Here is a 115,343-nt window from a genome sequence, read left to right as displayed (position 1 = left end):
GCAGGAAAACGAGATGTTCATTTACAGCGTGTCGCACGATCTGCGCGTGCCGCTGGTCAATCTGCAAGGCTTTTCGAAGGAACTGATCCGCGCCTGCGACGAACTGCGCGCGGTTGTCGGCAGTTCGTCCATCGACGAACAGACGCGGCAGCGCATCGCCCGCGTGGTGGACGAGGACATCGGCGAGGCGCTGCATTATCTGCAGACGGCAGTGCTGCGCGCGTCGCACATCATTGACGCATTGTTACGGCTCTCGCGCATTGGCCGTGTGGAATACCGGCATCAGAAGGTCGAGGTGCGCGACATCGTGCCTCGCGTGGTCGACGCCATGCAAGGGTCGATTCGCGCGCGGCGGGCCCAGGTGCAGGTGGGCGACCTGCCGGCCGTATGGGGCGATCCGACCGCGCTCGAACAGGTGTTCGCGAATCTGATCGGCAACGCGGTCAACTACCTGGACCCGTCACGTGAAGGCCGGATCGAAATCGGCACCACGCCGGCGCCGCCGGGCGTACAGTCGTTGCGGATTTTTTACGTGCGCGACAACGGGCTGGGTATTCCGGGCATCGCCTTGCCGCGGCTATTCAACGCGTTCCAGAGGCTGCACGGCACGGCGGCCGCGGGCGAAGGCATCGGGCTCGCGCTGGTGCGGCGTGTGGTCGAGCGGCACGGCGGGCGGGTGTGGGCTGAATCAGAGGAAGGCGTGGGCACGACGTTCTATCTGTCGCTGCCCGAGGCGGGCGCGCGTGCTTCGGCCATGAATGAAGCTGAAGCGCGGCAGGCACGCGAAGCACGTGGAGCGAATGAAGCGGCGGCGGGCGTGGCTTCTCTCGCGGCCAACGATCACGCAATGAACAATCCGGGCAATCTCCGGACCGGACGGTGACGGTGCCTGAGAGGTCAGGCAGGTCGGGCAGGGTCAGCACGACCGAGCGGCAACGAGCGGCAACGAGCCGCGTCAGACTACATCGAACAGCGCCGGACAGCGCCGCTCAACAGGAAGCAAAGAGACGTCGCGACTTCAACAGCCGCTGGCCACGAATTGACCAGTAGCAACCGCACGCCAGCAGAATAGCCACGATGACTGTCACCTGGGCAGGCGTGGGCCGCAGGCCGAGCAGCCCGTCGAGCGCGAACACGCAGCGCGCGACGATCAGCAACGCGGCCCACACCGCGCAGGCCGCCTGCACCAGCAGGCGGGTGCCGGCGATGCGCCGCGCGCGGTTTTCGCGGCCCCAGCCGGCCGGTGTGCGGGCGCAGCGAAAAGCGATTGCCGTCAACGTGACGGCGAGAATAACGATCCAGTCGATCAGTTCCATCGAAAAGCGCTCCCCAAGTCAGCCCGTGACTATAGGAAGGCCCTCCGGCGTGAACCATAGGACGACTCTCAAATGCCGCGCACCCCAGCCCTGGCGGCGCGCGGCGTTTGCACTGGCTCAAAGTTCGATGCGCGTGCCCAGCAGAACGAGGAACTGACGCAGCCATTCGGGATGAGCGGGCCAGGCCGGCGCAGTGACGAAATTGCCGTCCGTGATCGCGGCGTCGACAGGAATGTCGGCGTACTCGCCGCCCGCCAGTTTCACTTCCGGCGCGCAGGCTGGATAAGCGGAAATACGCTTGCCGCGGATCACGTCGGCGGCGGCGAGCAGTTGCGCGGCGTGACAGATGGCCGCAATCGGTTTGCCGGCTTCGGCGAACTGCCGCACGATCTCGATCACCTTCGGATTGAGCCGCAGATACTCGGGCGCGCGCCCGCCGGCAATGGCGAGCGCATCGTACTGGCGCGGATCGGCGTCGTCGAACGATGCATTCAGCGCGAACAGATGCCCTGGCTTCTCGGTATAGGTCTGATCGCCCTCGAAATCGTGAATCGCGGTCTTGATCCGCTCACCGGCTTTCCTGTCGGGACACACCGCGTCGACTACGTGTCCGACTGCCTGTAGCGCCTGAAACGGCACCATCGTTTCGTAATCCTCGGCGAAATCGCCGGTCAGAAACAGAATCTTTTTTGCCGCCATCGTATGTCTCCGGTTGAACAAGGGAACACTGCGAACGCTCGTTGCGTGGAGCCAGTCTACCGCACCTGTGTTGACAGAACCGCGACTGCGCGCGGCGCGCCGGCCTCGTCGATCTGTCGGGCATGAAGCCGTTGCGCGGCAGGCACCGGCAACAGCGTATGATGAGCGCGTTTTCGTCAGCAAGGCCGCGTTGCGCGGTCCAAACACACACATGACTTCATCCATTCTCGCACCGATGCTGCGCCGTGCCGCGGTGGTCGTGTTGGTATTCGGCGGCCTCGCGGCCTGTCAGAAGAACGACGCGTCGGCGGGGCAGGTTGCCGGTAAGCTGAACGACGCGGCGCAGGCTGCGGCCCAGAAGCTCGACCAGGCCGCGAGCTACGTCGGCAAGAAAGTCGACGAGACGAGCTCGGCCGCGCAGAAGAACATCGAATCGGCTTCGGCGCCTTCGGTCACGATCAATCCCGATGCGCTTGCCTCCAGCGCGCAGGCAAACCTGCAAAACGCCGCCAGCGCGGCTCAGGCGCAGCTCGGCAAAGCCGCGTCGCTGACCGGCCAGAGTCTCGAAAATGCGGGCCGCAAGCTGCAGCAATGGTCGGCGCAAAGCTCGGCCTCGTCCACGAGCGCGGCCGCTTCATCGTCCGGATCCAGCTACGGCGGCGATGCCCAGAAACAGATGGACAAGTGAGGCGCGCGTAGTCCGTCCACTGCCTTGCGTCGGGGCAGGGGCTGCCCAACGCGAGAGTGCATGCGCGGCCGTTTGACAGCCCCTATAAATGTAATTACTATGGTTACACATTGTCGTTGCAGGGCGGGTTGTCGTGAACACCAGTAGCCGATTTGCATTCGCGGTGCACGTGCTGGCGCTGCTGTCGTTGCAGGAGGGCACGCCGCTTTCGTCGGAAATGATCGCGGGCAGCGTGAACACGAATCCCGCGCTTATCCGGCGGCTCTTGACCATGCTTGCCGAGGCCGGCTTGACCACCTCGCAACTCGGCGCGGGCGGCGGCGCGTTGCTTGCGCGCGCACCCGAGCAGATTTCGCTGCTCGACGTGTACCGCGCGGTGGACGACGCGCAGTTGTTCGCGTTGCATCGCGAGGAGCCGAATCCGGCGTGCATGGTGGGACGCAACATCCAGGTCGTGCTGCGCGGAGTCATCGACGAAGCGCAGCAGGCTATGGAGGCGTCGCTCGCGCAGCGCACGCTGGCTGACGCAACGGCTGACTTGCACCGCGTCGAGCGGGCGAGGGAGCGCAAGCGGCGACCGCACGCGTGAGGCGCGTTCTGGTAAAGAAGCCGCCGGCTTCGAGTCCCACGCTTCAAGTTCCAATGAAGCGGCGGCAATCGGTTTCTGGCAATGATGCACGGGGCCCACGCCCTTTTTTTTATCAATTTATGTAATCGTCATAGTTACAATTAAACACTCACCGGAGCAGTCAGATGAGCAAACAGTTGAAGATCGCATTGTTCGGAGCAACCGGCATGATTGGTTCGCAAATCGCGGCAGAAGCGGCCCGTCGCGGGCATCAGGTGACGGCGCTTGTGCGCAACCCGGCGCGCGTGCCCACGGGCGAGCCGAACCTGAAGGCGGCGCAGGCCGATCTGCTCGATGCGGCGAGCGTCGCCGCGGCGGTGCGCGGTCACGACGTCGTGGCAAGCGCCTACGCGCCCCCGCATGACGATGTCGGCGCGCTCGAGAAGGCCACGCGCGCGCTCGTCGAAGGCGTGCGGGCGGCGGGCTTGAAGCGGCTGGCGGTGGTCGGAGGCGCGGGCTCGCTCGAAGTCGCGCCGGGCAAACAGCTCGTCGATACCGAAGGTTTTCCGCCAGCCTACAAGGCGGTCGCGCTCGCTCATCGCGATGCGCTCGGCTATTACCGCGGCGTCGCCGACCTCGACTGGACGTTCTTTTCACCGGCGGCAATCATTGCGCCCGGCGAGCGCACCGGCACGTTCCGCACCGGCACGAACTCGCTCATCGCCGACGCGCAGGGCAACAGCCGCATTTCCGCCGAAGACTACGCGATTGCCTTTGTCGACGAACTTGAACAGGGCCGTTTCATTCGGCAAATCGCCACTGTCGCGTATTGACGGCGGCCGGCTCGCGGCGCGGGTCGCAGCAACCGCGCCGCGCGACGCGGCAGGCTCTGCGGCTTTGCATCGCGGGCCGCACTGGTGAATTCATGCAAGCCCCCTAACAATCCGTTACGCATGTCAGGTTGCCGGCGTGCAAACAGAGGCTACACTGGCGGCTCCCGTTTTCTCACGGATTGCCATGCAGTCATGCCCGTCGCGGCGTGAAATCGAGGCTGCGCCGTCAAACGGCGGGCCGGATTCGATTCACGCTGCAATTTTTCTTCTTTTCGCTCACATCGGACGCTTGCTGTGCGGCGGCGCCCGCGCCCGCGCGCCGGGTCCGCGCCGCTTCGGCGGCTCGCTGGCCGGAATCTGCGTTGCGCTTTTGCTGCTGGCGACCGGCGCCGGCGTGCCCGTCGGCGCGCAGGCCGCGGGTAGCGGCGCCGGCGGCGCCAGCACCAGCAGCGGCACTAGCACGCCGGTCATTCCGGCGCTGCAAAGTCTGATCAACAGCGCGACTGTCGCGCCGGCCTCGCAGGCCTCGGGCGCGTCGGCCGCGGACGCCGCGTCGGCGCCGTCGCCCGCGAGCCAGGCCGAGATCGCCCGGTCGCTCGACAGCGTGATCGCCACACTCGACAACGACCGCCAGCGCACCGCGCTCGTCGCCCAACTGAAGAAACTGCGCGACGTTTCGCGAACCGTCGGTCCGCTCGCGCCTGCGCCAGCGCAGCCGAGCCCCGGCCTGCTCGGCGCGATTGCGTCGGGCATCGCGTCGTTTGAATCGGACGTGCATGAGGGCCGCACGCCGGTGCGCTATTGGGGCGGGCGCTTCAACGCCGCGGGCAACGAGCTTTACACGATCATCTCCGGTCAGGGCCACGAGAGCCTGGGTCGCATTCTGCTGTCGATGTTCGCGATGCTGGCCGGCTGGGGCGCATGCGCCGCCGCGCTGATCTATCTGCAGCACCGGCTGTACCGGCGGCTTGGCATCGTGATGGGACTCAACCCCAATCCGACCACCCGCGAGCTGCTGGTCTTCGCGTTGCGACGCGTGGGTCCGTGGATCATCGCATTCGTGGCCGCGCTGCTGTTCGTGCGCGCCATGCCCGATGCGCTCGGCCGCACGCTCGGCATGGTGGTCGCGTATGCGATTGTCGCGGGCGCGGTGTTCTCGGCCATTTGCCTGATCATGTTTTCGCTGTTCGGCTCCGGGCACCGGCGCGTCGCGGTGCGCCTGCTCATCGATCACGCGCGGCGCCTGCTGTTCGCGGTCGGCGTGTTCGGCGCGCTCGGCGACGCCGCCGTCAATTACGATGTCGCGCATCAGCTCGGCACCAATCTGGCCGCGCTCATCTCGACGGCCTGCAACATGACGGCCGCCGTGCTCGCCGGCTACTTCGCGCTCGCGTTCCGCAGGCCGGTCGCGCATCTGATCCGCAACCGGCCCTACGAGCAGCGCAACGATCACAAGGCCGCAACGGACGCGTTCGAAGTGCTCGCGGCGCTCTGGCACCTGCCGGTGCTGGTGCTGGCGACGGCCTCCGTGGTCGCCACGCTTGGCGGCTCCGGCACCAGCGAGAACGTGCTGCAGATTTCGGTGGTGACCGCGCTGCTGCTGGTGCTCGCGTTTTTCCTCTCGGCGATCGTGTTGCGCATGACGCGGCCGCGCAGCCCGCGTGCGCGGCGCCGCTCGCCGTATCTCACGCGGCTGCTGCGCTTTTGCGGCACCTTGCTGACGCTTTTCATCTGGCTGTTTTTCTTTGAACTGGCGGCGCGTTTGTGGGGCGTTTCGCTTGCCGCGGTGGTCGAGGAAAACGTCGCGGCGCGCGGCATCGCGCATGCGGTGACGGCAATCGTCGCCACCGTGTTCATTGCGTGGCTGCTGTGGATTCTCGTCGACACCGCCATTACCGAGGCGCTCAATCCCGGCAGCGCGCGCAACAAATCGCGCAACCCGAGCACGAGGGCGCGCACCATGTTGCCGCTCGTGCGCAACGTGCTGCTCGTCAGCATCATGACGATCGCGAGCATCGTCACGGCGGCCAATCTTGGCATCAACGTGACGCCGCTGCTGGCGGGCGCGGGCGTGATCGGCCTTGCCATCGGCTTTGGCGCACAGTCGCTCGTGACCGACCTGATCACGGGGCTTTTCATCATTATCGAAGACACCATCTCGGTGGGCGACTGGATCGACGTGGACGGCGGCCATGCTGGCACCGTCGAGCAACTGTCGATCCGCACGGTGCGGCTGCGCGACGGCCAGGGCGCGATCCACGCCATTCCGTTTTCGCAGATCAAGATCGTCAAGAACCTGTCGCGCGACTTCGCCTACGCCGTGTTCGAAGTACGCATGTCGTTTTCAACCGATGTCGATCAGATCACGCAGATGATTCGCGAAGTCGGCGCCGACCTGATGGCCGACTTCCGCTACCGGCGCGAAATGCTCGGGCCCATCGAAGTGTGGGGCCTCGACCGTTTCGATCCGAACTGGATGGTCGTCAAAGGGCAGATCAAGACGCGGCCGCTGCAGCAGTGGAGCGTGGCGCGGGCGTTCAATCTGCGGCTCAAGCGCAAGATGGACGAAGCGGGCATCGAGATTCCAGTGCCGCAGATGCGCCTGTACACGTCGTCGAAAGACAGCGAGGGACAGCCGTGGCACGGCGAAGACATGCCGCAAGTGCCGGAAGCCGTTGCGCCCGAACAGGCTCACGCACACGACCATGCGCGCCCGCACGTGGAAAAAGCCCTTCCGATGCGCGGCGCGCATGCGGCCGATGTCGTGGCGCGCGACGTGTCGCACGAACCGCGGCCCGCGCCTGCGGCCACTGCGCAGACCGCGCCGATTCCGCCGCAGGTTCCGACTGCCGGCGAGGGCAAGAGCTGATCGTTCCGGCTAGGACCGGGCGGTGAAAGGGGAAGGCGCGGAATTTCGCGCCTGCTGGCGCCTGCCTGGTTCCTGCGCTTTATGCCACCTCGCGCTCAAACGAGCGCGGGCGCGACGCGCACCACGTCGTTTACATGGGTGCCGATGTGCGCGCCAGCCACGCCGTAGATGTGCAACGACACGGCGGGTGCATCGCTGCAATTTCCCAGCCGATGAATGCTGCCGCGGCCGCTCCTCACGAACGATACCGCGCCCGGCGTGCGCGCCTGGCTGCGCGCGACGCTCGCGCATTGCTGCGAGTCGTCCCATTCGAAAACCGTTTCTTGCAACGTGCCCTCTATCACCGCATAGCCGCACCACGTGTGGTGCGCATGCACGGGGCTCGCCTGATGCGGTAGCCAGACTAGCGCGGCGATCGCATAACGGCCTTGTGGATCGGCCGCCAGCAGGTGACGACGGTAGGTTTCGAGCGAGCCCTCGCGTTGCGCGGGCGTGAGCAGCTCGGCGTCCGCAGCAGCTTCCTGGAGCGCAACGCGCATGCTGCGCGCGAAGAAGCTCGAATGCGACGGCTCGGGTAAATGGGCGCAGGCTCCGAACATCGCGTCGATCGCATTGCACAGACGGGCCAAGGGCAAGTGGCGGCCCGATCGCAACGGTAGTTCGTTAGTGGCGCACGCTTGCGCAAACGACTCGGGTGACCGGGCGGAGGAATACAGGTTGTGATCCACGGTGGTTTGAAGGGCAAGAACTGCCGCGTTTTTAGGTCCGAAAGTTATACCGTTTTGTCGGGAGAAAGAGTTTCCATATAATTCCCCTGTCAATTCGAAAAGTAGAATAATTTGCTAAAGGGGTGAGACGATGGGAATGGATATCATCGACCGCAAGTTGCTGGAGCTGTTGCAGGAAGACGCCACCATGCCGATTGCCGAACTGGCGCAGCGCGTGAATCTTTCGCAAACGCCATGCTGGAAGCGGCTGCAGCGACTGAAGGAAACCGGCGTGATCCGCGCGCAAGTGGCGCTTTGCGACGCGCGCAAGCTGGGGGTGGGCACCACGGTATTTGTCGCGGTGCGTACCAACCAGCACACGCAGGAGTGGGCGCAAACCTTCACGCAGGCCGTGCAGGACATTCCCGAGGTGGTCGAGGTCTACCGGATGAGCGGCGAGACGGATTACCTGCTGCGCGTGGTGGTGTCCGACATCGACGACTATGACCGCGTGTACAAACAGTTGATTGCGGCCGTGCCGCTGTACGACGTGAGTTCGAGCTTCGCGATGGAGCAGATCAAGTATTCGACGGCACTGCCGGTGCGCTATAGCGTGTGACGGTCCACGCGCCGACACCGCCGAACTCTGCGGACTGCAAGGCGAGTGCAAGGCGTCCCGGCGTAGAATGCCGCCTTCTCCGCTATCTTCCGCGATTGCCTCGCGGTCCGAGCCGTCTCATGAACAAACCGCCGCGCAAGAAGAACCCGACCTTGGGCATCGCCGTATTTATTGTCGTCGCGGTGCTATTGGTGATCGCCACGCTGTTTTACAACGCGATCAAGGAAAAGCGCGAGTTCGACAGCGAGAACGCACCGGCCGCCTCGATTTCATCGGGCGCGGCCGCCGCCACGGCGACAAGCGCGGCGGCGACGGCTGCCAAACCGGCAAGCGGCACCGCCCAGTAGGCTGGTCGCGGTCACGGTGCATGCCCGCGGGTGGCGTTGGCGCGGGGCAGAAGGCTGAAGGCACGCGGGCAAGGCGCAAGGTTTGGGGCGCGACCCACGAGGCGCCACCCAAGCGGCGCAGCAAATCGGTCACCGCTCATGAGCCGCAACGCATGACGAACCCTGCATCACCACCCCCGCCCGTGCGCTGCACGCGCGCGAACCACTTCACTGATCGGGCAGGCGAATCACGCTCGCGTCCTTACGAATGAGCGCGGCCGCGGCAAGCATCTGTTTGCATTGATGGGCAAGCAGCTTGATGTCGTGCACTGCATCCGCGGAATAGTCCGGCGATTTTTCCGCCTCGACCACCATCGTGTCGAGCTCGCGCGTGAGCATCTTGATCCGTTCGGCCTGGTCGGCGGGCGGCGCCGTCCCTGCCTCGGCTTCCGTCAGATTGTCGCGCACGTGGCTCAGCGCCCGCTGCAACGGCTGCAGCGACACACTGTCGGCCTGTTGCGCGGAGGTGCGCAAAAGCGGCGCGGCCGCGGTGATCTGCGAAGCAAGCACGTGGCTGCGCAGGAGCAGCCCGTTGAGCTCCGGCACGAACTTCTGCGCTGACTTCGGTTCGAGCATCATCCGCTGAAACGCCTGACCTAGGTTAGCGAACGCGACGTGCACATTCTTGCGCGCAAGGCGGTAACGATAGTCGCGATCGAGCGCGGTCGCGGCAGCGGCTGCTGCGGCGGACGCGCCGGCTACGGGCTTTGAAGCTGTCGGATTGCTGATCGTCGTAACGGCGGTGGCGGCGACCGTGTCCTCCGCGGCGCGCGCCGCTGCATTTGCTGCTGGATGCGCCGCTGGATTTGCCGTCGGATTCGCCGCTGTGCCTGCCGCTCGCACCGGTCTGTTCGCCGCAGCCAACGCGGGCTTGCCGAACTCGACCGCGGCATCCGCCATCGCCGCGAGCGGCGCACGTGCGCCCGCCTCGGTCACGGTATCGACCACCGCCGCGGCCGGTTTGCCGCTCCACCACCAGCTCGCTTCGAGGAACTGCCGTGTCGCGCTGATCACGTTGTTGACGAGCTTACCCATCAAACGATATTCCCAGTACGGGAACAGGTGGCTCGCGGCAATCGCTATCGCGCAGCCCACCACCGTGTCGATCGCGCGCTCGCCGATAATCCGCATGCTGCCCGGCGCGAGCAGGTGGAACATCAGCAACACATACGAGGAAGTGAACACCACGCTCGCGGTGTAGTTAAAGAGCAGCAGGCTGTAGCTCATCACCATGGACGCGAACATCACCACCAGCAGAATGTGCGGTTCCTTCACGAAGATCATTAGCGCGATGCTCGCCGCACAGCCGATCAATGTACCCACGATCCGCTGGCCGTTGCGCTGCTTGGTGAGCGAATAGCCGGGTTTCAGAATGATGACCGTGGTCATCACGATCCAGTAGGCGTTGGTGAGCGGCAGCAGGCGGCCGAGCCAGAAACCGACCGCGACCGCAATCGTCACGCGCAGCGCGTGACGGAAGCTCGGCGAGGCCATCGTCAGGTTCGAGAAAATCTGGCCGAACGGTACGCGGCGGCTCGAGACGAAGCGGTTCAGCGCCTGGTCGAGGCGCAGTTCGGTTTCGGTGTTGCGCGGATCGCCGGAAAGGCTCCTGCGCATCTTGTCGATCAGACGCGTGGCGCTCCAGATGCGGCGAAACGTGGACGACACCGCCGAGTACGCCTCGGGGTTCTTCGACGGCAACTCCTGCTTGCGCATCACTTCGATCTCGAACTCGATTGCGCGCAGTTCCGCTTTAACGTTGACGCGCGTGCGCGGCGCGTGGTTCTGCAGTACCGCGAGCCCGATTTCCTCCAGGTCCGCGGCGGCCTTGCGGATCAGGTCGCGGTAGAACACCAGCAGGTCCGTGCCGCCAAAGGTGTTGCGCACGAGCGGGTAGTCGGTATGCGCGCCCACGAACAACTCATGCAGATCGACCGTGTTGATGAACAGATTGAACAGCATTGCGCGGCGCGGCTCGAGCTTGCCGCTTTTGAGCTTCGGCAGATTGCGCAGCACGATGTCGCGCGCCGCGTCCTGCCGCTCGACCGCGGCGATCTGCTTGTCGACGAGATTGCGATAGCACTCGTCGAGGTCGTTGTCGAGGTCGTAAAAAGCGGCGCGCGCGAGCAGATAGTCGGCGCATGCAAAGACGCTTTCAGCGAGCGCCTGCTGCTCGATGCGATGCATCATCCAGCGACTCACGGCAGTGGACCAGTACGTGTACCAGAGACCGCCGACGAGAATCCACGACGCATTGACGAGCGCCTGCACCGGAGTGAAGTGCTCCTCCAGCGTCATGATCATCATGAACAGCGTGGCGAAACTGATCTGCGGCCAGCGGTTGCCGTACACCACGATCAGCGAGAGCAGGAAGGTGAGCGGCACCACGGTGCACCACAGCGCCACCGGGTTCACGGTGGCGAGGCCGGTGGCGAGTGCGGCCAGAAAACCGATCACCGAGCACGCCAGCATCTCGTTGTGCTTGTACTTCAGCGGGCCGGGCATGTCGACGACACATGCGCCGAGCGCGCCCGTTGCAATCGTGAAGCCGAGCTCGCGATTGTTGAACACGATCAGGCACAGCACCGCTGGCAGGGACACGCCGACCGCGATGCGCAGGCCGCCATAGAAATACTGGCTGTAGACGAATTTTTTTATTTCGACTGAATAGCGCATCGACTGCCTGGTTTTATTCACTGACAAAAACGGTGGACGGGCGGTGGACGGCATAAGCTCGCGGACAGCCGCAAAACTGCCGACGAGTCTAACTGATTTTGTGTCTGATCTGACCTCGTCCATTCGGCCAGGTTCTGCGCGGCGAGCGGCTTTGTTATGCTGTCGCTTCAATGTCTGCCGCGGCCCGCGCGTTTGTCGCGAACGCGGCAAAGCCACGCCGCCTTGCCGGGACCCATGCTTCAGATCTTCTATTCGAACCGTTATGAAACGCTTGTCAGGGCGCTGCTCGACGACCTCGGGCAAGCGCCGTCCGACCCATGGACCGCGCAGCCCGTGATCGTCCCGAGCGCAGCCGTGCGGCGGCGGCTCGAACTGGACATTGCCGCGCGCCAGGGCATCTGCGCGAACGTCAGCTTCGGCTATCTCGCGCAATGGCTGTGGGCACAGATCGGCGGCGTGATCGAGGTGCCGCGCCATTCGCCGTTCGCGCCGGATCGGCTCGTGTGGCGTTGTTACCGGCTGCTGGGCAGCGCAGACCCGGCATTGCCGTGGAATGAGTCGCCGCGTCTTCGCACCTATCTGGACGCAGCCGATCCGTCCATGCGCTATGAACTCGCGCGCCGCGTCGCAACCGTGCTCGACCACTATCTGACCTATCGCCCGGAATGGCTGCTGCAATGGCAAAAGGGCGGTTCGATTTTCGCGAGCGGCGCTGCGGACGACACGGGCCCGCGCCTCGTCGGCGCAAGCGAGGCCGCGCGCGAAGACGAGCGCTGGCAGGCGGCGCTGTGGCGTGCCGTGCTGACCGAACTGGCCGGCGATGCACGAACGCCCGCGGCCGCGCTGCCGCCTGCCTACCGGTTTCTCGACGAGATCGTCACGCTCGACCTGGACGCGATTGCAAACGCGAACTGGCCCGAAGCGGTGAGCGTGTTTGCGCTGCCCACCATGCCGCCGTTGCACGTTGCCTTGCTGCGTGCGTTGTCGCGTTGGGTGGACGTGCGTCTGTACGTGATGAATCCGTGCCGCGAATTCTGGTTCGACGTGGTGAGCGAAGGCCGCAAGCAGGCGCTCGACGCAGCCGGCCGGCTCGATTATCAGGAAGTGGGTCATCCGCTGCTTGCCGAATGGGGCCGTCAAACGCAGGCGCAGTTGCACATGCTGCATGAACTCACCGAAAGCGCGGCCTCGAGCGAGACCGGCGACTTCACTGAAAATCCCGAGCCGAGCTGGCTGGCCGCCGTGCAGAACGGCATTCTCGATCTGCGTTCCGAGACGCAGGCAGACGAATTGCCTTATGAGCATGGCATTGAGGTTCATGTGTGCCACAGCCTCTCGCGGCAGCTTGAAGTGCTGCACGATCGACTGCTTGGGTGGTTCGACGAATTCGACGACCTGCAGCCGTCCGACGTGCTGGTCGCGGTATCCGATCTTGCTGCCGCCGGCCCATTGATCGACGCCGTGTTCGGCACAACGCCAGCCGGCGACACTCGCCGCATCCCGTACCGGATTACCGGCTTGCCGCCTTCGCAGGCCAATCCGGTTGCGCGTCTGTTGCTCGACTGGCTCGCGTTGCCCGAGCGCAGTGTCGGCGCGCCGGATCTGATTGAATGGCTGCGCGTGGACGCGGTCGCGGTGCGTTACGGCATCGACGCCGGTTCGCTCGAAGCGGCGCAGGAATGGCTCGCGGCGGCCGGCGCGCGGCGCGGGCTGGCGCCGCAAGAGCCGAGCGGCGAGCACGTGCCGGTGCCGCGTCACACGCTCGCCGATGCGCTGACCCGTTTGTACCTCGGCTATGCGATGCCCGATGGCGGCGAGCCCGTGGACGCATGGCTGCCGGTCGCGGGCGCGGATGGCTCTGACGCAGAACTGCTCGGCCGTCTGTCGCGTTTCGTTGACGACATCGACGCCTTCGCGACCCGTTGCGCGAGCGAACAGACACCTGCGCAGTGGACCCAGTTGCTGCTCGACACGCTCGGGCAGTGTTTCGACGGCGGCGTGGAGTTCGCGGAGTCGCTTGCCGCGTTGCGCGACGCGATCGACAAGATGAGCGACGCGATGCAGGCCGGCGCGCGCGAAGTCACGATGCCCGCCGCAGTGGTGCGCGGCGCGCTCGCAGAGGCGCTCGACGACCCTGCACGCGGCGGCGTGCCTTGGGGCAGCGTGACCTTTTCGTCGCTCACCAGTCTGCGCGGCTTGCCGTACCGCGTTGTCTGTCTGCTCGGCATGGACGACGGCGTGCTGCCGAGCCTCGCGCGTGCCGACGAGTTCGACCTCATGGCGGCCTTCGGCAAGGCCGGCGACAGACAGCGCCGCGACGGCGAGCGCAATCTCTTTCTCGATCTGCTGCTCGCCGCACGTAGCCGTCTTTTTATCGCTTATACGGGGCGCAGCATTCGCGACAATGCGCCGTTGCCGCCGGCTGCGCTCGTCGACGAGTTGCTCGATTATCTGGCGCAGGTGTCGGCGGGCGAGGGTGCGAGTCCCGCGCAGGTCGAGGAGGCGCGCCGCGCGTTCATTGTCGATCATCCGCTGCAGGCGTTCGCAGCCGAGTACTTCGCCGCGCAGCCCGAGCTTTTCACTTACGACGCCGATCGCGCCGAACTCGCCACCTTGCTGGCCGCGCCGCAGCCGAAAAACGCCGCGCCGTTCTTCGAGGACCCGCTGCCGCCGGAAGAGTCCGCCCCCGTCGCGTTCGACGATTTTGTGCGTTTCTGGCGTCATCCGGCGCGCGCGCTGCTGCGCGATCGCCTCGGCATTGTGTTGTCCGACGCACAAGGCGAGTTGCTCGACACCGAGCCGTTCGAACTGGACTATGCGGGGCGGGATGCATTGGCGGAGCGTCTGTTGCCAGTGCTGCTCGATACGGACAGCGAAGACGGCGAGCTCGTGTTCGAACGCGTGCGGCGCGTGGCCGAGGCGAGTCCCGAATTGCCCGGCGGTGCGACCGGCGCCGTGTGGCGCGCGCGCGAACTCGGCGCGTTGCGGCAACTGGCCGACAGCGTGCGCCGCGAGGTGGCTTCGGGTGTGGGACGCCTGCCGTTCGTGCTGGATGTCGCGCCGCGCTGGCCCGATCGCGCCGAGCTGGCGGGCGAGCTTTTCGGCCGCCACGACGAAGCGCTTCGCGAAGCCGCAGAAGCGCCGCTGCAATTGCACGGCACGTTGAATCTGCTGACGGGAAGCGGGCAAGTGATCTTTCGCTACGCTAAACCCACCGCGCGCGACTACCTCTCGGCCTGGCTTGCGCATCTCGCCTATTGCGCGGCGCTGCCGGATGGTCCGCGCCGCACGGTCTGGCATGGCAGCGGCGAGAGCTTCGAGCTCGCGCCGGTTGCGGCACCGCTCGACGAACTCGCGCCGCTCGCTGCGCTTTTCATCGCAGGGCGCAGACTGCCGCTGCGCTTTTTCCCGAAAAGCGCGTGGGCCAAGGTGAGCGAGAGCGACTCGGCGGCGCAGGGCGTATGGATCAACGACCGCGTGCGCGGCGAGTCGGACGACCCGGCTTTGCGCATTGCGCTGCGAGGCACGCCGCTTACGCTCGACGAACCGTTCGGCAGTCTCGCGTCCATCGTGTTCAAGCCGTTGCTGCAGCATGTGCGGAGCGCCTCATGAGCGCATTGCATCGTCATGCGTCAGTGGCCGAAGAGCTCGACGTCTTCGCGTGTTCGCTCGAGGGCGTCAATCAGATCGAGGCGTCGGCGGGAACCGGCAAGACCTGGAACATTTGTGCGCTCTACGTGCGCCTGCTGCTCGAAAAAAATCTGAACGCCGATCAGATTCTCGTCGTGACTTTCACGAAGGCCGCGACCGCGGAGCTTCACGAGCGCATTCGCGGGCGTCTTGCCGAGCTGCATCGCGCAATCGAAATGGACGACGACGGCGGCGATCCGTTCATCCGCCGGCTGTTCGAAACGACGCTGGCGCCTGAGCGCGGCGTCGACCGCGAGGCGGCGGCCAAGGTCGTGCGCCGCGCGCTGCGCACGTTCGACCAGGCGGCGATCCACACGATTCACGCGTTCTGCCAGCGCGCGCTGCAGGAGGCGCCGTTCGCGGCTGCCATGCCGTTCGCGTTCGAAATGGAAGCCGACGACGCCGCGTTGCGCTTCGAAATGGCGGCCGATTTCTGGCGCGAGCAGATCGAGCCGGTCGCGCACGCGCATCCTGCTTTCGCAGCGTGGCTGGTGGCAAAGCGCGCGGGCCCCGCGTCGCTGGATGAACAGCTTGCGCGGCGTTTGAAGAAGCCGTTGGCCCAATTGCGCTGGGGAACCGCGGGCGCGCAGGCGGGCGCCGATCCGCAAGCCAGTTTCGACGCCGCGTGCGAGCTGTGGCATGCGGAGCGCGATGCGATTGTGAGCCTGCTCGCCGACGCACAGGACCGCTTGAGCAAGACCTCTCACAAGCCCGATCACGTGAGCGCCGCGATTGCCGCTTGGACCGAATATTTCGCGCAAGGCGATTGCCATGCGCCGCCGCCGCGAGCCGCCCTCAAGCTGACGGCGTCCGCGCTGAAGAAGGCCACGCGGGTCAAGTTCGATCCGCCCGAGCACGCGTTCTTCGAGCACGCCGAAGCGCTCGCTGCGGCCGTCGTCGCGGCGGAAGCGGCGCAGCGCGCGCGCTGGCTTGAACTGGTGCAGATCTGGCTCGACTACGCGCCTGCCGAGCTGGTGGCGCGCAAGCGCACGCGTCGCGTCGTTTCGTTCGACGATCTGTTGTCGAACCTGTATCGGGCTCTTGCCGCGCACCCGTGGTTGGCCGAGGCATTGCGCGCGCGTTATCCGGCCGCGCTGATCGACGAGTTCCAGGATACCGATCCGCTGCAGTTCGCGATCTTCAGCCGCATTTTCTCGCCGGCAGGGCCGCTCTTTCTGGTGGGCGATCCGAAGCAGGCTATTTACAGTTTTCGCGCGGCAGACCTGCATACTTATCTGGCCGCGCGCGAGTCGGCTTCGGCGCGTTATACGCTCGCCGTCAATCAGCGTTCGACGGCGCCCATCGTCGAAGCTTGCAATCGCATTTTCGAAGCGAATCCGCGGGCCTTCGTGCTGGACGGGCTCGACTATCAGCCGGTGCGCGCGGGCGAACGGCGCAGGCCGCCTTTCTCCGATCCGCAGGCAGGCGAGGGCGACTTGCGCATCTGGCTATTGCCGCCTGGCGAGCGTGCGCTGACCAAGCGCGAGGCGCAGCGCGAAGCGAGCGAAGCGTGCGCGGCCGAGATCGTGCGGCTGTTGCGCGGCGCGCGGGAGGGCACCGTGGCGATCGGCGACGCGCCGCTCGCGCCCGGCAATATCGCGGTTCTCGTGCAAACGCACAAGCAGGGCAGTCTGATCAAACGGGTGCTGGCGGCGTGGGGCGTCGGCAGTGTGGAGCTGGCGCAGGCCTCGGTGTTTGCAACGCCCGACGCGGAGCAGATCGAGCGCGTGCTCGCCGCTGTCGACACGCCCGGCGACCTGCGCCGTCTGCGCGCTGCGCTCGCAACCGACTGGCTCGGACTCGATGCCGCCGCACTCTGGCGTCTCGAACAGGTTGCGGACGCGCCCGCTGTCGCCAACGACCCCGCGCATGCCGCCGACGCAATGGGCTGGGTCGAGCGCTTCTCGCGCTATCGCACGCTCTGGCACGAGCGCGGCTTTGCCGTGATGTGGCGCACGCTGATGCGCGAACTGCGCGTCGCGCAACGACTAGTCGCCGCGCCGGACGGCGAGCGGCGTCTGACCAACGTCAATCATCTTGCCGAACTCGTGCAGGCGCGCGCAGCTACGCAGCCGGGCATTGCGCCGACCTTGCGCTGGCTCGCCGCGCAGCGCGCCCAGGGCGGCGGGGAAGAAGCGCAGTTGCGGCTCGAGTCGGACCGCAACCTCGTGCAGATCGTCACCGTGCACAAGTCGAAGGGGCTCGAATATGCGGTCGTGTTCTGTCCGTTTCTCAACGACGGCGGGTTGCGCGAGCCGCCTTCGTCGGGTTTGCCGGACGCACGCGAGTATCACGACGACGGCGGCGGCGCAGTGCTGCACTACGGCTGCGACGACGAAGAGGCCGAGCGCGCGGCCCGTCACGCCGCGCGCGAGCAGGCGGCCGAGCGGGCGCGGCTCGTCTATGTCGCGCTCACGCGCGCGGTGTACCGCTGTTATCTGGTCGCCGGCACGTATCTGTCGTCGCGCTCGACGAAGGAATCGCGGCGCAGCGTATTGAACTGGCTGGTGGCTGGCAGTGGCCATGACTTCGACGGCTGGCTCGCCGAGCCGCCGGACGAAGCAGCATTGTCGGCGCGCTGGCAGGCGCTCGCGGGCGGACCGATTGCTTTGCAGCCGCTGCCCAAGGTGGAGCGACGCGTGCCGCTCGAGAGCATGCTGGAAAGCGGCGTGGATAAACGCGCTCGCGCGAGTCGCCGTGCGTTGCGCGATCAGTGGCGCATGGCGAGTTTCAGCGGGCTGATTGCCGCGGGCAGCAAGGCCGAGGAAGCTCAGGCGCCGCTCGAGGAAGTGCGCCCGGATCACGACGAACTGGCCGATGCGCTTGCGGCAACGCCGCTGCTGATTCCGCCGTCTGCGGTGCAGACTCCGTCGCTTGCCGCCGACGACATTCTCGGCTTCCCGCGCGGAGCCGCTGCTGGCGAGTGCCTGCATCGGATGTTCGAACTGGCGGACTTCAGCAATCCTGAGAGCTGGCCGGACGCGATTCGCGGTGCGTTGCGCGAGCGCCCCGCACCGGCGTCGCCCGAGCTTGCTGCGCATCTGCCGGCGATGATGCACAAGCTGCTGGCAGACGTGGTCGACACGGAGCTCGTGGACGGCATGAGGCTTCGGCAGCTGGATCCACGGCGGCGTCTGAACGAACTGGAGTTTCTGTTCGCCGCTCCAGCGCTCGACTTCGCCGCGCTGCGCGAGTTGCTGGTCGGCCACGGCTATCCGGACGTGGCGCTGGAGCCGGGCATGCTGCGGGGTTTCGTCAAGGGATTTATCGACATGATCGTCGAGCATGACGGGCGTTTCTGGATCGTCGACTGGAAGTCGAACCATCTGGGCGACACGGCGCAAGATTACGCCGCCGCGCCGCTCGAAGCGGCGATGGCGAGTCACGCCTATCACCTGCAGGCGCTGCTTTATACGGTGGCTTTGCATCGCTACCTGAAAACGCGGGTGCGCGATTACTCGTACGAGACGCATATTGGCGGATATCTGTATCTTTTCGTGCGCGGCGTGCGTCCGCAGTGGCGCGACGCCCAAGGCCCGGCCGGCGTGCATGCGAGACGGCCGGCGTTCGAGCTCGTGGCATTGCTCGACGCGGCAATGATCGGGGGCGGCGTATGAGCACGTTCGATCAGGGTGCAGCCGCGCCGCTGCTGCTGGAGGATATCGGCGTCAATCTGCCCGCGCCGGCCGATTTCAGTATTGCGCTCGCGGAGGGTTTCGCGCGTCGCATCGGCGCGTTGGCGCGACGCGGCGGAGCCTCGGGCGAGGCGGTGAAATGGGCGGCGCGCGCGGCTTTCGCGGCGAGCCGCGCGACAGCCGAAGGGCACGTATGCGTGCCGCTCGGGGCGCTCGCGCATCGTTTCGACGCGTCCGCCGCCGAGGTGCGCGCTGCGCTGTTTGCGAGCGGCATGGCGAGCGACGGGGCGCGCGCCACGGCGGCGCTGCGGCCGCTCGTTATAGACGGGCAGGGCCGCTTGTATCTCGCCCGTTACTATGATTTCGAGCGGCGTCTGGCGAGGGCGCTGGTCGGACATGCGGCGGGCGAAGCCGAGGCTAATGCCGACGGCAACGTTGGCGGCAGAGCGGGCGCCGGTATCAGTGGCGACGCCGACGCGGCCGCCGGCGCCAACTCGACCACCAACACCAGCGCCCCCCAAACCCTGCACCAGCGGCTACTGCGTTACTTCGGCCCTCCGGCGGACGACGAAGTGGACTGGCAGCGCGTGGCCGCGGTCATGGCGCTCTCCGGACGTCTCACCATTGTCAGCGGCGGTCCGGGCACGGGCAAGACCACGACTGTGGTCGGCCTGCTCGCGTGCCTGCTGGACGCGCGCGCCGATCTGCGGATCGCGCTTGCTGCGCCCACTGGCAAGGCGGCGCAACGCATGCAGGAAGCCTTGCTCGCGCGCGCTAACGCTTTGCCGCCCGAACTGGCCGCGCGTCTGCCGCAGACGTCCTATACGTTGCATCGTCTGCTCGGCTCGGGGCCGGGCGGGCGCTTCCGGCATCATCGCGACAATCCGTTGCCTTACGACGTGGTGGTGATCGACGAGGCGTCGATGATCGACGTCGCGATGGCCGCTCATCTGCTCGACGCCATTGCTCCGCATACGCGCCTCGTGATGCTCGGCGACAAGGACCAGCTCGCCGCGGTGGAAGCCGGTGCTGTGTTTGCCGAGTTGAGCGCGCGAGCGGCGTTCAGCGCGCGCGGCGTGAGGCGAATTGCCGAAGCGCTGGGCATCGACGAGGCTCGGCTCACGCGTTCGCTGCCGCAACCGGCAAGCAGCCTGGACGCACAGCCGGACTACTGGGCGCAGCCAGACGACACAGTCGATTACCCACCCGACGTCCGCGACGGCCCGCCCGACGATCTGTTCGCCGGACTGGATCCAGCACACGACTCGCGCGAACCACGCAGCGAAGGTTTTGCCGAGCGAGCTGACCTGCACACTGAGCGGATAACCGACGCGGGCAGCTTCGTGCCCGGCCAGTCATCCTCCGGACCGCTCAACCCGCTCGCCGATTGCGTCGTCTGGCTTGAGCGCAACTATCGCTTTGGGCTCGACTCGCCGATTGGCCGCTTGTCGCTGGCAATTCGCAACGGCGAGGCGAGCGCCGCACTGGAAGTGCTGCTCGCCGACGCCACACAACATGCGGCCGCGCTTCACGAAGACACGCACGCGACACTCGCCGAGCGCACCGTCGAGCGCCTCGCCGCCGGTTTTGGGCCGTATGCCGACGCGCTGACCGTCGCGCTCGCCCAGGCCACGCCGGACCCATCGCCGCTTTTTGACGCGCTCAATCGCTTTCGTGTGCTATGTGCGACCCGCTCGGGCGCGCGCGGCGTCGATCAGGTGAACGCGTCGATGGCAGCGCAGGTGCGGCGCGCGGCCGGTATCACGCTCGCAGTCGGCGCGCAGTGGTTCGCCGGGCGGCCCGTAATGGTGACGCGCAACGACTATGCGCTGGGACTTTTCAATGGCGACATTGGCATTGCGTTGCCGGGCGCGGACGGCACGCTGCGGGTTTACTTCAGGACCGGTGACGGCGGGTTGCGAGCGGTGTCGCCGGCCGCACTGCCGCCGCACGACACCGCATTTGCGCTCACCGTTCACAAGTCGCAGGGCTCGGAATTCGAACACGCGGTATTGATGCTGCCGCCCGCCTTCAGCAGGGTGCTCTCGCGCGAACTGGTTTATACGGCGATCACGCGGGCTCGCGAGCGCGTCGAGATTATCGGCGCACGCGCCGTGCTGGCGCAGGCGATTGCAACGCCGACGCAGCGCGACTCCGGTCTCGCCGCGCGAATCGCGGAGGCGGCGCGCGGCCGTTAGCGGCGCGCCGCCTCCGCATCGCCGTATACACTGGCAGCACCATGACATCCCGCTATTCCATTCCGTTGCACGAAGTCGAGCTGACCGCGGTACGCGCGCAGGGCGCCGGTGGCCAGAACGTCAACAAGGTTTCGAGCGCCATTCGGCTGCGCTTCGACGTGCGCGCTTCGTCGTTGCCGGACGTGCTGAAAATGCGTCTGCTGGCGCTGTCCGACCGCCGCATCACGCGCGACGGCGTGGTGGTCATCAAGGCTCAGGAGCACCGGACTCAGGACCTGAACCGCGCGGCGGCGCTCGCGCGGCTCGACGAGCTCGTGGAGAGCGTGAGCGTCACGCGCAAGCCTCGCGTTGCAACGCGGCCGACGCGCGCATCGAAGATGCGGCGCCTCGAAGGCAAGTCACGCCGCAGCGAGATCAAGTCGGGCCGCGCGCGGGTCGACGATTCGTGAGCGATTGACGGGCGGATCAACCGGCGACTAACCGGCGACCAACGATAGATCAATGAGCGACCGACTATAGACCACCAGCGATCAACGAGGCCGTCCGCCGGCGCGCGCTGCCGCGCCAGACCCGACTAACTGCGTCGGCTCGTCGCGCCCGTCGGCCCCGTCGACGCCATCGGCACGAAGTCGACGCACAGCACGTGCGTGTTGCCTTCGCGCTCGAATGCGAGCGCCGCGGTGTAGCAGTCGTCGCCGTCCGCGAGCGAGTAATGCGGGCCCATCATCGCGACCCGGCCGCGCGCGGCGAGCGCGTGCTTCAGATATGAGCGCCGCGACCAGTTGCTGCGTGCGGCGCCCGTGAGCGGCGCGAGCCGCTGCGCGAGCGTCGGCACCGACGCGGCCGTGACCGATGCCTGGGTCTGCTGACCATGCTCGTCGGTAATGAACACGCGGCGCGCTTCGCGTAGATGCCAGACCTTCTGCGCCGCCTGCGCCAGATCGCCGGTCGCCTGATATACCCCGGCCGCGGCGGCTACCGCTTCAGCGAAGCCCTCGAAGCCTAGCTGCTTGTGGCGCGCGTGCGCAAGCTCGTAGTCGGCGAACTTGCTCCACATCGACGCGATCTGCGCGGGCACGTCCGCCGTGGCCGCCTCGATCGAACCGTTAGGCTGGCCAAGCCAGAAACCCTGGACGAAATCGACGTCGGCCTGCATCAGGATCATCAATTCCTCGTCCGTTTCGACGCCCTCGGCCAGCACCAGCGTGCCGGACTGATGCAGCATCGCAATCAGATGGCCGATCATCGAATCGTCGCCTTCGCGCTTGCCGGCGCGCGCGACGAGCGACCGGTCGAGCTTGACGATATCCGGGCGGAAGCGCCATACGCGGTCGAAGTTCGAGAAGCCGGTGCCGAAGTCGTCGATCGCGATCAGGAAGTCGCGCGGTTGCGACGCGGCCAGCATGCTTGCGACGGCGGACTCGTCGTCGGCGGGCTGCTCGAGCACTTCGATCACGATGCGCTCCTGCGGCAAGCCGAAATGCGCGGAAAGCTCGTCGATAAAGGTCCGCTGCGGCCAGCCGGTTTCGAACACCTGTGGTCGCGTGTTCAGAAAGAGCCAGCCGCTGGCAATGCCTTGCTCCATGAAATTCGCCACGTGCAGGCAACGCGCGATGCGGTCGAGCTCGCGCGCGTCCGCCGCCGAGCGCGTGCCGGAGAACAGCACCTCGGGCGAGACAGGCAAACCGACCGGATCGAACGCGCGCAACAGCGCCTCATAGCCGACCACGCACTGATGCGTGACCGACAGCACCGGCTGGAACACGCTGTGCAGCGTGAGCGCGCGCCATGTCGCGCTCCAGCCGGACTCGTCCCGGACCAGATGCGGCAGCAGGCCGCTCAGACTCAGTTCGCTGACAGATGGCATAAAGGCGGGCATGAGAGCGGACATGGTGGCATCGCGGCAATCGGGTGACGGGGCGCGCGCGCGACTGCGGCGCACAGCGGATGCGCAACGGAATACTCGGCCGGAACGCCCGCATGGCGAGCCGCATTGAACCCTGGAACGCGAAGAGCGGTGCCAGCCATGCGGGACTCCGGCGGAGCGGTCAAAAATGAGTCTAGCAGCATGCGGCTTGCATGAATGTGCGGGTTGTCACAGAGGCGCCGCGCGGCAGCGCCACGCCTCACATCGGGTTGCGGCGGGGGGATGACGCAGCCGCCTTGCCTCGCGTTGGATCTGCGAGGCCTGCTGCGGTGCCTGGTCGGTCGATCCGCGCCGATCGCGACGGATCGCCATCAGCTATCTGTAAGCTTGCATGAGGCGAGGGTAGCAGGGCGGCTCGTGAATGCCCGCCAAACTCCAGGCGGCGACGGTGCTCAGATGTTAGCTGCGGGTACACGCGCGTGGCTGCCTGCGGACGCTCGGCGGGTGCGCGCCTGCCTGCAGCACGGGCGGGCAATGGGTATGCTGCTGCTTTTCGCAAAACGGAGAGCAAGAATGGCGGAAATCGCGGTGGTCGCAATTTCGGTGGCAAAACCCGGCTACGAGGAGCAGTTGCGCAAGGCGCTAGAAGGCATTGTCGGGCCGACGCGCAACGAGCCCGGCGCATTGCAGTACGACCTGCACCGCGACGTGCAGGAGCCGCGCCGGTTCGTGTTTTTCGAGCGCTGGACCAGTCAGGAGGCGCTGGCGGCTCACGCGAAATCCGCGCACATTACGGCGTATAAGGCGGCGGTGGCGGATTGGGTCGAACACGCGGAAATCCGCGTCGTGTCGAAGATAGCGTAGGGCGTTGGTGTAGGGCTCGGGCGGGCGCTGCTGCAACGGCGGCGGCCCCGGGTCGGCGCGAGTCGCGCGGCGCTAGTCGCCGCTATATCCGCCGCTGCTGCAGGCCGCTCGTGGCCGGCCGCTGCCCTCAATGTGCGGCTTGCGGCACGTCGAGAATCAGGATGATGGTCCAGTCGGCGTCGCCATCATGATGATACTGGCGTTCCGCGACGATGAACGGCTGCTGCTTGCCGTCCGGGCCGAGAAACAGCACGTCGCCTTCCATCGGCAGGCATTCGACGGGCGGCAGCGCAAGAAACGCTTCCTGACCGCCGCGCGGCATCAGTTTTTCGATTTTGCGGGATGCTGCTTCAGTCCATTCGATATCTAGCTGGATGTTGCTCATGCTGTCCTCCGCACCAGGGTGCGCACGGGTTAGGGGTTCCGGCGGGCCGCCGGTCCGGTAGGTGCGCGACTTTAGCATACCGGGCAAGGCGAACTCGCCGGGTCCATTGGACAACAAAAAAGCCGGAACCGGTGCTGCCGGCTTCGGCTTTTTCGCTGCACGGCAACGCCGCGCTGCGGACGCGGGGCTCGGCAAACGCTCGACCAGGCGCTCGGCCGCAGGCCCCTGGATGGCGCTTACGAGCTCGACGCGTCGGCTTTTGCTCCCTTCTTATGATGACGGGGCGACCCTTTGTGATGCTTCATCGGCTCGGCCGGTGCGGTTTCCATGGTTTGCTGGCGGTTTTGCAAATCTTGCGCGCGTTGCTCGACGTCGGCGGCTCGCGCGGGGTCGGTACTCATGGTGACGCCGCTTTCCTGCGCATAGGCCGCGCCGGTCATGGCACGCAGAGAAATCAGGATCGCGAGGGACATTTTCTTCATTGCTACCTCCGCAGAGTGGTTGTGGACCCGGTACTTGTCTGTCCATCTGGAAAGACAGTGCATTCTAGCCAGCAATCTCCGCTCCAGCGGCCGGTTTGTAACCGCGAGTGCAATCGGTTACATCCTGTTACTAACGGGCAATGCGCAGTGCTTAAGGCTGCTCGCGAACGGGCTCAAAAGCGTGTCGGTCGAATGTAAGAATCCGCTCGAATCGTTCGCATGACTAAGCAAGGTCACTGCCCGTCGCCCGTCTCGCTCAGAACAGGCCGACCGCGCTGTACACGTGATATTGCGCGATGCCGATCAGCTCATGCAACGCGATTTCCGCGTTCGCCAGATTCGAGTAGCGCGGTAATACGCCGAGGCGTGCGCGGCGGGCGCTGGAGATCAATGGCTGCGGATCTAGGCCGAAATGTCGGAAATCGAGCAACGCTCGCGGCATGTGATACGCGGATGTGACGAGTATCAACGAGTCGTAACGTGACTGGCCCACAATAGCCGACACGTTGCGCGCATTCTCGTACGTGGTGAGGCTCTGGTTTTCCAGCACGATGTCCGAACGCGGCACCTGCTCGCGCAGCAGGTAGGGCAGATAGGTGTCTGCCTCGCTTGCTGGGTGCCGCTGCGGATTGCCTCCGCTGACAATCACGGTGCATACCGCCGCAGTGCGCTTGCATGCCGCGTAGTTCCGCGCGCTGACGTCAATGCGCGCGAGCACCTCGCGCGGCGGCACGAGCACCTTGTCGCGGTTGTACACGGTGCCGCCGCCGAGCAGGATGATTGCGGTGCGCGGAGCAAAGCTTGCCGGCGGGCTGGTTTGCGCTACCGGTTGGGCAAGGCTTAGCAGCGGCGCAGTCAGCCAGCCGGCCGAAAGGAGCCAGAAAAAGGCGATGGTGCAGTAGAGGAGAGGGCGTCGAGCGCGCTTGCATATCACGATTGCTGCAAAAAAAAGCGCCAATAAAGTGAATAGAATCAATTTAGATGGGGTAACGTATGTCTTTCGGGATTAAATCTTCGAGCCTGCTATCGCGCCGCAGCGGTTGCATCGTCGGCTCGCAGGCAGAACGTTAACATGCGTTCTCACGGGGGTCCTGAAACATTAGACCAGGCAGCACCTGGTGGGATTCGGCCGTAGTGTTTGCGGCCAGCTTCCAGCCATGGGCGGGTGCCAGGCGCGTCGCTGGTGGCGCGGTGACGTGTTGGCATAGATGTGTCATAGCTGCACTTTAAGAAAGAAGTGAGATGACCACGTATTCCAACGAAGCGGTACTCGAAGCGCTGCGGCGGGCGCAATATCGTCAGGTGCCATGGGCGAAACGCCCCGGCGTTTTCCAATATCTTCGGGCGCTGGGTCTGATGGACACCGTTCGGCAACGCACCGTCGCGCCGGCGCCGGGCTTTCATGCGCCTGTCGACATCGCCGTGCTAACCGAGCGCGGCCGCGCGGAATTCGCGCGGCTCTCGCACGACGAAGGCCTGCTCACGTGGACCGCGAAGCGCATGAGCGACTACGTCCTCGCTGTGGCCGAAACCCACTCCGACGCCTCTCTCGAAGCGCGCACCTAGCGGCCGCCTCGCCTGGCAGAGCGGGGCGAATTCCAACTGCAACGCTCGCAAGGCCTCGCGGCCTTGCTTGACGAAGTGGGCGAAAAAAAGCCCGTATCGCAAGGATACGGGCGTACCGGAATTACTGCTGCCACGCTGTGCTAATGGCGTTAAGTCAGACCGATGTCGCAAGCCGTGGTTCCCGGAGATTTGCTTTGCCGTTTGCCGCGTGTTGTTGGCTCCCAAGCGGGGCGGCAAGTGCGAAGGTTCTATGGTTCCTGGTCGAGGCGATCGGCTAACCCGCATAGACATTCGGCCCATGCGCGACGGGGCTCAACGACGCCGCGCTGGATCGTCATGCGGCGTTTCCGGTCGCGTGCGCACATTGCTTGCAATGTCGCCGCGCAGGTCGCCGCGTGGCGCGGGCGGCGTGAAGTCGCGAGCGTGCTGCGCGCTTTGCTGCCATGCCTCGACCGAGGCCGTACGATCGGGCCGCCAGTTCCAGCTTTGAGGGCGCTGTTGGGCAAGCGCCGGTGCGGCCATTGATGAAAGCACAATGCCGCACAGAAGCAGTGACATTGGTTTCATGCTGAGCTCCCGTGCAAGCCCCCTGGACACCAGGCCTGTTTGCATACGTATAAGGTATGCGCGGGCACGAAAGCACGCTGTAAGTAATAGTAAATGGATGTTTCACCCGAAACTCTTCGATCCTGAAGGACGTCTCAGGCCGCGCGAGTGACGCGGTGGATGGATGCCGTGAGCGACGCGAAGCACGCGTGTGGCGGCCACGGCGAGAAGCGCTCGGGGCGCTCGAGGGCCGTGAAAGGGCGTTGACAGTGGAAGTCCCCCAAGGCAGTGCGAACGGCTCGTACGCACGGTGCGAGCCGGACGACGCCAGACACTAGCCGGAACGCGTGCCACGGACCATTCGATCCAAAGGCGACGAGCTCGCGAGTGCCTGCAAAGGGATGCATCCAGAGGGGATGATCTGCCGCGAACGGGCCGAGGCCCTCTGCGAGAACTACCCGCCGTCGGAACAAACACCGCCGGGCTGGTGTCGGGCGGATTCAGACAAGCGCCGGGCGCCCGCAGGCGCCCGGAAGAACACGAGGTGACTCAGGCCATCTTGACCGGCGCGCGCCACGATTCGGGATTGGTCCAGAATGCGCCGCGCAGACGGTCACGGCTCGGCGGTGCCGGCGGTTTGGCGGCGGTCGCGCCGATGCGCCCGCGCAGCGAAATTTCGCGACCGCTCGTGCCGAGTCGCTTCACAATTTCGGCGAGCGTGCCGTCGGCTTGCCACTCGTCGAAACGACGGCGGCAGGTCGGCGGCGACGGATAGCGGCCCGGCAGTTTGGACCAGCCTTCGCCTGTCGACAGCACCCACAGCACGGCGTTCACGACTGCACGCGCTTCGACGCGCGGCCGACCGCGACGCTCGCTCCGTGCTGGCTCCGCACAGAACAACGCCTCGACCAGCGCCCACTCGTTGTCTCTCAAATCGTCGAACAGCATCATGTTTCACCTCAGCGAAGCTAACTCCGGTGCGCTGCCCCGCGCCGCGCACTCTCCACGCACTCGATAGGCGAGTGCCAAGGGGGTCGGGTTTGCCACGGTCCTTTGCAGTCAGAAGTCATGGCGCCGACCCTGTGCGCATCTCAATGCAGGATGTGTGCCAAGTTCGGTCCAACTGCCTCAAAGCCCCGTCACAGCGGGCCAGCGCGGGCGCTAGCTAGGGCCGTATGAGAATCCAAAAAACCTATCTCGCAAATCGGGACAATCACCAATCTTGTGCAGCCAGGCCCGCACCGCGTGCGTTTGCGCCTTATTGCTGCACTGCAGCGAGTTGAGCGGTACCTGCCTGCGGCGTTCGGCGGCGCGTACAATGCGCATCAAATAGACCTATTGATGAGCCGCCTAAATGAATGTCACGTTGCGCCAGCTAAGGGTTTTCATCGAGGTCGCGCGGCTGCAGAGCTTCAGCCGCGCGGGCGAGGAAGTCGGGCTCACGCAATCGGCGGTGAGCCGTTGCGTGCGCGAACTGGAAGGCGAGATTGGTCTGAAGCTGATCGACCGTACGACGCGCGAGGTGCAGCTCACGGACGTCGGCGGCAACCTGGTCGCGAGCGTGTCGCGGCTGCTCGGCGATCTGGACGATGCGCTGCGCGAGATTCGCGAGATCGGCGAACAGCGTCGCGGGCGGGTGGTCGTCGCGGCGAGCCCGACGCTCGCGTGCCGGCTGATGCCGCGCGTGCTGGCGTCGTGCGGGGAGCGCTTTCCGCACATCGCGCTCGGCCTGCGCGACGACGTGCAGAGCGACGTTGTGCGCAAGGTGCGATCGGGCGAGGTGGATTTCGGCGTGGTCATCGGCCCCTTCGCCGCTGACGATCTGCTGAGCGAGCCGCTGATGACCGACTCGTTCTGCCTGGTTTCGCGCGACGATCATCCGCTCGCGGCACGCCCGGAGGTCGGCTGGGCCGACCTCGAAGGCGAGAAGCTCGTGATGCTCGATTACGCGTCGGGCAGTCGGCCGATCATTGACGCCGTGATGCACGAGCACGGCGTAAGCGCCACGGTGGTGCAGGAGCTCGGCCATTCTGCGACGGTGTTCGGCCTCGTCGAGGCCGGCATCGGCGTGAGCGTGCTGCCCTGGCTCGCGTTGCCGTTGCCGGCCGGCGCGGCGCTGGCCGCGAGGCGGCTCGTGCCGCGCGCCGAGCGCACGGTCGAACTGGTGCGGCGGCGCGACCGCTCGTTGTCGCCGGCGGCGGAGGCGGTGTGGGACCTGATCCGCGAGTTGCCGACGCGTGCGGAGGATCTGCTTTGAGTCGATTGCGGCGATTCGGGATTGCCGCCCCGATCGCAGCCCGTAGCCGACACCGACGCGCCGATCGCCCCCTATCGCAGCCCACGGCCGACACCAAGGCGCGGATCGCCGCTGCGCGGCTCGACCTGCAAGCGCGCGGCGCTGGGCTAAACTTCCGCCTGCGCTGATAACCGGCGTCGCCGCGTTCTAGCGCCCCATCCCGACCTGAGTCATTTCTTCACCTGGAAGCCTTGATGAGCGAACCGGAACCTTCCGTGCCCTCCATCCCCAATGCGCGCGACGCGGTGCGCGCGCTGCGTCCGTCGCAGATACGCGAAGTGGCTAACGCCGGCTTCGGCGTGGCGGACGTGCTGCCGTTCTGGTTCGGCGAATCGGACCGCGTGACACCCGCCTTCATTCGCGACGCCGCCAGCGCGGCGCTGCAGGCGGGCGAAACCTTCTACACGCACAACCTGGGCATCGCGCCGTTGCGCTCGGCGCTCGCCGATTATGTAAGCGAACTGCACGGCGCCACGTCGCCGGACCATATCGCGGTGACGAGCGCGGGCGTCAACGCGCTGATGCTGGCGGCGCAGCTCGTCGTGGGAGCGGGTGATCGCGTCGTGGCAGTCACACCGCTGTGGCCGAATCTCGTCGAGATTCCGAAGATTCTCGGTGCCCATGTGGAAACCGTCTCACTCGATTACGGCGAGCACGGTTGGCAACTGGACGTCGGGCGCTTGCTGAGCGCGCTCACGCCCGATACGAAGATGCTGCTCGTCAATTCGCCGAATAATCCGACCGGCTGGGTGATGACCCGCGAGCAGCAGCGCGCGGTGCTTGCGCATTGCCGGCGCCACGGCATCTGGATCGTCGCGGACGAGGTCTACGAGCGCCTGTATTACCCCGACCTGGACCCCGACCCGGCGGCCGAAGCCGATGGCGCGGCGCCTGGCCGCACTGCGCCGTCGTTTCTCGACCTGGCCGCCCGCGACGAACGGGTGATCTGTGTGAACTCGTTTTCCAAAGCCTGGCTGATGACCGGCTGGCGCCTCGGCTGGATTGTCGCGCCCCAACGCCTGATGGACGACCTGGGCAAGCTCGTCGAGTACAACACGTCCTGCGCGCCTGCCTTCGTGCAGCACGCGGGGATAGCCGCCGTCCGTGAGGGCGAGCGCTTCACCCTGGAACTGGTGCGCGACCTGAAGGCGTCGCGCGACCATCTGGTGCAGGCGTTGTCGACGGTGCCGGGCGTCGATGTGAAGGCGCCCAAAGGCGCGATGTATCTCTTTTTCACGATGGAGGGCGCGTCGCGCAGCCTCGAACTCTGCAAGGCGATGGTCCGCGAGGTCGGCCTCGGCATTGCGCCCGGCAGCGCGTTCGGTCCCGAGGGCGAGGGCTTTCTGCGCTGGTGTTACGCGTGCGACCTCGCGCGGCTGGACGCCGGCGTGGAACGCCTCAAGCGGTTCCTCGCGCAACATGGCCGCGCTTAGCGCGACGCACGACGGGCTCGCGACAAGCCCGCGAGGCCCCGCGCGCGCAGCGCGGATGTGCTTTCATCTGTGCGACGCGCGCCGGGCCCGCTGTCGTGCGAATGCGCCGGGCATGTTGTCCGGCGCCTCGCTTTACGCACCGGATGTTTTTGCGTAATATGGCGCTCAGTCACGCGATTCCTGTCCGGAATATCGCTGCTCCGTCCGGCTGGGTTTGGCTCGATAGTCTGTTTCGCCTCCCCCCGGTGCGTGCTCCCATCAATATGACCGATCAGAATCGGGCGAGCGCGTCTTCTGTTCCACATCGTCTGTTTGATCCGGTTCTTTGACCACAGGGTCTGACCTAGCTGCATGAATACCCAAGAGGCGAAGATCGTCCTCGAGACAGCCTTGATCTGCGCGCAGGAGCCGTTAAAGCTCGGCGATTTGCGCAAGCTCTTTGCCGACGGCGTGTCGGCAGACACCGTTAGGACTCTGCTCGAAGACCTGAAACAGGACTGGTCGGGGCGCGGTGTGGAGTTGGTCGGGCTGGCGTCGGGCTGGCGGTTTCAAAGCAAGCCCGCGATGCGTTCGTATCTGGATCGACTGCATCCCGAAAAGCCGCCGAAATATTCGCGCGCGGTGCTCGAAACGCTCGCGATCATTGCTTACCGGCAACCTGTCACGCGGGGCGACATTGAGGAAATTCGCGGCGTCACGGTGAACACGCAGGTCGTGAAGCAGCTCGAGGATCGCGGTTGGATCGAAGTGATCGGCCATCGCGACGTACCGGGGCGGCCGGCGTTGTACGCGACCACGCGGCAGTTTCTCGACGACCTCGGTTTGCGCGCGCTCGACGAATTGCCGCCGCTCGCCGACCCGTCCGCGCAGCTGAACGCGGATCTGCTCGGACAGCACGCAATTGAATTCTCCGACGCCGAGAGTGTCGAGGCGCCGGCATCAGGCGAAGAAGGCGAGCTGAGTGCGCCCGAACAGCGAGACGTGAGCGCCGCGGAAGCAACAAGCGACGCACAGCCGGCGGCAGGAACGGAAATCGCTGGAGAAGAAACAGAGGGCCTGCGGGCTCAGCAGGATGCGGGTGCCGCGCAAGCGGGCGGCGCGGCGGACGGTGGCGGGAATTCCGAAGCCGCCGCGCCTGGTTCACTCGGACCGCAAGCCGAAGCAGTTGAACAGGCGGAGCAGACGGAACCCGCCGAAGACGCCCGCGAAAGCGGCACTGAAGCGGCGAGCATCGCAGCGCTGCCCGGTGCGGCGCAATCCGAAGAGAATCGCGATCCGGGCGCTGAGGCCGATCCGGCAGATCTAGCACCATCCTCGCATGATTCGGACGTGCTCCGTGACGCGGAGCAAACGGCCGGATCGAATCCGACCAGAGCGGCGCACGACGACGAAGATCGTCGCGATGCCGCACAGGACGCAGGCATTCTGACCGACGACGAAGCTGAGTCGCGCAGCGCCTGACGTAACCGAACATTTTTTGCCGCGCCCGCAAGGGGCGCGCGCGACCTGACATTTTGAGGTTGTTTTGACACATACCCACGACACCGAGTCGTCCGAATCCGAGCGCGCCGTGCCGTCGGTGCGCGCTGACGAAACGCGCGCCACGCAAGCGTCGGCAGGCGAGGGCGAGCGCCCGGCGCAGACCACGGAAGCAGACGGCGAAGACCGTCCGCGTCGCGGCCTGCGTCGCGGGCCGCGCAGCCTGATTGCCCGGCGCCGCGCCGGCGCCAAGACGAAGGCCGCTGAAGGCGGGGCCGCCGAGAGCGCGGCGGTCGTCGCTGAGACGCCGCCCGATGGCGAGGTGGCCGTGCAGGCGCGCGCGCCGCGCAAGGAATCTGGCGCGAAAGGTCAGGGCGCCCGGCGCAATGCGGGCGGTGGGAAGCGTGAAGGACACCGTGAAGGCCAGCGCGACGGCACGCCGCGCGAAGGTCAGCGCGAACGCCAGCCGCGCGCAGGCGGTCAGCGCCAGAATCGCCGTGGCGGCGAAGCGCCGGCGGCCGCTGCGGACGCGGCTCAGGACGACCTGTTCTCATACGTCACGTCGCCTGCCTTCGACGCGGACAACAGCGCGACGGGCGGCGTGCGCGCGCCCATGCTGCGCCGTGGCAAGCAGGCTGCTCCGAAGCGCGTGCTTTCCGCCGACGACGACGCGCCCAAGCTTCACAAGGTGCTGGCCGAAGCCGGCATGGGTTCGCGCCGCGACATGGAAGAGTTGATCGTCGCCGGACGCGTGTCGGTAAACGGCGAGCCGGCTCACATCGGCCAGCGCATCATGCCGACCGACCAGGTCCGCATCAACGGCAAGCCGGTCAAGCGCAAGCTCGCGAACAAGCCGCCGCGCGTGCTGCTGTATCACAAGCCGACGGGCGAAATCGTCAGTCACGCCGATCCGGAAGGCCGTCCTTCCGTGTTCGACAAGCTGCCGCCGATGAAAACCGCCAAGTGGCTCGCGGTCGGCCGTCTCGACTTCAATACCGAAGGTCTGCTGATGCTGACCACCTCCGGCGATCTGGCGAACCGTTTCATGCATCCGCGCTATAGCGTCGAGCGTGAATACGCGGTCCGTGTGGTCGGTGAACTCGCCGAAGGTATGCGTCAGAAGCTGCTGAACGGCGTCGAGCTCGACGACGGTCCGGCCAATTTCCTGCGCATCCGCGACGGCGGCGGCGAGGGCACCAACCACTGGTATCACGTCGCGCTCGCCGAAGGGCGTAATCGCGAGGTGCGTCGCATGTTCGAAGCAGCCGGTCTGATGGTGAGCCGTCTGATCCGCACGCGGCACGGCCCGATTTCGCTGCCCAAGGGCCTCAAGCGCGGCCGCTGGGAAGAGCTCGAGGACAACCAGGTGCGCGCGCTGATGGCGTCTGTCGGTCTGAAGGCGCCGAATGAGGAGCGCGGCGGTCGCGGCGCGGCGCCGGAGCGCAAGCAGCCTGACCCGATGCAGACCTCGATGGGCTTTATCAGCCGCGAACCGGTTCTGATGTCGCATCACCGCTTTGAACAGCAACCGCGCGGTCAAGGCCGGCGCGGCGCAGCGGGCGGAGGCCTGGGCGGCGGAGCAGGCGCCGGTTTCGGCGGCGGCTACGGCAATCGCGGCACGGGTCGCGGCACCGGTGGGTTCGGCGGCGTGGGCGGTCCGCGCGGCGCGCGTGACGTCGACGGCAATCGCGCACCTTCGGGCAGCGGCAACCGCGCTGCGGGCGGCGGCAAGCGTGCGGGCGGTAACGGTCCAGCGGCGGGCGGCGGCAATCGTGCGCCGGGCGGCCCGCGCGGCAACGGCAATCGCGCGGGCGGCGGCAACGCCGGCGGCGCAAACCGTGGCGGCGGCGCGCCGCGCGGCCGCTCGCGCGGGCGCTGATCGCAAGCACGGCGCGTGCACTGCAGCTTTAGATACGCCGCGCTGCGGCAGCCGCGGCTACGCCGTCAACCGAATTGGCGCTGCGCTCACGGGCGCATTCGCGCGATGCGAAGCGCCTGCCGACGCCGCGTTTGAAACGCGGGGTCCGCGCATCGGGGCCCGATTGCACGGGGTCGTCTTGTAAAGTCTGCAAATGCCGCCATATCGTCCACAGATCGCCATGAAAACAGGCGGAAATGCGCTTGGCGCGGCGCTCTGCGGTTTGCGTTTGTCCTGAAAAATGGCTACAATCGCGGAGTCGCTGGGCGTGCGGCTTTTCATGTGCGGCTCAGGTGCGACCACCGGTAATAAGATGATGGGCGTTTAGCCCATTTTTTTTTGCCGCTCAGTTCATCGTGGTTCGGCATCTCGGGTAGCACGAACGTGCGCCGGCCAGGCGCGCGGCCCGCATTGGTTGTTTGCAGAACAAGCGGCAGGCTCGCTGCGCGAACATCTAAGAGGGCACTGTGCAACTGACGGAACTGATTGAAACCACGGTCGTGGGACTCGGCTACGAGCTCGTCGATCTCGAGCGCACCGGGCGCGGCATGCTGTGTATTTATATCGACCAGCCGGCCGGCATCGCGATCGAAGACTGCGAGAAAGTCACGCGTCAGCTCCAGCACGTACTGACGGTCGAAAATATCGATTATGAGCGGCTCGAAGTATCGTCGCCGGGCCTCGACCGTCCGCTGAAAAAACTGGCGGATTTTGAACGCTTCGCAGGCAGCGAAGCGGTAATCACATTGAAAAAGCCATTGGACGGACGGAAATCGTACCGGGGTATTTTGCATGCTCCGCAAGGCGAGACCATCGGTCTGGAATTTGAAGGGAAGGAAGGCGCCGCGATGCTCGATTTCACGCTCGCGGACATGGACAAAGCACGCCTCGTTCCGAAAGTTGACTTTAGGAGCCGCAAACAATGAGTCGCGAAGTGTTGATGCTGGTGGATGCGCTGGCACGCGAGAAGAATGTCGACAAAGACGTGGTATTTGCCGCGCTCGAGGCGGCTCTCGCTTCGGCCTCCAAGAAACTCTTCGAAGAAGACGCGGACATTCGCGTCCATATCGACCGTGAGAGCGGCGAGCACGAAACGTTTCGCCGCTGGAAAGTGGTGCCGGACGAAGCCGGCCTGCAGGAACCGGATCAGGAAATTCTGCTGTTCGAAGCACGCGAGCAGAAGCCGGAGATCCAGATCGACGAGTACATCGAAGAGCCGGTGCCGTCCATCGAGTTCGGCCGTATCGGTGCGCAAGCCGCCAAGCAGGTGATCCTGCAGAAGGTGCGCGACGCCGAGCGCGAGCAGATCCTGAACGACTTCCTCGAGCGCGGCGAGCACATCATGACCGGCTCGGTGAAGCGTCTGGATAAGGGCAACTTCATCGTCGAAACCGGCCGCGTCGAAGCGCTGCTGCGCCGCGACCAGCTGATTCCGAAGGAAAACCTGCGCGTGGGCGACCGCGTGCGCGCCTATATCGCGAAGGTCGATCGCACCGCGCGCGGTCCGCAGATCGAACTGTCGCGTACGGCGCCCGAATTCCTGATGAAGCTGTTCGAAATGGAAGTGCCGGAAATCGAACAGGGCCTGCTCGAAATCAAGGCGGCGGCGCGCGATCCCGGCGTGCGTGCGAAGATCGGCGTGGTTGCCTACGACAAGCGCATCGACCCGATCGGCACCTGCGTCGGCATTCGCGGCTCGCGCGTGCAGGCCGTGCGTAACGAGCTCGGTGGCGAAAACGTCGACATCGTGCTATGGTCGGAGGATCCCGCCCAGTTTGTGATCGGCGCGCTCGCGCCGGCAGCCGTCCAGTCGATCGTCGTCGACGAAGAAAAGCATTCGATGGACGTCGTCGTGGACGAAAACGAGCTGGCGGTCGCGATCGGCCGTAGCGGCCAGAACGTGCGTCTTGCCAGCGAACTCACCGGCTGGCAGATCAACATCATGACGCCGGACGAATCTGCGCAAAAGCAGAATCAGGAACGCGGTGTTCTGCGCGACCTGTTCATGGCGCGTCTCGATGTCGACGAAGAAGTTGCCGACATCCTGATCGACGAAGGCTTCACGAGCCTCGAAGAGATCGCTTACGTGCCGCTGAACGAAATGCTCGAGATCGAGGCATTCGACGAAGACACCGTCCATGAACTGCGCAATCGCGCCCGCGACGCGTTGTTGACGATGGCGATCGCAAATGAAGAAAAGGTCGAAAATGTAGCGCTCGACCTGAAGAGCCTGGACGGCATGGACGCCGACCTGCTCGCGAAACTGGCCGAACATCAGATCCAGACGCGCGACGAACTCGCCGAACTGGCCGTAGATGAACTGGTCGAGATGACCGGAATGGAAGAGGATGCCGCTAAGGCGTTGATCATGAAAGCACGTGAACACTGGTTCCAGTGAGAAATGACCATGGCGCACTAAATTGAACGCGGCCGTCAGGCCGCATGACCCGATGCTAACCGCAAGGAATCGGTCCTTGCATTAAGAGGAATGAATGGCGAGTAACAACGTAGCCCAATTTGCCGCGGAACTGAAAATGCCTGCAGGCGTGCTGCTTGAGCAGCTGCAGGCGGCCGGCGTCACCAAAGCGAGCGAAGCCGACGCCTTGTCCGAAACGGACAAGGAGCGTCTGCTCGACCACTTGCGCAAGTCGCACGGCTCGACTGATGCGGACAAGCGCAAGATTACGCTGACGAAACGGCATACGTCGGAGATCAAGCAGTCCGATGCGACGGGCAAGGCTCGCACCATTCAGGTCGAGGTGCGTAAGAAGCGCACGTTCGTCCGCCGCGACGAAACCTCCGCTGAAAGCGGAGAAGCATCGAATCATGTGGCCGAAAGCACGGACGCCGAGGACCTCGAACTCCAGCGCCGTGAAGAGGAAGCTCGTCACGAAGCCGAGCTGCTCGAGAAGCAGGCTCAGGAGCTGAAGGCGCGCCAGGAGCAACTGGAGCGCGAAGAGGCCGAGCGCCAGGCGCGCGAGCAGGCTGCGGAAGCCGAGCGTCGCCGCGCCGAAGAAGAGGCGGCGAAGAAACGCGCGGCCGAGGCGGCAGCGCGCGAAAAGGCGCAGCAAGCCGCGAAGGCCGAAGCTGCAACCGCGAAGGCGGCTGAGCCGGCGGTCGCGAAAGACGCCGCGCAGGACGACGAGCGTGCCGCCGCGGAACGCGCGGCTCAGCGCGAAGCGGCGAAGAAGGCGGAAGACGCCGCGCGTCAGGCTGCCGAAAAGGCGCGTGCCGAGCAGGAAGAAATCGCCAAGCGCCGTGCGGCGGCGGAAGCCGAAGCACGCGCGATTCGCGAAATGATGAACACGCCGCGCAAGGCGCAGGTGAAGGCGCCGGAACCGGCGCCGAAGCCCGCCGAGCCGGCCAAGGCCGCGGAAGCCAAGGGTACGCTGCACAAGCCGGCTCGTCCGGCTGGCGAGGCTGCGCGTCCGGCTGCGGGCGCTGCGCGCAAGCCCGCGGCGGCGGCTCCGGCCGCAACTACCACGCCGTCTGCCGGCGACAAGAAGAAGCCGGGCGGCAAGGGCGGCTGGCAGGATGACGCAGCCAAGCGCCGCGGCATCAAGACGCGCGGCGACACGAGCGGCGGCGTCGACCGTGGCTGGCGCGGCGGCCCGAAGGGGCGCGGCAAGCATCAGGATCAGAACACCACGTTCCAGGCGCCGACCGAACCGATCGTGCGTGAAGTGCACGTGCCGGAAACCATCACGGTCGCCGATCTGGCGCACAAGATGGCGGTGAAGGCATCGGAAGTCATCAAGTCGATGATGAAGCTCGGCCAGATGGTCACGATCAACCAGATGCTGGACCAGGAAACGGCGATGATCATCGTCGAGGAACTGGGCCATCACGCGGTTGCCGCCAAGCTGGACGACCCGGAGGCAATGCTGGTGGAAGGCGAAGTGTCGGATGCGGAAGCATTGCCGCGTCCGCCGGTCGTCACCGTCATGGGTCACGTCGACCACGGCAAGACCTCGCTGCTCGACTACATCCGCCGCGCGAAGGTTGCAGCGGGCGAAGCGGGCGGCATTACGCAGCATATCGGCGCTTACCACGTCGAAACGCCGCGTGGCGTGATCACGTTCCTCGACACGCCGGGTCACGAGGCCTTCACGGCCATGCGTGCCCGCGGTGCGAAGGCAACGGACATCGTCATTCTGGTGGTCGCAGCCGACGACGGCGTGATGCCGCAAACGAAGGAAGCGATCGCCCACGCGAAGGCCGGCGGTGTGCCGCTCGTCGTCGCGATCAACAAGATCGACAAGCCGGAAGCCAACCCTGAGCGCGTCAAACAGGAACTGGTTACGGAAGGGGTGGTGCCGGAAGAGTACGGCGGCGATTCGCCGTTCGTGCCGGTGTCGGCAAAAACCGGCTCGGGTATCGACGATCTGCTTGAAAACGTGCTGCTGCAAGCCGAGGTGCTGGAGTTGAAGGCACCGGTCGAGGCACCGGCCAAGGGCCTCGTCATCGAAGCGAAGCTCGACAAGGGCAAGGGTCCGGTCGCGACCATCCTGGTCCAGTCCGGTACGCTGAACCGCGGCGACGTGGTCCTCGCAGGCAGCGCTTACGGTCGTGTGCGAGCCATGCTCGACGAAACCGGCAAGCCGACCAAGTCGGCGGGTCCGTCGATTCCGGTCGAAATCCAGGGTCTGTCGGAAGTGCCGCAGGCAGGCGAAGAAGTCATCGTCATGCCGGACGAGCGCAAGGCGCGTGAAGTCGCGCTGTTCCGTCAGGGCAAGTTCCGCGACGTCAAGCTCGCCAAGCAGCAGGCCGCGAAGCTGGAGAACATGCTCGAGCAGATGGGCGAAGGCGAAGTGCAGTACATGCCGCTCATCGTCAAGGCCGACGTGCAGGGTTCGCAGGAAGCGCTGGTGCAATCGCTGCTCAAGCTTTCCACGGACGAAGTGCGCGTGCAGATCGTGCATGGCGCCGTGGGCGGCATCAGCGAGTCGGACGTCAACCTGGCTACGGCTTCGAAGGCGGTCATCATCGGCTTCAACACGCGGGCAGATGCGCAGGCACGCAAGCTGGCGGAAGCCAACGGCGTGGACATTCGCTACTACAACATCATTTACGACGCAGTGGATGAGGTGAAGGCGGCAATGTCGGGCATGCTGGCGCCGGAGAAGCGCGAAGTCGTGACAGGCACGGTCGAAGTGCGCCAGGTGTTCAAGGTGCCGAAGATCGGCGCGGTGGCCGGCTGTATGGTCACGGACGGTTTCGTCAAGCGCTCGTCCTCGGTGCGCGTGCTGCGCAACAACGTCGTCATCTTCACGGGCGAGCTGGATTCGCTCAAGCGCTTCAAGGACGACGTGAAGGAAGTCCGCCAGGGCTTCGAGTGCGGTATGTCGATCAAGAACTTCAACGACATCGTCGAAGGCGATCAGTTCGAAGTCTTCGAGGTCACCGAAGTCGCGCGTACGCTGTAAGTCACGCGGCAAGGTTCCAAGGGGCGGAGCGGGCATCAACGCCCGCTCCGCCCGTTGTTTTTGGGCCTGCCGCTTCGCGCAACGCTCGCTGTCGTTGCGCTGCGCCAATGGCGCGCTTTCGATAGCCGCGCTGTCGCGAACCATTTTTGCATCCGTCAGAACGGATCACATAACACCATGCCTAAAAAACGTTCTTCACCCAATCGCAACGTGCAGATCGCCGATCAGATCCAGCGCGATCTGTCGGAACTGCTGCGCGAGGTCAAGGACCCGCGCATCGGGATCGTCACGATCCAGAGCGTCGAGCTGACGCCGGACTATGCACATGCGAAGGTCTATTTCACGACCCTGACGGGCGACCCGCAGCAGACGCTCGCGGCGCTCACGCATGCGGCCGGCCATCTGCATAACCAGTTGTTCAAGCGCCTGCATATTCATACGGTGCCGACGCTGCATTTCCATTACGACAAGACGATCGAGCGCGCCGTCGAGATGTCGCGTCTGATCGACGAAGCAAACGCCAGCCGCGCGAAAGACGACTGAAGTCGGCTCGCCTGCACCGCGCAACGCGCCGCGGGCCGCAAGGGCCGGGCGCTCGACGCCTGACGCCATTCCGGCTTTAATGGAAAACCGTTCTCCGACATGACCGCACCTGAACGTCCCCGCGTGCCGCGCCGCGCGCTCGACGGCGTGCTGCTGCTCGACAAGCCGCTCGGCCTGTCGAGCAACGACGCACTGATTCGCGCGAAGCGCCTCTATCTGGCGAAAAAGGCGGGCCACACCGGCACGCTCGATCCGCTCGCCACGGGCCTGCTGCCGCTCTGTTTCGGCGAAGCCACCAAGTTCTCGCAAGATCTGCTCGAAGCCGACAAGACGTACGAGGCCACGATGCGCCTCGGCATTCGCACGACCACGGGCGACGCCGAGGGCGAGCCGGTCGACACGCGCGCGGTCACTTGCGACGAAGCCGCGGTGCGTGCCGTGCTGCCGGCCTTTCTCGGCGACATCGTGCAGGTTCCGCCGATGTATTCCGCGCTCAAACGCGACGGCAAGCCGCTCTACGAATATGCGCGCGCGGGCCAGACCGTCGAGCGGCAAGGGCGCGAGGTCACTATCCATTCGCTCACGCTGCTTGCTTGCGCGCTGCCGGATGTCACATTTCGCGTCACCTGCAGCAAGGGGACGTATGTGCGCACGCTCGCCGAAGACATTGGCGAGGCGTTGGGCTGCGGCGCCCATCTGGTGGCTTTGCGGCGCACCGGCGTGGGCGCGTTGACACTCGAGCATGCGGTGACGCTCGATGCGCTCTCAGACGCGACCAGCAGCGAGCGCGACGCATGGCTGCAACCGGTGGACGCACTGCTGTCGACGTTCCCGTCCGTGCAGCTCGACGAAGACGCGACGCGCCGCTTTCTGCACGGTCAGCGCCTGAAGTTATCGGAACTCGAATTGAGCGCTGAAGCGATGAGCGCGTCGCGCGTGCGTGTGTACGCGGCGGCGCAGGGCCGCCTGCTCGGCGTCGCGAGGAGCGGCGAAGGTGTGTTGGCGCCGGAGCGGCTGGTCGTCACGGCAACGGATTAGCGGCTTTTCGCGGCGGAGCAGGCAAGCGACAAATGCCGCACGCCGTGTGATCCAAGAACTGCTGGCCAACTGTTCAGCAACTGCCGGAGCGGTTGCAACAAAAAAGGCGGGACCGCGTGCAAGCGGTCCCGCCTTTTTCATCACCCACCTACGCGCGGCCAGAAGCGAAAATCAATGCGCCGCAGCGGCAGCGGCACCGGCGTCGCCACCGGCTCTTTCAGGCTTCGTAATCCAGATCAGCGCGATCAACGCGACAAAAATTCCAGCCGACACGTAGAACAGGTCGTTCACGCCCAATTGCGCGGCCTGCTGCGTGGCCATCGAATTGAAAAGCCCATACGCCTGCGGTTGACTGAAGCCCGCAGCGCCCATTTGCCGGATCGACTGATCGAAGACCGGGTTGTACGCGTTGGCTCGCTCCGTCAATTGGGCATGGTGCATGATCGTGCGATGGTCCCACGCCGTTTGAAAGATCGACGTGCCGATGCCCCCGCACATGATCCGCACGAAGTTCGACAGACCCGAGGCGGCCGGAATCCGGTTGCCCGGCAGGCCCGACAGCGTGATCGACACCAGCGGGATGAAGAAGCCGGCCATGCCGATGCCCTGAATCAGCGTGGGCAGCAGCAGCGAGTACGTATCCACGCCGGTCGTGTAGCGCGAGCGCATCCAGAAACAGAGTGCGAACACGAGGAACGACAGCGTCGCAATGTAGCGCGGATCGGTGCGCGGCAGGATCTTGCCCGTGAGCGGGGACAGCAGCACCGCGAAGAGCCCGACGGGCGCCATCACGAGACCGGCTTCGGTGGCGGTGTAGCCGATGTCCGTTTGCAGCCACAGCGGCAGTAACACGAGGTTGCCGAAGTAAAGCCCGTAGCCGACCGACAGCGCGATCGTGCCGCCGGTGAAATTGCGCTTGCTGAAGAGCGATAGATCGACCACCGGATGTTCGGCCGTCAATTCCCACACGATGAAAAAGGCCAGCGCGATCACCGCGACCAGTGCGAGCACGACAATGGTCGTCGACGAAAACCAGTCGAGGTCCTTGCCCTTGTCGAGCATGATCTGCAGCGCGCCGACCCAGAGGATCAGCAGGCTCAGGCCCACGCCGTCGATCGGCGCTTTCTTGACGACGGAATCGCGGTTGCGAAAAATCATCCACGTGGCGACCGCCGCAATCGCGCCGACCGGAATGTTGACGTAGAAGATCCACGGCCACGAAATGTTGTCCGAAATCCAGCCGCCGAGAATCGGGCCGGCGACCGGTGCGATCAGCGTGGTCATCGCCCACATGGAGAGCGCCATGGGCGCCTTCGCGCGTGGATAACTGGCGAGCAGAAGCGTTTGCGACAGCGGAATCATCGGGCCGGCCACCGCGCCTTGCAGCACGCGCGAGGCGAGCAGGAAGGGCAGGGTCGGCGCGAGGCCGCACATCCATGACGAGATCACAAACAGCACGATCGACGCCATGAAAAGCCGGACCTGACCGATGCGGTCGGTGAGCCAGCCGGTCAGCGGCACCGAAATCGCGTTGGCGACTGCGAACGACGTGATCACCCATGTGCCCTGGTCGGACGACACGCCGAGGTCGCCGGAAATGGACGGAATCGACACGTTCGCAATCGAGGTGTCGAGCACGTTCATGAAAACGGCGAGCGACACCGCGATGGTGCCGATCACCAGTTGCGCGCCTTCGAGCGGCGGATGCGGAAGTTGGGCCTGAGCCTGAGCCATGCAAAAAGCCTTGTATGAGTCGCCGCGCGGCTTACATCAGTTTCGCGGCCGCGGGCTTGCCGTTGCCGGACTGCGCGGCTTTTTGCGTGCCGGCGTTCGGACCTGCGTTTTCCGCGATGATGCGGGCGATTTCCGCGTCGGCTTCGTCGCCGTACTTGGCGAACACGTTTGTCTGGTAGACGGTGTTCTGCGCGTCGCCCAGCTTGCCGCCGTTTTCGTCCTTGATGCTGACGTCGGCCTGCATCGACAGACCGATACGCAGCGGATGCTTTTCGAGTTCCTGCGGATCGAGCGCGATACGCACCGGCAGGCGCTGCACCACCTTGATCCAGTTGCCGGTTGCATTCTGCGCGGGCAACAGCGAGAACGCCGAACCCGTGCCCGCCGAGAAACCGACCACCGTGCCGTGATAGACCACCGACGAGCCGTAGACGTCCGCCGTCAGTTCTACCGGCTGGCCGATGCGCATGTGCTTGAGCTGCACTTCCTTGAAGTTGGCGTCAACCCACACGCCGCCGAGCGGCACGATCGCCATGAGCGGGGTGCCGGGCGACACGCGCTGGCCGACCTGCACCGAGCGCTTGGCGACGTAGCCGGTCACGGGGGCGGGCAGCGTGTTGCGCGCGTTGTTCAGATAGGCGTCGCGCACCTTTGCGGCGGCGGCCTGCACGTTCGGGTGGTTTGCGATGGTGGTGTTCGCCGTCAGCGCGCGGTTCGACGCGAGTTGCTGCTGGGCGGCTTCCACGGCGGCCTGCGCGCTCTTCACGGCGTCGCGTGCGTGCGAGATTTCTTCAAGCGACACCGCGCCGGTTTGCGCCACCGTGAGACGGCGCTTCAGGTCGTCCTGCGCGCGCGACAGGTCGGCCTGGCGCTGCGCGACTTGGGCCTGGTACTGATTGTCGTCGGCGAAGAGGCCGCGCACCTGGCGCACCGTTTGCGCGAGATTCGCTTCGGCCTGTTCGAGGGCGACGCGGGCGTCCGCCGGGTCGAGCACGACGACCGGGTCGCCGGCCTTGACGGTCTGCGTATCGTCGGCGTTCACCGCGACGACCGTGCCGGTGACCTGCGGCGTGATCTGCACGACGTTGCCGTTCACATAGGCGTCGTCGGTGTCTTCGTGAAAGCGCGCCACGAGGAAGTAGTACAGGCCGTAGGCAATGGCCGCGATCAGAATCACGATGACGAGCAGCGTCATCATGCGCTTGCGTTTGCCGTTGTTCGCCGGTTGGGCCGGCTTGTTCGGCTGTGCCGGCTGGTTGGTAGCCGCGGGCTGCTGGGGGGTGCTCATCGATGTGCTCCGGGTTCTCTCAAACGTCGTCGTTTATTCAAATGTTCGTGCGTGCTGCGTTGCAGCCAGTGCCGTTGCGCGTTACACCGCTCACTTCGCTGCCGTGGTCGCGGCGGGTGCCGCACTGGCCGCGGCGGCAGGTGCCGCCGACCGATCGTCGGCAGGCACCACGAGGCCCGTCTGGGTCGCGTCGAAACCGCCGCCGAGTGCCTTGATGAGGCCGATCTGCAGATCGCGGCGGCGCATCTTCAAGGTGGTAACCGTCTGCTCGGCAGCGAGGCGGTTCTGGTCGGCGGTCAGCACCTGCAACTGCGGCGACAGACCCGCCTTGTAGCGGATCACGGCGAGCTGGTAAGCCTTCGTGGAGGCGTCGAGCGCGCGCTCGGCGTCGCCCGATTGCTGGTCGATCGAGCGGATCGACGAGACTTGCGTCGCCACGTCCGACAACGCATTGATGAGCGTCTGGTTGTAATTGGCGACGTCGAGGTCGAAATCGGCGTAACGGCCCTTCAACTGTGAGCGCAGCGCGCCCGCGTCGAAGATCGGCAGATGAATCGCCGGGCCGAACTGTATTTGCCGGCTGCCGGCCGTCAGAAAACGGCCCCAGCCGAATGCGTCGAAGCCGAAGCCCGCCGCGAGGTTCACGTCGGGAAAGAACTCGGCCTTCGCTTCCTTCACGTCGTGCATGGCCGCCTCGACCTGCCAGCGCGCCGCCACGATATCGGCGCGACGCGCGACGAGGTCGGCGGGCAGATTGTCGGGCACAGCTACTGCGCCGCCCACGGAGAGCGCCGGCTTGGCGATCTGCAGGCCGCGGTCCGGGCCCTTGCCGAGCAGTGCGCCCAGCTGGTAGCGCACCACTGTGATTTGACCGTCGAGGTCGGTCAGGTTCGACTGGCTCGTCGCAATATTGCCGGTCGCGGTCTGACGCTCGACGTTCGTGTCGAGACCGGCGGCGACGCGACCATTGGTGATACGGCCAATCTCCTGACGGTTCTCGATTTCGCGCGCGGCAATGTCGCGCAGCGCGTACAACTGCGCGAGCTGGTTGTAGGTGCTCGCCACCGACGCCGCGAGCGTCACGCGAGCCTGTTGCATGTCCGCTTCGGCCGCCTTTTCCTGCGACACCGCCTGACCGAGGCGCTGACGGTTCTTGCCCCACAGGTCGAGATCCCACGATGCGCTCGCGAGCACGTTGTTCTCGCTGTACCAGGTGCCGCCGTAAGGAGGCGGGTAGAGCGCGTTGCCGGAAAAGAGCTCGCGCGTCCACGAATAGCTGCCGGTGACTTTCGGGTAGAGCGCCGAGCGTGAGCTCTCAATGTACGACGACGCCTTGGCGAGACGCGCCTGCGCCTGTGCGATCGAGGGACTGCCTTCCAGCGCTTCGGCAATCAGCTTCGGCAGTTGCGGATCGCCGAACTGATTGGCCCAGTCGAGCGACGGCCACTGGCCGGCCTGGCCCGCCAGACTTTGCGTGGACTCGTACTGCGCCGGCGAAGCAATCTGCTTGTCGCTCTTGACACCGAAGTAGTTCGCGCACCCCGTGAGGGCGAGCGCTGCGACCGCGGCGGCGACAGCGGCCCGGCCGGAAAGCGCGGGCGCGGACAGGGAAAGGGATTTCATCGCTCGACTCTTTGAGTGGAATGTAATAGTGGACAATGCAAGCAATTTGTCAGGACTTGCTCTGCGAATTACTTGCTGAGTCACGAGTAAGGGCCGGGCATTCGCCCGAATTGATCAACACCCGGCGCAGCATGCTCTTCAGAAACCCGACTTCCTCCGGCGTGAAGCCCGCGAGCAGGTTGTCCAGCACACTATTGAAGATCCTGGGCATTTTTGCCGCGATCGCGTGGCCTTCCGCAGTGAGCGCCAGCCGCACGGCACGCCGGTCTTCGCTGCTGCGCACACGCGTGAGCAGGCCGCGTTTTTCCAGCCGGTCGATCAGGCGCGTGACGGCGCTTGCGTCTATGCCGTATTCGCGGGCCAGCTCCGCCGCCAGCAGACACTTGCCGCTTGCCACCATGAACAGGATGCTGCCCTGCTGGCTGGTGATGCCGAGCTCAGCCATGGTGCGCTGGGTGACGAGGTTCGACATGGTCGATTTCACGCGCGCGAGCAGATAGCCGACGCTCTCGCCAAGCTGATACTCGCTGATCTCAGGCGCAGGTGTGCGGGACGGCTCCGTCATGATTCTCGTGCGAATGCAATGGTTGACTAGGCATGATTATAAGAGCCGGATGATTGACGCGGCAAGCGTTATTGCAGCTTAGGCAAATAATTTTCCGCGCTCAAGTAAGGATGGGCGCAGTTTCACGTAGGGCGTCGGGGCGCTCGCCGTCGGGCTGGTGAGTACGCAAAGCGCTGCACGACCGGGCTCGCTATCAGGGAATACCAGATGACGTAACTGTTCAGTGCTATAATGTTGGGTTCCCAAAAGTGCGCTTTGGGCTTGTCGTAAATTTGTCCTCGTATTGCTCTGGTAGAAAGGGTGAGCGGCAGGGGTAAGCGGCATGAGCAAGCGGCGCACTCAACTGTCTCCAGGTTCCTATGACCCGCGCCCTACGCAACATCGCCATCATTGCCCACGTCGACCACGGCAAGACCACGCTCGTCGACCAGCTTCTGCGCCAGACCGCCACGTTCCGCGACAACCAGCAGGTTGCCGAACGCGTGATGGACTCGAACGACATCGAAAAAGAGCGTGGCATCACGATCCTTTCGAAGAATTGCGCGGTCGAATACGAAGGCACGCACATCAACATCGTCGACACGCCGGGTCACGCGGACTTCGGCGGTGAAGTGGAGCGCGTGCTGTCCATGGTCGACTCCGTGCTGCTGCTCGTCGACGCAGTGGAAGGCCCGATGCCGCAAACGCGCTTCGTCACCAAGAAGGCGCTCGCGCTCGGCCTGAAGCCGATCGTCGTGGTCAACAAGGTCGACCGTCCGGGCGCGCGCGTGGACTGGGTGATCAACCAGACTTTCGACCTGTTCGACAAGCTCGGTGCGACCGACGAACAGCTCGACTTTCCGATCGTCTACGCGTCGGGCCTGAACGGCTATGCGGGCCTCACGCCCGACGTGCGCGAAGGCGACATGCGCCCGCTGTTCGAAGCCGTGCTCAAGCACGTGCCGGTGCGCGCGGCCGACCCGGACGGTCCGCTGCAACTGCAGATCACCTCGCTCGACTACTCGTCGTATGTCGGCCGTATCGGCGTGGGCCGCATCACGCGCGGTCGCATCAAGCCGGGCATGGCGGTCGCCGTGCGCTCCGGTCCGGACGGCGCGATCCTGAACCGCAAGATCAACCAGGTGCTGTCGTTCAAGGGCCTCGAGCGCGTGCAGGTCGACTCGGCCGAAGCCGGCGACATCGTGCTGATCAACGGTATCGAGGAAATCGGCATTGGCGTGACCATCTGTTCGCCGGAGCAGCCGGAAGCATTGCCCATGATCACCGTCGACGAACCGACGCTGACCATGAACTTCCTCGTCAATTCGTCGCCGCTCGCCGGCCGCGAGGGCAAGTTCGTCACGAGCCGTCAGATTCGTGACCGCCTGATGAAGGAGCTGAACCACAACGTCGCACTGCGCGTGAAAGATACGGGCGACGAAACCACCTTCGAAGTGGCGGGTCGCGGCGAGCTGCACCTGACCATTCTGGTCGAGAACATGCGTCGCGAGGGCTATGAACTCGCCGTGTCGCGTCCGCGCGTGGTGATGCAGGAAATCAACGGCGTGAAGCACGAGCCGTATGAAAACCTCACCGTGGACATGGAAGACGCACACCAGGGCGGCGTGATGGAAGAGCTCGGCCGCCGCAAGGGCGAAATGCTCGACATGGCGTCGGACGGCCGTGGCCGCACGCGCCTCGAGTACCGTATTTCGGCGCGCGGCCTGATCGGCTTCCAGTCCGAATTTCTCACGCTCACCCGCGGCACCGGCCTGATGAGCCACACGTTCGACTCGTACCAGCCGGTCAAGGAAGGCGCGGTCGGCGAGCGCCGCAACGGCGTGCTGATCTCGCAGGACGACGGCCAGGCTGTCGCGTACGCGCTGTGGAAGCTGCAGGATCGCGGCCGCATGTTCGTGTCGCCGGGCGACGCGCTGTATGAAGGCATGATCATCGGCATTCACAGCCGCGACAACGACCTCGTCGTGAACCCGATCAAGGGCAAACAGCTCACCAACGTGCGCGCTTCGGGCACCGACGAAGCGGTGCGCCTCGTGCCGCCCGTGCAGTTGTCGCTGGAATACGCGGTCGAATTTATCGACGACGACGAACTGGTCGAAGTCACGCCGCAATCCATTCGCCTGCGCAAGCGCTATCTGAAGGAGCACGAGCGCCGTGCCGCAAGCCGTAAGGGCGCAGTGGACTAAGCAGCGCGCGCCGCTCGCGGCGGCTTTGCTGCCGCATTTCATGAAAAAGCCACCCCTCGGGTGGCTTTTTCATTTTCCGCCATGCGATGGCGTTATCCGCATTTGGCGCGGATTGGCCGTTGGTTTATGCGCGTTTGTCTCCGTTCATCGCAGAACACTGTTGCGGATCGTGGCAATCGTCGCAAAAGCCCGTCGCTGCGGGCTCGGGCGGCAATTCGCCTGCTATCTGGACTATCCGTTCTGTGATATGCTCCCCGGGTGCAAGTTTTAGGTCCTTCCAAGCAAGACTTGATTCGCGCAATCCGCTAAACGGTCAGGCCGTGTCGCGGAAGGTTCTGTAACCCGCTATTTCTCGAGAAACTCGAAGAAAGGTGAGCGTAAAAATGATGAAGCAATTCCAGTCGAACTCTTATCTGTTCGGCGGCAATGCTCCGTACGTAGAAGAAATGTACGAAGCATATCTCGACAACCCGGCGTCAGTGCCCGAGAACTGGCGCAGCTATTTCGACGCGTTGCAGAATGTTCCTGCATCGGACGGCAGCAATGCCAACGACGTGGCCCACGGCCCGATCGTCGAATCGTTTGCGCAACGGGCCAAGGCCAATGCCTTCATCCCGCGCACCGCAACCGGCGGTGAAGACCTCGCTACCGCGCGAAAGCAAGTCTATGTGCAGTCCCTGATCGGCGCATATCGCTTCCTCGGCTCGCAATGGGCCAATCTCGATCCCCTGAAGCGCCGCGAACGTCCCGCCATTCCCGAACTCGAACCTGCGTTCTACGACTTCACCGAAGCCGACATGGACCAGGAGTACAGCGCGACGAACCTGTACTTCGGATTCGAGAAGGCGTCGCTGCGCGAGATCGTCAAGGCGCTGCGCGACACGTACTGCGGCACGATCGGCGCCGAGTACATGTACATCAGCGATCCGGAGCAGAAGCGCTGGTGGAAGGAAAGGCTGGAGTCGATCCGCTCCACGCCGAACTTCTCGAACGAGAAGAAAAAGCACATCCTCAATCGCCTGACGGCCGCTGAAGGCCTCGAGCGCTTCCTGCATACCAAGTACGTCGGCCAGAAGCGCTTCTCGCTGGAAGGCGGCGAGAGCTTCATCGCGGCCATGGACGAAGTCGTGCGTCACGGCGGCGCCCGCGGCGTGCAGGAAATCGTCATCGGCATGGCTCACCGTGGCCGTCTGAACGTGCTGGTCAATACGCTCGGCAAGATGCCGGCTGACCTGTTCGCCGAATTCGAAGGCAAGCACGTGGACGACCTGCCGGCCGGCGACGTGAAGTACCACAAGGGTTTCTCGTCGGACGTCTCGACCGAAGGCGGTCCGGTCCACCTGTCGCTCGCGTTCAACCCGTCGCACCTCGAAATCGTCAACCCGGTAGTGGAAGGTTCGGCGAAGGCGCGTATGGATCGCCGCGGCGACGAAAGCGGCCTGCAGGTGCTGCCGGTGCAGATCCACGGCGACGCGGCTTTTGCCGGCCAGGGCGTGGTGATGGAAACGCTGAACCTCGCGCAAACGCGCGGTTACGGCACGCACGGCACGCTGCATATCGTCATCAACAACCAGATCGGCTTCACGACGTCGGACCCGCGCGACTCGCGCTCCACGCTGTACTGCTCCGACGTCGTCAAGATGATCGAAGCGCCGGTGCTGCACGTGAACGGCGACGATCCGGAAGCGGTCGTGCTGGCCACGCAACTGGCCATCGACTTCCGGATGCAGTTCCACAAGGACGTCGTGGTCGACATCGTCTGCTTCCGTAAGCTGGGCCACAACGAGCAGGACACGCCGGCTGTCACGCAGCCGCTGATGTACAAGACCATCGCGAAGCACCCCGGCACGCGCGCGCTGTATGCGGAGAAGCTCGTGCAGCAAGGCGTGATCACCGCTGAAGACGCGGAAGAGTACGTGAAGGCTTACCGCAAGGCGATGGACGAAGGCCACCATACGGTCGACCCGGTGCTCTCGAACTACAAGAGCAAGTACGCGGTGGACTGGGTGCCGTTCCTGAACCGCAAGTGGACCGACGCAGCCGACACGGCTGTGCCGCTCGCGGAACTCAAGCGCCTCGCCGAGCGTATCACCACGATTCCGGAAAACTTCAAGGTTCACCCGCTGGTCGAGCGCGTCATCAACGACCGTCGCGCAATGGGCCGTGGCGAAGCAAAGCTCGACTGGGGCATGGGCGAGCATCTTGCGTTCGCGTCGCTGGTCGCTTCGGGCTACGCAGTGCGCCTGACCGGTCAGGACTCGGGCCGCGGTACATTCACGCACCGCCACGCGGTGCTGCACGACCAGAACCGCGAGCGCTGGAACGACGGCACCTATGTGCCGCTGCAGAACATCGCCGAAAATCAGGCAAAGTTCACGGTCATCGACTCGGTGCTGTCGGAAGAAGCGGTGCTCGGTTTCGAATACGGCTACTCGACCGCTGAACCGAACACGTTCGTCGCGTGGGAAGCGCAGTTCGGCGACTTCGTGAACGGCGCGCAAGTGGTGATCGACCAGTTCATCTCGTCGGGCGAAGTGAAGTGGGGCCGCGTATCGGGCCTGACCATGCTGCTGCCGCACGGCTACGAAGGCCAGGGTCCGGAGCACTCGTCGGCGCGTATCGAGCGTTTCCTGCAACTGTGCGCAGACCACAACATGCAGGTCGTTCAGCCGACCACGCCGGCGCAGATTTTCCACCTGCTGCGCCGCCAGATGATCCGCCTGTTCCGCAAGCCGTTGATCGTGGCTACGCCGAAATCGCTGCTGCGTCACAAGGAAGCGGTGTCGGACCTGTCGGAACTCGCAAAGGGCTCGTTCCAGCCGGTGCTCGGCGAAGTGGACGAAAGCATCGACGCGAAGAAGGTCAAGCGCGTGCTGGTGTGCTCGGGCCGCGTGTACTACGACCTCGTCGCGCATCGCCGCGAAGCGAAGTCGAACGACGTCGCCATCATCCGTATCGAGCAGCTGTATCCGTTCGCGCACAAGCAGTTCGAAGCGGAAATGAAGAAATACGACAACGCGACGGAAGTGGTGTGGGTGCAGGACGAGCCGCAGAACCAGGGCCCGTGGTTCTACATCGAGCATCATCTGAAGGAAGGCATGAAGGAAGGACAGAAGCTGGCATACAGCGGCCGTCCGGCTTCGGCTTCGCCGGCAGTGGGCTACTACGCGAAGCACTACGAGCAGCAGAAAGCGCTGGTCGAAGGCGCTTTCGGCCGCCTCAAGAGCGCGTCGATCGCTAAATAAGAAATGAGACGGACCGGGAAAGCGCAGTGCGCTTTCCCGTGCCGCATTCCGCAACCCTTGTTCATGGTTCGGAGCGCGGCACGCAGGGTTCGCAGGCGGTCGTCGTTCACCGCGCCGTCACCCGATACGTATTCAGGATATTCATAATGGCTATTGTTGAAGTCAAGGTTCCCCAGCTGTCCGAGTCGGTCTCGGAAGCCACGATGCTGCAGTGGAAGAAGAAGCCCGGCGAGGCTGTTGCTCAAGACGAAATTCTCATCGAAATCGAGACCGACAAGGTCGTGCTCGAAGTGCCGGCACCCGCAGCCGGCGTGCTCGCGCAAGTCATCGCGAACGACGGCGACACGGTCACCGCTGACCAGGTCATCGCCAAGATCGACACGGAAGGCACCGCAGGCGCCGCTGCTGTCGAAGCCGAAGTGAAGCCCGCGCCCGTGGCCGCTCCGGCTCCGGCGCCGGCTGCTGCACCGGCCGCGCAAGCTGCATCCGCAACGGGTGCGAACACCGCTGCTTCGCCGGCCGCCGGCAAGCTGATGGCAGAGAAGGGCCTCGCCGCTGGCGACGTCGCCGGCACGGGCCGCGACGGCCGCATCACCAAGGGCGACGTGCTGACCGCCGGCGCGCCTGCCGCAAAGACCGCTGCGCCCGCACCGGCTGCTGCACCGAAGGCCGCCAAGCCTGCGCTGCCGGACGTGAAGGCGCCGGCCTCGGCCGAGCAATGGCTGAAGGACCGCCCGGAACAACGCGTGCCGATGTCGCGTCTGCGCGCGCGTATCGCCGAGCGTCTGCTCGAGTCGCAGCAAACCAACGCCATCCTGACCACGTTCAACGAAGTCAACATGGCGCCGGTCATGGATCTGCGCAACAAGTACAAGGACAAGTTCGAAAAGGAACATGGCGTGAAGCTCGGCTTCATGTCGTTCTTCGTGAAGGCGGCTGTGCACGCGCTGAAGAAGTTCCCGCTTGTGAACGCGTCGATCGACGGTAACGACATCGTCTATCACGGCTACTTCGACATCGGTATCGCTGTCGGTTCGCCGCGCGGTCTTGTGGTGCCGATCCTGCGCAACGCGGATCAGCTGAGCCTCGCCGAAATCGAGAAGAAGATTGCCGAGTTCGGTCAGAAGGCGAAGGACGGCAAGCTGTCCATCGAAGAAATGACGGGCGGTACGTTCTCGATCTCGAACGGCGGCGTGTTCGGCTCGATGCTGTCGACGCCGATCATCAACCCGCCGCAGTCCGCGATTCTCGGCGTGCACGCAACGAAGGAACGCGCTGTCGTCGAAAACGGCCAGATCGTGATCCGTCCGATGAACTATCTGGCGCTCTCGTATGACCACCGGATCATCGACGGTCGCGAAGCCGTGCTGTCGCTCGTCGCGATGAAGGACGCGCTGGAAGATCCGGCGCGCCTGCTGCTCGACCTGTAACTTCCGGTCCGCTTCCCGCCGGCTTGCAAAAACGCAAGCCGGCGCCACTTGCAGATCAGGCAAGTTTCACGTCTTTCGCATTCCGCAGTACATGAACGAGACGCGCCACGAAGCGTGGCCGCGCCGTTCCGTCATCAAAAGGATTGTCATGTCCAAAGAATTTGACGTCGTCGTGATCGGCGCAGGCCCCGGCGGTTACATCGCCGCCATTCGCGCAGCGCAGCTCGGCAAGACCGTCGCATGTATCGAAAAATGGAAGAACCCGGCCGGCGCGCTGAAGTTGGGCGGCACCTGCCTGAACGTGGGTTGCATTCCGTCGAAGGCGCTGCTCGCGTCGTCGGAAGAGTTTGAAAACGCGTCGCATCACCTCGCCGACCACGGCATTTCGGTGGAGAACGTGAAGGTCGACATCTCGAAGATGATGGCTCGCAAAGAGGGCATCGTCGAGAAAATGACCAAGGGTATCGAATTCCTGTTCCGCAAGAACAAGATCACGTGGCTCAAGGGTCACGGCAAGTTCACCGGCAAGACGGACGCCGGCGTGCAGATCGAAGTGAGCGGCGAAGGCGAAACAGAAGTGGTCACGGCGAAGAACGTGATTATCGCCACCGGTTCGAAGGCACGTCATCTGCCGAACATTCCGGTGGACAACAAGATCGTCGCCGACAACGAAGGCGCGCTGTCTTTCGACTCCGCGCCGAAGAAGCTCGCTGTGATCGGCGCAGGCGTGATTGGTCTGGAACTCGGTTCGGTGTGGCGTCGCCTCGGCGCGGAAGTGACCGTGCTCGAAGCGCTGCCGGAATTCCTCGGCGCGGCTGACCAGGCGCTGTCCAAGGAAGCGGCCAAGCAGTTCAAGAAGCAGGGCCTCGACATTCACGTCGGCGTGAAGGTCGGCGAAGTCACCACGACGGACAACAGCGTCACAATCAACTACACGGACAAGGACGGCAACGCGCAGAAGCTCGAAGCCGACCGCCTGATCGTGTCGATCGGCCGTGTGCCGAACACCGACAATCTCGGTCTGGAAGCGATCGGTCTGAAAGCGAACGAGCGCGGCTTTATCGACGTGGACGATCATTGCGCGACGGCCGTGCCGAACGTGTACGCGATCGGCGACGTGGTGCGGGGCCCGATGCTCGCGCACAAGGCCGAGGACGAAGGCGTGCTGGTGGCCGAAATCATCGACGGTCAGAAGCCGCACATCGACTACAACTGCATTCCGTGGGTGATCTACACCGAGCCGGAAATCGCATGGGTCGGCAAGACCGAGCAGCAACTGAAGGCGGAAGGCCGCGAGATCAAGACCGGCCAGTTCCCGTTCATGGCCAACGGCCGTGCGCTCGGCATCAACAAGGCAGATGGTTTCGTCAAAATGATCGCGGACGCAAAGACCGACGAACTGCTCGGCGTGCACATCATCGCGGCGAACGCATCGGACCTGATCGCCGAAGCCGTGGTGGCCATGGAATTCAAGGCGGCGTCGGAAGACATCGGCCGCATTTGCCATCCGCACCCGTCGCTGTCCGAAGTCATGCGCGAAGCGGCGCTCGCCGTGGACAAGCGCGCGCTGAACATGTAATCGCGCGCACGCCTGACTGAACGCACTGGCATTTCCGGCATCACAAGGCGGGCGGGTTCATTCCCTCCCGCCTTTTTTTTGCAGCAACACGATGAACGTCACCGAATACTACGAAAAAGAACTGCAGACGCGGGGCTATCAATCCGACCCGGCGCAACGTGCGGCGGTGGACCGTCTGCAGCGGTGCTACGAAGAGTGGGTCGAGTACAAGGCGCGTCGCTCGAACGCGTTCAAAAAGCTCATCAATCACCCGGACCAGCCGCGCGGCGTCTACATGTGGGGCGGCGTGGGGCGCGGCAAGAGCTTTCTGATGGACAGCTTTTACATGATCGTGCCGGTGCAGCGGAAAACGCGCTTGCATTTCCACGAGTTCATGCGCGAGGTGCATCGCGAACTGGAAGAGCTGAAGGGCCAGGCCGATCCGCTCGACGAGCTCGCGCGCCGTGTGGCCAAACGCTACCGGCTCATCTGTTTCGACGAATTTCACGTGTCGGACATCGCGGACGCGATGATTCTGTACCGCCTGCTCGACAAGCTGTTCGAAAACGGCGTGCAGTTCGTGATGACGTCCAACTACGACCCCGACACGCTGTATCCGGACGGCCTGCATCGCGACCGCATGCTGCCTGCCATCGAACTGATCAAGGCCAAGCTCGATGTGATCAACGTGGACGCAGGCATTGACTACCGGCAGCGCACGCTGGCGCAGGTCGAGGTCTATCACACGCCGCTTGGCGCGGCCGCCGACAAGGCGCTGCGCGACGCGTTCGCGCGTCTTGCCGCCGTGCCTGACGAAAGCCCGATCCTGCACATTGAAAAGCGCGAGCTGAAAGCACTGCGCAAGGCCGACGGCGTGGTCTGGTTCGATTTCTCGACGTTGTGCGGCGGTCCGCGTTCGCAGAACGATTACCTCGAACTCGCAAGCCGTTTCCACGCGGTGATCCTGTCCGCCGTACCGCAGATGTCGGCGCGCATGGCGTCGGAGGCGCGTCGCTTCACGTGGCTCATCGACGTGTTCTACGACCACAAGGTGAAGCTGCTGATGTCCGCCGCGGTGCCGCCCGAGCAGCTTTATGTGGACGGCCCGATGGCCAACGAATTTACGCGCACCGTCTCACGCATCGTCGAGATGCAGAGCAAGGAGTATCTGGACGCACCGCGCCGGATCGTCGATACGTCGCTCACCTGAGGCGCGGGGCGCGCCGGAGGACGCCGGAACCGACCGCCGGCGGTGGTTTTGCGATAGGTCGCTGCTTCCACGGCTAGCGGACTAGGCCGAAAGGCCTGTTTTCAGGATTCGGATTGCTCCGATATTCCGGTTGTGGGCGACTGGCTATCTTTGTCGATTATCTGACAAAGGAGAAACCATGAACCCCTACCGCGACATCAACGACGAAGAGTGGCAACGCATTGCGCCGTTGCTGCCCGAATTGCGCCCGCGCTCGGAATTGCGGGGCCGCCCGCTTGCCAACACGCGCTCGGTGCTCAACGGCGTACTGTGGGTCATGTACAGCGGCGCCACGTGGTCCGCCATGCCGCGCAAATACCCGTCCTATCAAACCTGTCATCGGCGCTTCAAGGCCTGGTACGAGTCCGGCGTGCTCAAACGCGTAATGGAGCAGCTATTCGGCGCCGCGAGCGAGGAACTGTGCGCGATGATGGAAGCTCGCATGCGCACCCATCCGGCCGCAGAATCCAAACCTGTGGTCACCGCAGAGAAGGCGCCTGCGCCGGTTGCACCGGCAGTCTACAATCCGCCGCCCGCCACGCCTCTTCCGTCGTCCCCGTTTGCTTTCACGTCGCCTTTCAAACACGCTGCATGACAACTGGAATCGCGCGACATCGGGTACAAAAACGGCCGAACGATCATATCGTCGGCCGTTTCTTTTTTGTGCGCACCGGGTGCGGCTACGGCGCCATCCTACTGCTGGCGAACCCACGTTTGCGAGCGTCCCAGCAGCGACACGCCGATGTATCCGCGCACCACGAGCTTGTTGCCGTCGTCTTCAAGGCGCATCTTGCACTTGTAGAGCTTGCCGTTTTCCGGGTCCAGAATCTGCCCGTGATCCCAGGCGTCGCCGTCCTTCTTCATGTCGCTGATGATCGTCATGCCGAGAATCGGCTGGTCCTTGCGCGAGTCGGTGCACGCGGTGCAGCGACGATCCGGCTGGTCGTTCGGGCCGAGTCCCTTGATCACCTTGCCGCTTAGCGTGCCATTGCCGTCCTGCATGATCTGCACGAGCGCCTTGGGCTGGCCGGTGTGATCGTCGATGGTCTGCCACGTGCCCACCGGCGTATCGGCCTGTGCCATCGCGGTGGCGGCGCTCGCGAGCAGCACGCCGGCGAGCGCCGCGTGTTGCGCCGTGCGTAGTGCGAGGGTTCGGGCGCGCTGAGTGAGCTGAGCCAACTGCATCATTGTCTTCCTCCGTGAATAAAAGATGGCGCGATCATGGTCGCGCAGCGTTATTGGCACCGCGTGAGGCGCTTGCCTTGCATGTCGCGTGATGCCTTGGGGGTCTCCTGACGCGCCGCACCCGAAGGGCCGGTCCCGCGGCTCTGGGCGGCCGCGTGATGTGATCGATGCAGAATACGTGAAGTGCGCGCGAAAGTGCGCGCATGGTTTGATAGTGAAGCCTCTAATCGGCTGTGGCACTTCATGCGCAGCGCAGTCTTGCCAGGTTGGGCTCAGTTCAACTGGTACGAGAACGTGGCATTGATGCGCGGACTGCGCGACGCGCTCTCGACTGGAGCGTCGCCGACCGCCTTCGCCACCGAGAGATCGAGGCTGTAGTACTTCGCGTCGCTGATCCGAAAGCCAAATGCAATCGACGCAAGCCGCGACGGCGAGGGCGTGCCCGCATGCAGATAGACACGCGCCATGTCGAACGAAATGTACGGCGTGAACGTGCGCAGATACGTGAAGCCCGGCGTGAACGCGCGGTTGATCTCGAACATGGCGCCCCAGCCTGAATCGCCCGACGCTTCGCCTGGCTGATAGCCTTGCGCGAAACGCTGCGCGCCGAAAGCGATCTGCTCGGAGGTCGGCAGCGAAACGGCGCTGTACTGGCCGGTCAGCGAGATGGCCGTACCGATCTTGAAGGGCCACTCATTGGTTTGTGAAAAGCTCGCACCGGTGCGCACAAAGTTGATCGAAGCCGGATTGCTGACGCGCGTGCCGAGAACATTCGAATCGCCGGCCTTCGACGCGCCCAGAATGTCGAACGCCTTCGCCACGTTAAGGCTCGCGCGGCGCACCTGGCCCGTTTGCACGCTCGTGTAGTCGGCTTGCAACTGCATCACGCGCACTTGCGACCGCAGGCCGATCTGCGCACCCGTCTGTTGATTGTGATAGCGGTCCTCGTCGTGCGAGGCATACACCGACGCAGTGCCGATCACGCTCTGCGAATTGCTCAGGAGGATGGGGTAGGCCAGCGAGCCGCCGATCTTGTCGTTGATCACCGTGCGCTCGACGTAGGACGGCAGGCCCGGATTGTCGACCGGATTGCCGCGATAGTGCGATGCGTCGAGCTTCGCAATCAGGCCATTGCTGCCGACCGGCACGGTGGCATGCGCGGCCAGATAAGTGACGTTGTCGCGGCCTTTCGGCAGCAGCGCCGACACGCTCAGTTGTTCGCCTAGCGCGGTAAGGCCATTTTCGGTCGCGCTCAGCAGGCCTTGCACGCCGGGATGATTGAAGTCGATGCCGGTACTGACATTGAAAGGCTTGCGCTCCACGTTCAGCTCGAGCGTAGTTGCACCGTCCGTGTTCTGCGGCGGCGGGACGTTCGCGGCGACCTTCACGCCGGGCAACAGCCCGAGCACGTTGATATAACGTTCGAAGGTGGCGCGCCGCAGCGGCCGGTCGGCAGTGATGTGATCGGCGATCGCGCGGATTTTCTCTTCCACTGCGCCAGCCTTGCCCGTCACCTTGACGGCGGACACATAGCCTTCCACTACCGTCACGCGCACCACGCCGTCGTCGAATGTCTGTGCCGGGATAAATGCAAACGAAAGCGCGAAGCCGCGCTCCTGGTAGAGCTTTGTTACGCCGTTGGCCACCTCGATCAGATCGCCGATGGTCATGTCTTTGCCGACTAGCGGCGTGAAGCGTTGCGCGACGTCGTCGAAGGGAATCGACTTGACGCCTTCGACCTGAACGCGGGTCGGCGTGAGATGGCGCGCAAGCAGTTCCTGTAGTTGAGGCGCTTGCGGCGCGACCTGCAGGGTCACGTTCGGACCTTTGTCGGGCGCCTTGATTTGCGGCAGTGAATCCAGCGGATTGCCGCCGGCCACCGCGGCGGGTCGCGACTGCGCATGTGCGGGCGCTTGCATTGCGCTCGCGGCGAACGCCGCGAGCATGAACGTCCAGGTGCTGCGGTAGCCGGGTTTCATCGGACTGTCCTCGTATGCCGTTTTGTTCTGCGAGCGTCTGCGGTTGCGCGGCATGGCCTTGCCGCCGGACAGCGCTCGATTTATGTATGGCCGGACGGAGTTCGCCGTCCCGCCATGTTTTACGTCATCAGTTGCACGAAGCTTGAATGCAATGCGAAAGAGGGCGCATGCGACATGCTGCGCGGCCCATTCGTGTAATGGCATGTCATGTCACGCTGTGCGACGCGAGCCGCCCGCAACGGCCGGGCGCGAGACCGTGACGGCCTCTCAAAAGATGCCATGCACGTCGCGCCCCAACCTTCATGCGGACTACTTACGACTGCCCGGCACGAGCCCGCCCAGTAACGTGGTCAGCCCGCCCGCCGGACTGCCGGGGGTACTCGTCGACGTTGTGGCGGCGGTGGAGCCGGCGGCGCCGCTCAAGGCGCCCGTCAGTTGCCCAACCAGCGCGGTCACAGGCCCGAGCGCCTGTGCGCCGCCCGAGCCGCCCGCGCCCGCTCCTCCGCCCGCTGCACCGCCAGTCACGCCGGCCAGCACACCGGTCACCGACTGCAGCGACGACAGCGGGCTTGTTCCGCTGCCCGTACCGCTCAGCGCGGAAGTCAGCGGGCCGAGAGGGGCGCCGCTCAGCCCCGAGCCGACCCCGGCGAGCGGCGTGCCGCCGAGCAGCGTCGACAGCGAGCCGAGCGGATTGCCGCCGAGCCCAAGGCTGGCCAGCGTGTCTTGCAGCGGGCCAAACGGGCTGCTGTTCGATGGCGGTCCGTTGGCAATGCTGACATTCATGCTGCCGACAAGGCTCGTAATCAGCCCGGGAATCGGCAGCACGCCGTTCGGGCCGTTTGGATTGACGAGCCCGCCCGCGTTCGTCACGGTGTTGCCGAGAGAGCCGATCAGCGCACCGGCATCGGCGCCTATCGGGTTGCCGCTTATCGAGCCCGCCTGCGAGCCCGCAGTGCCGAGTGCGCCGCCAAGCTGAGCCAGCAGACCCCCGAGCGGTGCGCCGAGGCCCGTCTGCGTGCCGGCCGCCTGGGTGACGAGACCCGCGGTGACGACAATTGGCGTGATCGCTGTACTGAGCGGTTGCGTGAGTTGCTGAACCGGGGGCGAGCCGAGCGTATTGCCGAGCGTGGCGCCACCCGCGTTGAGTGCGGTGGCGGTGGTCGACAATGCGCCAGCCAACGGCGTCGTAACCGGCGACAGCGGTGCAAGATTGCCGCTGCCGAGGCCGTCCACGGCAGTGCTCAGGCCTTGCACGACGCCGCTCGTCGAACTCACCACCGAGCCGAGACCCGCGACCGTGGTGCCGACCGGATTCTGCGTCGCGCCGATCTGGCCGACGCCGCCGCTCACCGCGTTGGCGAGCGTGTTCAGCGTACTGCTCGTACCCGACACTGCGTTGCCGAGACCTTGCGTGACTTGCGGGCTCAGACCGGGAATGGTCTGCGCGGCGATGGTCGCGCCGAGATCGTTGGTCGTCTTCGCGGCGCCCGTGACGGCGCCTGGGGTGCCGGTGGTGGTCGTCGTCGTGTTGCCGCCGCTGCCGGTCGATCCGGAGCCGCTGCCGCTGCCGGTGCTGGACGTGGGCGGCGAATTGACCGTGCTGCCGCCGCACGCGGCGAGCAGGCCGGCGACGGCAACGGCAATCAACGGCGTGCGCAACGACATGAAGACGGTCGCGGCGGAGTGTCGGTTCAACAGACGGGGTGTGGACATGTGTGCTCCTCAATGCCTTCTGGCAATCGTGTTTGCTACTGGCGCGCGCTGTCTCTTCGAGATGGCGGCGCGGCTTTCTTTGAGCCGTATCGAGACTGCTGTATTCGGATCAGGCCAGGATGCCGGGATCAACGCGGCTGTCATGCGTGCTCGCGGTGGAATCTCCGGCATGGGCGGCGGTCGCGGACCATCGCTCGAAGCGTCGCGCGGTGCGTGCTTCGCTACGTGGTCCGCCGCGTGTTACGTCACGTGTTTCGCCACATGCGTCCCGCGTTGCTTTCGTGCGTGCTTCGCTGCTTACTCCCTGCCTACTCCCTGCGTGAGCGGCCACGCCTACTTCTTCGACAATCCCCCGAGCAGGCCGCCAACCAGCGAGGTCACCGGCGCAAGCGGATTGCTTGCCGTGCCATTGCCCGAGCTGGCCGTGAGCGATACACCGGTGGGCGTCGTGGGCGTGGTGCTCGTCGTGCGCGTCGCGCTGGGGGTTGCCGCCGCGGTCGTCGTGGCGACGCCGCCGAGCGCACCAGTGACCGTCGACAGCACGCCTGTCACAGGCGCCAACGGGCTACTGCTGCCGGCCGCGCCGCTCAATCCGCTCGTCACACTCGACAGCACACCGGTCACAGGCGCGAGCGGGCTTGCACCGCCGGACGCACCGCCAAGCGCGCCCGTCAAGCCAGCCAGCGTGCCGGTGACCGGCGCGAGCGGGCCGCTGCCGGCGCCGCCGGTCACGCCGCCAAGCGCACTGGTCACAGGCGCTAGCGGTCCGGTGGCCGCTCCACCGGTGAGGCCACCCAGCGCGCTCGTCAGCGGCGCGAGCGGGTTGCCGCCGGTGCCGCCCGTCAGCAATCCGCCGACGGAGGCGACCGTGGTGCCGGTGTCCGTGACGGTGCGTCCGAGTGCAGTCGTGACGGGATTGCCACCGGACGTGGCGAGCAGCGTGCCGGCCTGCTTGAGTCCGCCGCCGAGTGTCGACAGCAGCGTATTGACCGGCGTCCCGAGCCCCGTTGTCGTGCCGACCGTCTGCGTGGTCGATGCGACCATCGACGTAATGGGTGTGATCGCGGTACTGAGTGTTTGCGTGACCTGCTGGACCGGGCCCGTCGAAAGAGCCGTGCCGAGCATGCTGCCGCCGTTTGTGACCGCGCCGCCCAAGGTCGTGACGGCGCCGCCGAGCGGCGTCGTGATCGCAGACAGGGGCGCAAGCGGCCCGCTGCCGAGGCTACTTACGAGGCTGCCTGCGTCCGTCACCGCGCCGCCCACGTGTCCGAGCGCGCCGCCCACGCTCGATACCGTGGTCCCGAGCGCATTGCTGCCGGTGCCTAGCTGACCGAGCCCTTGCGTGACGCCGCCGCCGAGCGTCGACACCGCTGCGCCGACTTCCTGGACAATGCCTCCTGCGGCCTGGGGAGTTTGCGTGCCGACGCCCGGCAGCGTCTGCGAGCCGATCACTGTGCCGATGCCCGAGACTGTCGAGCCTACGTCGCCGATCACACCGCCCGTGTTGCCCACCACCGTGCCGACTGCATTGGCCACCGGCGTCGTGGCGGGATTGGTGCCGGGGTCCGTGTGCGTATCGGGGTTGCTGTTGGTGTTCGTGTTCGTATTGGAGTTGCTGCCGGAGCCGGCCGAGCCCATCGAGCCGCTGCCGCTTCCCGTCGACAGCGTGCCGCCCGCAGAGCCGCTGCCCTTGCTGCCGGTGCCCGAACTGAGGCTGCCGGAGCCCCCGCAGGCGCTGAGCGTAAGCAGCGCGGCCACGCCGGCCGCGATCACCGTGCTGCGTAGCGCGCGGCTGGCCGTGTTTCCCGTATGAGTGGTGTGAATGTTGTCGGTGTGGATCGTTGGAATGTTCATGTCGCCTCGCATCGCATGTGTTGTGTGGTCCTGCTGCGGGCTCTCTCTGCAGGACCCATGCCATTTCCGCTGATCAATAGCGCGGATTTTCGAATGCGAGCCGTAACGCCTTGTCGAATAAGGCATTCCAGGATTTGATGGAGTGAGCGCTAAATCAGAAATTGGCAAAAAGAGGTACGCGGCGGCGCATTACCGGGCGCTGCGTAACGTAACGGTCCGCATACGCCGTTACGGAATCCGCCGTAACGCGGGCGCTCATGCAGCAGCGCAGTACCCAAAAGATAATTAGTGCAACGATTCAAAGTTATGGTTAATACTATGTGCTGCAACGCACGAACAACCGTTAACCTATGTGCACGAGAAGAACATGCACGCAGACGCGTCCGCGGGCAAAGCACAATTGCTTTAATAAGATTGTTCGGCTATAAAACGCCACAGTTGCGCGGCATCACGAGGGAGGTGGGTTATCGAACAGACAGCTCATACACATCCGTTCCATTGGGAACGGCCGCAACGGGAGCCGCTACGACGCGAGATACCGCGCCGGGACTGAGAGACCAGCGGCACATAGAAAGACGAATAAATCGAAGATCGAGGGTAAGAATGAAAAAGTTCGCCACAAGCTTTCTGAGAGATAACCGGGGCGTTACCGCACTGGAATATGGCCTCATCGCGGGCCTGATCGTCGTTGTTATCGGCTCGACCGTGCAAGGACTCGGCACGCAGCTCAATACTGCATTTCAGACGGTCGCCGGGCTTTTGCCTGCCATCAGCAAAAATTAATGCGATCGGCGACCCGGTCGGGCGAGTGCAAGGCGTTATTCATTTAACGCTGTAATTCGCCGACGGGGTTTTGCCTGACAGGCGCACCCGGATTGCGATTGCAATCCGGGTGGATTTATGCGCCCGTCAAAATCTGCTATGCAAGTGTCCATTGCACTTTTCTTATTCATGATCTGGTGTGCGTGTGTCGCTATTAGCGATTGCCGCAGCCGGCGTATTTCCAATGGGCTCGTCGTTACTGGTTTGATAGCGGCGTTTCTATGCGCTTTATTCGGCATTTGTCCGTTCGGTATATCCGCAGCTCAGGCGGCGGCGGGTGCTGCGGTCGGCCTCGCCGTGCTGTTGCCGTTGTTCGCGCTCGGCGTGATGGGCGCCGCGGACGTCAAGGTTTTCGCAGTGCTCGGCGCATGGTGCGGCATCCACGCGCTGCTGGGCTTGTGGGCCGTGGCGAGCGTCCTTGCCGGATTGCACGCGCTGTGGGTGCTGGCTGCGGCGCGCCCACGCATGGCGTCATTGTCCGGACGCCGCGCGCCCACCTTCGAACTGGCTGGCCGCCGCGCCACCCCGTTTGCCGCATGTCTGACCGTGCCTTTGATGCTGTGGCTCGCCGTGCAGCTCGTTGCCGGAGGCCTCCGATGATCAGGCCGAGCTCCCCGCGCCCGCAACGCGGCGCCACCGCAATCGAATTCGCGCTCGTGTTTCCGCTGTTCTTCTGCGTGTTCTATGCGATCGTGACCTTCAGCCTCATCTTCGTTGCGCAGCAGAGCCTCACGCTTGCCAGCGAGGAGGGCGCGCGCGCGGCGCTGAACTACCAGAAGGCGAACGACGTGGCCGCCGCGCTGACGCTGCGCGCCGCGGCTGCCTGCGCCACCGCCACCAACATGGTCGCGTCGATGATCAGCACCGCGTCCTGCCAGAGCGTACCCACCGCGTGCAGCTATCAACCCGCCATGACCTGCATGGCAGTGAGCCTGACCTACGACTACGCGGCGCATCCGCTGATACCAAACCTTCCTTTGCTCGGCCTCGTGCTGCCCGCCAGTCTGAGCAGTACCGCGACGGTGCAACTCAATCCGGTGAACATCCTGTGACTCACGCACAAGCTCCCGTCCCGCCTGGCCCGGCTCGCTCACCTATGCATCGTGGCCGCCTGGTCCCGTGCGCTTCGTGGCGGGCCTTGTCATGCTGAAGTTCACGCGCATTGCTGCGGGCCTTCTGATCGCCGTCGCGCTGTTGCTGGGCGTGATTGCCGTGACGCTGTTGCGCCGGCCGGCGCCCGCGCCTGTCACGTCGGTCAGGCAAAGCCTCTTTCCGGTCGTGGTGGCGGCGCGCCTGCTTCCCGCGGGCAAGCCGATCGCTGCCGACGCATTGCGCGTGCAGCCTCTGCCGATTCATCCAAACGGCGCGTTCGCCGAGCCGTCGCTGGTGGCGGGACGCGTGCCCGCCGCCGACATCGGCGCCGAGGCACCAGTGCTCGAGGAGCAACTGTCGTCGGGGCTCGCCGAGCGGATCGAGCCAGGCGAGCGTGCGGTGGCGGTGCGCGTCGAGGAGTCCAATGCGGTCGGCAACCGCTTGCGGCCGGGCAACTTCGTCGATGTGTTCTTCACGCTCAAGCGCGACGGCAACATGGGCAGCGGCGGCGAGATCGGGCAGACGCAGGCACGTCTTCTGATGTCGAAACTGCGCGTGCTGGCGTTCGGCAACGCGACTGCCACCGGCGACACATCCGGCGATCCGAACGGGATGGTGAGGACGGCGGTGCTCGCCGTGCCGGTTGCCGACGTCGATCGGCTGACACTCGCGGAAAGCTCGGGGCGGCTCGTGTTCGCGCTACGTAATCCGAAGGATCCCGAAGTAATCGATGCGAGCGCGTTTGCTCCGCTCCCGGCAGTGCTGAGCACCTCGACGCAAACGCGCGGAGGCGCACCGCACGGCGATTCGACGCGCGCGGCGGCGGGCGTCTCGCTCGACGCATTGTCGGGCGGCGCGGGCAGCGCCGCGCCGCGCGCGCCGGTCGTGCCTGGCGCGCCGAGACTTGCGCCGCCCGCCAACCGGCTCGCGATCCGTGCGGGGACGGGAGCGACAGGCGGCATCGAAGTGATACGGGGTGGGCGCGCCGAAATGGTCGCCCGATAGCGGTCTCAGGGAGCGTGCGGCCACGCGCGTCCATACAAAAATGAACAAACGCATTTTCGAGTACGGAATGGCGGCGCTGCTGTGCGGCTCGTCGATGGCGGCGTCGCCGGCAGGCTTCGCCGCGGGCGGTGCGCAGCAGCTCGAGCTTCTTGTCGGCTCGCAGCAGTCGCTCGCGAGCGGCCACACGCTGCGGCGCGTGGCGATCGGCGACCCGAGCGTCGCGGACGTGCTCATCATCAAGGGCGACAAGACGGGCGGTCTGCTGCTCGTCGGCAAATCGCCGGGCAGCACTAACGTGATGCTGTGGGAACAGGGCAAGGACGCGCCGCTCAGCTATGTGGTGAACGTCAGCTCGCCTGCGGCGAAAAGTCTGCTGGGGCCGGGCACGCCGTCGGTCCGGGTACTGGGCGACAGCGCGCTCATTTCGGGCAGCGCGCCGACCATGGAAGCGCATCAACGGGCCGTGGCGGCTGCGGCAATCGAGGCGCGTCAGAGAGCGACTTTGGCTAACGCGGCCAACAGCGCGGCCAACAGCGCTGCGGCGGGCGCGAGCGTTGGCCGAGGCGGCAGAGGCAGCGCCGTTTCAGGCATGAGCGGCGCGGCCGGCAATGATGCAACGAACGGCGGCGCGAGCTTCGCAAGCGCTATGGGTGACGCCCAGATCTACGACACCTCGACAGTCGCGACGCGCTCGGTCGTGCAAGTCGACGTGCGCGTCGTCGAGTTCAGCCGCACGGTGCTCAAGCAGGTGGGTCTGAACATCCTCAAGCAGAACAACGGCTTCACGTTCGGCTCGTTTGCGCCGTCGGCGCTCAGCTCGGCGACCTATGGCCCGACGCCTTCGTTCAACTCCGTCGCGCCAATTTCGTCGGCGTTCAATCTGGTGTTCAACTCGGCCACGCGCGGACTCTTCGCCGATCTGAGCCTGATGGAAAGCAACAACCTCGCGCGGATTCTTGCTGAGCCGACGCTCGTCGCGCTGTCCGGCCAGAGCGCGAGCTTTCTGGCCGGCGGCGAAATTCCCGTGCCGATTCCGCAGGGCCTCGGCACCACGTCGATCGAATACAAGCCCTATGGCGTGGGCCTCACGCTCACGCCGACGGTGCTCAGCCCGCAGCGCATCGCGTTGAAGGTGGCGCCCGAGGCGAGCCAGCTCGACTTTGCCAACGCGGTAACGATCAGCGGCGTCTCGGTGCCCGCGATCACCACGCGCCGCACGGACACCACAGTCGAGCTCGGCGATGGCGAGAGCTTCGTGATAGGCGGGCTGATCGATCGCGAAACCATTTCGAACGTGGCCAAGGTGCCGCTGCTCGGCGACCTGCCGGTGATCGGCGCGTTCTTCAAGCAGCTCAACTACCAGCAGAACGACAAGGAACTGGTGATTATCGTCACGCCGCATCTGGTGTCGCCGCTCGCAAAAGGCGCGACCTTGCCGGCCACGCCGGGCGAACAGTCCGAGCAGCGCAACGCACCGGTGTGGCGCTCGTTTCTCGGCGGCGTGGCGGCGCGCGACGCGGCGCCGGGGTTTTCGAAATGAGCGCGCGCAGCCAGGCGGCGAGCGGGCGCGTGCGCAGTGATCGTGAGGGCGCGCGCTTCTTTCTCGCGGTCCAGTCGCGAAGCGCAATGCAAGGCTGCGGCGCCCGGTTTTACGCCGACGCCGCGAGAGGATGGGCACGATGAACGCAAGAACGCACTCATTGACCGAGCGGGCCGTTACCGACTGTTTCATGTTCGCGTCGCTCGCCGACGAGCACGTGCACTGGCTGTCGGAGACGCTCCTGTCCGCCGGCACTGTTGAAGCCGTCACGCTCGACCCCGCGATGCTGACGCAGCGCATCGCAACGCTCAATCCGTCGCTCGTCTTCGTGGATTTTTCGGGCGGCCGCGGCGCGGCGGCAAGCGCGGCGACGAGCGCCGTGCGCGCGCAGTATCCGGGGCTGCAGATCGTCGCAACCGGCTCGCTCGCCGAGCCCGAGAGCGCGCTCGCCGCCTTGCGCGCGGGCGTGCGCGACTTCATCGACCTGTCGGCGCCTGCCGCCGACGCGCTGCGCATCACGCAGCAGGTGCTCGACAATCTGGTCGAGCCGGTGAGCCGTCATGGCCGCGTGACAGCCCTGCTCGGCGCACGCGTGGGCATGGGCGTGAGCACGCTCGCGACCAATCTGGCGGTCATGCTGCAACGGCGCGATGCGCAGCAGGGCAGGCAGGCGGCCTTGTTCGACCTGGGCTTGCCGGCCGGCGACGGCCTGCTGATGCTCAACGCGCGCAGCGACTTTCATTTCGTCGAAGCCGTGCGCAACCTGCGGCGCTTCGACCAGACCTTCGTGCATACCGCTCTGTCGCATCACACGAGCGGCCTCGCGTTCACGACACTGCCGCCGAATCTCGCGGAGATGCGCGAGATTTCTTATTCGTCGTCGATTGGTTTGCTGAACCGGCTGAGGGCCTTTTTCGACCAGCAGATCGTCGACCTCGGCGGCTTTTCGAACATGGAGTTCGTCGCGCAGGTCGTGCGCGCCTGCGACGAAGCGTGGCTCGTCTGCGATCAGGGCGTCGCCTCCATCGTGTCGGCGGTCGGGGTGCTCGAGTCCTTGCGCGAGGCGGGCGCGGACACCACCAATGTCAGGCTCATCGTGAACAGGTTCGACGCGGAGCTCGGGCTGGCCGCCGCGCGGATCGCCGAGCGCCTCGACATTGCGCTTCTCGCGAGTTTGCCCGAGCGGCGCGTGGCGCTCGGGCAGACCGCGAACCAGGGCTTGCTGATTGCCGACGCCGCACCGCGCGACCCGTACGTGCGCGCGCTCGAACCGCTGATCGAGCGCCTTGCGGGGCCGGCGCACGTGAGCGCGTCCACGCGCAGCAAGTCGCCGTTGGCCGCGCTCAGGCGCTTTCTTCCCACTTCCTCCAGACGGTCATAGACGATGGCAAAAGAGATTGAATTCGCCGACAACGCGCCGTCGTTCGCGCACAGCCAGCAGTTTCAGGACATCAAGAATGCGGCGCACGAACATCTGCTCACGCGCATCGAGGAACTGGGTGCCGAGTTCGGCCGCTGGTCGCGCAACGCGATCAATCAGTTCGTCGATCTGGAGATGGACAGCTTCGTGCGGTTGCGCCGCATTCCGATCAACGAGGTCGAGGTGCGCGCGATCGCCGACGCGTTGACCAAAGAACTCGCGGGCTTCGGCCCTATCGAGGATCTGCTGAACGACCCTGCCGTCGAAGACATTCTGATCAACGGCTACAACGACGTGTATGTGTCGCGCCACGGCATTCTCACCAAGATACCGGTGCGCTTCGCAGACAATGCGCATCTGCTGCGGATCGTACGGCGCATACTCGCGCCGATTGGCCGGCGCCTCGACGAGTCGAATCCGATGGTCGACGCGCGCCTGCCCAACGGCGGGCGCGTGAATGTGGTGATCGAGCCGTTGTCGATAGACGGTCCTATCGTTTCGATCCGCAAGTTCCGCAAAGACCCGCTGCGTCCCGACGATCTGCTCGGCAACGGCACCTATAGTCCCGAAATCGGCGCGTTGCTGGAGGCGGCGGTCGAGGCGCGCTGCAACGTGCTGGTGTCGGGTGGAACGAGTTCGGGCAAGACCTCGCTGCTCAACGCACTGGCGTTTCACATTCCCGAGCCCGAGCGTGTGGTGACGATCGAGGACACGGCCGAACTCTCGCTGAACCATCCGCATGTGGTGCGGCTCGAAAGCCGGCCGGGCGGCTTCGACGGCGCCGGCGTGGTGACGATTCGCGACCTGTTGCGCAATACGCTGCGAATGCGGCCGGACCGCATCATCGTGGGCGAGGTGCGCGGCGGCGAAGTGCTCGAAATGCTGCAGGCGATGAACACCGGCCACGACGGCTCGATGGGCACGGTCCACGCCAGCTCGCCGCGCGAGTGCCTGTACCGGCTCGAAATGCTTGCGGGCTTCGCCGGCTTCCAGGGCACCGAGTCGAGCCTGCGGCGCCAGATTGCCAACGCGATCGACTTCATCGTGCAGATCGGGCGGCTTTCGAACGGCCGGCGCCGCATTCTGTCGATCACCGAGGTGACGGGCCTGTCGGACAACATCATTGCGACCCAGGAGCTTTACCGCTACGAGCCGGCGTTGTCGGCGGACGGCGAGGAGCTCGACCAATGGGTGTCGCTTGGCATTCATCCGCATTCGCCGAAGCTTGCGCGTTTCCGTCAGCCGCTCGGCGGCGCGGGCGGCGCGGCGGATGGCGGTTTCGGCGGCGGCGGGTTTGGCAACGGCGGAGCCGGGTTCGGAGGCGGTGGTTTCGCAGGCGGCGGTTTTGGCGGCGGCTTCAATGTCTAGCGCGGCGTTGATCTTTGCCGCGCTTTCGTTGCTGTGCGCAGCGGCTGCGCTGCTGATCCTGCAGCGCGGCGCGCAACGCAAGGAGCAGGTGAGTGCCGAGCGCTTCATCGACAGCCGTATGAACGTCGCGCAGCCGGCGGTATCGAGCGCGGCGGTAGGCGTTGAGACGGGTGCCGCGGCTCGAGTAGCGGTCGGCGCAATGCCGGGTGCCTCGGGCACCGCGGGCGCGGGCAGCGCTGGGAGCGCTGGAGGTGCCGCGGCAAACGGGTCGCGCAATGCGTCGGGCTTCGCTGCATCTTCGGGCATGGCTGCGGGCCGGACAGTGGGATCAGGAGCAGGGGCAGCAGCGGGGGCGGCGTCCGCTGCCGCGCGGCGCGGCGCGTCGGCTGCGCCCGGCATCGCGCTCGCACCGCAGGCGCCCGCCGCAGACGCCGGCCTGCCTGCGCACCTGCTTTATCTGGCCGCCCGCGCGCGCTATGCAATCGCCGCGATGCTGAACCGCGCCGGGCTGCGTCAGGCGCGTGCGTCGCTTGTCGCCGTCGCGGCCCTCGTCGCCGTCTTGTGCGTCGTGGCCGGCGCCGAGGGCGGGCCGCTCGCCGCCGCTGTTACGCTGGCGGGCTGCGCGGCGTTTCTGTATTTCATCATGTCGATGCGCGCGAGCCGCCGCCGCCAGGCGATCGTGCGGCAATTGCCGTCGTTTCTGGACGGCATCGTGCGTCTGATCACCCTCGGTAACAGCGTACCGGCCGCGTTCCAGGCGTCGCTGCAAACCACCGAGGCGCCGCTGCGCGAATGTCTCGATCACGTTTCGCGCATGCTGCGATCGGGCGTCGAGATCGACCGCGCACTTTCGCACGTCGCCGTACTGTACGGCGCACGCGAACTCGAACTGCTGGGCGCGGTGCTGCGGCTGTCCGTGAAGTACGGCGGCCGCGCCGACGTGATGCTCGATCGCATGTCGTCGTTCATGCGCGATCTGGAGCAGGCGGAACGCGAACTCGTGGCAATGTCGTCGGAAACGCGACTGTCGTCGTGGGTGCTCGGCATGTTGCCCATCGGCATAGGCGGGTTTCTGGTTCTCACCAACCCGCGCTACTTCGGTTCCATGTGGTTCGATCCGGGCGGCCGTCAGATTCTCTACCTCGCATTCGCGCTGCAAATGACGGGCGCATATCTGCTGTACCGGCTCGCCCGGTTCAAGGGCTGACGATGCAGCCGAACCAGCTCTTCGCGCTTGCGCTCGTTCTCGCCGCCACGGGATTGCTGCTGCTCGCGGGTCTGCTGATCGCGCGTCTTGCGGCCGCGCGGCGCAGCGCCCGCACGCTTGCTCACGCACTCGACGAACGCGCGCTGCACAGCGCCGCGGCCGCAAGCAAAGGCGCCCATGCAGCGGCCGCGTGGAATGCGTCGCCCTCATTGCTCTCATCGCCCTCGCGTGGGACCGTGCCCGCCGGCATACGGCAGCGCGGCATGCAAGGCTTTCTCGAACGATGCGCAAACGCCGGCACCCGCTGGCTCGATACGCCGGTGGGGCGACAGTTCGTTGCGCACGAGGACCGGCGGCTCCTCGAACAGTGCGGTTTTGTCGATGCCCGCGCGCGCGGACTCTTCCTGATCGCGCGCGTCGCCGGCGCCGTTGTGTTGCCGCTCGTCGCGGGCACGCTCGCTCATGCGCAGGTGCAAGGTCCGCGCTATGTGCTGGCGGTGATCGTCGCTTTCGTCTGCGGCGTGATGGCGCCCAAGGTGGTGCTGCGCCGGCGCGCGGCCGCGCGCCGCGCCGCGGTCGTCGACGAATTGCCGATGCTCGTCGACCTGTTGCGTCTGCTGCAGGGCGTGGGCTTGTCGCTCGATCAGAGCCTTCAGGTGATGGTCAACGATTTTCGCGGCGTCCTGCCGGTGCTGTCGGGCGAGCTCGAAATCGCGCAGCGTCAGTTCGCGGCCGGACGCACGCGCGAGCAGTCGCTCGCGCGGCTCGCGTCGAGCTTCGACAACGAAGATCTGCGCGCGGTCGTGCGCCTGCTGATTCAGGTGGACCGGCACGGCGGCGCGGTACAGGAACCCCTCAAGCAGTTCGGCGACCGCCTGCGCGAAACGCGCCGCGCGATGCTGCGCGAACGGATTGGCCGCATGGCGGTGAAGATGACCGGCGTCATGATCCTGACCCTGCTGCCCGCGCTGATGATCGTCACCGCGGGGCCGGGTGTGCTGTCGGTGTCGCACTCGCTCAAGACGATGCATCGCTAGGAAAAACAGCAATGAAATTGATCAAGATACCGAAGCAATTTTTCCATGCGACGAGTTGCGCCTGCGCGGCAGCGGCGCTCGCTTTGCTCGGCGGGTGTGCGTCGCAGCAGTCCGGCTACGGCGTCGGCCCACAGGCCGAGCGCGAGGCGCTGCTTGCGCAGGCACGGCGCGATCCCGCGCCCGACACGCCGGGCATGTATCTCGGCCTGATCGACCGGATGCAGCAGCAGGGCCTGTACTTCGCGTCGCTCGCGCATATTGATGCGTACGAAAAGCAGTACGGCGTCTCGCCCGATTCGACTCTGCTGCGCGCGGACGCACTGCGCATGACCGATCAACCCGACGCGAGCGCGGCCGCCTACAGACAGTTGCTGCACACGCCGCTGGCCGCGCGCGGCCATCGCGGCCTCGGTCTGATTGCGGGCGGGCAGGGCGACTTCGGCCGCGCGGCGAGCGAACTGGAGCAGGCGGCGCTGGTTGCACCGACCGATGCAACGGTGCTCTCCGACCTGGGCTACGCGCGCCTGCGGGCGGGCGACGTCGCGGGAGCGCGCGTGCCGTTGATGAAGGCGGCCGAACTCGATGCCGCCAATCCAAAGATCGTCAGCAATATCGCGCTCTTTCTGCTGGCGAGCGCGCAGGTGAGCGACGCGCAGGCGCTGATGAACCAGCAGAAGCTCGCACTCGATGTGCGCGCGGCAATTCGCGCCGACGCCGCGAAGGTCGCTGCCGCCCGCACTGGCGCACGCGCCGGCTCGGGCGGCATGGCGCCGGCGCAGGGTCTGCTGGCTGCACCGGCGCGCACGGTGGCGAGCGCGCACGACACGATGGAACCGGCGCCGCGTCTTCTGCAACGGTTCGCACAATGACAGGCGGCGCTGCCGCGGAGGAAAGCGTGAGAAATACCCAACCATGTCGGCTGCGCCAATGTCTGGTCGCGCGCGCGTTGCTGCTCGCGCTCGCGGCGGTCGGTGCCGGCGCCGGCAACGTATGCGCGCAGTCAGCGCCGAGCGGCGAGCCGCAGCTCGAGCGCAGCGAAGTCGGGCATGCTACCTCGGCGTGGCTCGCGCTTCAGCGCAGCAACGCGCAGGCCGCAGCCGCCCAGCCGATGCCCGGCGAACAGGCCGGGCTCGCATATCGGCGTTACATGCAGTCGTTCAGATCGCGCATTCCCGATCTGTATGGCTCGGCGCTCAGCCAGGGCAATAGCGGTAGCCAGGGTGTGGGCCTGACAGGGCAATTGCCGCAGAACTGACATGCGATCACGCGCTCCTGCCTGTCGCCATGGCGCAGGGCCCCGCTCCCCGCGCGCGCGGCGTCGCGGCGTGGCCGGCGTCGTCGCGCGCCGGCAGCGTGGCGCGATCGCGTTGCTGGCGGCAGTGTGGGTGAGCCTCGCGGTGATCGCGCTGGGCGCGGTGGATATCGGCCACTTCTATTACGCGCGCCGTGACTTGCAACGTACCGCCGATCTGGCCGCCGCAGCCGGCGTGCAGCTGATCGCCAGCGCGGGCGGCTGTGCCGCGGCCGCGAACTCGGCGCAACTGAACGCGAGCGCCAACGGTCTGCCCGCAGACGGCACAGTGCAGTCGAGCTGCGGACGATGGGACCCGTCGGCCAATGCAGGCCAGTCGTATTTCGCGGCGTCGGGTGCGCCGATCAATGCATTGCAGGTCGTGGTGAGCCGGCCGGTGCCGTTTCTGTTTCTGATCGGCCAGACGCGTGAGCTAAGCGCAAGCGCCGTCGCACAGGCCACCAACGTTCGCGCGTTTTCGCTGAGCACGTCGATTGCCGGCCTGTCCGGCGGTGCGCTCAACGGACTCTTGAGCGCCCTGCTCGGCAGCAGCGTGAATCTCGACGTCGGCTCGTATCAAGGGCTCGCCACCGCGCAGTTGAAGTTGTCGGAACTCGCCGCCGCCTTGGGCGTTGCCTCGATGTCGCAGTTGCTGCGGACGCAGGTGACGGTGGCAGAACTCGCCACCGCCATGGCGACGGCGTTAGGTCAGGGCAACGTGGCGAGCGCGAGCGTGATCAGCGGGCTCAACACGATTGCGAGCGCATCGACGGGATCGACGAAGGTCAATCTTGGCGACACCACGGGCGCGAGCGGCCTGCTCGCCATTGGGCTTGCCAATCCTGAGGCCGCGGCCTCCGCCACCATCAACGCGCTCGACGCGCTGATGGTCGCCGCCGAGATCGCGCACGGCACTTCCGCGCTCAATCTCGGCACCGCGCTCAATCTGAGCCCGCTCGCGAACGTAACAGCGCAGGCGCGGATTCTCAAGCCGCCGGCTATCGCGGTCGGCGAGGCCGGCACCTATGCCGACGGCACCCCCCGCACGAGCGCGCACTCGGCGTCGGTGCAGGTGTATCTGAACGTGCAACTCGTCAACCTGAACGTTGGTCTTGGCGCGGGCTTTCCGTCGCTCGTCAACGTGAGTGTTCTGAATCTGCCTATCTATCTCGAAGTCGCGCCCGGCACCGCCGCTTTGCAGGCTACCCAGTGTTCGACGCAGAAGGCCACGAGCTACAGCTGGGTCGCGGTGACGCCAGGCCTCGTGTCGCTCTGCGCGGGCGGCGACGCGGCGGGCAATCTGACCAATTCGACGGCGCCCACGAGCTGCTCGAAGCCCGCGTCCGTGACGTCGGTGAGCGTGCCGCTCTTCAGCCTTGGCGTGATCGACGTGAGCGTCGGCACCAGCTCGCCGGAGAACGGCATGAATCTGAGCATGCAGTCCGCGCCCGGCGTGCTGCGCTTTGACAACGTGAGCGGCGACAGCGACGACTATCAGAGCATCAACAGCAACACGCTCGGTTCGGCCACGAGCGGCCTTTTGAGTCAGCTCGCGAGCGGGCTCGCTGGCTCGATGCACGCCACGGCGCTTGGCATCGACATTACCGGGCTCGCAGCGCCGCTTCTCAGCGCGCTCGCCGGTGTCCTCACGCCTGTGCTGAATTCTCTGGACCTCTTGCTCGTGCCGCTTCTGCAACTGCTCGGCGTGCAGCTCGGCGTGAGCACGGTTCACGATCTCGGACTTGCCTGCGGTCAGGCACAACTGGTTTATTGATTCGGCGACCATGAGAACCACCACCAAAATCGAGGAACTCGACATCTATGTCTGGGAGGGCAAGGCCGACATCCTCGACCGGGTCGCACGCTGCATGGCCAGCTTCGACGTCGAGGTGATCCGTGCGGACGACATTGCCATCTCGCCTGAGCGCAGCGCGCAGCGGCCTTCGCTTGCGATCATCAGCGTTTCGGTGATCGACAGCGGTGCGCTGATCATGCGCGACTGGCAGGCGGCGCACGGCATTCCGGTCGTGTGGGTCGGCGCTGCGCCGCGCGACCACGATCCGTCCATGTACCCGGCCGAGTATTCGCACATTCTGCCGCTCGACTTCACCTGTGCCGAGCTGCGCGGCATGGTGACGAAGCTCGTGCTGCAAATGCGCGCACACAGCGCGAAGACGCATGAATCCGACGCGATGATCGCGAACTCGGAATGCATGCAGGCGCTGCTGCACGAAGTAGACACCTTCGCCGACTGCGATACGAGCGTGCTCGTGCACGGCGAGACCGGCGTAGGCAAGGAGCGCATCGCCCAGTTGCTGCACGAGAAGCACAGCCGCTATGGCAAGGGCCCGTTCGTCGCGGTGAATTGCGGCGCGATTCCCGACGGCCTGTTCGAGTCGCTGTTTTTCGGCCACTCGAAAGGCTCGTTCACCGGCGCCGTCGTCGCACACAAAGGCTATTTCGAGCAGGCCGACGGCGGCACGCTTTTTCTCGACGAAATCGGCGACTTGCCGCTTTATCAGCAGGTCAAGCTGTTGCGCGTGCTCGAAGACAGCGCCGTCACGCGGATCGGCTCGGCCACGCCGGTGAAGCTCGACTTCCGGCTCGTGGCGGCGACCAACAAGCATCTGCCGCAACTCGTGAAGGACGGCACGTTCCGTGCGGACCTGTACTACCGGCTGGCGGTGATCGAGCTGAAGATTCCGTCGCTTGAAGAGCGGGGCGCGGTCGACAAGATCGCGATCTTCAAGGCGTTCATTGCGCAGGTGGTGGGCGCCGAGCGGCTCGCCAGTCTGCCCGATCTGCCGTACTGGCTCGCGGACGCTGTCGCCGATACCTATTTCCCCGGCAATGTGCGCGAGTTGCGCAACCTCGCGGAACGCATTGGCGTGACGGTGCGCCAGATCGGCGCATGGGACGCCGCGCGCCTGCAGCGTCTGCTCGCGCTCGCCCGCAGCACGCAGCCGGTGCCGGCGGAGAGCGCGGCCCAGGTGCTGGTCGACCGCAGCAAATGGGACATGGCCGAGCGCGAGCGCGTGATCGCCGCGCTCGAAGCCAACGGCTGGCGGCGCCAGGATACGGCGCTCTACCTGGGCATCAGCCGCAAGGTGCTGTGGGAGAAGATGCGGAAGTACCAAATTTTCGACGAGGAGCCCGAAATTCGCGAAAGTGAGTAATAATGAGACGATTGGGAACTAAAACAAAAACTGTTGAAGCAGGAATTACATGGACCACAAGTCGAAACTACGACAGATCGCCGTGGCTGCGATCATGGCGTTGGGGGTAGCACAAGGCGCCTGCGCACAGGCCCAGCCTGATAACAACGCAGCGTCGGGCGTGGTTTCCCAGCCGGGTGCGACAGTCGCGCTGCCGTCCACGCCGCTGCCGGCGCAGACGCAAGTCCAGACCTCGGCGCTCACGCCGGAGGAGGCGAAGCAATCCGCCGCGGGGAACGTCGCGGAATTGCAGCAGATGATCAAGGGCTCCGACCTGAGCGAGCTGCGCACCACGTACAACGGCAGTTACGGCGCAAGCCTCCTGTTCCACGGCAAGGAGATGACCTACTACGTGGCGCTCTTCCAGCAGAAGAACTTCTGGCGCGTGATCAAGACGCAGGACTCGGCGCGCGCAGAAATGATCTACCGCGATTTCGTGCGCCAGACCATGCAACTGTCGGACGTGGAAATTCGCCGCACGCAACTCGAAGCGCAAAAGGCGTTCACTGAGCGCATGATCGCGTTGTCGCAAAGCCGCGCGAATCGTCTGCAGGCGGATCTCGACGTTGCGCGTCAGCAGCAGACTATCGTCGCGAACCAGCAGCAACAGACCCGTGCCGAGGCGACCGCGCTGGCCCAGCAAAAGGCTGCCGCGCAGGAGCAACTGCGTGCGGCACAGCGCCAGGTGCGCGAACTGCAACGCCAACTGGAAAGCGGCTTGCCCGTGCATTGATCCTGACAGCGTGACAGCGTGGGGGCTTGACGCGAGCTGGGAGCGACGTTGTGTTTCAAACGGCCGGCGCAGTCAGGCCGCCCCTAGAGGGCCTGGCACGGGATTGCGCCAGCGCAGATGCGACTACCTATGGTGCATAGACCGAGCTTCCGAACCGGAAACGCCTCGCGCCTCGCCTAACGACAGCTAGCGCGATATGCGACTTGCCGGGGCGTTTGCCGATGACGCCGGCCAATGCTGCCTGGGTCGAGTCACATCACTTTCTTTTCGCGGACTGCGCGAGTCATGGCTGCAGGGCATGGCTCTTAACGCCGTGCGCGCAGCTAACGCCGCTTCTTCTCTGCCACGGGCTGTTGCGGTCGCGACGGGGACTGCGGTCGCAATCCAGACGACTGATGCCCGTCGTGCTCATGAACAGCAATCGGGTCGCTTGCAGGGAAGCTTTCTTCCAGTGCCTCGTCGAGGCGGCTCTCCGTGGAGTCGAGCGGCTGGTCCGACTGCTTGGCGACGCAGGTTGGTGCGCTGTGCTTTTTGCTCGGCATGACGGGCTCCCTGTAGAGACAATCGATGGTTCAGCATAGCGCAAACGCTGCGACGGCGACATTAGCCGGATGGCATAGGACGCGCGCATCCATCGGGCCATGCCGTGCCGACCGAGCGCGCGGGACAGCCGGCTGGGAGGCGCAAGCCCGCGCGTAAGATGGATCTACGCCGAAGCACCAACGTGCGCAAAGCCGAACCCGCGCCGAACCCGCGCCGAAGCTCCGTCCAAACCCCGTCCAAACCCGTCCACGCGCAATTCGAAACACAGGCTGCACCTCAAGCGCCATCCGCCGCACAACGATTGACTCGCCCCAAAACTTGAAACGCCGGCTCACCGGCTCGTTTTCCGTGTGTCGCGGCAACGCGGTGCCGATCAGCCTAATCACCGTCCGGTCGCACGGCCCCGGTCCGCGAGGCCACCAGCGACGCATCGGCAACGTCCGGCTTGTGGAGGGACGCGAACGCAATCGACAAACGACCAACGACCAACGACCAACGACCAACGACCAACGACCAACGACCAACGACCAACGACCAACGACCAACGACCAACGACCAACGACCAACGACCAACGACCAACGACCAACGACCAACGACCAACGACAAGGCAGCGAACACCATGAACAGGAAGCCCGAACGCGCGAAGCGCTTGAACGCTTCACACGTGGTGGAAGCGGAGTTGGACCATCTGGATTGGGCAACGAGGCAGCCGGCGCAACGGATGCTCGACGCCGGCTACTGGCGGCGCCGGCTGTTGGCGGTGAAGTGCAGGTTCGAGCTGTCGGAACAGCAGGTGGCGAGAGTGGAGAAAATCTTGCAGCGGCTGGATCATTCCCACAAGTGACGCAGCAGTTTGAGCGGCGCCGTGGCGGCCGCTTACCGTTGACCTGTCTGCTTACTGGTGGCTGCCGTTGCCGCCGTTATTGCCGTGGTTGCCGCCGTCGCCACCCGTGCCGAACAGGCGCCGCCGGCGCGTGACGACCACCGGCCCGTCCGGGCCGCTGCCGCGCTCGGACGATGACCGCTCCGATGGCGCCCCGTACGATTCGCGCGGCTCACGCGGTTCACGCGGCTCCCGATGCTCGCGGGGTTCACGCGAGCCGTGCGGCCCGCGCGTGGTGTGTTCGCCATGCGACGGACGGCCGGCGCGCGGCGCCGGACGGGTTCCGGTGTCGAGCTGGATCGTCGAGATGGCGCGCTTGTAGATGCCCTGCAAGCCGACGGGCGTGCGCAGCATCACCAGATATTGGTCGAACGACTCGATGCACCCCGTCAGGCGGATGCCGTTGACGAGATAGATCTCAACGCGCTTTCGTTCTTTGCGCGCAGCGTTCATGAAGTCGTTTTGCGGATGCGATTCTGCGGAAGCCATGGACAATTCAGGTTAGAAAGACGGTGGTTCGCCGCGATTCTACCCTGTGTGGGGGCAGAACGCCTCGGCGGGCGAACTGCGTCCACTATAACGGCTTGCGCGGACATAAGCACCTGATAACTATTGACTGTAACGTTGAGTTACCAAATCAGCGGACGATGGGCCGGCTTGTTCCGCCAGAGCGGCTGCTTGCCGGCGCCAATGGCGGAAAAAGCGGGCAGTACGTGCGCAGCGTCGGAATAAAGCACCGGGCTGCCGCGTTAAGACAGGCAAGGCATTCACACCGCCGAGCCACAGCTTCGGCCCATCTGGAGACTCACATGAAATCGACCCGCATACTCGGCATGCTCGTCATGCTGTTCACGCTTGCATTGACTTCGCTCGCCACCAGCGGCTGCTCGTCCGCGACCGACGGCGGCGCCTCCAGCACCAGCGGCTCCAGCGGCGGCAGCGGCGGCAGCGGCAGCGCCGGCGGCTACTGAGCGTTTGCGCACCGGGTGAGCTTCGAAGCCGAAGTCATCTCGTGGCTCCCGCAACTGCGCCGCTACGCGCGCGCGCTGACGGGTGACCGCGCCTGGGCCGACGACCTCGTGCAGGATACGGCGGAGCGCGCGCTTGCGCGCTGGGCGGCGTTCAGGCCGAACAGCAACCTGCGCGCGTGGCTGCTCACCATCCTGCGGCATCTTTATATCGATCAGTTGCGCGGCCGCCGCGAAATTGCCGTCGACGAAGAAAGCGCCCCCTGGCGCAATCTCGAAGCCCCGCAACGCGAGGTGGACGGCCTCGTGCTGCGCGATCTGCAGCGCGCGCTGTACGGGTTGCCGCTCGAGCAGCGCGAGGTGCTGCTGCTCGTCTGCGTGGAGGAACTGACGTATCAGGAAGCGTCCAGGGCGCTCGGCGTGCCGGTGGGCACGGTGATGTCGCGTCTGTCGCGTGGCCGCGAGCATTTGCGGGTGCTGCTGGAAGCGCCGGCGATCGGGCCCACAGCCGGGCCCACAACCGGGCCCCCAACCGGGCCCACCACTGAGCCCACGACCGGCGCCGCGCAAGGGCCGGCGCGCAAGCCGCCGTTGAAAGTAGTGAGAAATCCGCGATGAATCACGACCACGATGCCAGCATGCCCGACGGGGTGGATCTGCGAGCGCTGTCGGCGTTCGTCGACGGCGAACTCACGCCTGCCGAGCGCGAGCGCGTCGCCGCGTTGCTCGCGCAACATCCGCAAGCCGCCGCGCGGGTGGCCGCGTGGCGCGCGCAGAAGGCGGCGCTGCGCGCGTTGTGCGGCGCGCCGCTGCGCGAGGGTACGCAGCACGATTCGTCGAACCACGCGGAACTGCCGGACGATCAGGCCTCCGTCGCCGCCGACGAGCCGGCCGTCATCGTGCTGCGTCCGCGTACGCCCTGGTGGCGGCGCGCGGGGCTCGCGGCCTGCTGGCTCGCCACGGGTGCCGGGCTCGCACTCGCGCTGGGACCGCTCGCGCCGCGTCTGACGGGCGGTGCGTGGAACGGCCTGGGCGCGCGGGCGCCGGCTTTCGCCGAACGCGCCGACATTGCGTATGCCGTCTACACGCCCGAGCGGCGTCATCCGGTGGAAGTCGCGGCGAGCGAGGAGGAGCATCTGATCAACTGGCTATCGAAGCGCCTGAACCGGCCGCTTTCGGTGCCGTCGCTGCAGGAGTACGGTTATACGCTGGTGGGCGGCCGGCTTCTGCCCGGCGAGACCGGGCCCGCCGCGCAATTTATGTACGAGAACCGCAGCGGCGCACGCCTCACGCTGTACGTGAGCGGCACGGCGCGCAACGAAACCGCATTTCGCCTGCTGCGCGACGGCAACCGCCGCACCTTCTACTGGATCAGCGACGGCATGGGCTACGCGTTGTCGGGACCGATTGCGGAAGGCAAGCTGCGCTCGATTGCCGTCGACGTATGCAGCGCGCTCGGCGGCACGCCGGAAGCGTGGCAATAGCGCCGCACAGCGCTCCATCGCGCCGCCCACGCCGCCGCAAAGGAAGAGCCCTTGAGCCGCAACCTGCCGCCGAAACTTTCCGCCGCGCAGTTCGATGCCGCGCTGGCCGCGTGGCGCGCGATTGTCGGCGAGCAGCATGTGGTGAGCTCGGCGGCGGCGCTCTCGGCTTATCGCGATCCGTTTGCACCCGGCGAGCCCGAGGCGTTCGCGGCGAGCGCCGCGCTGCTGCCGTCGTCTGTCGACGAGATTCGCGCGGTGCTGCGGGTAGCCAATCAGTATCGCATTGCGTTGTGGACCGTTTCGACGGGGCGCAATTTCGCTTACGGCGGCGCGGCGCCGCGTCTTACCGGTTCGGTGGTGCTCGATCTGCAACGGCTGAACCGCATCATCGAGGTGAACGAGACGCTCGCGTATGCGCTCGTCGAACCGGGCGTGAGCTACTTCGATCTGCATGCGTATCTGCGCGAGCACGGCTACCGGCTGTGGGTCGATTCGCCGGCGGCGGGTTGGGGCAGCGTGGTCGGCAACACGCTCGAACGCGGTTTCGGCTATACCGCGTACGGCGATCATGCGGCCGCGCAATGCGGGATGGAAGTGGTTCTCGCCAATGGCGACGTGCTGCGCACCGGCATGGGCGCCATCGACACGAGCACCGCCTGGCAGCTTTACCAGCCGGGCTACGGGCCGTCGTTCGACGCGATGTTCATGCAGTCGAACTACGGCGTGGTCACGAAGCTCGGCGTGTGGCTGATGCCGGCGCCGCCCGCGTATCTGCTCGGCGAAATCCAGTTTCGTCATGAGACGGACCTGGAGGCTATCGTCGACATATTGCGGCCGTTGCGGCTCGACGAAACGATCCGCAATCACGCGGTGATCGAAGGCGGCGTGCGCCGCGCAGCCGGATTGTCGGCGCGCGCGCAATGGTATGACGGCCCCGGCGCGATGCCGGAAAGCGCGGTGAGCGCGATGCTCGACAAGCTGAACGTCGGCCGCTGGAACCTGCACTTTGCGCTTTACGGCACGCCCGAGCTGATCGACGCTCGCTATGCAATCGTGCAGCGCGCGTTTGCGCGCGTGCGTGACGCGCGCCTCTACGCGAAGCGTTATTCGGGCGATGCCGAGCCGAGCGGGGGCGGCGATCGCAATCTCGCCGGTATCCCGGCGATGAGCGCGTTCCGCATGCTCGACTGGCGCGGCGGCGCGGGCGTGCACGTGGACTTTGCGCCGATATGTCCCGCGACGGGGCGCGATGCGCTGCGGCAATACTTTATGTTGAAAGCGCGCGCCGCCGAATACGGTTTCGATTACTACGGCGGGTTCACAGCCGGCGTGCGTCATCTGCATCACATTTTTGCGGCGATCTTCGATCGCGACGATGCGGCTCAGGTCGAGGCGGCCGGCGCCTTGCTGCGTTCGCTGATGAGCGACGCGCGCGCGGCCGGCTACGGCCAATATCGCGCGCATCTCGCGTATATGGATTTCGCCGCCGCGCAGTACAGTTTCAACGACGGCGCCTTGCTGCGGTTCTCGGAAACGATCAAGGACGCGCTCGATCCGAACGGCGTTCTCGCGCCGGGCAAGCAGGGGATCTGGCCTGCGGCGTGGCGCGACCGGCGCGGCTATACGTGAGGGGAGCGTGAGGGGAGCGTGAGGGGGCCGGCGCATGGCATCGCACGAAACTCGCGCCACGAACTTACTGCAAGAACTTACCGCAAGAACTTACCGCAAGAACTGACCGCAAGAACTGACCGCAAGAACCCACGTGAAGGACCAGCATGGACCGGCGCACTTTCATGATGACGAGTGCATGGCTTTCCACCACCGCAGGCTGCGCGTGGCCGTGGCTCGCGCATGCCGCGGCGCGAGGCGACACGTTCGCGATTGCCGACTCGACGCTCGCCGCGAGCGCCGCGTTTTCCCGCCATGCCGCGGCGTTGAACCTGCGCACCTTCGAAACCGGCGACGACATCGGTCTGCTCTGGCACGCCACGCTGCTTCCGCTGCTGCACGCCTCGGCGCATGCAGGTGCGGCGCCATGGCTGATAGGCGTGACGCGCGCGTCCGACTACTTCGTGTTGAAAGAGCTCGCCACGCGCGCGACTCATCGGCTCGAACATAGCCATGAACAGGCCGCGCGGTCCGCTCACGTGAGTTTCGTGTTCGCGCCGCGCGAGCCTGGTTAGCTAGAACTTGTAGTCCTTGTTTTTCGGGTCGAACGTCGAGTCGTCGAATGTTTTCGGCGTGATGGTCTCGAAGACGATCTTCTCGAAGATGCGGCCGTCGTTGTCATAAGACTCGATGGTGCGGAAATACGGATGCCGCAAATCGAGCCCCAACGTTTCCTTCTTGGCGTAGAACTGTGGCTGGCCCGTGGGCGTTTCGAAGGTGAAGGCGACCACACGCACGCCGTCGATGGTCTTCACGTCGATCTGCGTCGAACGCGGCAAGCCGGCCTCGATATATTTTTTGCCTTCGGCAAGGTACTGCCGCGCGATGTATTCGGTGCCCAGGTCGCGCACCTGGTGGTTGGATTGCGAGCGGGCGAGGGCGCCGTTCAACGAGGTCCATAGCGGCATGACGTTCATGATGCCGCCCAGGTGACCGTACATTTCGTCCGTGCGCTTCGATTCGTCGTAGATGATCTCCTGACCGGCGTGCGCGCCGTCGGGCAGCCATTTTGCGTAGATGCGCAGCGGATCGTGCGCGACGCGCACCAGCATGTGGTCGGGCTTGTCCGGCCACTTGCCGCGAATGCGCTCCGAGCGCGACATGGTGAACTCATACGACGCGTAGCCGTTCGGACCTTCCTTGATGTAGCGCGGCAATGCGAGCGGATCGAGCGACTTGAAGAGCGCGACCAGCTGCGCGTCGTCGAGCGCTTCGAGCGCACCGCTTTGCTGCGCGGCGCGCAGCCATTTGACCTGCTGATCGAGCGTCAGCTTGCCGACTTGCGATGCCGGCGTGGTGGGAGCTTTCACCGCGCTCGCCGTTTCGAGCGGCGGCGGCTTGTCGTCGTTCTGCGCGAACACGGGTGAAATGCCGAAGCCGAGCGCCGCGCAGACAATCAGCGCGGCACGGGGCAAGGCGCAAGGCCGCACCGCGTGCAGCCTGAACGCGCGGCGCCGCCTCCCCGACGCAGGCTGAGCGGCTTTCGCTTCGCACTGAATCGACGAAAACAGGCATAGGCACGCGCGCAAGCATACGTTCATGCACAAGCGCAAGCGCAGGCCGGACCGTGCCAACAGGCAATGCGTCATCGAACTCTCCCGAAAGGTGGCGCAAGCTCTCACATGAGCGCCTTGCCTGTCAGGCAGACTTTTGCTTCGCGAGTTCCTCGTCACGCAGCGCACGGCGCAGAATCTTGCCGACGTTGGTTTGCGGCAACTCGTCGCGAAACTCCACCGCCTTCGGCACCTTATAGCCCGTCAGATTCTTGCGGCAATGGGCGATCACCTGTTCGGCCGTCAGCGACGCGTTGCGCTTCACGACGAACACCTTCACGCGCTCGCCCTGGGCGTCGTCGGGCACGCCGATTGCCGCTACTTCGCGCACGTCGGGGTGCGCCGCGATCACGTCTTCGATCTCGTTCGGATACACGTTGAAGCCCGACACCAGAATCATGTCCTTCTTCCGGTCGATGAGGCGAATGAAGCCGCGCGAGTCCATTACGCCGATGTCGCCGGTCGCGAGCCAGCCTTCGTCGTCGATAGCCTTGGCGGTTTCCTCGGGACGGTTCCAGTAGCCCTTCATCACCTGCGGTCCCTTCACGCACAGTTCACCCGGCTCGCCGATGTCCGCCCAGCTGCCGTCGTCCTTGCGAAAGCGCACTTGCGTGGAGGGCGCGGGCAGGCCGATCGAGCCTTCGAAGTCGCGCAGGTTCGAAATGTCGACCGGGTTCATCGAGACGATCGGCGAGCATTCGGTCAGGCCGTAACCTTCGATAATTGGCTTGCCTGTCACCGCCTTGAAGCGCTCGGCCACCGAGCGTTGCGTCGCCATGCCGCCCGCCATCGCGAGTTTCAGGTCGGAGAAATCGCGCTTGCAGAACTCCTCGTTTTCGAGAAATGCGTTGTAGAGCGTATTGACGGCCGTCATGCCGGTGAACTTCTCATGGCGGATGATCATCATCACGCGCTTCATGTCCCGCGGATTCGCAATCAGGATGTTGCGCCCGCCGAGTCCCATGAAGATCAGCGCGTTCACCGTCAGCGAATAGATGTGATAAAGCGGCAACGGCGTGAGCACCGTCTCCACTTCGCCGCTCAATTGGCCTTCGGCCCATGCTTTTGCCTGCAACAGATTCGCGATGATGTTGCGGTGCGTGAGCATGGCGCCCTTGGCGACGCCGGTCGTACCGCCCGTGTACTGTAGAAACGCAATGTCGTGATGCGTTAGCCGCACCGGCGTGAGCGGCCGCGCATAACCGACGGCGAGCGCCTTGAGCAGCGGCACGGCTTGCGGAAGTTGGTAGGCGGGCACCATTTTCTTTACATGGCGCAGCATGAAATTGAGCAGACGTCCCTTTGCATTGAAACCGTCTGCGAGCAGGTCGCCCAGTCCCGTCACGATCACGTTCTGCACCCTGGTGCCGGGCAGCGCATCCTGCACCGTCTTCGCAAAGTTTTCGAACACGATGATGGTTTGCGCGCCGCTGTCCTTCAACTGATGCGCAAGCTCGCGCACCGTGTAGAGCGGATTGACGTTCACCACCACGGCGCCCGCTTTCAATACGCCGAAGAGCGACACCGGATATTGGAAGGTGTTCGGCAGCATGATCGCGACGCGCTCGCCGGGCTTCACGCCGATGCTCTGCAAATACGCGGCGAACGCGGTCGCCTTGCGGCCCAGTTCCGCATACGTCATGCTCGCGCCGACGCTCACATACGCTACGCGCTCGCGAAACTGCGCAATACATTCGTCGAAAAAATGAACGATCGACTCGTATTGGCCGACGTCGATTTCATGTGGCACGCCTGCGGGGTACGACGCGTACCAGATGCCGTCGGTGTTCGGCGCGCGCTGCGCGGGTTGCGCCGGTTGGGCTTGCGGCGCGAACTGCGCGCGCCCGTCTGCCTGGTTCGCAGCGGCGGGCGAGGTCGAGGCTTGAGTGGGCTCGGTCATCGGTCGTCTCCTGAAGCCGGGGCTTCATGTGTTGTTTCTGTGTGTACCAGGTCTCTTTGCTCTTGTGCTGCTGGGTGCTGCCGGATGTTCCTGGGTGCTGTCCAGTGCTCCTGCGGCGCTCCTGCGGCGCTCGAGGCCGCCCCCGGTTTTACGGTCCCAGGCGCCGGCGATTGCGTGCCGGTGCCTCTATGCATGTCTTGCCGCGCGCGGCATTCACCCGCCGGCCATTAGCGCTCCAGAATCGCCACTACGCCCTGACCGCCCGCCGCGCAAATCGAAATCAGGCCGCGCGCGCTGCCCGCCGGTTTATCGAGTTGCGCGAGCATCTTCGCGAGACCGGCGACGATGCGCCCGCCCGTCGCCGCAAACGGATGACCCGTCGCGAGCGAGCCGCCGTTCACGTTGAGCCGGCTGCGGTCTATCGCGCCGGGCGGCTCTGCCAGGCCCAACTGCGTGCGGCAGTATTCGTCATCCTGCCATGCCGCGAGCGTGCACAACACCTGCGCCGCAAACGCTTCGTGAATCTCGTAGAAATCGAAGTCCTGCAAGCTCAGTCCCGCTCGCGCGAGCATGCGCGGCACGGCGTAGACGGGCGCCATCAGCAGACCTTCTTTCTTGTCGAAAAAGTCGACCGCGGCGGTTTCCGACCAGCTCAGATACGCGAGCACCGGCAGCCCACGGCGCGCGGCCCATTCTTCGCTCGCGAGCAGCACGGCGGACGCGCCGTCGGTAAGCGGCGTCGAATTGCCGGCGGTCAGCGTGCCGGCGTCGCGGTCGAACGCGGGCTTCAGCGAAGCAAGCTTTTCGAGCGTCAGATCCTCGCGCAGGTTGTTGTCGCGCGCGAGGCCGCGATACGGCGTCATCAGGTCGTTGACGAAACCGCGCTCATACGCGTCGGCGAGCTTGCGGTGGCTCTCGTAAGCAAGCACGTCCTGCGCTTCGCGGGAGATGTTCCAGCGCTTGGCCATCAATTCGCAATGCTCGCCCATGGAAAGACCCGTGCGCGGCTCGCCGTTGCGCGGCAACAGCGGCTTGAACAGCATGCCGGGCCGCAGCTTCGCGAGTGCGCCCACGCGCTCGCCGGTACTTCTGCCGCGATTCGCCTCAAGCAGGATCTTGCGCATGTTTTCGTTCACGCCGATTGGCGCATCCGATGTCGTATCCACACCGCCCGCGATGCCGACGTCGATCTGTCCCAACGCAATCTTGTTGGCGACGAGTATCGTCGTCTCGAGCCCGGTGCCGCAGGCCTGTTGAGCATCGTACGCGGGCGTTTCCTTGGCCAGTGTGGTGGACAGCACGGATTCGCGCGTCAGATTGAAGTCGCGCGAATGCTTGATGACCGCGCCGGCCGCGACTTCGCCGAGGCGCTCGCCATGCAGCCCGTAGCGGTCGATCAGCCCTTGCAGCGTGAAGGTCAGCATGTCCTGATTCGACGCGGTCGCATAAGCCGTGTTCGAGCGCGCAAACGGAATGCGGTTGCCGCCGATAATCGCGACGCGGCGCACTGCGGGCAGCGGGTGAGGCATGCGTGGCTCCATGAGGTGGTCTTCGTTCATTGCAGCCTCCATTGCATGCGGCCGCGCAAATGCGGTTTTTCTCCGGCGATGTCGCGCACTTCGATATCGCGTTCTATCAACGAAGACGCCGCGCTCCACAGCGACGCTTCGCCGGGCAGCGGCATCGGCAGCTTGAATTCGGCGCTGAGCGTGGCTTCGGCAAGGGGCTTCGGCGGTTGCAACGACGAGGCGGCGCGCGCGAGCGTCCACATGCCGTGCGCGATTGCGCGCGGAAAGCCGAACGCCTTGGCGGACAGCGCGCTCAAATGAATCGGGTTGTAGTCGCCGGACACGCTCGCATAGTCGCGGCCGAGCTGCGGCGCGAGTTGCCAGCGAGCAATGCGTTGCAGCGCGGCGCTATCTACTGCAAGCGGATCGAGCTGGGCGCCGCTTGCCGGCACGCCGCGCTTCAGGTAGACGCTGTCGCCGTCCCACACGGCTTCACCGCGCCGGTAGATGCGCGTGTGCAGCAGGAACGCCTGGCCCTTGTCGTGGCGCAGCAGCGCGCCGAACTCCACTTCCACGCGCAGCAGGTCCTGATAGGCGAGCGGCCGGCGCAGCCGCACGTGATTGGCCAGATGCAGCAAACCGACCGCAGGCCACGGAAACGCGGGGTCCGTCAGCATCAGCAGGTGCAATGGAAACGCGAGCAGATGCGGATACGTAAGCGGCACGCCGTGCTCGGGAATGAAGCCGCATACGCGGGCATAACGCCACGCCGGCCCCGGTTCGAGTGCGACGGCGGGGCGCACCAGCCGCAGCGCGGGCAAGTGTGCGGGACGCCCGTGCTTGACGATGCCCGACAACGCGCGTGCATAGAGCCGCGCGGGCGGGGGCAAGGTTTCCACCACCACGGTCTTTGGCCGTACCGTTTCGTGCGGCACGAGCTGGGACGCACGATTGCCGCCGAACGGATCTCCCGGTTCTTCCATGCTCAGGCTCCGATCAGACTCTGTCCGCACACGCGCACCACCTGGCCGCTGATGCCGGCCGACCCCGGATGCGCGAGCCAGGCGATGGTCTGCGCGACGTCCACCGGTTGCCCGCCCTGGCTGAGCGAATTCATGCGGCGGCCCGCTTCGCGAAGCGCAAAAGGCATTTTCGCGGTCATCTGCGTTTCGATGAAGCCCGGCGCGACCGCGTTGATCGTAATGCCGCGTGCGCGCAGCACAGGCGCCATGCTTTGCACGCGGCCGATCACGCCGGCTTTGGAGGTCGCGTAGTTGGTCTGGCCGAGATTGCCCGCGATGCCGCTGATCGACGACACGCCGATAATGCGTCCGCCGTCGCGCAGAATGCCGGCTGCGAGCAGGGCTTCGTCAATCCGCTCTTGGGCCGACAGGTTGATGTCGATCACGCTTTGCCAGGCGGCGGCCGTCATCTTCGCGATGGTCTTGTCTTTGGTGATGCCGGCGTTGTGCACGATGATGTGCACGCCCTGGTCGTCGAGCGCGGCCGCGATCTGCGCGGGCGCTTCGGGCGCTGCGATGTCGAAAGCGAGCGGGGTGCCGTTCAGTTGACGCATGGTGGCTTCCAGCGCATCGCGCGCCGCAGGAATGTCGAGGCCGATCACCTGCGCGCCCTGCGCGGCGAGCACGCTTGCAATCGCCGCGCCGATGCCGCGTGCCGCGCCCGTCACCAGCGCGCGCCGGTTGGCGAGCGGCGCATGCCAGTCGAAGGGCGCTGAGCCGCCGCCGTTCGCGGGCGAGCCCGGCATGCCGGCGCCGAGACCGTCGGCGGAAATCTGCACGACCTGACCGGACACATACGCCGAGCGCGGCGACAGGAAAAAGCGCAGCGTGGCCTCGAGCCGCTCTTCGGCACCGACGCTCACATACACGAGATTGGCGGTGATGCCGCGCCTTGCTTCCTTGCCGAGCGAACGCGTGAGTCCCTCGAGCGCTCGCTGTGCAGTCCATTGCCGCGGGTTCGCGCACTCTTGCGGCGGCCGCCCCAGCACCACGATGCGTCCGCACTTGCCGAGCGAGCGCAGCGTGTCGTGGAAAAACGCATGCAGCGGTTCCATCTGGCTGCTGTCTTCGATACCGCTCGCGTCGAAGATCAACGCGGCAACGCGCGCGGCCGAGCCGGAGTCCGCGGGTTCGAAGCGCCCCGTCATCAGCCCGTGACGGTGCGCGAGCGGCATCCATAAGCCGGCGCTTTCGTGCGCGACACTGGTCACGCCGATGCTCGCCACCAGCTGCGCGAGCGCCTCCAGCAGATGCGGCTCGCGCGCCGCGCCGATCGCGATCAGCCCGCCGAACTCCGGCTCGTGCGCGCGATAGCGGCGCAGCACCTCGGGCCTTGGCAGACCCAGCGAACGCGCAAGGCGCGCGCCGAACGGCGAATTGACGAAGTTCAGGTAAGAGTCGTTCATAGAGTCGATTGCTTTGCCGGGCGCGCCCGCATGTTCGCCAGTGTGCACCGGCCGGCACGCACCGGCGTGCTTGGCAGCAAGCTTTTTTTACAATGCAGGCGCATGACCGGCAGTCGTGTTACAGCGCCGCTTCCAGCGTCGTTTCAAGCGCCTCCTTGCGACGCTGCAGGTTGGCGAGCAGGTCGAAGTCGGCGGGGAAATCGTCGACCTTCACGACCTCGGCCGCATAGCGTGCGTAATCGGCGAGCACGCGCCGCTCGTCGGCATCTATCAAACCTTGTTGCAGCGCGGCGTCGGCCCATGTGGACAGTTGCACGACGCTTTGCGGCATCGGAGCGAGGCGGCGCGCCTTCACGGCGTCCCGGAGCTTCTGTTCGATCTGTGTGAAGCGCGGGTTCAACTCGAACACGAGTTCGCCGTAGCCGATCGCGTCGACGTCGGGATGCGGTACGTACGAGTCGGACACCAGCCGGTCGCGCGCGGCGCCGGGCGCCTGCATCAGCTCGGCAATCTCGCTGCTCAGGCGGTCGGAAGGTTCGCGGTGCGGCAAGCCGAACGGAAAGGCGAGCAGACGCACGAGAGCCGCGGCGAAGCGGTTCGGATAGTTCGCGAGCACGCCGTCGAGCGCGTGTTGCGCGCGGTACAGCGAGTCTTCGACGCCCCAGCGCACTAGCGGCAGATCGTCCGGCTGGCGGCCTTCGTCCTCGAAACGCTTGAGCGTGGCAGAGATCAGATAGAGCTGCGACAGCACGTCGCCAAGGCGCGCGGAAATGCGTTCGCGCCGTTTCAGATCGCCGCCGAGCACGAACATGGAGACGTCCGCGAGCAGCGCGAACACCGTGGCCATGCGCGTGGCGGCGCGATAGTATGCGTGCAGCGGCGCATGCGCGCTGCGCACACGCGCGATCAAGGCGCCGCCGGTAATGCCGTACACGAAGCTGCGGACCACGTTGGACAGCGTGAAGGACAGGTGACCGAAGAAGGCGTCGTCGAAATCGCGCAGGGCCTTCGCGCGGTCCGCTTCGCGCGTTGCGCTCATTTCCTTCAGGACATACGGGTGGCAACGGATCGCGCCCTGGCCGAAGATGATCAGGCAGCGCGTGAGAATGTTCGCGCCTTCCACGGTGATCGCAATGGGCACCTGCTGATAGGCGCGCGCGAGAAAGTTCGACGGCCCCATGCAGATGCCCTTGCCGGCGGCCACGTCCATTGCGTCGTTGATCACCATGCGGGCGCGCTCGGTAATGTGATACTTGGCGATGGCCGAGATCACCGAGGGTTTTTCGCCGAGATCCACCGCATGCGCCGACAGTCTGCGCGCCGCGTCCATCACATACAGATTGCCGCCCATGCGGCCGAGCGCTTCCTGCACGCCCTCGAACTTGCCGATGGCCGTGCGGAACTGCCGGCGCACGGCGGCATATGCACCCGTGCCGCGCACGGCGAGCTTCGCCATGCCGACATTCGACGACGGCAGCGAGATCGCGCGGCCCGCGGCGAGACACTCCATCAGCATGCGCCAGCCGTTGCCCACTTGCGCGCGTCCGCCGATCACCCAGTCGAGCGGAATGAACACGTCCTTGCCCGAGTTCGGGCCGTTCTGGAACACTGCGTTCAGCGGCCAGTGACGCCGGCCGATGTTGACGCCGGGATGATCGGTTGGAATCAGCGCGCAGGTAATGCCGGGTTCGTCGTTCGAGCCGAGCAGGTGATCCGGGTCGAGCGCACGAAAAGCGAGGCCGAGCACGGTGGCAACCGGTCCGAGCGTGATGTAGCGCTTGTCCCACGTGACCCGAAAGCCGAGCGTCTCGCGGCCCGCGAACATGCCCTTGCAGACGATGCCGACGTCCGGAATCGCGGCGGCGTCAGAACCGGCGTATGGGCTCGTCAACGCAAAGCAGGGGATTTCTTCGCCGCGCGCAAGCCGCGGCAGGTAGTGGTTTTTCTGTTCGTCCGTGCCGTAGTGCATGAGCAGCTCGGCAGGGCCGAGCGAATTGGGCACCATGACTGAAACGGCGGCGGCCGAGCAGCGCGTGGCGAGCTTCATGATGACCTGCGAATGCGCGTAAGCGGAGAACTGCTTGCCGCCGTACTGCTTCGGAATGATCATGCCGAGAAAGCCGCGTTCCTTGATGAACTGCCATGCCTGCGGTGAGAGATCCTGCCACACTGTGGTGGTTTCCCAGTCGTTCGCGAGATCGCACAACTGTTCGCATTCGTTGGCGAGAAACGATTGCTCTTCGGCGCTCAGGGTCGCGGGGCCGTAGCCGAGCAGCGTGTCCCAATGCGGGCGGCCGGAGAAGAGTTGTGCGTCCCACCAGACGGTGCCGGCTTCAATCGCGTCGCGCTCGGTGGGCGACATTTCCGGCAGGATCTTGCGGAACATGTCGAGCACAGGCCTAGCGAGCCATGTGCGCCGCAAAGGCTTCACGGCGAGTACGAGCGCAGGTAGCACCAGCACGACGGCGAGTAGCGCGCTTGCCGCCACGCCGGCCGCTGCGCTCAGACGCACCGCCGCGACCCACACGATCATGAAGGCGAGCCACGCAAGCGCGCGCGCCTGGAAGTACATGAGCGCAAGCGCACCCACGGCGAGCAGCAGGACAAACCACGACATGACGTTTCCTCCCAGTTTCTGTGCTGCGTGCGAACGCATCCACGTTGCGTGGACGGCTCGCGTTCTTATTGATGTTGTGCCAGCGGGCTCGCGTCGGCTTGCCCGAACGATGCATTCGCTGCGCAAGCCGATGAAGCGGGTCCGCGCGGCTCGCCGTGCGCTGCATCGGCGGCATGGCCCGCGAGAGGGCATGCATTGTCCGGGCTGCCGCCAAAGCTTGGGTTCGTTCCTGCACACGCGTCCTTGTCAGTCGCGTCGCCGAGCACCGCCGCGAACATGGCCAGTTGCGACGCATCGGGCAACGGCGCCTTGAGCGCAGCGACCATGAGCGAGGCGAGGCGGGCGATCAGTTGCAGGTCGTTCATTGTCTTGCCCTGCGAGAACTCGGCTATCAGGCTCTCGGTGTCCGCGCCCGCGAGCACACCCGACAGCGCGCCGATCGCGAAGTGCAGGCGCCAGCCCAACTCCTCGCGTGGCAGATGCGGCAGCGCCCGTTGGAACGCATCGAAAAAACGCACGGCGACCGACGCATAGTGCGCGTTCAGAAAGTCGCGAATGAAGGTAGAAGGGTCCGTGTAAGCGCGGCCCAGCAAGCGCAGAAACGCCTTGCCGCCCACGCGCGGATCGCGCGAAAGCCGCAGCGCCGGAATGAACATCGCGCCGAGCACGTGCTCGCAGGTCAGCCGCTCGCCAAGCATCCGGTCAAAGCGCTCCAGCAGCTTCACGCGCTCTTCGTTGAGGCGGTCCAGCCGGCGCGACAGCATCGAGTGAATCAGCGATTCCTTGCTGCCGAAGTGATAGTTGACCGCCGCCAGATTGACTTCGGCGCGCGAAGTGATCTGCCGCAGCGACATGGCCTCGTATCCGCAATCGATGAAGAGCGTCTCAGCTGCGTCGAGGATGCGTGACTTCGTATCGCCGGTGTGCCGGCTCGTTGTGCGACCTGCCATGTTGCGTCTCCTGATTGCCGGGCGTCCGGCCCGCGAACAGGCGATTCAAATGTGAATTTGAAACAGCCGTTTTTTTGAGGATAAGAAGGATGGTGAAGCTGAGCAAGGTCTGGTTGTCGATTAACTCCTCTAGAAGAGTTGAAGCCCTTTACAGATGCTCGCGTGCGCAGAAAGCCCGTGCGAAAACAAAAAAGCCGTTCCGACGGATCGGAACGGCCTCGTATAAATGATGCCTGGTTTGGCCCTGCGCTCACGCGCTTGTGTAAGTCGGCATGGTCTTCATGCCGTGGCGGTTCTGACCGCCTTTGTGTCTATTGTGCCCGAGAACCGCGCGGCGAAATAGCCGTTTGTTTTGAACGTCTGAAGCCGACCTCACACACGCTGGCTTTGCACATGCTCGCCGACGTGCGCGGCCGACTGCGTCATGTCGATGCCGCGCCGCTCGCGGCTAAACGGAATCAGCGCGCAGATCACGAGCGCGACGATGCCGATCACGACCGCCATGACGAGCGCATAGTTGTTGCCGTGCGCCTCGGCGGCGCTCGCCTGAAGCGGCCCGTTCACCGACGCGATCAGATTGCCTAACTGATACACGAGACCTGGAAACGTGGCGCGAATTTCGTCGGGCGAGATCTCGTTCAGATGAACCGGAATCACGCCCCATGCGCCTTGCACGGAGATCTGCATGAGGAACGCGCCCACCGCGAGCAACACCGGCGTGCTTGAAAAAGCCCACAGCGGCAGCACCGGCAACGCGATCAGCGCGGCAATGAAGATGGCGCGCTTGCGCCCGATCTTCTCCGACAACATGCCGAAAAAGAGCCCGCCGCAGATCGCGCCGACGTTCAGCGTGATCGTGATGAGCGACACCGTATGCGCGTCGAACTGATGCTGCACGCGCAGGAAAGTCGGGTACAGGTCCTGCGATCCGTGCGAGAAGAAGTTGAAGGCGGTCATCAGCACGATCGCGTAGAGCGACAGCTTGACGTTCTGCTTCAAGGTCGCAACGAGGCCGGGACGCGCCTGCTTCTCGAGTGTCCTGAAGGCCGGCGACTCCGGCACGTGCGCGCGGATGTACAGCACGAGCAGCGCGGGCAGCACGCCGACAAAGAACATGCCGCGCCAGCCGATGTATTGGTACAACACGCCGAATACCACCGAGGCGAGCAGATAGCCGCTCGGATACCCCGCCTGCAGCAGGCCGGAGACTATGCCGCGCGACTTCGGCGGCACGGTCTCCATGGTCAGGGCGCCGCCCACGCCCCATTCGCCGCCCATCGCAATGCCGAAGAGAGCACGCAGCACGAGCAGCGTGGCGAGATTCGGCGAGAAACCCGAGAGCAGTTCAAGCAGCGAGAAGCACGCGATGTTGACCATCAGCGTGGGCCGGCGGCCGTAGCGGTCCGCGAGCCAGCCGAAAATCAGCGCGCCGAGCGGGCGCATCATCAGGGTCAGCATGATGCCGAACGCCACGTCGGGGATTTTCGTATTGAATTCGGCGGCAATATCTTTCAATACGAACACCATTAGAAAGAAATCGAATGCGTCGAGTGTCCAGCCGAGATAGGCGGCGATCGTGACGTTTCTCTGTTCCCGTGTCCAGCTCATGTCTCTGTTCTCCTCGTATCCACCCGGCCTGTAAGCGGCCGCGTGCGGTGCAAAGTGCCGGTAAGCCCGCGTGGCGGGTGTTTCGAGCGCGAGTGTACGCCCACCTTCGGGCGGCTGCAGGCATCGGCGCAGCGCGATCGGTGTTTATCCCTGGAGCAATTAGCGTGCTGAATGCGCGGTTAAAGCTAAATGTCGGTGTAATGTAATGCTTGTATTGGCGCTGTTTGCCGACGCGTTTGCAAAATGTAATAGAAATGCATTTACTGAAGCCGCCATCCGGGCAAAATGACCTGGTCGTTTTGCGTACTCGAGCCGACTTTTCCGCTTTGCCGCGGCCCAACGGTAGAATGCAACCGACCCTGTCGGCATTCGCCAATGGATGAGCCCGAAACGCGATGAGCGAAACCCCACAAGCCGCAACGCAAGCCACTCTGCAAGCGCCGTTCGCCGTTCTCTTCGTCGACGACGATGAAATGTCGCGCAACCACTTCGCGCGCGCGGTGCGCGACGATTACCGCGTGCATCTGGCGCGCGACGCAGACGAAGCGATCGCACTATTGCAGAACCTGGGGCCGGAGATTGCCGTGCTCGTCACCGACTTTCGGATGCCGGGCCGCGACGGCGGCCATTTGCTGCGCGAGGTCGCGAACCTGTATCCGCAGATCGTGCGCATCCTCGTGACCGCGTATGCCGACAAGGACATGCTGCTGCAAACCTTCAACACGGCCGACCTGTTCCGCATACTCGAAAAGCCGCTGCGCGCAGATTCGGTGCGCGATGTGCTGCGGCAGGCAGTGGCGCGTTACGCCGAGCGTGAAACGCGCCAGCAGCGGCTGCTCGCAATGGACGAAACCCTCGCGTTCCTCGCCCACGAACTCAATACGCCGCTTGCCGCGATCTCGCTTTTTGCCCGCTCGGTGGAACACGACGTCGCGCAGGAATACGATCCGCAGCGTCAGCGGGACATTGGTCTCGCGGCCACTTCGATGCTGAATAACGCGCAGTACTGCCTGACGCTGATCTCGTCGTTCTGGGCGACGGTGCACAAGAGCGGCGGCCAGCAGTCGGCGCCCGGCAGTGCGGCGCGCGAAGTGAAGGCCACGCGTCTTGTCGCGACGCTACTCGATTCGTATCCGTTTGCGGGCGCGCAGCGCGACTGTGTGGAAGTCGAGGCGCACGGCGATTTCGTCGTTCACGCGATGCCTAATTGCGTCGCGCTGGTGCTTTCTTCACTGATCTCGAATGCGTTGCGGGCGCTCGAAGGCTGCCGCACGCCTTTGCTGCGCATTGAAGTGACGGGCGAGCCGGAGCCCGCCATTCGCCTGCTGGACAACGGCCCGGGTATCGAGCCGGAGGTCAGGGCGCGCCTGCTGCTGGACCCTGTGACGACGCACGCGGGCAGTGGCGGCCACGGCATGGGTATGATCTTTTGCAACCGCATCATGCAGTCGTTCGGCGGCGGACTCGGCATCGAATCGACACCCGGTGAGGGCACCACTGTCACAATGCGCTTTCCCGCGCGAAGAGGCCGTTTGCAGGACGACGCCAGCGAACCGGCGCCGGACAGCCACGCCGCCTGAGCGGGGCACAGCCGGCGGCTTCCGCTTAATGCTCGCGCATGGCGCTGTCGTCGTATGCTCGTTGCTCGCGTTGACCCCGTATGCGCTTTAGCGTTGGCTAGTCGCCGATAAGCCTGGCCTGCTTCGACGCGTAGTCCCAGTACTGCGCCTGTCTGGTCTCGATACGCGCGGGCAGCAGGCCGTTCTTGAAGAACGCGTCGGCGATGACCTGCTGCTCGCTGAAGTGCTGGGCGGCCACCGCCCGTACCTGATAGCTGCGGCGCGCGTTCGCCCGTTGGATCGTCGATGCGTCGAGTCCCCACACAGGCGCGAGCGTCCTGGCCGCTTCGTCTGGATGCGCGCGCAACCATTCTCCCGCCTGCTTCAGCTGATCGAACAGGATCTGCACGACCTCGGGGTGCGCCGACGCAAACGTGCGCGACGCGAGATAGTAGCGCTGATACGAAGCGAGACCGTTGCCGTCCGCGAGTATCCGTACGTCCGGGTTCCTGTCGACGGACGCAACATACGGGTCCCACGTGACCCATGCATCGACGCTGTCGCGCTCGAAAGCCGCGCGGCCATCGGCGGGCGCGAGGTAACTCGTTCTGACATCGCTTGCCGCGATGCCCGCCTTGCCGAGCGCGGCGAGCAGCAGATAGTGGCTGCCCGCCGCTTTCGTAACCGCGATGCGTTTGCCCTTGAGATCGGCGAGCGAGTGCAGCGCACTGTCCTTCTTGACGATGATTGCCTGCGCGCCCGGCGACGGCGCCTCTTGCGCGACATAGACGAAGCGCGCCTGCGCGGCTTGCGCAAAGATCGGCACTGTGTCGGCGACGTCGGCGCTGAAGTCGACAGCATCGACGTTCAACGCTTCCGTCAAGGGCAGGCCGCTCGTGAACTCGTTCCACGACACTCGCACGTTCAACGGCGCCAGCGCTTTTTCGAGCGTGCCGCGTACCTTTAGCAGCGTGATCAACGTCGACGACTTCTGATAACCGATGCGCAGAGTCAACGGCGTAATCGTCGGTGCGCTCGTTTGCGTGAAGCTCGGTGCGCTGGCGAGAGTCAAGATGCCGGCCAGTGCGATGCGGGCGAAGGCCCGTCTTGTGAGATATGTCATAGCGGTCCGTGCGTCGCTGAATCGGGCAAGACAATGGAGGATTGCGCCATCGTAGCAACGGGATCGCCGCTGGCTAAGCGAGTGTTTCTGCTTTCGATCTCACGCTTCGTGATAAGCGCGAACGTATGGAGGGGGGCGGTCGCTTGGCGGGCCGTTGCGGCATGGATACAAGGTCACCACGTCAAACAGGCATTTGTCGAGATATTTTTCGGTAATTAAATGGGGATGAGCCATCGTCATCTATACGTCGGTCTATACGCCTATTCTGTCGCACTACGAACTGATGCGTGCCAAGCGTAATGTCATCGTGATTGTCACTATGCCTGGACTGTCCTTTCAGGCCCCGACGCCGGCCCCGCAGCGTACAGCGCGCCCGCTAAGCTCGCGTTGCCGCCGGCAGCACCGTCGCCTTGCTGCGCGAACTGCCTGGTCAGGCATGCATACAGCGAGCCGACCTGTACCGGCTTGACCAGCACCTCGTTCATGCCTGCGCCCATGCACGCCTGTACCGAACCGAGATCCGCGTAGCTCGTCAACGCGACGATCGGCACGTTCGCATAGGCATCGCTGCGGGCGCGAATCGCGGCTGCGGTGTCGAGACCTCCCATGCCCGGCATGTTCATGTCCACCACGATCGCGTCGACGGCGAGCCCTTCGTCGAGCCGCTCCAGTACCGCCTGCCCATGTTCGGCTTCGACGACGCTCGCGCCGAAACGCTCCAGGTATGCCTTGGCGACGAGCCGGCTGTAGGTGTCGTCGTCGGCAACCAGAATCGACTTGCCGGAGAAGTCGTCAAAGCGGTGGTTCACAGCTCGCCGGGTGCCGTTTTCGAAGAGCGCCTGCAGCGACGCGAAGAGTTCCATTGAGCTGCAGGACTTGCTGATCATGTCGTCCATGCCGGCGCGCCGCGCGAGCACGCGCGCGACGTTGCCCGGTTCCGACGTGTAGGCGGCCACCAGCACGTTCGCGTTCGGATGATCACGCCCGGCGCGCAACCGTTCGGTGGCCGTATAGCCGTCGAGCACGGGCATGTTGACGTCCATCAGCACGAGGTCGTAGGCCGTTGCTTCGCGCAACATCGTCAATGCGATCTCGCCGTTTTCCGCCTCGCTCACGAGGGCGCCCACCCGGGCGAGCGTGCGCTGCGTGCGCGTGCGGTGCGCGGCGTCGTCGTCGGCAAGAAGAATGCGCTTGCCGTCGAGCACGGCTCTCGCGCGCTCGAGCACCGCGCGCTCGTGCGCGGCCAGCTCGCTTTCGGTGACAGGCGGGAACTGCAGTGTGAACTGCGTGAACTTGCCCGGCTCCGATTTGCAGGCAATGCTGCCGCCGAAAGCGCGCATCGCGCGCTGACAGTACGCGAGTCCGAGTCCCGTACCGGCCGAGTTGCCCGCGGTGCGAAACGGCTCGAACAGATGCGGCAGGATGTCCGGCGAAATGCCGCTGCCGGTGTCGCGCACGGTGACCGAATGCCGGTCCACGGTGAGCGTGAGCGTGGCCGAAGGAAGCGGCGCAATGTGGTGCAGCGCGTTCTTGATCAGGTTGAAGAGGGTGAAGAGGTAGACCGTCTCGTCCACCTTGAAAGTGAAATCCTCCAGCACGACGAGGCGCACCTTGCCGCGTTCCTTTTTATCCGCGAAGCCGTACTCGTCGAGCGCCTTGCGGGTGGTGGCCGCCGCGCTCAGATAAGCAAGCGAGTCCGAGCGGATCTGTTTCGCGCCGACTTCGTCGAGCGTCATGGCGATCACCCGCAGACCGCGCTCGATCGACAACTGCCCGTGCGCGAGATGCCGGTACAGCAGCGCCGCGCCCGCGCCGGACAGTGCGGGTGCGCGGCCCCCTTCGGTGAGAGCGGGCAGTGTTTCTTCGACGCGGTCGAGCACGTGCTTCAACTGGCTGAGCGGGTTGCGCATTTCATGTGCGATGGAGCCGGCGAGTGCCTGCAGCGCACGGTTTTTCTCGACGAAGATGCGCCCTTTACTGATCGCATGGGCAAACGCCATGCTGCACAACACGACGACCGGCAGCACGGCGAGGTCCGACTGATTGGCGGTGCTGAGCACGATGGGAGCGGGCGAGCTGGCCACCGCGGCCAGCGCGCCGGAGAGCATGCCGATGCCGATGCAGCCCATCAGCAGAAAGGGATTGTCGATGCACAACGCCATGATGAAGATCATCATGACTTCAGTCATCATCCACATGGTGGAGAAGGAATTTCTGATCGCGAGGAACGTGCACGCGAACGGCAGTACGTAGATCAGGCACAGATGCCAGTAGACCAGCAGGTAGGCGTTGAACCGTTTCGGCCAGCGCGCCTGGAAGATCAACGGAATACAGATGAGCGCCGCGCTCAGACGCAGCGGCAGATTGTCGTACGGCTGCGGCAGGAGGTAAGTCCAGACCAGGTAATAGACGGGGTGGCATACGAGGCCGAGTACGCCTCCCCATCGGATTGCAAACCGGCTTCGGTCCAGCACGTCCTGCATGCTTTCGCGCGGTATGATCATCTGGCCTCCAGTGACATTGACGACCCGGTTAATTCATATTTGCGGTTACGCCCAGATCGTGGTTGATCGCCGAGCCGTCCTTGCCGTGAAAAGGTCCGACCGAGAATCCGTACTTTTTCAACAGGCCATGAGTATAGGAGACGGACCATACGGGCGGGCTGCCGATGATGAAGTCGGAAGCGATACCTTCCTGCCAGGCGGCATAGCCCTCGGCGAAACAGGTATAGCAGTCGCGCGTGCTCGGCAGCCTGAACGGAAAGCGCGAATCGAGACCGGCCGGGCCGCGCGCGAAACATTCAATATATAGCGTATGTCCGCGCGACGCGAGTTCCGCCTCCACGCTCGCGGCGCGCGGGTGGGAGTCGTCGATCCAGAAGCGGGCCCGTTTCAGGTCGGCAGCCGTCAGATAAGGCACGCTGGTGCTGCTCGCGAGAATCGCGCCGTCGAACTGCGGCAAGGGCTTCTCGGGGCTGAAGGTGTGGACCGACACTTTGGTGTGTCCGAGCAGGTCGGCCGCCATCAGCTCGCGGGCCTGATCCGCCAGCAGGTTGATCTTGTCCGGCAGGTCGATCAGCACCAGTTCGCGCGGCGTTTCCTTGTAGAGCAGGTACTTGGCTACCGTCGTGCCGAGCCGTCCCGCCGCGCCGAAGAGTGCGAGCTTCATGTTGCCGAATTCGAGGTCGAGCTCGTTGCAGCAGTGAATCGCCCAGTCTTTCAGCATGGCCGCGGTGGCCGCGTGGCCCGTCGTGATATGCGGCGGCTTTGTCTGCCGGGGCAGCGCTCCATAGTTGCAGGCGTATGGCGTGGAGGCGCCCATCGCGACCATGTTCAGGCCCGCCTGCTTTGCCAGTTCCAGCGCGGGGAAAAACTGCGTTTCGCGAAACCGCTTGATGCCGCGCGGGCTGCCGAGCCAAAGCTCGAGCGGCACCGGGCACGCAATGTTGGCGCCGATCATCTGCGAGCCGAGATAGATCGGCGAGGCAATGAAAGGACTGGTGCGCCAGAGCTCTTCCTCGAATGACGCGTTGCGGGTCTTGACGTTGTGAAAGGAGAAAGAAAGCGTCTCCCAGTCCGTAGCGTGAAAGAGAAAGCCTATGCCACCCTGGCCCGCCGGCAGATTGTCGCGAATCTGCTCGGGGTGAATCGTGTGTTTGAGCGTGAGCGGCGCACCGGCCGGGCGCAGTATCGAGCTGCTGTGCATGTCGCCGGCAATTGATGGTTGGTTGTAAAGAGACGTTCCCATTGTGGTTTTTCCTTTGGTCCTTGAGTGAGTCCGCGCCGGGAGTCGGCGCGGCTTCGCCGGCCGGCACTGGCCGGCGATCCATCAACTCTAGAGAAATCCAATAGTCTTTGTCCGTGTGTTCGTGCGCATCGTCCGCCGATTGACCGGTCGGGCGATTGGGGGGATTGGCCGATTAGCCGATTGGGGGATTGGCGGGTTGCGGGATTAGCCGATTGGCCGATAGGCCGGTGGCCCGATCTGGACGCTCGACGCCCGGCCCCGAAATAAATTGCTCATGCAATGGAATAGCTGCCTACAAGCGCTGTTTACGCCCATGACAGTGCCAATTTTTTTGCAGCTATCCACCACGAGGCCGCCTTGAGTTACACGAAGATTCAACCCGCCTGGGTCCGCATCTCACACTGGATCAATGCGCTCGCCGTCATGCTGATGGTGACGAGCGGCTGGCAGATCTACAACGCGTCGCCGATCTTCGCGGACTGGCGGTTTCCGTCGGCCATTACGCTGGGCGGCTGGCTCGGCGGTGCGTTGCAATGGCACTTCGCGGTCATGTGGCTGCTGGTCGCCAATTTCATCGTCTACGTCGGGCTCAATCTCGCTTCGGGCCGCTTGCGGCAAAAACTGCTGCCGGTGAGCTTGCGCTCGCTCGCGAGCGACCTGAGCGCCGCGTTGCGCGGCAAGCTCGGGCACGAGGACCTGTCGCGCTACAACGCGGTGCAAAAGTTCGCCTATCTCGTAGTGATTGTGGATATCGCGCTTGTGATTCTGTCGGGGCTCGCGATCTGGAAGTCTGTGCAGTTCCCGCTGTTGCGCACGCTGATGGGCGGCTACGACAACGCGCGAGTCGTGCATTTCTCTGCGATGAGCGTGCTGGTCGCGTTCTTCGTCGTGCATCTGGCGATGGTGGCGCTCGTGCCGCGCTCGCTTCTCGTAATGATTCGGGGGCGCTGATCATGACCTTACCCAACAAATCCGGAAAACCCAGTGCGTTCGCGGTTTCACATGCGCAGACCATCATCAAGGACGCACGCGGCGAGCTGAAAAATCCGGCGCGCCGCCTGCTCGGCCAACGCATTCTCACGCTGGGCGGGATCGCGCTGTTGTCGGGCTGCGATCTCTCGAACGACAAGTCAGTGAACACGATGCTGCGCAAGATGTCGTCGTTCAACGACGACGTGCAGGCGCTGCTCTTCAGTCCGAAGACACTGGCGCCGACGTACGCGGAGTCGATGATCACGCGGCCGTTTCCCTTCAACGCGTTCTACGACATCGACGACGTGCCCGAGGTCGATGCCGCGAGCTACCGGCTGCAGGTGAGCGGACTCGCGAACGGCAAGCGCGTGTGGACGCTCGACGAGCTGCGCGCGCTGCCGCAGGAGAGCCAGATCACGCGGCATATCTGCATTGAAGGATGGAGCGCGATTGGCCGCTGGGACGGCGTGCGCTTCTCCGAGTTCCTCAAGCTAGCGGGGGCCGATATAACGGCCAAATACGTGTCGCTGCATTGTGCGGACAACTATTGGACCAGTATCGACATGCCGACCGCGCTGCATCCGCAGACGCAGCTCACGCTCGGCTACGACGGCGCGACATTGCCGCCGAAGTACGGCTTCCCGATGAAGCTGCGCATTCCCACCAAGCTCGGGTACAAGAACCCGAAGCATATCGTCGCGATCAGTGTGACCAACGACTATCCGGGCGGTTACTGGGAGAACCAGGGCTATAACTGGTTCGGCGGTTCCTGATTGCCGGCTTTCATTTGCCGTGCGCGGCGAGGTGGTATTGCTTTGCCGTGCCGGTTTTGCGGTTCTTTTTTTGCGGTTCCTCTTTTTCGGTTTGTGTTTTTGCAGTTGGCTTCTTTGCAGTCCGTGTTTTGCTGTTTTTTCTTCCGCGGTGCGTGTTTTGCAGTCTGCATTTGCAGTTCGCATTTGCAGTTCGCATTTGCAGTCCGCATGCAGTCCGCGTTTGCAGTCCCATAACCGTTTCTCATGGAGCGTTCATTCATGTCTATTCGCCTGAAACTCGGCATCACCCTCGCGACGCTGGCTTTTGCCGGTGCCGCGCTCGCACAGACGCCCGCCGCCAAACCGTCGCGCATTCGCGGCGACATCGTTTCGCTCGACGGCGACGTGCTGAAGGTGCATCGCCGCAGTGGCGACACGGTGTCGATCGAACTGAAGCCGGCCGTCGCCGTGTCGGCGGTCAAGTCGATGCAGCTTTCCGATATCAAGCCGGGTTCGTTCGTCGGCACGGCCGCGACCACCGGCACCGACGGCAAGCTCACTGCCACGGAAGTGGTGGTATTTCCGGAAGCCGCGCGCGGCACGGGCGAGGGCCACTATAGCTGGGACCTGGGCCCCAACAGCACGATGACGAATGCAAACGTCGACACCGTGGTTCAGGGCACGAGCGGCCGCAACCTGAAGCTCTCGTACAAGGGCGGCAGCAACGAAGTGACGGTGCCACCGAACGTGCCCGTCGTGACCTTCGCGCCGGCTGCGCGCACCGATCTCACGCCGGGCAAGAAGGTGTTCGTCGTGGCAACGCCGGCGTCGCAGGGCGCGTATGTCGCTCAGCGCGTGGTGGTTGAAAAAGACGGTGTCGTGCCGCCGATGTGAAGTGGTGAGGTCGTAGGTAGGCGGGCTTGGGCTTGGGCTTCGGCGAGGGCCTAAGATTTGGAGTGAGGGGGCTGGTGGTGAAGGCGCGGTTCCAGGTCTGAGGTCCGAAGCGTGAAGCCTGAAGCCTGAAGCTAGGGCTCAAGGCTCAGGCTCAAGGCTCAGGCTCAAGGCCAAGCCGCAAGACCAAGTCCGAAGCCCGAGCCCGGAGGCCGAGGCCGGAAGCCGAAGCCCGAAGCCGAAGCCCGAAGCCGAAGCCCGAAGCCCGAAGCCTGAGCCCGAGCCCGAAGCCCGAGCCCGAAGCCCGAAGCCCGAGCCCCAAGCGCGAGCCCGAACCGGAAGCCCGAGCCGAAGCGCGAGCCGAAAGCCCCAGACCGCAAGCCCCAGCTGACAGCCCTCACGGTCCAACACCCCAAAGCCGCCACTCAGCGCTCACCGCCCGCCAGCGCCAGCCTTCACAGCCCCAGACACACCGCGCCGGCCGCGACCACCACGCAGGCGAGCCAGCGCTTGCCGGTCACCGTTTCGCCGAGGAACAGGCGTCCGATCAGCACCGCGAACACCACGCTGGTCTCGCGCAATGCGGACACGGTGCCCATTGCACCGGACTGCATCGCCCAGATCACGATGCCGTACGCCCCGACCGCCACGAGCCCGCCCCCGAGCGACGAAACGACCGCGCCCGGCGTCGAACGCAGCGGGGTCCACAGCTCCGCGAGGCCGCGTCGTGCGACGAACAGCACCGGCATCAGCCAGTAGAACAGGAACATCCACGCGGTATAGGCGAGCGCCTTGCCGCCGGACAGCCGCACGCCGATGCCGTCTATCACCGTGTACAGCGCGATGGTCGCGCCAGTGGTCAGCGCGGCCAGCACGCCCGCGCGCGACACGCGTCCCCCTTGCAGAGCGATGGAGATGATGCCGCCGCAGATCATCGCTATGCCGAGCGCGTGCAGCGGGCCGATCAGCTCGTGCGCGAACAGCGCCGCGCCGAGCGCGACGAGCAGCGGCGACGAGCCCCGCGCAACCGGATACGCCTGCGCCAGATCGCCGCGGCGGTACGCGTATACCAGACTCGCGTTGTAGCCGATATGCACGAGCCCCGATGCGACGACATACGGCCATGCAGCGGCGTCCGGCAACGGCAGGAACGCAACGATAAGCGTGCTGACCGCCGCGATGGCGACGCTCATCCATGTTATGGACAGAAAACGGTCGCGGTTGCCGTGCAGCAACGCGTTCCAGCTTGCATGCAGCAGGGCTGCGAAGAGAACGAGACCACCGGTATAGCTGAGCATGCGCGGACAGACGGCTGCGGCCGACGTTGAAGAATGATGCCGATGCCCAAATGGGCGAGCGTTCGATATTAATCCCGAATCGGTGCGATTGACCCGTCGTCGCTCAGTGTCCGCTCAGTGTGCCGCTCACTGTGTCCGCGAACGTCCCATTTCATCTGGTCACATGCCATCGCGGGCCATGCCCGACCGGTTCACATCCCTCGCCGAGGCCACTCGCAGCGCGTGCATGTCGCAATCGGCGTTATCCACGTCGCATTGCCGCAACTGCGCGGCACCGCGCCTGCCGTAAAGCTGTGAGTCGGTTTTCGACCCGTCATTCCTTTCACAGCCCGATCTTTGCTATCCGGAGGAACGGACCGGCAAGGCAGCCCGCGTGGCCGTTGCCCGCCCGGTCTCAAGCCCATGCGCAGACACATCACCATCCGCGGCGGATTGGCCGCGACGATCGCCGGTTACACGCTGCTGCTGATGCTGGTCATCGTGGCCGGCATTGCCGGGCTTTACGACAGCAGCCGCGCGCTGCGCGATATGTATCAGGACGACACCGCGTCGCTGCTGCATCTGAAGACGAGCTCCGAGCGGCTTCTGCAACTGCGCGGCGGCCTTGGCGAAACGGAGCAGATCATCAGCGCGGGCAAGCCGGCCAAGGAGGCCATCGCGCAACTACATGTGCTGCTTGACGCGAGCAACCGCGAGCTCGATGCTTACCGCGCGCTGCATGCGCCCGACAGCATCGAGCAGCCGCTTCTCGAGGCAATGACCGCAAAGCGTCAGCGTCTCTTTGCGCAGGTATTGCAACTGGCGCTCAAGCAGCTCGACGACGACAACCTCGTCGACTTTCTCACCACGCAGCGCGAAGCGCCCGCCGCGCTGTTTGCCGACTATCAGGCCGCGCTCACCGCGCTCGAGGACTATCAGGTGCAACGCCAGAAAGCGCGCTTCGAGCACGCCGAAGCCCGTTTTCGCGTGATGCTGTGGGCGCTGGGCATAACCGGCGGCGTCGCGTTGTGCATCGGCGTGCTCGCGCAGCGCACGCTCGCGCGCGCCATCGTGCAGCCGATCAACATGGCGGTCGATCATTTCGGCCGTATCGCGGGCGGCGACCTGACGGGCGCAATCGCAGTGCAGCGCGATAACGAAATGGGCTATCTGCTGGATGCGCTCAAAGGCATGCAGAACAGCCTCGTGCAGACAGTCCAGAAAGTCCGCGCAAGTACCGAGGCGATCGTGCAGGACGCGCGCGCCATTGCGGGCGGCAGTGTCGATCTGTCGGCGCGCACGGAGCAGCACGCGGCCTCGTTGCAGCAGGCGGCGGCGAGCATGGAGCAGTTGACCGCCACCGTCCGCCAGAATGCCGACAATGCGCGTCGCGCCGTCGAGCTTGCGAGCGGCGCTTCCGAAATCGCGTCGCGCGGCGGGCAGGTGGTCGATCAGGTGGTGGCAACCATGGATGCGATTTCCGGAAGCTCGAACCGTATCGCCGGAATCGTGGCTGTGATCGAGGGTATCGCGTTTCAGACGAACATCCTTGCGTTGAACGCGGCTGTCGAAGCGGCCCGCGCGGGCGAACAGGGGCGCGGCTTCGCGGTGGTCGCCTCCGAGGTGCGCAATCTGGCGCAGCGCTCGGCCGCCGCGGCGCGTGAGATCAACGAGCTGATCGGCGACTCGACCGTCAAGGTCAATGACGGCAGCACGCTGGTCGCGCACGCGGGCACGACGATGCAAGAAGTGGTGGAGGCCGTGCGCCGCGTGAGCGCCATCATGACCGAGATCAGTCTCGCTTCGAGCGAGCAGACCGCGGGCATCGAGCTCGTCAACGCGAGCGTGACGCAGATGGAAGAAGTGACGCAGCACAACTCGGCGCTCGTCGAGGAGGCATCCGCTGCGGCCGTGTCGCTCGAACAGCAGAGCCGCGAACTGAACGACGCAGTGGCTGTGTTCCGTTTGAAGGAAGACCGGGAGGCTGCGCAAGCGAAGCGCTAGTGCCGCGGCCGCGCCGGCCCCGCGCCTGATTGCGAAGCGAAGCCTGCGCTAGTTTTTCTCCTCGCGCGTGGCCGGCTTGTCAGAGGCTTGTTTGCCGCCGCGCCGCTGGTCGTCATCGCGCTTGTTGTCTTCTATGTCGCGATGATCGACGAACGGCGAATCCGTATCGCTGCCGCCTTCGCGCAGCGCAGTGCGCGCTTCCTTCGCGAGGTTTTCGTACTGTTTGCGAAAACGTGTCAAGTCTTTTTCTTCGAGTTCCTCCAGATCGAGCAGCGCGTTATGCGCGCCTTCCAGCGCGCGAATCAGCTCGTCGAGCTTGATCTGCATCGCGGCGGTGTCGCGGTTCTGCGTGTTCTGGATCAGAAAGACCATCAGGAACGTGACGATGGTGGTCGAAGTGTTGATCACGAGCTGCCACGTGTCGCTGTAGTGAAAGAACGGTCCGGTGACACCCCATACGACCACCAGCGAAACGGCGATGACGAAGGTGCCCGGGCGACCGGTCATCGTCGAAAGATAACTCGCGAAGTTCGAAAACCATTTGCTGTTCATGGCGATCTCCCTGTTGGGTCGGGGTTGGTTTGTACGATGATCGCATAGAGACGCTGCTGTATTGGAGTGTATGTGTGGCGCGGCGCGGGCGGCGCATGCAACCGCTATGCCGATGCTATGCTCGATGCTTGTCGCGTTCAGCGCTTAGCGCTTAGCGCTGTCGCGCAGGCACCCAGGCACCCAGGCACCCAGGCACCCAGGCACCCAGGCACGCCGGGCGGCGTGACGGGGCGGGGCGGGGCGCCGCAGCGTAGCATTCCCGCATTCCTGGAGACTCACAAGGAGGAGGGCGCCCATGAACGAAGAACGCAAACTGGCACCGGACAGCACCGCGGCTCGCGTCGCCCTGTGGCGTGCGCTCCACATGGAGGCCGACGCCGCGCCGCCTGTTTTCGAAGATCCGATCGGTCTGCAACTGCTCGCTCCCGGCGACGACTGGCGCCAGCGTGGCGACATGGATGTGCAGTTCACGCGTGCGTTTCGAGCGTCGATCGTGGCTCGTGCACGCTTCATCGAAGACCTGCTCGCCGACGAGGCCGCGCGCGGCATCGACCAGTACGTGATTCTTGGCGCGGGCCTTGACAGCTTCGCACAACGCAGGCCGGAGCTTGCCTCGCGCCTCGCCGTGTTCGAAATCGACCAACCGGCGCCGCAGGCGTGGAAGCGCCAGCGCCTCATGGAACTGGGTTTCGGCATTGCACCCTGGCTGCGATTCGTGCCGGTGGATTTCGAGGCCGGCGAGGCGTGGCGTGACCGGCTGGTGGAACAAGGCTTTGACAGCAGAAAGCCGGCCGTGGTCGTTTCCACTGGCGTGAGCATGTATCTGACACGCGAGGCAAACGCAGCCACGCTGCGCGAGGTCGCGGCCTTTGCACGTGGGTCGACGTTTGCAATGACCTTCTTACTCCCATTGGAAATGGCCGACCCGGAGGTGCGCCCCGGACTGGAAATGGCGGAGAAGGGCGCGCGCGCCAGCGGCACGCCGTTCGTCAGTTTCTTCACGCCGGCGCAGATGCTCGCCCTTGCCCGCGAAGCCGGGTTCGCGCAGGCCCGGCATGTTTCGGCCGCCGACCTCACGCGGCGCTACTTCGCGCATAGAAGCGACGGCTTGCGCCCGCCGAACAATGCCGAGGAGTTGCTGGTGGCTGCTACCTGACTACGCCGTCACGGCATGCCGCCATGTCCCCATGCCGCACGCGTCTCATCACACCAGCAGCCGGTACGCGAGCCCTATCGCGCCGCACACCAGCACCACGGGAATCACGCCGGCCTTGAAGCGAAACAGCGCAATGCCGGCCGCGAGGCCGATGATGAGCGACGGCCAGTCGAAGCTGCCCTGCAACCCCCGCGGCCACAACACGTGCAACGCAAAAAACACGGCCAGATTCACAATCACGCCGACCACTGCCGCCGTGATTGCCGTGAGCGGCGCGGTGAACTTGAGATTGCCGTGCGTGGTCTCGATAAAGGGGCCGCCAAGCAGAATGAACATGAACGAAGGCAGAAACGTGAAGAACGTGACGATGGTGGCGGCGAGCACCGCGGACAGCACGAGCGCGTCGGGGCCGAATATCGCTTTCGTCCATCCGCCGACAAAGCCGACGAAGGCGACCACCATGATGAGGGGGCCCGGCGTCGTCTCGCCGAGCGCGAGCCCGTCTATCATCTGCAGCCCCGTCAGCCAGTGCTGATGTTCGACCGCGCCCTGGTAGACGTAGGGCAAGACGGCATACGCGCCGCCGAACGTGAGCAGCGCCGCCTTCGTGAAAAACCAGCCCATTTGCGTGAGCGCGCCCTCGCGTCCGAAGATCGCGGCCAACGTGCCGATTGCCGCGAGCCACAGGGCGACGAACACGGCCAGCACGATAAAAAAGCGCTTCCACGTGAAGAACGCGTGGGGGGGCGCCGGGGTGTCGTCGTCGATCAGCGCGGGCGCATGAGCTTGTGCGGCGGCATCATGCTTGCCGCCGATCGCAAAGGTGCCCGGCGCATATTTGCCGCCGACATAGCCCGTGATGCCGGCCACGAGGACGATCAGCGGAAAGGGCACTTTGACGGCGAAGATCGCAATGAATGCTGCAGCGGCGATGGCCCATAGCCACGCGTTCCTGAGCGCGCGCGAGCCAATGCGATAGGCGGCGAACACGACAATCGCGGTTACGGCCGGTTTGATGCCGTACAGCACGCCGGCCACGGCCGGCACGCTGCCGAACACCAGGTAGACCCACGAAAGGCCCATCAGAATGAAAAGCGATGGCAGCACGAACAATCCGCCCGCAATCACGCCGCCCCACGTGCGATGCATGAGCCAGCCGATGTAGGTCGCGAGCTGTTGCGCTTCGGGCCCCGGCAGCACCATGCAGAAATTGAGCGCATGCAGGAAGCGCTTTTCGGAGATCCAGCGCTTTCTTTCGACGAGTTCCTGATGCATTAGCGCGATCTGCCCAGCCGGGCCGCCGAAGCTCATGAAGCCGAGCCTCAGCCAATACCAGAATGCAGTGGAAAGCGGGACTCGCGCGACGTCGTCTTTCATTGAGGTGGCCTGGTGGTTTGCTGAGGTGCGGGTTGTGAGTTTATGTCGATGAGAGGCCGATGAGAGCGGGACTTGAGAAATTTTTTCGTGGAGGGCTTGCGACATAACCTCCACGGTTACCGGACTTCGCTTGGGTCGCCCGATATGGATTGCGCGAGCTTGCGTGCCTCGCTCAGCGCATTGCGGATTGCGGCCATCACCTTGTCGCGCGCGGCGTCGCTTTGCTGCCGTAAGGCAAACGAAGGGTGATACGTCGCAATGCCCCAGCCGCCCTCGAGTTCAAAAGGACCGTGGAGATAATCCTGCAGGCTCGACTTTTCGCCGAGCAAAGCATTGAGCGCCGTTGTGCCCAGTGTGACCACCACAGACGGACGAACCGTTTCCAGTTCCTGCGTGAGCCAATGTGAACACGCTTGCATCTCGCGCTGGGCGGCCGTCTTATGCAGCCGGCGCTTGCCGCGCGGTTCCCACTTAAAATGCTTGACCGCGTTGGTCAGATAAAGCTGCTCGCGCGTGAGTCCGGCTTGCGTAATCGCGGTGTTCAGCAGTTGACCGGCCGGGCCGACGAACGGCTGGCCGCTTAGATCTTCGTGGTCGCCGGGCTGCTCGCCGATCACCATGATGCGTGCGTCGCGGGGGCCTACGCCGCCCACCGCCTGGGTGGCGTTTCGCCACAAATCGCAACGCCGGCACGCATCCAACGAAGAAGGCTGCTCGCGCAGCGGCTGCGCCACTTCTGCTTCGACAGAAATTGCCTTGCCGTTGAATGCTGCCACTGCGCTCGCTTGCGCGAGCCGCCGCGCGCCGCTGCGTGCCTCGCTGATCATGCCGGGAATGAGCCGTCCTTCCGGCAACGCTTTCCAGAATCGCACCGGCATGTGTTGCGCGAGCGCAGCCTCGTTCAGGCGCGCCGGGTTGAACGTGCTGCGGTAATAGGCGAGCCAGAGGGCTTGCGCTTCGTCATTCGTCTCACACCGATGCGGGTTACGCAGCGCGCGGTCATCGTCGATACGCAGCTCTGCGCCGTCCCAGAATGCGGCGCCGTGCGGTGTCGCGATCAGCCACGTTGAACGGCCCATGCGTTGCGCGAAATGTTCGGCACCCCAAGCCAGGACATCGTGTTCCGGCTCATACCACGCGATGTACTCAGGCACCGAAGCGTCCGCATTCTTCTGGAAGCGCACATACGCGATCATGTCGTGCTTCGCGCGGCGCACGCATTTAGCCATGCGATAAAGCCGCGCGCCGTCTTCATCGGCCGGCGACGCGGCCGCTCGATCTCCCTGTTGCCAACGCCATAGCACCTTGTACAGAAACGCCCAGCGGTGCGGCTCACGATAAAGCGCTGCGTCGCGCAGCAACGCCGCCAATTCCTTCGACACGTGGACTGCGGGCGCCGCCGCCACCGGGTGCGCAACGCCGACGTGCTCGCCATAGTCGAACGCAGCCTGCTCGACTGGCGACTTCGAACCGGGGCCCTCGCTGACGCGCCACTCGATTGCCTCGGGCGCGAGGCCTTGAGCCAACGCGGCCAGTGAAGCGGCACGCCATGCGTCGAAGTTGTTGCTGATCTCGATGCTACGAAGCACGGCGTGTCACCACAACTGCATCTGCACCGATGGCGGCGTCAAAACCCGCCGCAGATGTGCGGACGGCGCATCATGCAGGGCCGCGCGATAGTCCTGAGTGACCACGAACGGCTTGATTTTTTCCAGCGGACAACGCAGCCGCACGAGGTCTTCATAGCGCACGCGCCGCGAGCGCCGCAGTTCGACCAGCCGCTTCGCGTTACGCATGCCGATACCCGGCACCCGTGCAATCATGCGCAGCGGCGCGCGGTTGAGATCGACGGGAAACTGCTCGCGATGTGCGAGAGCCCACGCCAGTTTCGGATCCATGTCGAGCGGCAGGTTGCCTGGTTCCTGGAACAGCTCACCGACGCTAAAGCCGTAACCGCGCAGCAGAAAATCCGCCTGGTACAGCCGGTGTTCGCGCAGCAACGGCGGTGCTGCGCCCGGCACGGCGGAAGGGCTGTCCGGGATCGGACTGAATGCCGAGTAGTACACGCGCTTCAGTTTGTAGGAGCCGTACAGCGTTTCGGCTGTCTGCAAGATCGTGCTGTCGTTTGTCTGATCTGCGCCGACGATCATTTGCGTGCTTTGCCCCGCGGGCGTGAATTTTGGGGCTTTGGTATCGCTCAACGCTTCCTCCTGTGCGAGGCGAATCGAGCCCATGGCAAGCTTGATGGTTCGCACGTCCTTTTCCGGCGCAAGGCGCGCGAGGCTGGTTTCGGTCGGCAGTTCAATGTTGACGCTCAAGCGGTCCGCGTAACGGCCGGCTTGGGCGATCAGTTCAGGATCTGCGTCGGGAATGGTTTTCAGATGAATGTAGCCGCGGAACTGATGATCGACTCGCAGCGATTGCGCGACCCGGACCAGTTGCTCCATCGTGTAGTTCGACGAACGAATGATGCCGGAGCTAAGAAACAGCCCGTCAATGTAGTTGCGCCTATAAAAATCCAGCGTGAGATCCACGACCTCCTCGGGCGTGAAGCGTGCCCGAGGCACGTTGCTGGAGCGCCGGTTCACACAATACTGACAGTCGTACAGACAGAAATTGGTGAGCAGGATTTTAAGCAGCGACACGCAGCGCCCGTCTGGCGTGAAGCTGTGGCAGATTCCAGCCCCCGTGCTCGCGCCCAAGCCTGCGGTGCCGCGCGACGCGCGCCTTGGCGCGCCGCTGCTTGCGCAGGATGCATCGTATTTTGCTGCGTCTGCGAGAATCTCCAGCTTTTTTTGCAGTTCCACGTTGCCACCAATACTGTATGGATGTACAGTATTCTACGTGGGCAGTCGGGAAGCGCAAGTGTTTTTTGGAAGGTGTGGCAGTGCGGTTTTTGATGCGAACCAATCGCCGCACGCGAATCCAACGTGAAGGAGGAAACGTGTAGATGCCGGCGTTCAACATGCAGGAGCAAGATGCCTGAACAACTTTGGCTGCCCGGGCTGGAGGCGCCGCCCGTCCCAACAGACGGTCTTTTCTTCGCTGTCTTTCCGGACACCAATACGGCGGCCGGTATAGCAAAGCTCGCGCAGCGGCTTTGCGGGGAAGCACGCGCGCGCGGCCGGCCGCTTGCCGCCAGTCGTTTGCACGTCACGCTGCGGCATCTCGGCAATTTCGCGGGCGGGCTGCCGCAGGCGCATGTAGACGCGGCGATGCAGGCCGCCGCTACCATCCGCATGGCGCCGTTTACTGTCGAGTTCGACACGGTCGCTAGCTTCGCCTCGAAGCCACGGCCGGGGCCTTTGGTCCTCACCGGGTCCGACGGCGTCGTCGGTCTGCATGCGCTGCATGATTCGTTGCAGAACGCGTTGCGGGACTGCGGCATTGAAAGTCATGCGACTTCCCCGGCAGTCGCTTATACGCCGCATGTGACGTTGGCTTACGGTTTGCCATGGGTCGCCGCGAGCCCGGTCGAGCCGGTTTGCTGGAACGTGCGTGGGTTTGCGCTGATACACAGCCTGCTGGGGCGCACCAGGCATATCGTGCTCGCCCGCTGGCCGCTTGAAGGTGCCGAGCCGTAGCGCACCGCTGTGCGCGATTTGCTGCCTTCCTGCTTCTGTGATCGGGTGACCGCACCGCGAGGGCGGGCGCAGGGCGGCAATGACCCAGGCGCTGCCACGCTTCTTATCAAGTGTACGGTGCGCTTTCCGCTACGGCCAACGTCGAGCAGTCCCCGAAGCGACCGCAAGACAGCTGGGGCTCGTCGGGGGCATGGCGCGCCCCGTGCGATATTCGCGCGGTCCGGAACCGACTGCTCACTTGCCCGCGCCCACGGCGGCCGCCTCAATATGGTGTTACCGGCTGAATCTGCAGAGGGGCAAAAGAGCCGGCCCAGTCCCGAGGAGCCCCTGTGCGCACCCTGATAGAATGCTTGGGCCGCAACGTAGTGGATTGCAGATGAGATTGCTTGATGCGTTAGTCGAACAGCGTATTGCCGCCGCAGCCGCGCGCGGCGAGCTCGACGATTTGCCCGGCGCCGGCGCACCGCTTAACCTGGACGAAGATGCATTGGTCCCTAAAGAAGTGCGCGTTGCTAACCGGATCCTGAAAAATGCCGGCTTTGTGCCACCTGCGCTCGAGCAGTTGCGCGCGCTGCGCGACCTCCAGACCGAGCTGAATGCCGTGAGCGACAAGGACACCCGCTGCCGCCTACAGGCTCGCATGCTGGCGTTGGACATGGCGCTGGAATCGCTGCGTGGCGGCGCATTGGTGCTGCCACATGAGTATTGCCGCCGGATTGCTGAGCGACTTTCGGAGCGTACGTCGAACGCAGTGGCGTCTGTGGCAGACGGCGCCGGCTTCGCGGCGTCGGACGTACAACCCGCCGCTGCGAGGACGCCGTGAGTGTGCCCGCCAACCCGTGCGGCGCGCCGCTGGCCGACGCTGATCGGCTCGAGGCCGGCAAGGCGTCGGCTGCGCCGCTTGAGGGGGCAAGTGGTGTTGATTTGATTGGTGGTGACGCGGCCTGCGGCACCGCAGGCGCAGGCTTCGCCGCGACCACTCAGGCCGCGCGCACTTCGAAGGTGCCGGCCGCGACAGCGTCGGACCCGGCGGCGCAGGCATCGGTAGCGCATACCGCGTCAGCGCCGACCACTGCAGAGCACACCGCGACCGGGCGTACCCCGGCAGCGCACGCCTATGCAACGCAAACCCCGGCACATCACACCCCGGCAGAGCCCACCCCGGCACAGCC

Annotated in this window: 90 protein-coding genes and 3 pseudogenes (1 of these 93 running past the window's edge); 57 read left to right on the top strand and 36 right to left on the bottom strand. The window is 65.0% G+C overall.

The window, feature by feature from the left end; all coding sequences use genetic code 11:
• On the top strand, window positions 1-883 hold the 3' portion of the coding sequence (locus JNB89_RS23735; protein WP_218742002.1) for a sensor histidine kinase. It extends 851 nt beyond the left edge of the window; the window shows 883 of its 1,734 coding nt (coding positions 852-1,734); its start codon lies beyond the left edge, outside the window; its stop codon occupies window positions 881-883.
• A 106-nt stretch (window positions 884-989) separates the two neighbouring features.
• Here the strand turns inward: JNB89_RS23735 and JNB89_RS23730 are convergent, their stop codons facing one another.
• Together JNB89_RS23730 and JNB89_RS23725 are read right to left on the bottom strand one after the other, a co-directional pair.
• On the bottom strand, window positions 990-1,316 hold the full coding sequence (locus tag JNB89_RS23730; protein WP_135893925.1) for a hypothetical protein: 327 nt from the start codon (window positions 1,314-1,316) through the stop codon (window positions 990-992).
• A 117-nt stretch (window positions 1,317-1,433) separates the two neighbouring features.
• The gene (locus tag JNB89_RS23725; protein WP_013339591.1) at window positions 1,434-2,015 is read right to left on the bottom strand and encodes a DJ-1/PfpI family protein; all 582 of its coding nucleotides are present in this window, start codon (window positions 2,013-2,015) and stop codon (window positions 1,434-1,436) included.
• Window positions 2,016-2,226: 211 nt separating this feature from the next.
• Between JNB89_RS23725 and JNB89_RS23720 the strand changes: the two genes are divergently transcribed.
• From JNB89_RS23720 to JNB89_RS23705, 4 genes are all read left to right on the top strand, one after another.
• Window positions 2,227-2,703 (top strand): hypothetical protein, encoded by a 477-nt coding sequence (locus JNB89_RS23720; protein WP_013339590.1) that lies wholly within the window; start codon window positions 2,227-2,229, stop codon window positions 2,701-2,703.
• A 133-nt stretch (window positions 2,704-2,836) separates the two neighbouring features.
• Window positions 2,837-3,292: an Rrf2 family transcriptional regulator gene (locus JNB89_RS23715; RefSeq protein WP_013339589.1), complete on the top strand. Its 456-nt coding sequence runs from the start codon at window positions 2,837-2,839 to the stop codon at window positions 3,290-3,292.
• Between the two features lie 164 nt (window positions 3,293-3,456).
• A complete protein-coding gene (locus tag JNB89_RS23710; RefSeq protein WP_013339588.1) occupies window positions 3,457-4,104 on the top strand; it encodes an NAD(P)-dependent oxidoreductase in 648 nt (215 codons plus the stop codon).
• Window positions 4,105-4,288: 184 nt separating this feature from the next.
• Window positions 4,289-6,973, top strand: a complete 2,685-nt coding sequence (locus JNB89_RS23705; protein ID WP_220363804.1) for a mechanosensitive ion channel family protein — start codon at window positions 4,289-4,291, stop codon at window positions 6,971-6,973.
• Between the two features lie 95 nt (window positions 6,974-7,068).
• Here JNB89_RS23705 and JNB89_RS23700 read toward each other — a convergent pair whose 3' ends face one another.
• The gene (locus JNB89_RS23700; RefSeq protein WP_223216841.1) at window positions 7,069-7,572 is read right to left on the bottom strand and encodes a cysteine dioxygenase family protein; all 504 of its coding nucleotides are present in this window, start codon (window positions 7,570-7,572) and stop codon (window positions 7,069-7,071) included.
• Between the two features lie 259 nt (window positions 7,573-7,831).
• On the opposite strand from JNB89_RS23700, the gene JNB89_RS23695 reads away from it, so the two are divergent.
• A complete protein-coding gene (locus JNB89_RS23695; protein WP_013339585.1) occupies window positions 7,832-8,299 on the top strand; it encodes an Lrp/AsnC family transcriptional regulator in 468 nt (155 codons plus the stop codon).
• Window positions 8,300-8,418: 119 nt separating this feature from the next.
• On the top strand, window positions 8,419-8,646 hold the full coding sequence (locus JNB89_RS23690; protein WP_027212274.1) for a hypothetical protein: 228 nt from the start codon (window positions 8,419-8,421) through the stop codon (window positions 8,644-8,646).
• Between the two features lie 207 nt (window positions 8,647-8,853).
• Here the strand turns inward: JNB89_RS23690 and JNB89_RS23685 are convergent, their stop codons facing one another.
• Window positions 8,854-11,361 carry an FUSC family protein gene (locus JNB89_RS23685; RefSeq protein ID WP_220363802.1) on the bottom strand — a complete coding sequence of 836 codons (2,508 nt, stop codon included), beginning with the start codon at window positions 11,359-11,361 and terminating at the stop codon, window positions 8,854-8,856.
• Window positions 11,362-11,595: 234 nt separating this feature from the next.
• Between JNB89_RS23685 and recC the strand changes: the two genes are divergently transcribed.
• From recC to arfB, 4 genes are read left to right on the top strand one after another with little or no spacing between them, the layout of a single operon-like run.
• Window positions 11,596-14,973, top strand: coding sequence for an exodeoxyribonuclease V subunit gamma (gene recC / locus JNB89_RS23680; RefSeq protein ID WP_220363801.1), 3,378 nt, complete (start codon window positions 11,596-11,598; stop codon window positions 14,971-14,973).
• The gene (gene recB, locus JNB89_RS23675; RefSeq protein ID WP_220363800.1) at window positions 14,970-18,668 is read left to right on the top strand and encodes an exodeoxyribonuclease V subunit beta; all 3,699 of its coding nucleotides are present in this window, start codon (window positions 14,970-14,972) and stop codon (window positions 18,666-18,668) included. The genes recC and recB overlap by 4 nt, the downstream gene beginning before the upstream one ends.
• Window positions 18,665-20,884, top strand: a complete 2,220-nt coding sequence (locus JNB89_RS23670; protein WP_220363799.1) for an AAA family ATPase — start codon at window positions 18,665-18,667, stop codon at window positions 20,882-20,884. Before recB ends, JNB89_RS23670 begins: the two co-directional genes overlap by 4 nt.
• Before the next feature lie 41 nt (window positions 20,885-20,925).
• The gene (arfB, locus tag JNB89_RS23665) at window positions 20,926-21,333 is read left to right on the top strand and encodes an alternative ribosome rescue aminoacyl-tRNA hydrolase ArfB (protein ID WP_220363798.1); all 408 of its coding nucleotides are present in this window, start codon (window positions 20,926-20,928) and stop codon (window positions 21,331-21,333) included.
• Window positions 21,334-21,458: 125 nt separating this feature from the next.
• On the opposite strand, the gene JNB89_RS23660 is transcribed toward arfB, so the two are convergent.
• Window positions 21,459-22,775 carry an EAL domain-containing protein gene (locus JNB89_RS23660; RefSeq protein WP_223216840.1) on the bottom strand — a complete coding sequence of 439 codons (1,317 nt, stop codon included), beginning with the start codon at window positions 22,773-22,775 and terminating at the stop codon, window positions 21,459-21,461.
• Window positions 22,776-23,324: 549 nt separating this feature from the next.
• On the opposite strand from JNB89_RS23660, the gene JNB89_RS23655 reads away from it, so the two are divergent.
• Window positions 23,325-23,615, top strand: coding sequence for a putative quinol monooxygenase (locus tag JNB89_RS23655; protein WP_013339577.1), 291 nt, complete (start codon window positions 23,325-23,327; stop codon window positions 23,613-23,615).
• Window positions 23,616-23,742: 127 nt separating this feature from the next.
• Here the strand turns inward: JNB89_RS23655 and JNB89_RS23650 are convergent, their stop codons facing one another.
• The 3 genes from JNB89_RS23650 to JNB89_RS23640 all read right to left on the bottom strand — a co-directional run bounded on the left by JNB89_RS23650 (window position 23,743) and on the right by JNB89_RS23640 (window position 25,416).
• A complete protein-coding gene (locus tag JNB89_RS23650) occupies window positions 23,743-24,000 on the bottom strand; it encodes a hypothetical protein (RefSeq protein WP_013339576.1) in 258 nt (85 codons plus the stop codon).
• Window positions 24,001-24,236: 236 nt separating this feature from the next.
• Window positions 24,237-24,482: a hypothetical protein gene (locus JNB89_RS23645; protein ID WP_220363797.1), complete on the bottom strand. Its 246-nt coding sequence runs from the start codon at window positions 24,480-24,482 to the stop codon at window positions 24,237-24,239.
• Window positions 24,483-24,738: 256 nt separating this feature from the next.
• Window positions 24,739-25,416, bottom strand: coding sequence for a YdcF family protein (locus tag JNB89_RS23640; protein WP_220363796.1), 678 nt, complete (start codon window positions 25,414-25,416; stop codon window positions 24,739-24,741).
• Window positions 25,417-25,724: 308 nt separating this feature from the next.
• Here JNB89_RS23640 and JNB89_RS23635 point away from each other — a divergent pair, with 308 nt between their 5' ends.
• Complete coding sequence (locus JNB89_RS23635; protein WP_013339573.1) at window positions 25,725-26,048, top strand: hypothetical protein; 324 nt, start codon at window positions 25,725-25,727, stop codon at window positions 26,046-26,048.
• Window positions 26,049-26,360: 312 nt separating this feature from the next.
• Here the strand turns inward: JNB89_RS23635 and JNB89_RS23630 are convergent, their stop codons facing one another.
• The gene (locus JNB89_RS23630) at window positions 26,361-26,615 is read right to left on the bottom strand and encodes a hypothetical protein (protein ID WP_013339572.1); all 255 of its coding nucleotides are present in this window, start codon (window positions 26,613-26,615) and stop codon (window positions 26,361-26,363) included.
• 531 nt (window positions 26,616-27,146) lie between these two features.
• Window positions 27,147-27,542: pseudogene (locus JNB89_RS23625) on the bottom strand (transposase); the annotation flags it as partial.
• Window positions 27,543-27,948: 406 nt separating this feature from the next.
• On the opposite strand from JNB89_RS23625, the gene JNB89_RS23620 reads away from it, so the two are divergent.
• The 9 genes from JNB89_RS23620 (at window position 27,949) to truB (ending at window position 40,727) form a co-directional block, all read left to right on the top strand.
• Window positions 27,949-28,851 (top strand): LysR family transcriptional regulator, encoded by a 903-nt coding sequence (locus JNB89_RS23620; RefSeq protein WP_220363795.1) that lies wholly within the window; start codon window positions 27,949-27,951, stop codon window positions 28,849-28,851.
• A gap of 233 nt (window positions 28,852-29,084) precedes the next feature.
• Window positions 29,085-30,323: a pyridoxal phosphate-dependent aminotransferase gene (locus JNB89_RS23615; protein WP_220363794.1), complete on the top strand. Its 1,239-nt coding sequence runs from the start codon at window positions 29,085-29,087 to the stop codon at window positions 30,321-30,323.
• 351 nt (window positions 30,324-30,674) lie between these two features.
• Window positions 30,675-31,784, top strand: coding sequence for an SMC-Scp complex subunit ScpB (gene scpB / locus JNB89_RS23610; protein ID WP_220363793.1), 1,110 nt, complete (start codon window positions 30,675-30,677; stop codon window positions 31,782-31,784).
• Between the two features lie 64 nt (window positions 31,785-31,848).
• A complete protein-coding gene (gene rluB / locus JNB89_RS23605; protein ID WP_220363792.1) occupies window positions 31,849-33,681 on the top strand; it encodes a 23S rRNA pseudouridine(2605) synthase RluB in 1,833 nt (610 codons plus the stop codon).
• A 506-nt stretch (window positions 33,682-34,187) separates the two neighbouring features.
• Window positions 34,188-34,646 (top strand): ribosome maturation factor RimP, encoded by a 459-nt coding sequence (gene rimP, locus JNB89_RS23600; protein ID WP_006052964.1) that lies wholly within the window; start codon window positions 34,188-34,190, stop codon window positions 34,644-34,646.
• Entirely contained in the window at window positions 34,643-36,118 is a 1,476-nt protein-coding gene (nusA, locus tag JNB89_RS23595; protein ID WP_013339567.1) for a transcription termination factor NusA, read from the top strand. The genes rimP and nusA overlap by 4 nt, the downstream gene beginning before the upstream one ends.
• A 94-nt stretch (window positions 36,119-36,212) precedes the next feature.
• Complete coding sequence (infB, locus tag JNB89_RS23590; protein WP_135893895.1) at window positions 36,213-39,146, top strand: translation initiation factor IF-2; 2,934 nt, start codon at window positions 36,213-36,215, stop codon at window positions 39,144-39,146.
• A gap of 177 nt (window positions 39,147-39,323) precedes the next feature.
• Entirely contained in the window at window positions 39,324-39,689 is a 366-nt protein-coding gene (gene rbfA, locus JNB89_RS23585; RefSeq protein WP_013339565.1) for a 30S ribosome-binding factor RbfA, read from the top strand.
• A gap of 99 nt (window positions 39,690-39,788) precedes the next feature.
• Window positions 39,789-40,727 (top strand): tRNA pseudouridine(55) synthase TruB, encoded by a 939-nt coding sequence (gene truB, locus JNB89_RS23580; RefSeq protein WP_220363791.1) that lies wholly within the window; start codon window positions 39,789-39,791, stop codon window positions 40,725-40,727.
• 171 nt (window positions 40,728-40,898) lie between these two features.
• On the opposite strand, the pseudogene JNB89_RS23575 reads toward truB, so the two are convergent.
• From JNB89_RS23575 to JNB89_RS23560, 4 genes and pseudogenes are all read right to left on the bottom strand, one after another.
• Window positions 40,899-42,470: pseudogene (locus JNB89_RS23575) on the bottom strand (DHA2 family efflux MFS transporter permease subunit); the annotation flags it as partial.
• Between the two features lie 22 nt (window positions 42,471-42,492).
• Window positions 42,493-43,749 (bottom strand): EmrA/EmrK family multidrug efflux transporter periplasmic adaptor subunit, encoded by a 1,257-nt coding sequence (locus tag JNB89_RS23570; protein ID WP_013339562.1) that lies wholly within the window; start codon window positions 43,747-43,749, stop codon window positions 42,493-42,495.
• A gap of 90 nt (window positions 43,750-43,839) precedes the next feature.
• Complete coding sequence (locus JNB89_RS23565; RefSeq protein WP_220363790.1) at window positions 43,840-45,372, bottom strand: efflux transporter outer membrane subunit; 1,533 nt, start codon at window positions 45,370-45,372, stop codon at window positions 43,840-43,842.
• Window positions 45,373-45,421: 49 nt separating this feature from the next.
• Window positions 45,422-45,937 (bottom strand): MarR family winged helix-turn-helix transcriptional regulator, encoded by a 516-nt coding sequence (locus tag JNB89_RS23560; protein WP_220363789.1) that lies wholly within the window; start codon window positions 45,935-45,937, stop codon window positions 45,422-45,424.
• Window positions 45,938-46,296: 359 nt separating this feature from the next.
• On the opposite strand from JNB89_RS23560, the gene typA reads away from it, so the two are divergent.
• The 6 genes from typA to JNB89_RS23530 all read left to right on the top strand — a co-directional run bounded on the left by typA (window position 46,297) and on the right by JNB89_RS23530 (window position 56,200).
• The gene (typA, locus tag JNB89_RS23555; RefSeq protein WP_220363788.1) at window positions 46,297-48,123 is read left to right on the top strand and encodes a translational GTPase TypA; all 1,827 of its coding nucleotides are present in this window, start codon (window positions 46,297-46,299) and stop codon (window positions 48,121-48,123) included.
• 383 nt (window positions 48,124-48,506) lie between these two features.
• The gene (locus tag JNB89_RS23550) at window positions 48,507-51,368 is read left to right on the top strand and encodes a 2-oxoglutarate dehydrogenase E1 component (protein ID WP_013339557.1); all 2,862 of its coding nucleotides are present in this window, start codon (window positions 48,507-48,509) and stop codon (window positions 51,366-51,368) included.
• A gap of 146 nt (window positions 51,369-51,514) precedes the next feature.
• Window positions 51,515-52,798, top strand: a complete 1,284-nt coding sequence (gene odhB / locus JNB89_RS23545) for a 2-oxoglutarate dehydrogenase complex dihydrolipoyllysine-residue succinyltransferase (RefSeq protein ID WP_135893889.1) — start codon at window positions 51,515-51,517, stop codon at window positions 52,796-52,798.
• A 148-nt stretch (window positions 52,799-52,946) separates the two neighbouring features.
• A complete protein-coding gene (lpdA, locus tag JNB89_RS23540; RefSeq protein WP_135893887.1) occupies window positions 52,947-54,377 on the top strand; it encodes a dihydrolipoyl dehydrogenase in 1,431 nt (476 codons plus the stop codon).
• 91 nt (window positions 54,378-54,468) lie between these two features.
• Window positions 54,469-55,566 carry a cell division protein ZapE gene (gene zapE / locus JNB89_RS23535; protein WP_220363787.1) on the top strand — a complete coding sequence of 366 codons (1,098 nt, stop codon included), beginning with the start codon at window positions 54,469-54,471 and terminating at the stop codon, window positions 55,564-55,566.
• A 178-nt stretch (window positions 55,567-55,744) separates the two neighbouring features.
• The gene (locus JNB89_RS23530) at window positions 55,745-56,200 is read left to right on the top strand and encodes a transposase (RefSeq protein ID WP_220363786.1); all 456 of its coding nucleotides are present in this window, start codon (window positions 55,745-55,747) and stop codon (window positions 56,198-56,200) included.
• 98 nt (window positions 56,201-56,298) lie between these two features.
• Here the strand turns inward: JNB89_RS23530 and JNB89_RS23525 are convergent, their stop codons facing one another.
• The 4 genes from JNB89_RS23525 to JNB89_RS23510 form a co-directional block, all read right to left on the bottom strand.
• Entirely contained in the window at window positions 56,299-56,784 is a 486-nt protein-coding gene (locus JNB89_RS23525) for a DUF2147 domain-containing protein (RefSeq protein ID WP_220363808.1), read from the bottom strand.
• Between the two features lie 278 nt (window positions 56,785-57,062).
• Window positions 57,063-58,769, bottom strand: coding sequence for a ShlB/FhaC/HecB family hemolysin secretion/activation protein (locus JNB89_RS23520; RefSeq protein WP_220363785.1), 1,707 nt, complete (start codon window positions 58,767-58,769; stop codon window positions 57,063-57,065).
• 309 nt (window positions 58,770-59,078) lie between these two features.
• Window positions 59,079-60,482, bottom strand: a complete 1,404-nt coding sequence (locus tag JNB89_RS23515) for a collagen-like triple helix repeat-containing protein (RefSeq protein WP_220363784.1) — start codon at window positions 60,480-60,482, stop codon at window positions 59,079-59,081.
• A gap of 333 nt (window positions 60,483-60,815) precedes the next feature.
• Entirely contained in the window at window positions 60,816-62,336 is a 1,521-nt protein-coding gene (locus JNB89_RS23510) for a collagen-like triple helix repeat-containing protein (protein WP_220363783.1), read from the bottom strand.
• Window positions 62,337-62,939: 603 nt separating this feature from the next.
• Between JNB89_RS23510 and JNB89_RS23505 the strand changes: the two genes are divergently transcribed.
• The 15 genes from JNB89_RS23505 (at window position 62,940) to JNB89_RS23435 (ending at window position 78,454) form a co-directional block, all read left to right on the top strand.
• Window positions 62,940-63,119, top strand: coding sequence for a Flp family type IVb pilin (locus JNB89_RS23505; protein WP_013339548.1), 180 nt, complete (start codon window positions 62,940-62,942; stop codon window positions 63,117-63,119).
• A gap of 138 nt (window positions 63,120-63,257) precedes the next feature.
• Entirely contained in the window at window positions 63,258-63,758 is a 501-nt protein-coding gene (locus tag JNB89_RS23500) for an A24 family peptidase (protein ID WP_220363782.1), read from the top strand.
• Window positions 63,755-64,210, top strand: coding sequence for a TadE/TadG family type IV pilus assembly protein (locus JNB89_RS23495; protein ID WP_220363781.1), 456 nt, complete (start codon window positions 63,755-63,757; stop codon window positions 64,208-64,210). Before JNB89_RS23500 ends, JNB89_RS23495 begins: the two co-directional genes overlap by 4 nt.
• A 91-nt stretch (window positions 64,211-64,301) precedes the next feature.
• On the top strand, window positions 64,302-65,255 hold the full coding sequence (gene cpaB, locus JNB89_RS23490) for a Flp pilus assembly protein CpaB (protein WP_220363780.1): 954 nt from the start codon (window positions 64,302-64,304) through the stop codon (window positions 65,253-65,255).
• Between the two features lie 40 nt (window positions 65,256-65,295).
• Window positions 65,296-66,795 (top strand): type II and III secretion system protein family protein, encoded by a 1,500-nt coding sequence (locus tag JNB89_RS23485; RefSeq protein ID WP_220363779.1) that lies wholly within the window; start codon window positions 65,296-65,298, stop codon window positions 66,793-66,795.
• Window positions 66,796-66,934: 139 nt separating this feature from the next.
• Window positions 66,935-68,176, top strand: a complete 1,242-nt coding sequence (locus JNB89_RS23480; protein WP_220363778.1) for a fimbrial protein — start codon at window positions 66,935-66,937, stop codon at window positions 68,174-68,176.
• A 3-nt stretch (window positions 68,177-68,179) separates the two neighbouring features.
• Window positions 68,180-69,583, top strand: a complete 1,404-nt coding sequence (locus tag JNB89_RS23475) for a CpaF family protein (protein WP_220363777.1) — start codon at window positions 68,180-68,182, stop codon at window positions 69,581-69,583.
• Window positions 69,576-70,790 (top strand): type II secretion system F family protein, encoded by a 1,215-nt coding sequence (locus JNB89_RS23470; RefSeq protein ID WP_220363776.1) that lies wholly within the window; start codon window positions 69,576-69,578, stop codon window positions 70,788-70,790. The genes JNB89_RS23475 and JNB89_RS23470 overlap by 8 nt, the downstream gene beginning before the upstream one ends.
• A 2-nt stretch (window positions 70,791-70,792) precedes the next feature.
• Window positions 70,793-71,827: a type II secretion system F family protein gene (locus JNB89_RS23465; protein WP_220363775.1), complete on the top strand. Its 1,035-nt coding sequence runs from the start codon at window positions 70,793-70,795 to the stop codon at window positions 71,825-71,827.
• Window positions 71,828-71,838: 11 nt separating this feature from the next.
• On the top strand, window positions 71,839-72,696 hold the full coding sequence (locus JNB89_RS23460; protein WP_220363774.1) for a pilus assembly protein: 858 nt from the start codon (window positions 71,839-71,841) through the stop codon (window positions 72,694-72,696).
• The gene (locus JNB89_RS23455; protein WP_220363773.1) at window positions 72,693-73,082 is read left to right on the top strand and encodes a DUF3613 domain-containing protein; all 390 of its coding nucleotides are present in this window, start codon (window positions 72,693-72,695) and stop codon (window positions 73,080-73,082) included. The genes JNB89_RS23460 and JNB89_RS23455 overlap by 4 nt, the downstream gene beginning before the upstream one ends.
• A 1-nt stretch (window position 73,083) precedes the next feature.
• Window positions 73,084-74,892, top strand: a complete 1,809-nt coding sequence (locus JNB89_RS23450) for a TadG family pilus assembly protein (RefSeq protein WP_220363772.1) — start codon at window positions 73,084-73,086, stop codon at window positions 74,890-74,892.
• A gap of 10 nt (window positions 74,893-74,902) precedes the next feature.
• On the top strand, window positions 74,903-76,294 hold the full coding sequence (locus tag JNB89_RS23445) for a sigma 54-interacting transcriptional regulator (RefSeq protein WP_135893854.1): 1,392 nt from the start codon (window positions 74,903-74,905) through the stop codon (window positions 76,292-76,294).
• Between the two features lie 49 nt (window positions 76,295-76,343).
• Window positions 76,344-77,066 (top strand): DUF2968 domain-containing protein, encoded by a 723-nt coding sequence (locus JNB89_RS23440; protein WP_135893852.1) that lies wholly within the window; start codon window positions 76,344-76,346, stop codon window positions 77,064-77,066.
• 1,163 nt (window positions 77,067-78,229) lie between these two features.
• On the top strand, window positions 78,230-78,454 hold the full coding sequence (locus JNB89_RS23435; protein WP_013339533.1) for a hypothetical protein: 225 nt from the start codon (window positions 78,230-78,232) through the stop codon (window positions 78,452-78,454).
• Between the two features lie 51 nt (window positions 78,455-78,505).
• Here the strand turns inward: JNB89_RS23435 and hfq are convergent, their stop codons facing one another.
• The gene (gene hfq, locus JNB89_RS23430; protein WP_220363771.1) at window positions 78,506-78,982 is read right to left on the bottom strand and encodes an RNA chaperone Hfq; all 477 of its coding nucleotides are present in this window, start codon (window positions 78,980-78,982) and stop codon (window positions 78,506-78,508) included.
• Between the two features lie 320 nt (window positions 78,983-79,302).
• Between hfq and JNB89_RS23425 the strand changes: the two genes are divergently transcribed.
• The 5 genes from JNB89_RS23425 to JNB89_RS23405 all read left to right on the top strand — a co-directional run bounded on the left by JNB89_RS23425 (window position 79,303) and on the right by JNB89_RS23405 (window position 83,128).
• The gene (locus tag JNB89_RS23425) at window positions 79,303-79,464 is read left to right on the top strand and encodes a hypothetical protein (RefSeq protein WP_220363770.1); all 162 of its coding nucleotides are present in this window, start codon (window positions 79,303-79,305) and stop codon (window positions 79,462-79,464) included.
• A gap of 15 nt (window positions 79,465-79,479) precedes the next feature.
• A complete protein-coding gene (locus JNB89_RS23420; protein ID WP_220363769.1) occupies window positions 79,480-80,079 on the top strand; it encodes an RNA polymerase sigma factor in 600 nt (199 codons plus the stop codon).
• Window positions 80,076-80,945 carry an anti-sigma factor family protein gene (locus JNB89_RS23415; protein ID WP_220363768.1) on the top strand — a complete coding sequence of 290 codons (870 nt, stop codon included), beginning with the start codon at window positions 80,076-80,078 and terminating at the stop codon, window positions 80,943-80,945. Before JNB89_RS23420 ends, JNB89_RS23415 begins: the two co-directional genes overlap by 4 nt.
• A 51-nt stretch (window positions 80,946-80,996) precedes the next feature.
• Window positions 80,997-82,574 (top strand): FAD-binding oxidoreductase, encoded by a 1,578-nt coding sequence (locus JNB89_RS23410; RefSeq protein WP_220363767.1) that lies wholly within the window; start codon window positions 80,997-80,999, stop codon window positions 82,572-82,574.
• Window positions 82,575-82,720: 146 nt separating this feature from the next.
• The gene (locus JNB89_RS23405) at window positions 82,721-83,128 is read left to right on the top strand and encodes a hypothetical protein (protein WP_220363766.1); all 408 of its coding nucleotides are present in this window, start codon (window positions 82,721-82,723) and stop codon (window positions 83,126-83,128) included.
• On the opposite strand, the gene JNB89_RS23400 is transcribed toward JNB89_RS23405, so the two are convergent.
• The 8 genes from JNB89_RS23400 to JNB89_RS23365 all read right to left on the bottom strand — a co-directional run bounded on the left by JNB89_RS23400 (window position 83,129) and on the right by JNB89_RS23365 (window position 95,177).
• Entirely contained in the window at window positions 83,129-84,202 is a 1,074-nt protein-coding gene (locus JNB89_RS23400) for a DUF1571 domain-containing protein (RefSeq protein ID WP_431026599.1), read from the bottom strand. It abuts the gene before it with no gap.
• Between the two features lie 49 nt (window positions 84,203-84,251).
• Window positions 84,252-86,066 (bottom strand): AMP-binding protein, encoded by a 1,815-nt coding sequence (locus tag JNB89_RS23395; RefSeq protein ID WP_222859033.1) that lies wholly within the window; start codon window positions 86,064-86,066, stop codon window positions 84,252-84,254.
• A 227-nt stretch (window positions 86,067-86,293) separates the two neighbouring features.
• Window positions 86,294-87,595 carry an acetyl-CoA C-acetyltransferase gene (locus tag JNB89_RS23390; RefSeq protein ID WP_220363806.1) on the bottom strand — a complete coding sequence of 434 codons (1,302 nt, stop codon included), beginning with the start codon at window positions 87,593-87,595 and terminating at the stop codon, window positions 86,294-86,296.
• Between the two features lie 26 nt (window positions 87,596-87,621).
• Window positions 87,622-88,557, bottom strand: a complete 936-nt coding sequence (locus JNB89_RS23385; protein WP_220363764.1) for a MaoC/PaaZ C-terminal domain-containing protein — start codon at window positions 88,555-88,557, stop codon at window positions 87,622-87,624.
• 2 nt (window positions 88,558-88,559) lie between these two features.
• The gene (locus JNB89_RS23380; RefSeq protein WP_220363763.1) at window positions 88,560-90,002 is read right to left on the bottom strand and encodes a 3-oxoacyl-ACP reductase; all 1,443 of its coding nucleotides are present in this window, start codon (window positions 90,000-90,002) and stop codon (window positions 88,560-88,562) included.
• 118 nt (window positions 90,003-90,120) lie between these two features.
• Window positions 90,121-92,619, bottom strand: a complete 2,499-nt coding sequence (locus JNB89_RS23375; RefSeq protein WP_220363762.1) for an acyl-CoA dehydrogenase — start codon at window positions 92,617-92,619, stop codon at window positions 90,121-90,123.
• Window positions 92,620-92,684: 65 nt separating this feature from the next.
• Window positions 92,685-93,569 (bottom strand): TetR/AcrR family transcriptional regulator, encoded by an 885-nt coding sequence (locus JNB89_RS23370; RefSeq protein WP_220363761.1) that lies wholly within the window; start codon window positions 93,567-93,569, stop codon window positions 92,685-92,687.
• Between the two features lie 372 nt (window positions 93,570-93,941).
• Window positions 93,942-95,177 carry an MFS transporter gene (locus tag JNB89_RS23365; RefSeq protein ID WP_220363760.1) on the bottom strand — a complete coding sequence of 412 codons (1,236 nt, stop codon included), beginning with the start codon at window positions 95,175-95,177 and terminating at the stop codon, window positions 93,942-93,944.
• 395 nt (window positions 95,178-95,572) lie between these two features.
• Here JNB89_RS23365 and JNB89_RS23360 point away from each other — a divergent pair, with 395 nt between their 5' ends.
• On the top strand, window positions 95,573-96,757 hold the full coding sequence (locus JNB89_RS23360) for a hybrid sensor histidine kinase/response regulator (RefSeq protein WP_220363759.1): 1,185 nt from the start codon (window positions 95,573-95,575) through the stop codon (window positions 96,755-96,757).
• Window positions 96,758-96,854: 97 nt separating this feature from the next.
• On the opposite strand, the gene JNB89_RS23355 is transcribed toward JNB89_RS23360, so the two are convergent.
• From JNB89_RS23355 to JNB89_RS23345, 3 genes are all read right to left on the bottom strand, one after another.
• Window positions 96,855-97,859: an aliphatic sulfonate ABC transporter substrate-binding protein gene (locus tag JNB89_RS23355; protein WP_220363758.1), complete on the bottom strand. Its 1,005-nt coding sequence runs from the start codon at window positions 97,857-97,859 to the stop codon at window positions 96,855-96,857.
• A 317-nt stretch (window positions 97,860-98,176) separates the two neighbouring features.
• Window positions 98,177-100,363 (bottom strand): ATP-binding response regulator, encoded by a 2,187-nt coding sequence (locus JNB89_RS23350; RefSeq protein ID WP_220363757.1) that lies wholly within the window; start codon window positions 100,361-100,363, stop codon window positions 98,177-98,179.
• Window positions 100,364-100,391: 28 nt separating this feature from the next.
• Entirely contained in the window at window positions 100,392-101,606 is a 1,215-nt protein-coding gene (locus JNB89_RS23345; RefSeq protein WP_220363756.1) for a hypothetical protein, read from the bottom strand.
• 357 nt (window positions 101,607-101,963) lie between these two features.
• On the opposite strand from JNB89_RS23345, the gene JNB89_RS23340 reads away from it, so the two are divergent.
• Both JNB89_RS23340 and JNB89_RS23335 read left to right on the top strand, forming a co-directional pair.
• Window positions 101,964-102,557: a cytochrome b/b6 domain-containing protein gene (locus JNB89_RS23340; protein WP_013339514.1), complete on the top strand. Its 594-nt coding sequence runs from the start codon at window positions 101,964-101,966 to the stop codon at window positions 102,555-102,557.
• 2 nt (window positions 102,558-102,559) lie between these two features.
• The gene (locus tag JNB89_RS23335; protein WP_220363755.1) at window positions 102,560-103,351 is read left to right on the top strand and encodes a molybdopterin-dependent oxidoreductase; all 792 of its coding nucleotides are present in this window, start codon (window positions 102,560-102,562) and stop codon (window positions 103,349-103,351) included.
• Here the strand turns inward: JNB89_RS23335 and JNB89_RS23330 are convergent.
• Complete coding sequence (locus JNB89_RS23330; RefSeq protein WP_220363754.1) at window positions 103,327-103,611, bottom strand: hypothetical protein; 285 nt, start codon at window positions 103,609-103,611, stop codon at window positions 103,327-103,329. The genes JNB89_RS23335 and JNB89_RS23330 overlap by 25 nt on opposite strands.
• Here JNB89_RS23330 and JNB89_RS23325 point away from each other — a divergent pair.
• Complete coding sequence (locus JNB89_RS23325) at window positions 103,610-104,224, top strand: hypothetical protein (protein ID WP_013339512.1); 615 nt, start codon at window positions 103,610-103,612, stop codon at window positions 104,222-104,224. The two genes, JNB89_RS23330 and JNB89_RS23325, sit on opposite strands and share 2 nt — an antisense overlap.
• 452 nt (window positions 104,225-104,676) lie before the next feature.
• Here the strand turns inward: JNB89_RS23325 and JNB89_RS23320 are convergent, their stop codons facing one another.
• Window positions 104,677-105,519, bottom strand: coding sequence for a DMT family transporter (locus tag JNB89_RS23320; RefSeq protein ID WP_220363753.1), 843 nt, complete (start codon window positions 105,517-105,519; stop codon window positions 104,677-104,679).
• Between the two features lie 402 nt (window positions 105,520-105,921).
• Between JNB89_RS23320 and JNB89_RS23315 the strand changes: the two genes are divergently transcribed.
• Window positions 105,922-107,502, top strand: coding sequence for a methyl-accepting chemotaxis protein (locus JNB89_RS23315; protein WP_220363752.1), 1,581 nt, complete (start codon window positions 105,922-105,924; stop codon window positions 107,500-107,502).
• Between the two features lie 48 nt (window positions 107,503-107,550).
• Here the strand turns inward: JNB89_RS23315 and JNB89_RS23310 are convergent, their stop codons facing one another.
• On the bottom strand, window positions 107,551-108,054 hold the full coding sequence (locus tag JNB89_RS23310) for a low affinity iron permease family protein (protein WP_220363751.1): 504 nt from the start codon (window positions 108,052-108,054) through the stop codon (window positions 107,551-107,553).
• 295 nt (window positions 108,055-108,349) lie between these two features.
• Here JNB89_RS23310 and JNB89_RS23305 point away from each other — a divergent pair, with 295 nt between their 5' ends.
• Window positions 108,350-109,210, top strand: a complete 861-nt coding sequence (locus tag JNB89_RS23305; RefSeq protein WP_220363750.1) for a class I SAM-dependent methyltransferase — start codon at window positions 108,350-108,352, stop codon at window positions 109,208-109,210.
• A gap of 48 nt (window positions 109,211-109,258) precedes the next feature.
• Here JNB89_RS23305 and chrA read toward each other — a convergent pair whose 3' ends face one another.
• The 3 genes from chrA to JNB89_RS23290 all read right to left on the bottom strand — a co-directional run bounded on the left by chrA (window position 109,259) and on the right by JNB89_RS23290 (window position 113,394).
• A complete protein-coding gene (gene chrA / locus JNB89_RS23300; protein ID WP_220363749.1) occupies window positions 109,259-110,587 on the bottom strand; it encodes a chromate efflux transporter in 1,329 nt (442 codons plus the stop codon).
• 116 nt (window positions 110,588-110,703) lie between these two features.
• The gene (locus JNB89_RS23295) at window positions 110,704-112,176 is read right to left on the bottom strand and encodes a UdgX family uracil-DNA binding protein (protein ID WP_220363748.1); all 1,473 of its coding nucleotides are present in this window, start codon (window positions 112,174-112,176) and stop codon (window positions 110,704-110,706) included.
• Window positions 112,177-112,182: 6 nt separating this feature from the next.
• A complete protein-coding gene (locus tag JNB89_RS23290; protein WP_220363747.1) occupies window positions 112,183-113,394 on the bottom strand; it encodes a putative DNA modification/repair radical SAM protein in 1,212 nt (403 codons plus the stop codon).
• A 171-nt stretch (window positions 113,395-113,565) separates the two neighbouring features.
• On the opposite strand from JNB89_RS23290, the gene JNB89_RS23285 reads away from it, so the two are divergent.
• The 3 genes and pseudogenes from JNB89_RS23285 to JNB89_RS23275 form a co-directional block, all read left to right on the top strand.
• A complete protein-coding gene (locus JNB89_RS23285; protein ID WP_013339504.1) occupies window positions 113,566-114,171 on the top strand; it encodes a 2'-5' RNA ligase family protein in 606 nt (201 codons plus the stop codon).
• A 376-nt stretch (window positions 114,172-114,547) separates the two neighbouring features.
• A complete protein-coding gene (locus JNB89_RS23280; RefSeq protein WP_220363746.1) occupies window positions 114,548-114,994 on the top strand; it encodes a DnaJ family domain-containing protein in 447 nt (148 codons plus the stop codon).
• A pseudogene (locus JNB89_RS23275) lies at window positions 114,991-115,343 on the top strand (hypothetical protein); the annotation flags it as partial. The gene JNB89_RS23280 and the pseudogene JNB89_RS23275, both read left to right, overlap by 4 nt.

The organism is Paraburkholderia phenoliruptrix (genome assembly GCF_019511605.1).
Taxonomy (GTDB): domain Bacteria; phylum Pseudomonadota; class Gammaproteobacteria; order Burkholderiales; family Burkholderiaceae; genus Paraburkholderia; species Paraburkholderia phenoliruptrix_A.
This window is presented reverse-complemented; position numbering and strand designations above follow the sequence as displayed.

Coding starts and splice junctions, on each gene's coding strand:
- JNB89_RS23730 (WP_135893925.1), bottom strand. CDS start 1,316: ATGGAACTGATCGACTGGATCGTTATTCTCGCCGTCACGTTGACGGCA.
- JNB89_RS23725 (WP_013339591.1), bottom strand. CDS start 2,015: ATGGCGGCAAAAAAGATTCTGTTTCTGACCGGCGATTTCGCCGAGGAT.
- JNB89_RS23720 (WP_013339590.1), top strand. CDS start 2,227: ATGACTTCATCCATTCTCGCACCGATGCTGCGCCGTGCCGCGGTGGTC.
- JNB89_RS23710 (WP_013339588.1), top strand. CDS start 3,457: ATGAGCAAACAGTTGAAGATCGCATTGTTCGGAGCAACCGGCATGATT.
- JNB89_RS23705 (WP_220363804.1), top strand. CDS start 4,289: ATGCAGTCATGCCCGTCGCGGCGTGAAATCGAGGCTGCGCCGTCAAAC.
- JNB89_RS23700 (WP_223216841.1), bottom strand. CDS start 7,572: ATGTTCGGAGCCTGCGCCCATTTACCCGAGCCGTCGCATTCGAGCTTC.
- JNB89_RS23695 (WP_013339585.1), top strand. CDS start 7,832: ATGGGAATGGATATCATCGACCGCAAGTTGCTGGAGCTGTTGCAGGAA.
- JNB89_RS23690 (WP_027212274.1), top strand. CDS start 8,419: ATGAACAAACCGCCGCGCAAGAAGAACCCGACCTTGGGCATCGCCGTA.
- JNB89_RS23685 (WP_220363802.1), bottom strand. CDS start 11,361: ATGCGCTATTCAGTCGAAATAAAAAAATTCGTCTACAGCCAGTATTTC.
- recC (WP_220363801.1), top strand. CDS start 11,596: ATGCTTCAGATCTTCTATTCGAACCGTTATGAAACGCTTGTCAGGGCG.
- recB (WP_220363800.1), top strand. CDS start 14,970: ATGAGCGCATTGCATCGTCATGCGTCAGTGGCCGAAGAGCTCGACGTC.
- JNB89_RS23670 (WP_220363799.1), top strand. CDS start 18,665: ATGAGCACGTTCGATCAGGGTGCAGCCGCGCCGCTGCTGCTGGAGGAT.
- arfB (WP_220363798.1), top strand. CDS start 20,926: ATGACATCCCGCTATTCCATTCCGTTGCACGAAGTCGAGCTGACCGCG.
- JNB89_RS23660 (WP_223216840.1), bottom strand. CDS start 22,775: ATGTCCGCTCTCATGCCCGCCTTTATGCCATCTGTCAGCGAACTGAGT.
- JNB89_RS23655 (WP_013339577.1), top strand. CDS start 23,325: ATGGCGGAAATCGCGGTGGTCGCAATTTCGGTGGCAAAACCCGGCTAC.
- JNB89_RS23650 (WP_013339576.1), bottom strand. CDS start 24,000: ATGAGCAACATCCAGCTAGATATCGAATGGACTGAAGCAGCATCCCGC.
- JNB89_RS23645 (WP_220363797.1), bottom strand. CDS start 24,482: ATGAAGAAAATGTCCCTCGCGATCCTGATTTCTCTGCGTGCCATGACC.
- JNB89_RS23635 (WP_013339573.1), top strand. CDS start 25,725: ATGACCACGTATTCCAACGAAGCGGTACTCGAAGCGCTGCGGCGGGCG.
- JNB89_RS23630 (WP_013339572.1), bottom strand. CDS start 26,615: ATGAAACCAATGTCACTGCTTCTGTGCGGCATTGTGCTTTCATCAATG.
- JNB89_RS23620 (WP_220363795.1), top strand. CDS start 27,949: ATGAATGTCACGTTGCGCCAGCTAAGGGTTTTCATCGAGGTCGCGCGG.
- JNB89_RS23615 (WP_220363794.1), top strand. CDS start 29,085: ATGAGCGAACCGGAACCTTCCGTGCCCTCCATCCCCAATGCGCGCGAC.
- scpB (WP_220363793.1), top strand. CDS start 30,675: ATGAATACCCAAGAGGCGAAGATCGTCCTCGAGACAGCCTTGATCTGC.
- nusA (WP_013339567.1), top strand. CDS start 34,643: ATGAGTCGCGAAGTGTTGATGCTGGTGGATGCGCTGGCACGCGAGAAG.
- infB (WP_135893895.1), top strand. CDS start 36,213: ATGGCGAGTAACAACGTAGCCCAATTTGCCGCGGAACTGAAAATGCCT.
- rbfA (WP_013339565.1), top strand. CDS start 39,324: ATGCCTAAAAAACGTTCTTCACCCAATCGCAACGTGCAGATCGCCGAT.
- truB (WP_220363791.1), top strand. CDS start 39,789: ATGACCGCACCTGAACGTCCCCGCGTGCCGCGCCGCGCGCTCGACGGC.
- JNB89_RS23570 (WP_013339562.1), bottom strand. CDS start 43,749: ATGAGCACCCCCCAGCAGCCCGCGGCTACCAACCAGCCGGCACAGCCG.
- JNB89_RS23565 (WP_220363790.1), bottom strand. CDS start 45,372: ATGAAATCCCTTTCCCTGTCCGCGCCCGCGCTTTCCGGCCGGGCCGCT.
- JNB89_RS23560 (WP_220363789.1), bottom strand. CDS start 45,937: ATGACGGAGCCGTCCCGCACACCTGCGCCTGAGATCAGCGAGTATCAG.
- typA (WP_220363788.1), top strand. CDS start 46,297: ATGACCCGCGCCCTACGCAACATCGCCATCATTGCCCACGTCGACCAC.
- JNB89_RS23550 (WP_013339557.1), top strand. CDS start 48,507: ATGATGAAGCAATTCCAGTCGAACTCTTATCTGTTCGGCGGCAATGCT.
- odhB (WP_135893889.1), top strand. CDS start 51,515: ATGGCTATTGTTGAAGTCAAGGTTCCCCAGCTGTCCGAGTCGGTCTCG.
- lpdA (WP_135893887.1), top strand. CDS start 52,947: ATGTCCAAAGAATTTGACGTCGTCGTGATCGGCGCAGGCCCCGGCGGT.
- zapE (WP_220363787.1), top strand. CDS start 54,469: ATGAACGTCACCGAATACTACGAAAAAGAACTGCAGACGCGGGGCTAT.
- JNB89_RS23530 (WP_220363786.1), top strand. CDS start 55,745: ATGAACCCCTACCGCGACATCAACGACGAAGAGTGGCAACGCATTGCG.
- JNB89_RS23520 (WP_220363785.1), bottom strand. CDS start 58,769: ATGAAACCCGGCTACCGCAGCACCTGGACGTTCATGCTCGCGGCGTTC.
- JNB89_RS23515 (WP_220363784.1), bottom strand. CDS start 60,482: ATGTCCACACCCCGTCTGTTGAACCGACACTCCGCCGCGACCGTCTTC.
- JNB89_RS23510 (WP_220363783.1), bottom strand. CDS start 62,336: ATGAACATTCCAACGATCCACACCGACAACATTCACACCACTCATACG.
- JNB89_RS23505 (WP_013339548.1), top strand. CDS start 62,940: ATGAAAAAGTTCGCCACAAGCTTTCTGAGAGATAACCGGGGCGTTACC.
- JNB89_RS23500 (WP_220363782.1), top strand. CDS start 63,258: ATGCAAGTGTCCATTGCACTTTTCTTATTCATGATCTGGTGTGCGTGT.
- JNB89_RS23495 (WP_220363781.1), top strand. CDS start 63,755: ATGATCAGGCCGAGCTCCCCGCGCCCGCAACGCGGCGCCACCGCAATC.
- cpaB (WP_220363780.1), top strand. CDS start 64,302: ATGCTGAAGTTCACGCGCATTGCTGCGGGCCTTCTGATCGCCGTCGCG.
- JNB89_RS23485 (WP_220363779.1), top strand. CDS start 65,296: ATGAACAAACGCATTTTCGAGTACGGAATGGCGGCGCTGCTGTGCGGC.
- JNB89_RS23480 (WP_220363778.1), top strand. CDS start 66,935: ATGAACGCAAGAACGCACTCATTGACCGAGCGGGCCGTTACCGACTGT.
- JNB89_RS23475 (WP_220363777.1), top strand. CDS start 68,180: ATGGCAAAAGAGATTGAATTCGCCGACAACGCGCCGTCGTTCGCGCAC.
- JNB89_RS23470 (WP_220363776.1), top strand. CDS start 69,576: ATGTCTAGCGCGGCGTTGATCTTTGCCGCGCTTTCGTTGCTGTGCGCA.
- JNB89_RS23465 (WP_220363775.1), top strand. CDS start 70,793: ATGCAGCCGAACCAGCTCTTCGCGCTTGCGCTCGTTCTCGCCGCCACG.
- JNB89_RS23460 (WP_220363774.1), top strand. CDS start 71,839: ATGAAATTGATCAAGATACCGAAGCAATTTTTCCATGCGACGAGTTGC.
- JNB89_RS23455 (WP_220363773.1), top strand. CDS start 72,693: ATGACAGGCGGCGCTGCCGCGGAGGAAAGCGTGAGAAATACCCAACCA.
- JNB89_RS23450 (WP_220363772.1), top strand. CDS start 73,084: ATGCGATCACGCGCTCCTGCCTGTCGCCATGGCGCAGGGCCCCGCTCC.
- JNB89_RS23445 (WP_135893854.1), top strand. CDS start 74,903: ATGAGAACCACCACCAAAATCGAGGAACTCGACATCTATGTCTGGGAG.
- JNB89_RS23440 (WP_135893852.1), top strand. CDS start 76,344: ATGGACCACAAGTCGAAACTACGACAGATCGCCGTGGCTGCGATCATG.
- JNB89_RS23435 (WP_013339533.1), top strand. CDS start 78,230: ATGAACAGGAAGCCCGAACGCGCGAAGCGCTTGAACGCTTCACACGTG.
- hfq (WP_220363771.1), bottom strand. CDS start 78,982: ATGGCTTCCGCAGAATCGCATCCGCAAAACGACTTCATGAACGCTGCG.
- JNB89_RS23425 (WP_220363770.1), top strand. CDS start 79,303: ATGAAATCGACCCGCATACTCGGCATGCTCGTCATGCTGTTCACGCTT.
- JNB89_RS23415 (WP_220363768.1), top strand. CDS start 80,076: ATGAATCACGACCACGATGCCAGCATGCCCGACGGGGTGGATCTGCGA.
- JNB89_RS23405 (WP_220363766.1), top strand. CDS start 82,721: ATGGACCGGCGCACTTTCATGATGACGAGTGCATGGCTTTCCACCACC.
- JNB89_RS23400 (WP_431026599.1), bottom strand. CDS start 84,202: ATGACGCATTGCCTGTTGGCACGGTCCGGCCTGCGCTTGCGCTTGTGC.
- JNB89_RS23395 (WP_222859033.1), bottom strand. CDS start 86,066: ATGACCGAGCCCACTCAAGCCTCGACCTCGCCCGCCGCTGCGAACCAG.
- JNB89_RS23390 (WP_220363806.1), bottom strand. CDS start 87,595: ATGCCTCACCCGCTGCCCGCAGTGCGCCGCGTCGCGATTATCGGCGGC.
- JNB89_RS23385 (WP_220363764.1), bottom strand. CDS start 88,557: ATGGAAGAACCGGGAGATCCGTTCGGCGGCAATCGTGCGTCCCAGCTC.
- JNB89_RS23380 (WP_220363763.1), bottom strand. CDS start 90,002: ATGAACGACTCTTACCTGAACTTCGTCAATTCGCCGTTCGGCGCGCGC.
- JNB89_RS23375 (WP_220363762.1), bottom strand. CDS start 92,619: ATGTCGTGGTTTGTCCTGCTGCTCGCCGTGGGTGCGCTTGCGCTCATG.
- JNB89_RS23370 (WP_220363761.1), bottom strand. CDS start 93,569: ATGGCAGGTCGCACAACGAGCCGGCACACCGGCGATACGAAGTCACGC.
- JNB89_RS23365 (WP_220363760.1), bottom strand. CDS start 95,177: ATGAGCTGGACACGGGAACAGAGAAACGTCACGATCGCCGCCTATCTC.
- JNB89_RS23360 (WP_220363759.1), top strand. CDS start 95,573: ATGAGCGAAACCCCACAAGCCGCAACGCAAGCCACTCTGCAAGCGCCG.
- JNB89_RS23355 (WP_220363758.1), bottom strand. CDS start 97,859: ATGACATATCTCACAAGACGGGCCTTCGCCCGCATCGCACTGGCCGGC.
- JNB89_RS23350 (WP_220363757.1), bottom strand. CDS start 100,363: ATGATCATACCGCGCGAAAGCATGCAGGACGTGCTGGACCGAAGCCGG.
- JNB89_RS23345 (WP_220363756.1), bottom strand. CDS start 101,606: ATGGGAACGTCTCTTTACAACCAACCATCAATTGCCGGCGACATGCAC.
- JNB89_RS23335 (WP_220363755.1), top strand. CDS start 102,560: ATGACCTTACCCAACAAATCCGGAAAACCCAGTGCGTTCGCGGTTTCA.
- JNB89_RS23325 (WP_013339512.1), top strand. CDS start 103,610: ATGTCTATTCGCCTGAAACTCGGCATCACCCTCGCGACGCTGGCTTTT.
- JNB89_RS23330 (WP_220363754.1), bottom strand. CDS start 103,611: ATGAATGAACGCTCCATGAGAAACGGTTATGGGACTGCAAACGCGGAC.
- JNB89_RS23320 (WP_220363753.1), bottom strand. CDS start 105,519: ATGCTCAGCTATACCGGTGGTCTCGTTCTCTTCGCAGCCCTGCTGCAT.
- JNB89_RS23315 (WP_220363752.1), top strand. CDS start 105,922: ATGCGCAGACACATCACCATCCGCGGCGGATTGGCCGCGACGATCGCC.
- JNB89_RS23310 (WP_220363751.1), bottom strand. CDS start 108,054: ATGAACAGCAAATGGTTTTCGAACTTCGCGAGTTATCTTTCGACGATG.
- JNB89_RS23305 (WP_220363750.1), top strand. CDS start 108,350: ATGAACGAAGAACGCAAACTGGCACCGGACAGCACCGCGGCTCGCGTC.
- chrA (WP_220363749.1), bottom strand. CDS start 110,587: ATGAAAGACGACGTCGCGCGAGTCCCGCTTTCCACTGCATTCTGGTAT.
- JNB89_RS23285 (WP_013339504.1), top strand. CDS start 113,566: ATGCCTGAACAACTTTGGCTGCCCGGGCTGGAGGCGCCGCCCGTCCCA.
- JNB89_RS23280 (WP_220363746.1), top strand. CDS start 114,548: ATGAGATTGCTTGATGCGTTAGTCGAACAGCGTATTGCCGCCGCAGCC.